Here is a 115,343-nt window from a genome sequence, read left to right as displayed (position 1 = left end):
GCGAGGCACCATCTGGTCGGTGTCGCCCACCACCAGTGCCGGCAGGAGGCCGGCTTCCTCGGCATCGAGGACCTCGCTGGCTTCCTTCAGACCGTCGCGGAGGTGGTCCGCCCAGCTCTGCCAGATCGGAGGTGGCCGCGGGTCGGTCGGCGGGCCGCGGACTCGCAGGACTGCCGAGGTGAGATCGCCGCCTCGGGGCGGGGCGAGCGTACCCCTGGCCGTGACTCTTTGGCCTGGCAACAGGTTTCGCCACTTGTCGGCCGGTGCCAGCAGGACCAGTTTGGCCCCGTTCGCCTTCGCCGTGATGACCACGTGGTCGACGCCTGCCTGGTGGCCGCCGAAGCCTGCGGCCCTGATGCCTTTCGGCCTGGTCGTGAGTTCGACGGTGAGAGTGGTCGTACGGCCTTCGTCGGCGGCCAGTCGGAGCGGGTGGGTTTCGGCTCTCAGGACGTTGCTGCCCACCCAGGCCGCGGCAACCGGGCCGGAGATCAGGAGGGCGATCGCGCAGGTCCTGGTCCACCAGGCTCTGCGCCACGCGGCCAGGCCGATGGCCCCTGCCGCGAGGCCCGTGAGGACTGCCGCCTGCCAGCTGAGGAAGAGACCGGCGACGGCGGTCGCCCACACCGCTGCCGCAGCGGGGACCAGCCGGTAGTCGTGGGTTATCGAGTGCTTGCGGACCACCGGAGCCTCCGTTGTCCTGACTCGAGCAGCAGTCGCTCGGTGGCGCGGGTGGATTGGGGTGTGGCTCGGCGGGTGATGTGGACAGAACGCATGACCAGACTCCTGTTGGAGGGCAGCGGGGCTGAACCGGATCGGAAGATCGGGTCAGGTGTGGACCAGCTCGGCCAGCTTGGCCAGCTTGGTGTCGCCGATGCCTTCCACCTCGCGGAGTTGGTCGACCGAGGCGAACGGGCCCTTGCGGGTGCGGTGCTCGACTATGCGCTGCGCCGTCACCGGGCCCACGCCGGGCAGGGCGTCCAGTTCGGCGGCCGTTGCCGCGTTCAGGTCCAGCTTGGACGGGGCGGCGCCGGGTGCGGCCTGGGGCGGCAGGCCGACGGCTATCTGCTCGCCGTCGGCCAGTTTGCGGGCCAGGTTCAGGTTGTGGAGGTCGGTGCCCGGCTTGATGCCGCCTGCCAGGCGGACGGCGTCGGCCACTCTGGCGCCGGAGGTCACCGTCACCAGGCCGGGGGTGGCCACCTCGCCGACCACGTTCACGACCAGTTCCTGGGCCGCGGCCGTGGTGCTCACGAGGGCCACGGCCGGGGCCGGTTCGGCGGCGGGGCTCTGCCACCAGCTGCCCAGGCCGATCACGGTGCAGGCGACGACTATGCCCAGGGCCAGGAGGCCTCGGCGTGGCAGGCGCGGCAGGTGAAGGCGGCGGCGGGGTTTGCCGTGTTCGTCGGAGTCTTCGGAGCGGGCGTAGACCAGGGTCGGGTCGGCGCGGACCTTGGCGGCCAGGGCTGCCAGGCGTTCGCTCGGGCTGTCGGCAGGGTGGGGGCGGGGGAGCATGGGGGCGACGCTACGGAGCGGGGTGGGTGGGGTGACCGGGTTGGCTCCGGGGCTGTGGATTACTCGCGGGTTGTGGACAGGTCGCGATCACTCGGGGCTTGAGGACGCGGAATTGTCGGGGGTGTGTGGGAGGATGTCGGGCCCTCCCGGCAGCACCACCACGCCCAGCACTCCTGGGCCCGTGTGGGCACCGATCACCGCGCCGACCTCGGAGATCACGCATCCCGTCGAGCCGGGCAGGCGTTCGTCCAGCCGGGTCGCCAGTTCCGCGGCGCGTTCGGGAGCTGCCAGGTGGTGCACGGCCAGGCCTACCGGGCCATCGCCCGCCGCGGCCGCAGCCAGGTCGACCAGGCGGCCCACGGCCCGGCTCATCGTGCGGACCTTCTCCAGCGGCACGATTCGGCCGTCGTCCATGTGCAGCAGCGGTTTCACGGCCAGCGCGGTCCCCACCAGCGCCGCCGCCGTGCCGATCCGCCCGCCCCTGCGCAGGTGGTCGAGGGTTTCGAGGCAGAAGAACATCCTGGTCTGCGCGGCGGCAGAGGTGGCGGCCTCCTCGACGGCAGCGTGTGAACGTCCATCAGCGACGGCCGCACACGCGCGCAACACCGCGAAACCGAGCCCCATGCCCGTCGAGCGCGAGTCGACCACGCGAATCCGGGACGGGTCGATCTCCTCGGCAGCCAGCCGCGCCGCCTCCCACGTCCCGGACAGCTCACGAGAGAGATGCACGGACACGATCGCGTCCGACGACGACAGGACGTCCCGGTACACGGCAGCCATCTCGCCTGGCGTCGGGCGAGACGTGGTCACGCGGCGGTGCTCGGCAAGGGCACCGGCCAGCTCGAAAGGACCGAAGTCGACGCCATCGAGGCGTCCGGCACCGTCCACCGCCACGTGCAGCGGCACCACGGTGATCGAATGGCGCTTCGCGAACCCCTCGGGCAGGTATGCCGTGGAGTCGGTGACGATGGAGATGCGCACGAGCGACGAGCCTACGGGGCTCACTCCTCCGTGGGACTCAACGCCACGGACGAGATGAGGGCGGCCATCGCCTTGCCCACCAGCTCGTGGCCCTCCCAGCCCCAATGCATCCCGTCTGGATTTCCTGCGCCGGAACGCACGTGCTCACCGATCACGGCCGGCAGGTCCAGCAACGGCACTCCCGCACGTGAGGCCCAGCCACGCACGGCCGCAGCCGCAGCCGCGTGTCCGTCATGCACAAAGCGATACGTGGGAGCCCGGTGCACCGACGGCACGATCCCCACCGCCGGCATCGTGTACTGGAGGTTGCGCACCGACTGGAGCATGTCCCGCAGGTACCGCGCAGTCAGCGCCGGAGGTAACGCGGTGCGCGCGTAGGGCGCCAACAGCGGTTGGACGTCCCGATAACGCGCCCGCACCCACTTCCGCAACCAGTCAGGCCGCACATAACGCAGCCCCTCGCGCAAGTACGTGGGCAACGGCGACGGCAGCGTGTCCATGCTCCCCACCGCGAACACCAGAACGTCGGTGCGAGGCAGCAACGACCAGATCCGCGGATCCCCGGTCAACGCCCACCAGGCGTCCCGAGCCGTCCACCCGAACCCGGCCGCCAGCTCCGCTGAACCACCCAGCTCAGCGGCACAGATGTTGTGCCACAACCGCGGGTGATCAGCGGGTAACGGCCCGGAAGGCCCGAAGAACGACAGCGAGTCCCCGAGGACGAGCAGTCTCAACGCGTGATGCCCGCGTTGTAGGAGGAGAGCCGCCAACGGCCGTTGCGCCGCGTGAACACCGTCCAGTGGCAGTTGGAGATCCCACCGAGCTGCGACCACGACGGCACCGGCAAGTCCAGCAACCGCCCGGTCAACGCACTGATGAGCCCGCCGTGCGCGCACAGCATCACCGTGCCGGAGAACTCCGCGTCCACCTCGGTCACGACCTCGACGGCCCGAGCGGCCACCTCGACGCGCGACTCACCGTCCGGCGGCGTGTAGGTCGGATCGGTCCGCCACACCGTGATGGCGCCCGGCCACTCCTGCTCCACCTCGGCCGTGGTCAGTCCCTGCCACTTGCCCAGATGGGTTTCGCGCAGCCGCTCGTCGATCCGCAGCGGGATGTCCGTCGATGAGGTGAAAACCCCAGCGGTGTTGCGCGCGCGTTGCAGGTCGGACGCGACCACGATCTCCGGCTCGAACCCGGCGAGCACCGGGACGGCGAACCTGGCCTGGTTCAAGCCGGTCTCGGTGAGCGCCGAGTCCAGATGACCCTGCAGACGACCTGTCGCGTTGTAGTCGGTCTCACCGTGCCGCCACAGCACGAGCCGGCTCAGGGCCATCAGCTACCTCATTCAGCCGTGGACTCGGCGGGGACGTCCGCTTCGAACTCGATGCGCGGGCAGTCCTTCCACAGTCGCTCCAGGCCGTAGAAGCTGCGCTCCTCCGTGTGCTGCACGTGCACCACAACGTCCACGAAGTCCAGCAACACCCAACGGCCCTCGCGAGCCCCTTCGCGGCGCACCGGCTTCGTGCCGGCCTCCCGCAGCTTCTCTTCGATGTTGTCGACGATCGCGCCGACCTGCCGCTCGTTCGGAGCGGACGCGATCACGAACACGTCAGTGATCACGAGCTGGTCGGAGACGTCGAGCACCGTCACGTCGTGCGCCTTCTTGTCGGCCGCTGCGTTCGCCGCGACCAGCGCCAGCCGTCGTGCCTCGTCGGTGGCTGCCACGTCACTCCTCTGACTTCCGGCGAGCGTCGATACGCCCACACGAGTTACTGAGGGTACCGGCGACCGCCAACCGTTACGTCGCACGCGGGCATGAGGAAGGCCACCCCAGCGCCCTGGAGTGGCCTTGAACTGCGTCGAAACTCAGAGCGGGCGGACCTGCTGGGCCTGCGGCCCCTTCTGTCCCTGCCCGACCTCGAACTCGACCTTCTGGTTCTCCTCGAGCGAGCGGAACCCCTTGGACTGGATCTCCGAGTAGTGCACGAAGACGTCAGCCGAGCCGTCGTCGGGGGCGATGAAGCCGAACCCCTTCTCGGCGTTGAACCACTTCACGGTGCCTGTAGCCAAAGCCTTGCCTTTCACCAACCAGCAACAACGCGATGATTGTTGCTCCCCGAGACCGCGGATGCACGCGAAATCCACCCAAAGGTGGTCACGACTCGGAGTACAAGCCGGTTTTGGCGATGTACTGGACCACACCGTCTGGGACCAAATACCAAACCGGCTGGCCCGAAGCGGTCCGCGCGCGGCAGCCGGTGGAGGAGATGGCCATGGCCGGGACCTCGACGAGCGACACGGCTCCTGGCGGCAGGTGATGGTCAATCAGCGTGTAGCCCGGACGGGTGACCCCGATGAAGTGGGCCAGTGCGAACGCGTCTGCGGCGCGCTTCCACGACAGGATCTGCTCCAGCGCGTCGGCGCCGGTGATGAAGAACAGGTCCGCGTCCGGGTACTGCTTCTTCAGGTCCGTGAGCGTGTCCACGGTGTACGTGGGGCCGTCGCGGTCGATGTCCACGCGACTGACCGAGAAGCGGGGGTTGGACGCGGTGGCGATGACCGTCATCAGGTAGCGGTCCTCGGCGGGCGACACCTCGCGCGACGACTTCTGCCAGGGCTGACCCGTCGGCACGAAGATCACGCGGTCCAGGTCGAACCTGGCCTGCACCTCGCTGGCGGCCACGAGGTGGCCGTGGTGGATGGGGTCGAACGTGCCACCCATGACGCCGATGCGCATCAAAACAGCGTAGACGGGCGCGGACCGCTCCCATGGTCCTGCGCCCGTCGTGCTGATCACACCGGACGGCCCAGGGGGAGGACGGGCCGTACGGCGCGCGGCCCACCCCGAAGCAGAGCCGCGCACAGGAGGAACGCATCCGCCTCTCCCCCATTACGCGGCTCGGCCAAAATTTTTCTCACCAGGCGACGACGAGCTTCACAGGGCCCCTGACCAGCGAACCCTTGCGGAACTCGACCGGTTCCGCGAGCCGCAGACCAGGCATCCGGCGCAACAACGTGCCCAGCGCGACCTGCAGCTCCATCCGCGCGAGCTGCGAGCCGAGGCAGAAGTGGATGCCGTGCCCGAACTGCAGGTGCTGGCCGACATCGCGGCTCAGGTCCAGTTCGTCGCTCTTCGGGTACACCGACTCGTCGCGGTTCGCCGACGACACGACCACGAGTACGGCGTCGCCTTCCTTCACGAGCGCGTTGCCGACCTGGACGTCCTCGGTGGCGATGCGCGTGAAGCCGGCACCACTACCCAATGGGATGAACCGCAGCAGCTCCTCGATCGCGTTCGGGAGCGTGTCCGGGTCTTCACGCAGGCGCTTCATGGCGTCCGGGTGCTCGAACAGGGTCACGACGCTGTTGGCGATCATGTTCGCCGTCGTCTCGTGGCCGGCGACGAGCAACGTGATGCCGAACCGGACGAGTTCGTCCTCGCTCAGCCGGTCGTCGTTGTCACGGGCTGCGACGAGCGCGCTCATCAGGTCGTCCGCGGGCTGTTGACGGCGTTTCGCAATGAGGCCGGTGAAGTAGGCGTGCAGTTTGAGCATGCCTTCCATGGCCTCTTCCGGCGTGTAGCCGCCGACCGTGGCCAGCACCTGGTTCGACCACATGCGGAAGTCGGCGCGGTCCTCGAACGGCACCCCCAGCAGCTCGCAGATCACCGTGATCGGGAACGGCATGGTGAAGCCCTCGACCAGGTCGCCGGGGTTGTCCATGCGGTCGAGCAGGTCGTCGGTGATCTGCTGCGCGCGTGGACGCAGCTGTTCGATCCGCCGCACCGTGAACGCCTTGGACACGAGGCGTCGCATGCGTGCGTGGTCTTCGCCGTCGTGGGTGAGGATCGACCCACCGGGCGCGATGAGGGGCTGCATCCTCGGCACGTCCTGGTTGACCGTTCGCGCTCGGCTGAAGCGCGGGTCGCCCAGGACGAACTTCGTCTCTTCGTAGGACGTGACGAGCCAGCCCTCGCCGCCGTACGGGTACGTCACGCGCGTGACGGGCTCTTCACGCCGTAGACGTTCATAGGTCGGATCGAGGGCCAGGCCGTCGGTTTCGGAGAACGGGTAGGTGGGAGCCATGTCTCCGAAGGTAGAGCTACGCCTTCGGGCGCGTGTGACCTTCGCCCCAGACGACCCATTTAGAGGACGTCAGCTCGGATAGGCCCATCGGACCGCGGGCGTGCAGCTTCTGCGTGGAGATGCCGATCTCGGCGCCCATGCCGAACTCGGCACCGTCCGTGAACGCCGTGGAGGCGTTGACGAACACCGCCGCCGCGTCCACTCGCGTCGTGAACTTCCGTGCTGCCGCAACGTCGTTCGTCACGATGGCCTCGCTGTGGCCCGAGCCGTACGTCGCGATGTGCTGCACCGCTTCATCCAGCGAGCCGACGACCTTCGCGGAGATGTCGAGGCTCAGGTACTCGGTGCCCCAGTCGTCGTCGGTCGCCTTCTCGACGTTCGGCTGCTGCGCGAACTCGTCGTCGCCGTGGATGGTCACGCTCTCCTGCTGCAACGCCTTGGTGATGCGCGGGACGAACTCCTTCGCGACGTCCTTGTGCACCAGGAGCGACTCAGCCGCGTTGCACACGCTCGTGCGACGCGTCTTGGCGTTGAGGACGATGGCCTCGGCCATGTCGAGGTCGGCGTGCGCGTCCACGTAGACGTGGCAGTTGCCGACACCGGTCTCGATCGTGGGAACCGTCGCCTGCTCCACCACGGCGTTGATCAAACCCGCGCCACCACGCGGAATCACCAGGTCGACCAGGCCGCGGGCGGTGATGAGGTGCGTGACGGACGCGCGGTCGTGACACGGCAGCAGCTGCACGCAATCGGCCGGCAAGTTCACGCTTTCGAGTGCATCGCGCAGGACTGCGACGAGCGTGGTGTTGGAGTGCTCGGCGGTCGAGGAGCCCCGCAGCAGCGCGGCGTTGCCCGACTTCAGCGCGAGACCGGCGGCGTCGACCGTGACGTTCGGGCGAGCCTCGTAGACCATGCCGACGACGCCCATCGGGACGCGGATCTGCTTGAGCTCCAGCCCGTTCGGGAGGATTCCGCCGTTGAGCACCTGGCCGACCGGATCGGCAAGTCCCGCAACGGTTTCCAGGCCCGTGGCCACGCCGTCGATGCGGGCTTCGGTGAGCGTGAGGCGGTCCAGGATGTTGTCTGGCAGGCCTGCCGCCCTGCCCGCTTCGAGGTCCTTCTTGTTGGCCTCGATGATCTCTGGCGCGCGCTGGCGGAGAGCGGCGGCCATCTCGTGCAGCGCGGCATCCTTGCGCTCACGGGTGGCGAGGACGAGTTCGTCGGCGGCGACGCGGGCGCGGCGGGCTGCTGCGTGCACCTGGTCGCGCAGGTCATCAGTCACGCTGCACAGCTTACGACCTGCGACAATCACAATTGTCAGACCCGCCTGGCAAGCTTGCTCCCCATGGACGACATCGCGTTGCGAGAGCTGGCCGAAGAACGGCTACGGGCACTGGCAGGCCCCGAGGCGGTGCTGCGCGAGGACCAGTGGACCGCGATCCACACCCTCGTGGCTCAGCGCCGCAGAGCTCTCGTCGTCCAGCGCACCGGCTGGGGCAAGTCGGCCGTGTACTTCATCGCGACGGCGTTGCTGCGCCAGCTCGGTGAGGGACCGACGGTCATCGTCTCGCCACTGCTCGCGTTGATGCGCAACCAGGTCGACGCGGCGGCACGGGCAGGCGTGCACGCGGTGACGATCAACTCGGCCAACACCGACGAGTGGGACGCCGTGCAGGAGCAGGTCGCGGCCGGCGACGTCGACGTGCTCCTGGTGAGTCCGGAACGGCTGAACAACCCCGACTTCCGCGACACCGTGCTGCCCTCGCTGACCGCTTCCGCGGGCATGCTCGTGGTCGACGAGGCGCACTGCATCTCGGACTGGGGCCACGACTTCCGGCCGGACTACCGCAGGCTGCGGACGTTGCTGACGGAGCTGCCACCGGGCGTGCCGGTGCTGGCGACGACGGCGACGGCCAACGACCGCGTGGTCCACGACGTCACCGAGCAGCTGGGCCTCGGCGCCGAGGAGGGCACGCTGGTCCTGCGCGGGCCGCTGGACCGCGACAGCCTGCGTCTTTCGGTCGCGCTGCTGCCGACCGCCGAGTCACGCCTCGGGTGGCTCGCGGAGCAGCTCGACCGGCTGCCGGGCTCCGGCATCATCTACACCCTCACGGTCGCGGCGGCGGACGACATCGCGGCGTTCCTGTCGTCACGCGGCTTCCCGGTGGCCGCGTACTCGGGCAAGACCGAGCCTGCCGAACGTGAACGCGCCGAAGAGGACCTGCTGAACAACCGGGTCAAAGCGCTCGTCGCCACCTCCGCACTGGGCATGGGTTTCGACAAGCCGGACCTGGGGTTCGTCGTGCACGTCGGCGCGCCGTCCTCGCCGATCGCCTACTACCAGCAGATCGGCCGGGCGGGCCGCGGCGTCGACCGTGCCGAGGTGATCCTCCTGCCGGGTCACGAGGATCGCGACATCTGGGCGTACTTCGCCTCGCTGGCGTTCCCGGCGGAGGTCGTGGTGCGCCAGGTGCTGTCCGCGCTGGCAGGCGCGAGCAAGCCGTTGTCGACGGCGGCGCTCGAGCCGATGGTCGAGCTGTCCCGGGGCAGGCTCGAGGTCGTGCTGAAGGTGCTGGACGTGGACGGCGCGGTCCGGCGGGTGCGCGGTGGCTGGGAAGCGACCGGGCGCCCGTGGGAGTACGACGGCGATCGGTACGCGCGCATCGCCGAGGCGCGCAGGGCCGAGCAGCAGGTGATGATCGACTACCTGCGGACGTCGTCGTGCCGGATGAAGTTCCTGCAGGACCAGCTGGACGACCCGCACGCGCGCGAGTGCGGTCGTTGCGACAACTGCACTGGCGAGCGGTTGTCGGTCGAGGTGTCGGAAACGGCGGCAGGCGCGGCCCGCGAACGCCTGCTGCGCCCCGGCCTGGACGTGGCGCCGCGCAAGATGTGGCCCACCGGCATGGCCGCGATCGGCGTGTCGTTGTCCGGCAAGATCCCGCCGTCGGAAATCGCGGCGACGGGCCGGGCACTGGGCCGGCTCACCGACATCGGCTGGGGCAACAGGCTCCGCGACCTGCTCGCCGACGGCACCGACCGCGAGATCCCCGAGGACGTCTTCGCGGCCTGCGTGAAGGTGCTGTCGGCGTGGGCCTGGGACGACCGCCCGGTCGGTGTGGTGACGGTCGGTTCCCGCAGGCGCCCGGCTCTGGTCGACAGCTTCGGCCAGCGCATCGCGTCCATCGGCAGGCTGCCGTTCCTCGGCACCGTGTGGCTCGGTGAGTCGACGCACCGAGCCAACAGCGCCCAACGCCTGGCCGGCCTCGTGCGCTCCGGCGAGACACCGGATGTGTCCGGTGTGGATGGTCCGGTGCTGCTGGTGGACGACCACATCGACACCGGCTGGACGATGACGGTGGCGGCTCGGATGCTCAGGAAGGAGGGGGTGCCCGCGGTGCTGCCGTTCGCGCTGGCCGTGACGAACTGACGTACGCGCCTGAGCGACCGCGCATCCGCCCGCTAGACCGAGCGGGACAGCCGGGGCGGCGAACCGCGCCGCGGTGGCCAGACCAGAGTGAACCTGCTGGCAGGGTTCGGCCGAGCCCGGGGTGAGGCACTGCCACTCGGGTCCAACGGTCGGGCGTGCGTGCATCCGACACCAGGGCCCGACAGCACGCGCACGACCGGGGCGGCCAACCGCACGCCGATGGCCAAGCCGGAACGAACCCGCAGGCACGCTCCGGCGGAACACCGAAGCGAGGCGCTGAATTCGGGTTCAACGTGCGACCGACACAGGACTCCGGCAGCACGCGGAACAACCGGGCGGCCACCGCGCCGGGAAGCTAGGCCGGAGTGAACCTGCCGGCAGGTTCGGGCGAGCCCGGAGGTGAGGCACTGCCACCCGCGCCCAACAGTTGGACGCCCGTGCATCCGACACCAGGGCCCGACAGCACGCGCACGACCGGGGCGGCCAACCGCACGCCGATGGCCAAGCCGGAACGAACCCGCAGGCACGCTCCGGCGGAACACCGAAGCGAGGCGCTGCCATTCGAGTTCAACGGCTGGGCGACCGCGCAACCGCCGCTGAGCCCCCGACAGCGCGCGGCACGACCGAGGCGGCGAACCGCACCGCGGAGGCCAGGCCGGCGCGAACCTGCTGGCAAGTTCGAGCGAACCTGGAGGTGAGGCACTGCCACCCACATCCAACGACAGGGGCGAGCGTGCGCCCCGACAGCACGCGGCGCACCGAGCGGCCAATCACACGGCCATGGCCAAGCCGGAACGAACCCGCAGGCACGCTCCGGCGGAACACCGAAGCGAGGCGCTGCCGCTCGCGTCCAACGGTCGGGGCGTGCACCCGACAGCACGCGGCACAACCGGCCTCGCCAGCCGCAGGCCGCTGGCCAGACCGGAGTGAACCCGCAGGCAGGTTCGAGCAAACCCGGAGGTGAGGCACTGCCACTATCGTCCAACGGCTGAGCGATCACGCCGGAAGACCTGGCACGTCGGTGCCGGGCCTGCCGAAGCACGACCCCGAGTTGTCGTGACTTCCGGCGAGCGAGAAACTCCACCGCATGATCCCGCCTGGACCGGCCACGCCTCGCACACGCAGGTCGTGGTTGCGGATGTTCCTCGTCGGACTGGCGCTGTGGGTCGCGACGGTGGTGATCACCTACCTCACCGGCAACGCCAACCTGATTCCGACGATCGTGCTGCTGGGCAGTTTCCTGGTGCCGGCGACGTTCGTGGTGTGGGCGTTCGAGCACAGGCACTCCGGTGAGGTGACCGGGGAGCTCGTGTTCCGGACGTTCGCGGTCGGTGGTGTGCTGGGTGTGCTCGGGGCGTCCTTGCTGGAGACGTACCTGCTGCATCCGTCGCCGTGGCTGTTCGTGGGCGTCGGGCTGATCGAGGAAGCGGTCAAGCTCGGTGCGCTGGCGTTGCTCACGCGGCATCTGGTGCACAAGTCGACACGGGACGGGCTGGTGCTCGGGGCCAGTGTCGGGTTCGGGTTCGCGGCGTTCGAGTCGGCCGGGTACGCGCTGATGGCGACGTTGACCGAGGACGGGCTGTCGTTGATGGACCTGGTCACGACGGAGCTGTTGCGAGGGTTCCTCGCGCCGTTCGGGCACGGGCTGTGGACGGCGATCCTGGGTGGGGTGTTGTTCTCGCGCAGTGTTCGCGAGCACTTCCTGCTCACCGGGCGGCTGCTTTGGGCGTACCTCGGGGTGTCGTTGCTGCACGCGCTGTGGGACTCGATGAACAGCATCGCCGCGGTGATCACGTTGGTGCTGACCGATCAGCCTTGGCAGGAGCAGGCGTTCGAGGCCGGTTACATGCCTCAGCCGACGCCTGTGCAGGTGCAGCTGTTCACGGTCTTCACGTGGCTCGGGCTGGCGTTGATCTCCGTGGTCGGGCTGCTCTGGCTGCTCAGCCTGGTGCGGGCGTCCCGGCGGGAGTTCGCGCCGGTGCGCGGCTATCCGCTGCGCACCGACGCGCGGTGGTGGCCGGGAGGCCGCTAGCAGTTGTGGATGCCTGAGGTTGCGGACGACACCACCAGGTCCACGCCGGGCAGGGTGATGTGGGCGCCGTTGACCTTGAGGCCGCCGGGTGCCGGTACCTGCTCGTTGATCACGATCTTGCCGCCGGGCAGCGGGATCGTGGTGTTGGGTGCGTTGCTGACGGTGATCGGGAGGCCGGCGACGGTCAGCGCGCCGATGGTGACGGTGCCGGTGGCGCCGGCGCAGGTGCTGCGGGAGGTGGCGACGACGTCTCGCAGCGCGATGATGCCGATGCCGACTTCCGTGACCGACGTGCGTGCGGTCGAGGTGCCGGGTGTCAGCGTTGTGACCACCGACGTGCACAGCGCGCGGGCGCCTACGGGCAGGTTCGCGGCGCACGGTGGTGTGGTTGTTGTTGCGCGCGCGACGCGGACTTCGCCCGTGTCCGGTGTCGGTGCCACGGTCAGGCCGAGGGCGTTGCCCGAGAGGCCGAAGCCGCGGCCGGTCATGTGTTGCAGACCTGCCGTGGTGGACGTCTGGCTCGGCTCGTAGAACTGGTCGCCTGCGAAGGTGGCCGTCACGGGCACTGTTGCTGTCGGGTTGAGCGGTTGGTCCACGGACGCGATCGTGCACTCCGCGGTGCCTTGGGCGTCGGTCGTGTCCACACAGGACTGTTCGCCCAGGTTGAGCTGGACGGTGCGGGCGGCTACGGGTGTGCCGTCGTCCTCGGTCAGTTTGGCGGCCAGGCGGGCGGGTTCGGCGTTGGCCACGGTCGCGTCGCCGGTGTAGGTGAGTGCGGTTTCCTCTTTGGTGACCACGAAGTCGGCGCCGGTGTTCGACGGCAGCAGGCCCTTGCTGCCCGCGAACGCCGCGGTCAGCGGGTAGGTGCCCGCCGGCTCGTTCGGCGTGATCGAGCACGATGCCACGCCGGACGCGTTGGTGGTGCCGGTGCAGGTCTCGGTGTTGTTCAGGGTGAAGACCACCGGCTGGTCGCCCACGGGTGCGCCGGTGCCGGTGAGGGTCAGGCGGGCGGAGACCGTTGCCGGGTCGTGGAAGTCACCGGTCAGCGCGCCGGTGTAGGTGAGCGTCGTCGGCTTGCGGGTCACCTCGAACTGGACCTGCGTGCTCGACGGGTGGTGCACCACGTCGCCGCCGTAGCCGATCGCCAACGGGTAGGTGCCCGCGTTCTCGTTCGGGGTGATCGAGCAGGAGGCGACGCCGTTGGCGTTGGTCGTGCCGACGCAGGTTTCGGTGGCGTTGAGGCGGAACACCAGTGCGGCGTTGGGCACCGGGGTGCCCGAGGTCGTGGCGGTGAGGCGGGCGGAGAGTGTCACCGGGTCGCCGGTGAAGCCGGAGGACGGGCCGGTGTAAGTGATCGTCGTGGACTCGACGAGGTAGCTGATGGTCACCGACGGCTCTTCGTCGGTCTCCTCTACGACGAAGTTCGAGACGCCGGCGCCCGCGCGGGCAGAGCCGTTGCCGCCGTCACCGCCGTCGACCGCGATGATCAGCGGGGTCGGCGCCTGGAATCCGGACGCGCCGCCGCCACCGCCGTACCAGCCACCGCCGCCTCCTCCCCCGCCGCCACCGCCGGCGGTCGCGGGGTTGCCGGGTGCGCCGAGTCCGCCGAACCCGAAGGTGCCGGGGAGACCGGGGAAGCCGCCCGGTCCCGGGATGCCGGGCGTGCCGCCGGTGTTGTCGCCGCCGTTGCCTGCGTTGGTTCCCGGAACACAGCCGATGGCGAAGCACCGGCCACCGCCGCCTCCGCCGCCGGGCGCGACGATCAGCCTGCTGCTGAGGCTGTCGCAGGGTGCGGCCGCCGAGCACAGCCGCACGTCGCTCGCCCCACCGCCGGCGCCGCCCGCGAACGGCGTGCCCAAGCCGCCGGGTGCGCCGCCGCCGAAGCCCGGCACGCCGCCGTTCGCGCCGTTTCCGTGGCCGCCGTTCTGGCCGACTGCGACCACCAGCTGCGTGACGCCTGATGGGACGGCGAGGTCCGCGGTGGCTCGGTGGCCACGTCTGCCGCTCGGGGCCGAGCCGTCGCCGCCGTCGGCGCCGTTGCCGCCGCGTCCGCCGATGGCCACCACGCGCAGCTTCGTGACGCCTGCCGGGATCGTGTAGGTCTGTTCGCCGCCGGTCGGGTGGAACGTCCTGGTGACGAGGTGATCGGCGAGTGCCGGTGGTGCGAACACGACGCTCGCGCCCATCAGGCCGATGGTGAGCGCCGTCGCGAGCCTGGCTCGGGACATCCGGGCTGCCTTCCGTGCAGAGGGGCCCCGACCCGGCGAAAGGATCCCGCAACACAGTTCGGGACGTCACGAACTTCACCCGAACGCCAGAGGCAAAGAAGCCGAACGGACGCGCGGACGGCCCACTGGTGCGGTGTGGCACTGTTTGGCCATGACTCCGGACGTCGTGCGGTTCCGGCAGGCCGATCTTCTGTCCGCGCTGCACCGGCGGTTCGGGCCGGTCGTGCGGATGGGCCCGTACACCTACCTGCTCGGGCCGGAGGCGAACCAGTTCGTGTTCGCCAACTCCGAGCTGTTCGAGGTGGAGCGGGCGTTCCAGGTGCTGGTGCCGGTGGACGGGCCCACGTCGTTGATCGTCAGTGACGGCGAGGACCACAAGCGACGGCGGCGGCTCGTGCAGCCCGCGTTGGTGCACCGGCAGATCGCCAACTACGTGCCGGTCATGCGGGCCAACGCCGAAGCGGCGCTCGACGCGTGGCGGCCCGGCGAGACGGTCGACGTCTACCAGGAGTTCCGGCGGGCGATCCGGCGCAGCACGATCCACGCGTTGTTCGGCGAGAAGCTGGCACAGGACGCGGACTTCTTCGGTGCGCACCTGCAGCTGCTGATCAACCTGGTCGACCGCAACCCCGCGGTGGTCACGTGGCTGCGGCGCACGAAGGCTCCGGCCTGGCGCAACGCGATGAGGGCCAGGAGAGCTGTCGACGCGCGGGTCTACCAGGCGATCGAGGAAGCGCGCCGGGGAGCGGCCGAGGACGACCACGTGCTCGCGTCGCTCGTGCGCGAGAAGGACGGGCTGAGCGACCTCGAGGTGCGCGACCAGGTCGTCACGCTGATCGCGGCCGGGTACGAGACGACCAGCGGCGCGATGGCGTGGGCGGTCTTCAACCTGTTGCGGCACAACGGGGTGTGGGAGCGCGCGCAGGAGGACGACGACTATCTGGCCAATGTCGTCAACGAGACGTTGCGGCTGTACCCACCGGCGGTGGTGTCGGCACGGGTTGCGGCGCAACCGTTCGAGTTCGCCGGGAAGAAGATCAAGCAGGGCACGTTTCTGCTGTACAGCCCGTACGTCACGCATCGGCTGGCCGAGGTGTGGCCGGATCCGCTGCGGTTCGACCCGGACCGGTGGGAGCGCAAGCCCGCGCCGCACGAGTTCCTGCCGTTCGGCGGCGGGCCACACCGGTGCATCGGCGCCGGGCTTGCCACGACGGAGCTGACCGTGATGCTGAAAGCGTTGCTGCAGCGGCCGAAACCGGAACTCCTGCCCCAGCGCATCACGCCCACGAGCGTCGCCGCGATGCGCCCCAAGCGCGGACTCAGAATCCGAGCAGCAGGATGATCGTCGAGGCGAGGCAGGCGACGGTGCGCACGTGGTTCCAGAGCGTCCACTTGCGCAGGTACTCGGGCCAGTAGGCGTCGTCGGTCCGTTCGAGGCGGTTGTTCATCGGGACGTTGACGAACATCGTCAGCAGAAAGCATCCGACGATGTAGAGCAGGCCGCCGACGATCCTGCCCTGGAAGACCTCGATGCCGCACAGGACAGCGGTGCCGAGAAAAACCAGCAGGAACAACGGGTTCTGGATGCGGACGTTCATCCGGCGCATGGCACCGCGGGCGTGCTCGGCGGACAGGTCGGCGAGGCCGGGCATGACGGCCGTGGAGAAGGCGAAGAACACGCCGGCCATCAGGCCGGACATGGTGACTGCGATCAGCGTGGTTATCCCCATGACGTCCACTTTGTCGCGTCAACACCGGACTCTCAATGACAGTTCATCGCGCGCGCTTGCTCGTTCGTCCAGACTGATGACATGACGGACGCGTTGGGCGAGGCGCTGCACCTGCTGAGGATGTCCGGCACCTTCTACTGCCGGAACGAACTCACCGAGCCGTGGGGACTGACCATGCCCGACATGGAGGACTGCCTGTGGTTCCACGTGCTGACCAGCGGCCGGTGCGAGGTCGAGGTCGACGGCGCGATCACGGTGCTCGAACCCGGGGACGTCCTCCTCGTGCCCGGCGGCCGGAGCCATCGGCTGTTCAGCGCTCAGGACGCGGCATCACCACTGGTCACAACGCTGCCGCACACGTTCGAAACCGACAACTACGCGATCCTCCGGTACGGCGACGGCGGCGCCGTCACGCACCTCGTGTGTGGCGCGGTCCGCTTCGACCATCCGGCGGCGAAGCACCTCATCACCGTGTTGCCGCATCTGCTGTACGTCCGGCAGGCCGACGACATGCGCGCCACGATCGACCTGATGGCCGCCGAGGCGCGCACCCTGCGCCCCGGCGGCGAAGCGGTGATCACCAGGCTCGCGGACGTGCTGGTGATCCAGACGATCCGCTCGTGGCTCGCCAACGACCCCGCCGCACGCACCGGCTGGCTGGGAGCCTTGCAGGACCAGCAGATCGGGCAGGCGCTCGCGCTGATCCACCGCGATCCCGCGCAGCCGTGGACCGTCGAACGCCTGGCGCACCAGACCGCGATGTCCCGGTCGGCGTTCGCGGCGCGGTTCACCGACCTGGTCGGCGAGCCGGCGATGCGGTACGTGACGCGGTGGCGCATGCACGTGGCGCTCAACCGGTTGCGGGACCGGGACAGCACGGTCAGCGAGATCGCGCGCGGGCTCGGCTACGAGTCGGAAGCGGCGTTCAGCCGGGCGTTCAAGCGGATCGTCGGAGTCTCCCCCGGTCAGGCGCGGGCGGGCTGAAGCAGGTCCCAGCGGTTGCCGTAGAGGTCCTCGAAGACGGCCACGCGGCCGTAGACCTCGTCGCGCGGCGTCTCCAGGAAGCGCACGCCGAACTCGGTCATGCGGGCGTGATCGCGGTCGAAGTCGTCGGTATTGAGGAAGAACCCGACACGGCCGCCGGTCTGGTCACCGACGCGCGCCTTCTCCTCCTCCGACGAGGCCTGCGCCAGCAACAACGACGCTCCACCGCCTGCGGACACCACGACCCAGCGCTTGTCGCCCTGCGGCTCGTCTTCCACCAACGTGAACCCGAGACCGTCCACGTAGAAGCGGATCGCCTCGTCGTAGTCGCGGACCACCAACGTCACCAAACCAAGAGAACGCACGCACAGGAGTATCGACGAGCCAGTTGAGACGTTCACCCGAGGCACCCTCCTCTGTGAGAAAGTGCCCACATGGCGGTGACCACGGAAACTCATCGACTGCCCGTGCGCACTCTCGTCGCTTCGTCGGCGGGCAACGCTGTTGAGTGGTACGACTGGGGCATCTACACGGCGTTCAGCATCTACTTCGCCACCCAGATCTTCCCCGCGGGCAACGAGGCCGCCGCCCTGCTGAGCACATTCGCCACGTTCGCGCTCGCCTTCTTCTTCCGACCGCTCGGCGGTTATCTGCTCGGCCGGTTCGCGGACCTCAAAGGCCGCCGCACCGCGATGCTGCTGACGATCGTGCTGATGTCCGGCGGTTCGGTCGTGATCGGCCTGCTGCCGACCTTCGAGCAGGTCGGCTGGCTCTCACCGGCTCTGCTGGTGCTCGCCCGCATCGCGCAGGGCATGGCGCTGGGCGGTGAGGTGTCCAACGCGTCCGCGTACCTCGCGGAGATCGCGCCCGCCGCACACCGCGGCCGCTACTCGTCGTTCTTCTACATCTCCACCGGTGCGGCGGTGCTGACCGCGTCGCTGCTCGGGTTCGTCCTGTCCCGCAACCTCGACAAGGCGGCGATGGCCTCCTACGGCTGGCGCGTGCCGTTCCTCATCGGCGGGGTGCTCGGTCTGATCGGGCTGTGGCTTCGGCGGGAGCTGAAGGAGACCGAGCAGTTCGAGGAGAACAAGGCCAAGGCGGAGAGCCTGCGCAACCCGTTGATGATGACGCTCAAGGAACATCCGAAGGCGGTCGGTCAGCTCATCGGCGTCACGCTGCTCTCGACGCTGAGCTTCTACACGTTCTTCTCGGCGCTGACGCCGTTCGCGGTGAAGACCAAGGGCGCCAACGACATCGACGTGTTCCTGGCGCTGTCGATCGGCACCGTGGTGTTCATCGCGCTGCAGTACCCGATGGGCTGGCTGGCCGACCGCTACGGCCGCAAACCGCAGATGCTCGTGTGGGCCGGCGCGATGGCTTTGCTGGTCGTGCCGTTGTCGACGCTGGTGCGGCCGGGCCTGATCAACCTCGTGATCGTGTTCTGCGTCGGGCTCGGCCTCTACACGGCGATCACGTCGATCGCGCCCGCGATCATGAGTGAGCTGTTCCCCACCGAACTGCGCGGGCTCGGCATCGGCGCTTGGTACAACCTCACGGTCGCGCTGTTCGGCGGCACCGCGCCGCTGGTCATCCAGGCCGTCGGCGGCACGGTGTTCTTCTGGTACGTCGCCGTGGGCGCGGTGATCACGTTCCTGGTGATCCTGACGCTGCCGGAGACCAAGGGCGTCACTCTGCGCTGAGGTGGTTTCCTCGAGGTCGGCTGGCACGAACCAGTCGTCGTCGCGGCTCAGCAGCGTCGCGCCGAGGCCGAAGAGCCGCCTCGGCCTCCGGGTTCGGGCTGCCCAGGCGGGAGCGGCAGCTTGTCCACAGATCGCCGAGCGGTGGGTTGACAAGCCGTTTCCGCAGCTAGGCTCTGACGTATCGGCCGGTCTGGCCCCCTGGGTGGGAGGGGCATGCCACCAGGGCCGTGATCTTGAAGCTCGCGGTCGTGTGTGACTGACGACGCGGCCAGGAATGGGCGAGCGGCGCCAGACGCACACAGTCCAGGCCGGGCGGCAACCGCGGCGCTGTCCGAGATCAGCGGTGCAGCGGCACCAGGTCATCGGCGTGCACGACCTCGCGACGCTGCTCCTCCGGCAGGTCGTGGGTCTTCCGGCCGATCAACGACGGCAGTTCGGCCGAGTCGTAGCCGACCACACCGCGCGCCACGGTCTCGCCCGCGTGGCTCACGAGCTCCACTACGTCGCCTGCCTCGAAGTCGCCGTCCACGCCCGTGATTCCCGCTGCCAGCAACGAACGGCGTCGGCCTACGACAGCGGCGACGGCGCCGTCGTCGAGGTGCAGGCGACCGTTCGCGTCGGTGGCGTAACCGAGCCAGAAGCGGCGTGCGGTGAGGCGCGAGCCCGTAGCGGCGAAGGCCGTGCCGACGTCTGCGGCGGACAACGCCCGGGACGCGTCGGAGGAACCCGCCAGCAGCACCGGGATGCCGGCCGAGGAAGCGAGTCGTGCCGCTGCCAGTTTTGAGGCCATGCCGCCGGTGCCGAGGCCGGACGCCCCGGCGGTGCCGGCCTGCACACCGTCCACATCGGACGCTCCAGCCACCTCGGAGATCCGCACCGCACCGGGCTTGCGCGGGTCGCCGGAGTAGAGAGCGTCGACATCGGACAGCAGGAACAACGCGTCTGCGCCGACCAGGTGAGCCACCAGGGCGGCGAGACGGTCGTTGTCGCCGAAGCGGATCTCCTCGGTGGCGACGGTGTCGTTCTCGTTCACGACCGGGACCGCGCCCAGGGCCAGCAGACGCGAGAACGTGCGCTGGGCGTTGCGGTAGTGGGCGCGGCGCACCACGTCGTCGGCGGTCAGCAGGACCTGGCCGACGGTCAGGGAGTAGCGGCCGAACGAGTTCGCGTAGGCGTGCGCCAGGGTCAGCTGGCCGACGCTCGCCGCGGCCTGCTGAGTGGCGAGGTCGCGCGGGCGGCGGGACAGCTTCAACGGCGCCAGGCCGGCGGCGATCGCACCGGACGAGACCAGCACGACCTGGCTGCCCGCGGCGCAGCGGGCGGCCAGGGCGTCGACCAGGGCGTCGAGGCGCGCCGGGTCGAGGCCACCTTCCGCTGTGGTCAAAGAAGAAGAACCGACCTTCACCACGATGCGGTTCGCCGAAGCGACCGCGCGCCGTGCTTGTGAGACCGCGGGGGCCGTCACGGGTTACTCCTCGTCGAAGTCGTCGCCGTACTCGCCGGGCGCGCGGCGGGCCTTCTTCAGGGCCTTGCGCTCGGTGGCGCCGATGCGGTCGTTGCGCTCGAGACGGGCATCCGTGCCACGTCCGGTCATCGTCATCGCGATACCGGCCGGCGTGGTCGGCTCCCAGTCGAACACCAGGTCGCCGATGGTGACCTGGCAGCCGGGGATGGCGCCCATCTTCACGAGCTGATCCTCGACACCCAGCCTGTTCAGGCGGTCGGCGAGGTAACCGACGGCTTCGTCGTTGGAGAAGTCGGTCTGGCGGATCCAGCGCTCGGGACGGTCGCCCTTGACGATGAAGCCACCCTCGACCGAGGGGTCCTCGGTCACGGTGAACCCGGTGTCGTCCACGGCGGTCGGCCGCAGCACGATTCGGGTCGATTCCTTCTTCGGCTGAGCGGCGCGGTACTCGCGCACGACCTCGGCCAGTTTGAAGGTCAGTTCACGCAGTCCCTCGCGGGACACGGTCGACACCTCGAACACCGGCAGGCCGCGCGCCTCGATCTCCGGGCGGACGATGTCGGCGAGGTCCTTGGCGTCCGGGATGTCGATCTTGTTCAGGATCACCACGCGCGGGCGGTCGGCGAAGTCGCCACCGAGTGACGGGGTGTACTCCGCCAGCTCGTTCTCCAGCGCGTCGATGTCCGCGATCGGGTCACGGCCGGGCTCGTACGTCGCGCAGTCGACGACGTGCGCGAGCACCGCGGTGCGTTCGATGTGGCGCAGGAAGTCCAGGCCGAGGCCCTTGCCCTGAGAGGCGCCGGGGATCAGGCCGGGCACGTCCGCCATCGTGAAGATCGTCTCACCCGCCGTGATCACGCCGAGGTTCGGCACCAGCGTGGTGAACGGGTAGTCGGCGATCTTCGGCTTCGCGGCGGACAGCACCGAGATCAGCGACGACTTGCCGGCCGAGGGGAAGCCGAGCAGACCGACGTCCGCGACGGACTTGAGCTCCAGCACCAGGTCGCGGGTTTCGCCCGGCTCACCGAGCAGCGCGAAACCGGGGGCCTTGCGGGCCTTCGAGGCGAGCGAGGCGTTGCCGAGGCCACCGCGGCCACCGGCGGCGGCGATGAGCTGGGTGCCCTCACCGACCAGGTCCGCGACGACTTCGCCGTCCTCGGTCAGCACCACGGTGCCGTCCGGGACGCGCAGGATCAGGTCCTCGCCGTTCGCGCCGTCGCGGTTCGCACCCGCGCCGGCCTTGCCGCTGGTGGCGGTGGCGTGCGGGCGGAAGTGGAAGTCGAGCAGGGTGTGCACCTGCGAGTCGACGACGAGCACGACGTCGCCGCCCTTGCCGCCGTTGCCGCCGTCCGGGCCGCCGAGCGGCTTGAACTTCTCGCGGTGCACGGAAGCGCAACCGTTGCCCCCGTTGCCGGCGGCAGCGTGGATCACCACCCGGTCTACGAAGCGGGCCACGGAACTACGTCCTCTCAAAAGTCTGAACAAGCAACGAGGGGCGGTGCCGGATGACCGGTCCCGCCCCTCGCTGAGGTGTGTAACAGTCGTTCGCGGAAAACGGTCCTCAGACCGCGACCGGAACGATGTTGACGGTCTTGCGACCGCGCTTGGTGCCGAACTCCACCGCACCGGGAGCCAGGGCGAACAGCGTGTCGTCCTTGCCGATGCCGACGTTGACGCCGGGGTGGAACTTGGTGCCGCGCTGGCGGATCAGGATCTCGCCGGCCTTGACGACCTGACCGCCGAACCGCTTCACACCCAGGTACTGGGGGTTGGAGTCACGGCCGTTGCGGGAACTGGACGCACCCTTTTTGTGTGCCATGAGAAGTCAGGTCCTCACTTACCGGTGATGCCGGTGACCTCGACGCGGGTCAGCTTCTGGCGGTGACCCTGGCGCTTGTGGTAGCCGGTCTTGTTCTTGAACTTGTGGATGCGGATCTTCGGACCCTTGGTGTGCTCGACGACCTTGCCGGTCACCGAGAACTTCTCCAGGGCCGCAGCGTCAGCGGTCACGTCGGTGCCGTCGACCACGAGCAGCGCCTGGAGGGAGATTTCGGTGCCCGGCTCGCCCTCGAGCTTCTCGACCTCGACGATGTCGCCGACAGCGACCTTGTACTGCTTGCCGCCGGTCTTGACGATCGCGTACATCAGGACGGAAGTCTCCTGCTACTCGATGGTGACGGGCCATGCGCCAACCCATCTGCGAAAAACCTGGCAGAGGAGGCACACGACAGGACCCGTCGGATAACGGGCCGTCAACAAGGTTACGGGAGTGGGTACAGCCGGAGCAAACTGGGGTGCCCTGATCGCGTTTGCGCAGGCTGTGCCGTCCCTCACACACGAAGCGACGCGGCAGTTCTGCGCGGGTCTCGTCGTCCCCCCGCACATGCAAAACCGGGGCCGCCCCTGAAGGAACGACCCCGGTCTCACTTCTCGCGTCAGTCCTCCTGGACCGGCGGTCCCGCGGGCCGCGACACGGCGCGGCGCCTGCGGGTGGTGGTGACCACCGGTGCGGGCAGCTGGACCTCGGGCTGCTTCGGCACCTCGACGACGATCGGGGCGGGAGCGTCCTTCACGGCCGGCGCACCCGCAGGGCGCTTGGCCGCACGACGGCGCGAACGGACACCAGGAGCGGCCACCGGAGCCTCTGCAACGGGCGCAGGGGGCTCCTCCGCCACAGCGGGTGCCTCCGCGGCGGCGACGGCCTCAGCGGCGATCTCGGCCACCTCAGCGGCTTCCTCCGCGACTGCGGCAGCCTCCTGGGCGACCTCTTCGGCCACCGTCACCGGCTGGACGAGCTCCGGCGCCGCCTCGGTGATCTCTTCAGGGATCTCCTCCGGAGCGACCTCGGCGGCAGGCTCCTCCGCCGAGGGCTCTTCGACGACGACGGGCTCGGTCTCGATCGGCTGCGGGTCCTCGGCGACCTCGTGCGGCACGTGACCGTTGAGCGCCTGCTCCTCGACCACGACCGCGTCGACGACGGCCTGCTGCTCCTTGTCGCGGCGACGGCGACGGCGGCGACGGCCACCGTGACCCTCGTGCTCCTGGTCAGCGGCGACCACGGACTCGGTGGTGTCCTCGGGCTCACCCGGTTCCACGACCTCGACAACCTCGGGCTCGACGTCGGCAGGAGCCTCGGAGGCCTCGACGACCTCGGCTGCCTGCTCCGATCCACCCTTGTTGCGGCGCGACTTGCGGCCACCGCCCTGCGGCTGCTGCTGGCCGCCACCGTTGCCACCGCCGTGCGAGTGCACGGGCTCGGTGGACACGACGACGCCACGGCCGCGGCAGTGCTCACACGTCTGGCTGAACGCCTCGAGCAGGCCGGTGCCGACCCGCTTGCGGGTCATCTGCACCAGGCCGAGCGAGGTGACCTCGGCGACCTGGTGACGCGTGCGGTCGCGGCCGAGGCACTCGGTCAGGCGGCGCAGCACCAGGTCGCGGTTCGACTCCAGGACCATGTCGATGAAGTCGATGACGATGATGCCGCCGATGTCGCGCAGCCGGAGCTGGCGGACGATCTCCTCGGCCGACTCCAGGTTGTTCCTGGTGACGGTCTCCTCGAGGTTTCCGCCCGATCCGGTGAACTTGCCGGTGTTGACGTCGATGACCGTCATCGCCTCGGTGCGGTCGATGATCAGGTAGCCACCCGACGGCAGCCAGACCTTGCGGTCCAGCGCCTTCATCAGCTGCTCGTCGATGCGGTACTCGACGAACGCGTCGTTGTTGCCGACGTGCTTCTTCAGGCGGTCCTGCAGGTCGGGTGCCACGTGGCGGACGTAGCCGTCGATCACCTCCCACGCCTCGTCGCCCTGGACGACGAGCTGGGCGAAGTCCTCGGTGAACAGGTCGCGGACGACCTTCACCAGCAGGTCCGGCTCTTCGTAGAGCAGCGTCGGGGCCTTGGTGGAGGTGCTCTCGGACTTCTCCTTGATGACCTTCCACTGGGCCTGCAGACGGGTGACGTCGCGCGCCAGCTCCTCCTCGGAGATGCCCTCCGAGGCGGTGCGGATGATCACGCCGGCGTCCTCGGGGACGACCCGCTTGAGGATGTCCTTGAGGCGCTTGCGCTCGTTGTCCGGCAGCTTGCGGCTGATGCCGGTGGCACCGCCGCCCGGCACGTAGACCAGGAAGCGGCCGGGCAGGCTGATCTGGGTGGTCAGGCGGGCGCCCTTGTGGCCGACCGGGTCCTTGGTGACCTGGACGAGCACGCTGTCGCCGCTGGAGAGCGCCTGCTCGATCTTGCGGGACTTGCCCTCGAGACCTGCGGCGTCCCAGTCGACCTCACCGGCGTAGAGCACGGCGTTGCGGCCGCGGCCGATGTCGATGAACGCGGCCTCCATGCTCGGCAGCACGTTCTGCACGCGGCCGAGGTAGACGTTGCCCACGATCGAGCCGCTGCCCGACGACGTGACGAAGTGCTCGACCAGCACGCCGTCCTCGAGCACACCGATCTGGGTGCGGTCGCCGCGCTCGCGGACGACCATCGTGCGAGCCACGGCCTCGCGGCGGGCCAGGAACTCGGCCTCGGTGAGCACCGGGGCACGGCGGCGGCCGGCCTCGCGACCGTCACGACGGCGCTGGCGCTTGGCCTCCAGACGCGTCGAGCCGCGGATGCTGCGGACCTCGCTCTGCGCGGCCTCGGAGTCGGCCTTGTCGTCACGCGCGTCGCGGGACTCGCGGACGTGCACCACCGTGTTCGGCGGGTCGTCCTCGGAGGTCACCTCGTCGTCCGCGCCGGTCTTGCGGCGACGGCGACGGCGGCGACGGCGGGTCGAGCCCTCGTCGGCCTCGTCCTCCGCCTCGTCCGCGGCGTCGGCCTCCGAGGTGGACTCGGCCTCCTCGGCCTGGCCCTCCTCGGTCTCCTCGCCGCCCTGTTCGCCATCGGCACCCTTGCCGCGGCCGCGGCCACGACGGCCGCGGCGACGGCGGCGACGGCTTTCGCCCTCGTCGTCACCCTCGGCCTCGGCCTCCGCCTCGGCGGCGTCGAGCTCGTCCGCGGCGATCTCGCCGATCGACTTCTCGTCCTCGGCGACGGGCTCCTCGACGACGAACGGCGAGGCCTGCGCCTTGGGCCGTTCGATCGGCTGCGGCGGCAGGAACACCGCGCTCGGGGCCGCGAAGATCGGCGCCAGCGCCGGTGCCTCGAACGCGGGGACCGCCGGGGCCTCGTAGTCCTCGGTGACCTCACCGGTGACGACGTCGTCCCAGTCCAGCAGCGTCTCGGCGACCTTCAGCGCGACGTCCCGGCTCACGCTTGACTGCGCGCTGCGAGCGACCTCACCGAGGTCGGCCAGCGCCGTCATCACGTCCTTGCTGCTGACGTCCAGCAGCTTCGCCAGTGCGTGCACCCGCAGCTTGTCCGGCAGATCCGCCAGTTCAGGGCGTGCGGATACCACACCCTGCCCGCCGGTTGCGCCGGCAGGCTTGTCCTTGTTCGACATGCAGCTCCTCCACCCCCGGGCGCGTCCCGTGAGGACGCGGCCGCGCAGGGGCCTCTCTTGTCTCTCTCCACCGCTGCTCGCGGCGGGAATCCTTGCCTCGCGCGCAGCGGCGTGGCGCCTCACTGGGCGCACGCTTGCGCAGGTCCCACGACGACGCTGCTGTCAGCGCCGCTCCTCCTGATGCGTTGCGGCTGAACGTTCCAGCGCTCCTGCGTCAGGACTCTCTGTCCTGTTGGAGCGGGTCCACCAGCCGGCCTTCGTCGTCGAGCCGTCCCTGCGCCATCCGGGTTGCTCTCGCAGGTACCGGCGGCACGAGGCCGGCGACGACACGAAGCGCATTCAGCACGTCGTCGGGCCGCACGGTAGGCGTTACCTGCCGGACGACCGTCATGAGTATCCCACACGGTTGTGACAATCCGGCCTCATCGTGTCCGGCGTCGCTCGAACGTGGCTCCACCAGTGCGGACACGACGGCCGGCCGCACGTCGATGATCCTTTTGCCGTCCTTGGTGAGACGCTCGACCTCCACCCGCTCCTGGGAGAGGAAGACGCTCACCGCCTCCGCGAGCTCCGCGGGCTCCACCCCGTCGAGCTCGATCCGCCACTCGCTCGCGTCGATTCGCTCGGTGAGGTTGCCACCGTGCGCCTGCACGATGTCGACCACGTCGATGCCGGGCGGCAACGCCTGGTCGAGAGCGAGCTTCAGCGCTTCCGGGTCGACCCGTTCGACCACCGACACCTCGACGTACTCCGCCTCGCTGGCGACGCCGGTCGGTGCGGCACCGACCCACGACACCTTCGGGTGAGGGCTGAAGCCCTGCGAATACGCCATGGGTACTCCAGCCCTGCGCAACGCACGCTCGAACGTACGAGCGATGTCGCGGTGCGAAGTGAAACGCAACCTCCCCCGCTTGGTGTAGCGGAGGCGCAGTTTCTGCACGGCTGCGGCCGACGGGTTGTTGGGCTGGTTGCGGCTCAGTGGTGCTCCCAGGTGGTGTACCGACGGGTGAGCGGTCCCATCGGCGCAGGCTGTTCGTCCGGTAGGACGGTACCGTGAACGCGATTCAGAACGTTCAGCTTGTCTAGATCGTTGCGCGTGGCTACGGTCCGGCTGACTGGACGCCTTGCCAACCTGGAGGTCCCTGGTGCCTCTGCTCCACCGCGCACGGGCGGCGGCGATGACCGCGCTGCTCGCGGCCGGATGCATGGCGGCGTCCCTGCCCGCGATCGCGGAGCCGGACGTCAACTCGTGCATCCAGCCGGGCCCGAACCTGCGCTATCTCGTGGTGTTCTCGCAGTTCACAACCGCTGAGGCGGCCAACGCGGAGATCACGGAGGCCTGCGGCACCACGACCGTCTACTACCCGGAGATCGGGGTCGCGGTGGCCACGTCCCCGGACCCGAGCTTCCTCAAGCTGATCGGCCCGCAGCGCGCGTACAGCGCCCAGGCCGAGAGCATCGCCAAGCGCTCGGCGAAGCGCAAGAAGGACGACACGGAACTGTTCCGCCCGTCGGGACTGCGCTCGGGCGAACAGTGGGACATGGATCTCATCAAGGCCCCGGCGGCCCACGCGATCTCCCGCGGTTCCAAGTCCGTGGTGGTCGGCGTGCTGGACTCCGGCGTCGACCCGCGCCACCCCGACCTGGCCCAGGCGCTGGCGCCGGAGCTGTCGGCGGGGTGTTTGACCGGTAAGCCCGATACGTCCCCTTCAGCGTGGGCTCCGACGACCTCCGCGCACGGCACCCACGTCGCGGGCACCATCGCCGCCGCTGACGACGGTCGCGGCACCACGGGCGTCGCGCCGGGCGTGCGCATCGCGTCGGTGAAGGTCGTCGACGACGACGGGTTCATCTACCCCGAGTACGCGGTGTGCGGCTTCATGTGGGCCGCGGCACAGGGCATGACCATCACCAACAACAGCTACTTCATCGACCCGTACCTGTTCACGTGCCAGAGCGAGCCCGGTCAGCGCGTCATCTACGAGGCCGTGCGTCGCGCCGTCGACTACGCCACCTCTCGCAACGTGCTGACGGTCGCCGCGGCGGGCAACAACGCGGCGGACCTGTCGCGGCCTGGTCGCGACTCGTCCTCGCCGACGAACGGGGACGCGCAGACGCGCACCGTCGACTCGACGTGCGTGGTGTTGCCCGCGCAGCTCAAGAACGTGGTCGGCGTGTCGGCGGTCGAGTCGACCAAGACCAAGGCCGGGTACAGCTCCTACGGGCTGGGCGCGATCGACGTCACCGCGCCCGGCGGAGACACGCGGGCGCCTTCGGGATGTGTGCTCTCGACCGTGCCGTCCGGTTACGACTACTCGTGCGGAACGTCGATGGCGACCCCGCACGCGGCCGGGGTGGCGGCGTTGATCGCGTCGACGCATCCCGAGACGGACGCGGTCTCGCTGGGGCGGATGTTGAACGCGCAGGCCGAGACGTTGGCGTGTCCTGCGGACTACGACCTCAACGGGATCGGTGTGCAGGACGCGTTCTGCACGGGCTACTCGGAGTACAACTCCTTCTACGGCCACGGGCTCGTGGACGCGCTCGCCGCCGTCACCAAGTGACGTTGTGACGAGGTCGGCCTCCTCCAGTCCCGTCCGGACTGGAGGAGGCCGACCACCTCGTCCATCAGAGCGGCGTCGATCACCCCGAGGTCAGTGCCGGGTTCTTCACCGGCGAGCCGACACCGACCGGTGAGATCGGCAGCAGCTTGCGGCCCGTCGGGCCCACCTCGATGTCCGTGCCCATCGCCGGGCACACACCGCAGTCGAAGCACGGGGTCCAGCGGCAGTCGTCCTGCTCGCGCTCGTCCAGCGCGTCCTGCCAGTCGGCCCAGAGCCATTCCTTGTCGAGGCCCGAGTCGAGGTGGTCCCAGGGCAGGACCTCCAGCTCCTCGCGCTCGCGGCTGGTGAACCAGGCGAGGTCGACGCCGAGCGGCTCCAGGGCTTCCGCGGCCTTGGTGGTCCAGCGGTCGTAGGAGAAGTGCTCGGTCCAGCCGTCGAACCGGCCGCCGTCGCGCCACACGGCCTCGATGACCTTGCCGATGCGGCGGTCACCACGGCTGAGCAGGCCTTCGATGAGGCTGGGCTTGCCGTCGTGGTAGCGCATGCCGATGTTGCGGCCGAGGCTGCGGTCGGAGTTGACCGCGTCGCGGAGCTTCTTCAGCCGGTCGTCGACCGTGTCCGGGTCGCACTGCGCGGCCCACTGGAACGGCGTGTGCGGCTTGGGCACGAACCCGCCGATCGAGATGGTGCAGCGGATGTCGTTGCGGCCGCTGGCCTGGCGGCCGGCGCGGATGACGTTCTTGGCCATCTCCGCGATCTGCAGGACGTCCTCGTCCTCCTCGGTCGGGAGGCCGCACATGAAGTACAGCTTGACCTGGCGCCAGCCGTTCGCGAACGCGGCGGAGACCGTCCTGATGAGATCCTCTTCGGACACCATCTTGTTGATGACGCGGCGCATCCGCTCGCTGCCGCCCTCGGGCGCGAAGGTCAGGCCCGAGCGCCTTCCGTTGCGGGACAGCTCGTTCGCGAGGTCCACGTTGAACGCGTCGACGCGCGTGCTCGGCAGGCTCAGGCCCGTGTTGGTGCCCTCGTAGCGGTCCGCGAGGCCCTTGGTGATCTCGGCGATCTCGCTGTGGTCCGCGCTGGACAGGGACAGCAGGCCGACCTCTTCGAAGCCGGTCGCCTCCAGTCCCCGCTGGACCATGGCGCCGATGCCCTCGATGGACCGCTCGCGCACCGGGCGGGTGATCATGCCCGCCTGGCAGAAGCGGCAGCCGCGGGTGCAGCCGCGGAAGATCTCGACGCTCATCCGCTCGTGCACGCTCTCGGCGAGCGGGACCAGCGGCTGCTTCGGGTACGGCCACGCGTCGAGGTCCATCGTGGTCCGCTTGAACACGCGGTACGGCACGCGGTCGCGGTTCGGCACGACGCGCTGGATGCGGCCGTCCGGCAGGTACTCCACGTCGTAGAAGCGCGGGATGTACACGCCACCGGTCTCGGCGAGCCTGGTCAGCACCTCGTCGCGGCCGCCGGGGCGGCCCTCGGCCTTCCAGGTCTTCACGATCTCGGTGATCTCGAGGACGGCTTCCTCGCCGTCGCCGAGCACCGCCGCGTCGACGAAGTCCGCGATCGGCTCGGGGTTGAACGCCGCGTGCCCGCCGGCGACCACGATCGGGTCGTCCTCGGTGCGGTCGGCCGCGTGGATCGGGATGCCCGCGAGGTCCAGCGCCGTGAGCATGTTCGTGTAGCCCAGCTCCGTCGCGAAGCTGATGCCCATCAGGTCGAACGCCTTGACCGGCCGGTGCGCGTCCACCGTGAACTGCGGAACCCCGTGCTCACGCATGAGCTTCTCGAGGTCCGGCCACACGGCGTAGGTGCGCTCGGCGAGCACGTCAGGCAGCTCGTTGAGGATTTCGTAGAGGATCATGACGCCCTGGTTGGGCAGCCCCACCTCGTACGCGTCGGGGTACATCAACGCCCAGCGCACGGACGCCGCGTCCCAGTCCTTGACGGTCGCGTTGAGCTCCCCGCCGACGTACTGCACCGGCTTGGAGATCCGCGGCAGCAGAGGCTCCAACCTGGGGAAAACAGACTCGACACTCACGCGACCAGAGTAACGGCCTTCCCGCAGTGAGGCCGAATCGCGGTCAGTCCAGCAACAACTTCCCCAGGCGCCTCGCCGCCACCACCGTTCCCGCCGCCGCCAGCACCACGAAATAGGCGACGTGGCCGAGCATCCCCCAGCCGACGACGCCGAGCGTGAGCCCGCGCGTCAGCTCGATGGCGTGGTAGAGCGGCGTCCACGTCACCACGGTCTGCAGCCAGCCCGGGTAGACCGACAGCGGGAAGAACGTCGTGGAGAACAGGAACATCGGCAGCACCGCCAGCTGCACCAGGTCGAAGTCCTGCCACGAGCGCATGAACGTCGTCGCCGCCATGCCCACCGCGGCGAACGCGAACGCGACCAGCAACGCCGCCGGCAGAACCAGCAGCGCCCACGGCGAGGCGACCAGCCCCATGCCGAGCATCACGCCGAGGAAGCCTGCCGAGTACAGGCCACCCCGCAGCAGCGCCCAGGTGATCTCGCCCATCGCGATGTCCAGCGGCCCCATCGGCGTGGCCAGCATCGCGTCGTACAACTTGGCGTACTTGAACTTGAAGAACACGTTGAACGTCGCGTCGTACACCGCACCGTTCATCGCCGACGCCGCCAGCAGTGCGGGCGCCACGAACGCCGCGTAGCTGACCGGCCGCCCGTCGGGCCCTGCCACCGAGGACACGAACTGGCCGAAGCCGAGCCCCAGCGACCACAGGAACAGCACGGGCTCGAACGCCCCGCCGATGAGCACGAACCACGCCCGCCGGTTCACCAACGCCGACCGTTCCACGAGCGTGCTGGCCTTACCGCCGTAGAGGCCGGGCGGGATGACCCGCCACAACAGGCCGACGCTCGCGGGCGCCGTCTTGTGCGCGGGGTCGAGGGTCTGGGTCATGTCACACCGCCAGCCTGCGTCGGAAGGAACGAGCGGCGAGAACCACGCCCACCGCGACCAGAACCGCCAGGTAGACGGTGTGGCCGAGCCCGGACAGGAAGCCGAGCGTGCCGAAGGTCGTACCCCTCGCGAGCTCGATGCCGTGCCAGGCGGGGGTGAGCCACACCAGCGGCAGCAGCCAGTCGGGCAGCTGGCTGACCGGGAAGAACGCCCCGGTGAAGAGCGTCATCGGCATGAGCACGAACCGGAAGATCGTGTTGAAGCTGTCAGGCTTGTCCAGCGTCGCGCTGTAGGCGATCAACGGGCAGCTGAACGCCAACCCCGCAAGCGTCGCGAACAGCACGGACCACAGGATGGCGGGACTGGCAGCCGCACCGAGCACCGCCGCGATGACCACGAACACCACCGAGCGCGCGAACAGCTGCGACCCGATCCACAGCACCTGCCCGTACAACACCTGCGCCGGCGTGATCGGCGTGGCCACCATGCCGATGTACGTTTTCTGCCACAGGAACGACGACATGATCGCGTAGGTCGACTCGAACGTGGCGCCCTGCACCGCCGTGATGACGACCAGCGCAGGCGCGAGGTACTGCAGGTACTGCACGCCACCGATCAACGCCGTGGACTGCACCTGCGACCCGAACCCGAGCCCCAGCGCCAACAAGAACAACAGCGGCGACAGAAAACTCGACACCGCCGTGGCCCGCCAGTTGCGCCGGTACCACAGCCAGTGCTTCTCGAAGCCGAACCAGGACGCCCTGAGTGTCTGCATCAGTCCACCAACGTCCTGCCGGTGAGCCGCAGGAACACGTCCTCCAGCGAACTGCGCCGCACCAGGCTCTGAATGGGCTGCACCCCGTGCTCGTGCACCTTGGCGAGCGTGTGCTCACCGTCCTGCGTGTAGAGCAACAGCCGATCCGGCAGCACCTCGACCCGCTCGGCGAACCTCTCCAGATCCGGCTTCTCCGCCCCGGGCTGGAACCGCAGCTCCAACACTTCCTTCGTGGAGTACCGGTTGATGAGCTCGCTGGGCGCCCCTTCCGCCGCGATCCGCCCACCGTCCATCACCACGAGCCGGTCGCAGAGCTGCTCGGCCTCGTCCATGTAGTGCGTGGTGATGATGAGCGTGACGCCGTCCTGCTTGAGCCGGAACAGCCTGTCCCACAACAGATGCCGGGCCTGCGGGTCCAACCCGGTGGTCGGCTCGTCGAGCAACAGCAACTCCGGATCGTTGACCAGCGACCGCGCAATGGTCAGCCGCCGCTTCATCCCACCGCTGAGCGGCTCGACCTCCTGGTCCGCCCGATCCGCGAGCTGAGCGAACTCCAGCAGCTCCACAGCCTTCTCGCGACACTTCTGCCGCGACATCCCGAAGTACCTTCCATAAACCTGGAGGTTCTGCCGGACCGTCAGCTCCAGATCCAAGTTGTCGAGCTGCGGCACAACCCCGATCCGCGCCCGGATCCGGGGCCCGTCCCGGTCCGGATCCATTCCAAGCACCTTCAGATCCCCACCCGTGCGCCCGGACACGCACGAGATCATCCGCATGGTCGACGACTTCCCAGCCCCGTTGGGTCCCAAGAACCCGAAGGCCTCCCCCTTGCGCACCTCGACGTCGATGCCACGCACGGCTTCAAACGTCCCGAAGTGCTTGGTCAGCGCCTTGGCCTCAACGAGGTTCTCCACCCGACCGACGTTAACGAACAGGTCTGACAATTTTCGACGCAATTACGATCGCCCCATGCCCGAGATCGAACTGCGGTGGCTGACCGAGGCCGACGACCAGCGCCGAGCCGAGATCCACACAGTGGTGCACGACGTAGTGGCAGCCGGCGGCGCAGTCGGCTACCACGAGCCACCAACCTTCGAACGCATCTCGCAGTGGCTGGACGACATCCTGAAACAGGTCCGCGACGGCAACGCGGCCTTTGCCACCGCTGTGGTGGACGGCGTCGTCCAAGCAGTGGGCCTGTGGCGGCGCGGCTCCACCGCCGTGTTCCAGCACCGAGCCGAGATCCAACAGATCATGGCCCACCCAGCGGCGCGCGGGCTCGGCCTGGGCAAGCGGGTCGTGCAGGGCCTGGTGGAGCACGCACGCGAGAACGGCATCGAAATCGTCATGCTCGGCACGCGCGGCAACAACCACGGGGCGATCGAGCTGTACGAGAGCCTCGGATTCCGCGAGTGCGGCCGGATGCCGAACGCGATCGCTGTGGGCAACGAGCGCTGGGACGACGTGTGGATGTACCTGCCGCTCGGCTACCCGGCGGGCACAGTCCTCAACGGAGCCAAGGCAGGCGGCCTGGGCTCAAGCCCACGAAGGAGCTGACCCCCGCACACACAAACCTCTCGCGATGGCGAAGCCGAGCTGCCTTTAGCAACGCGGGCCGCCGTGGGGTGGGTCCCGTCACGAGTCGTGCCCCACGCAAACGCAACCACCTACGCAACCGCAAGCCGCCCAACGCAACAGGCGTGCCATCTACCCGCGCGCGGCGCTGGCGGGTCTTTGATCAGATTGGCGGGTCTGGGGCAGAGCCGCAGGAAAACCCACGCAAAACAGGAACCCGCCAACGAGACAGGGGGACGACCTACGGACAGAGCGCGCACTCGCACACTCCCCGCAAGCGTCCCCCTGAATCAGGAACCCCTACAAATCCCTACACCTCAGAGGTTGGGGAACCAGATCTTGATCTCACGCTCAGCCGACTCAGCCGAGTCCGACCCGTGCACGAGGTTGTACTGAACCTCCAGCCCGAAGTCCCCACGGATCGTCCCAGGCGTCGCCTTCTCCACCGGGTCGGTCCCACCAGCCAGCTGACGGAACGCCGGGATCGCCCGAACACCCTCCACGACCAGCGCGACCAGCGGCCCACCGGTGATGAAGTCGACCAGGTCGTTGTAGAAGGGCTTGCCGTCGTGCTCCGCGTAGTGCTGCTCGGCGGTGGCGCGGTCAGCCGTCCGCAGCTCCAGCGCGGCGAGCTTGAGGCCCTTGCGCTCGATGCGGGCGATCACCTCGCCAACGAGACCACGCTCGACGCCATCGGGCTTGACCAGAACCAGGGTGCGCTCGGACACGACGGTACGACTCCTCGAAACGGAAAACAGGTACGGGATGTGCCGACAGGGTAGCGAACGCCACAGCCGCCACAGTGCGCAGCGTGAGTCCTGTGGAGCGACGGACCACTAGTGCACGAGCACCGGCTGCGCGTCGTCGCGGGCTACCGAGACCTGCCGGAGCACGAAGACCGCCAGCGCCAGAGCCACCGCGACCAGCCCCGCGCTGATCCAGAACGCCAGGTGGAAGCCCGAGGTCAGCGCCTCCAGCCGGTCCACCCCAGACGCCAGCAGCCCTGAGGTGTAGGACGTCGAGGTCGTGGCGAGAACCGCCAGCCCCAACGCGCCACCAACCTGCGCGGTCGTGTTCACCAGCCCAGATGCGAGGCCGGCTTCGTCGTGCGCCGCGCCGGACATGGCCAGCGTCATCAGCGCCGGGAACGACAGGCCCAGGCCGATGCCCAGCGGCGCCACCGCGGGCAGGATGTCGGTGAAGTAGGAGCCGCCGACCGGCACCTGCGTGAACACCAGCATGCCCACCAGCATGAACGTCAGGCCGACGATCAACATGCTCCGCTCGCCGAAGCGGGTGTTCAGGCGTGCAGACAGCGACACCGAGAACACCGCGATCGCGCCGGCGACCGGCATGAACGCCAGGCCGATCTGCAACGGCGAGTACGAGAGCACCAGCTGCATGTACAGCGTGCCGAGGAAGAACACCCCGAACATGCCGGCGACCATGGCGATCTGCACCAGATTCGCGCCCGTCACGTTCCTCGAGCGGAACACCCGCAGCGGCAGCAACGGCTTCGACGCGGTCCGTTGCCGCAGCACGAACCCGACCAGCAGGGCCAGCGCCACGAAACCAAGGCCCAACGTGTGGAGCGAGCCGAAGCCGTAGTGCTCCGCCTTGACGATCGTGTACACGCCGAGCATCACCGCGGCGACGATCAGCAACGCGCCCAGCACGTCGGCACCCTCGCGCAGACCCAGCCCCACGGAGTCGGGCACCAGGCGAACGGCTGCGACAGCCGCGATGATGCCGATCGGGATGTTCACGAAGAAGATCCAGTGCCACGACATGGCGTCCGTGAGCACGCCGCCGAGCAACAGGCCGATGGACGCGCCCGCCGCCGCGACGAAGCTGAACACACCGATGGCGCGCCGCTGCTCGGCCGGTTCCGGGAACATCGTGACGACCATGCCCAGCGTCACGGACGTGGCCAGCGCACCGCCGGCCCCCTGCACGAACCTTGCGACGATCAGCATCTCGGAACTGAAGGACACGCCGCACAGCAGCGACGCGACCGTGAAGACGCCGAGGCCGATCAGGAACACCTTCTTGTGCCCGATCAGGTCGCCGAGGCGGCCCGCGAGCAGGAGCAGACCGCCGTAGGCGATCAGGTACGCGTTGACGACCCAGGCGAGACCCGCCTGGCCGAACTTGAGGTCTTCTTCGATCGCGGGCAGCGCGACGTTCACGATGGTCTGGTCGAGAACGATCATCAGCATGCCTGCGCACAGCACGATCAGCGCCAACCAGCGCGAGTCTGTCTTCGGTCCCCCTGAATCCATAAGAGGAACCGTAGCAGATAGTTTTGTACGGGACTATCTATTACCCAATGGCATGACGCAGAGCACGCTTGCGGGGCGGCTTCTCGCACGGCACGACGGTGCTCAGCCGGCCTTCCATCAGCCGAGTCAGGCCGTTGACCAGGCCTTCTCGCTCGCCGTCCGGCAGCGAGTCCAGCACGCTGGTGACGACCTCCCGGTACACGTCGTCGGCCTTCGCCACGATCTCGCGACCCAGCTCGGTCACGACCACGACGCGCGCGCGGCGGTCGGTCGCGGACGGCCTGCGCTCGGCGTAACCGGCTGACTCGAGGGCGTCGAGCGTCACGACCATGGTCGTCTTGTCGATGCTGACGATCTCGGCGATCTCGGACTGCGTGCACTCCGCGTCCAGAGCGGTGGACAACACGCAGCGGGCTCGCGGAGTCAAGCCGATCTCCGCGAGCCTCGCCGTCAGCTCGGTCTCCAGTGCGTGACCCGTCCGATGCAGCAGCATCATCAGGTCGGTACACCCCTTCGCGCCCATGACACGAAGGTACCAAATTATCTAAACATCAACTATTTGTTGGCGGAACTACCTTTCCAGCACAACCACCGACCGCGCGGCACCAGCCCGCTTTTCGCTGGTCAGCGGCTTCCAGTCACCATCGGGCAGCGCGACCGCCTTGTCGGTCGGGTACGGGTTGATCACCACGAGCAGCCCGCGCCGGCCAGAGTCCACGTCCGGCCCGACCGTGTCGTCGACGTGCATGACGATCACGCCGGACTCCGCGGCCGAGAACGACACCTTCTGCTGCACCAGATCAGCCGACCCGAGTGAGAACAGCGGCGACGACTGCCGGATCCGGAGCAGCTCCAGGGTCGCGTCCAGTGAGGCCTTCATGTCCGCCGACGAGGGCTTCGGCCGTACCAGCAGCGGTTTCGCGTACGGCCACTTCGACTCGTTGTCGGCCTTGGGCGGCAACCCGCGGCCGAAACCGTTGTCGCGCAACGACGGGTCGTACGGGTTGAACCAGTCGCCCGAGTCGTAGCTGTTGCGGTCCAACGACTTCGAGCGCAGGAACTCGGTGCCGGCGTGCATGAACGGCCGTCCCTGCCCGAGCAGCGCCGGTGCCAGCGCCACCGTCTGCATCTTCACGCGATCCGCTGAGGACGTCGAAGGCTTCAGCTTGTAGGTCAACGCGTCGAACAACGTCTCGTTGTCGTGCGCGTCGACGTACGTGACCGCCTCCAGCGGCTGCCCGGTGTACCCGGCCGCGGCGCCGTTGTACTTCACGTCCCGCCCGGAGACCACCGGCCCGGCGGTCGACTGGAACCGGTACGACGTCATGTTGCCCGCCATGCCGAGCTTCACCAGGTCGCTGTAGTTCTCCAGCCGCGCGGCCACGTCACCGTTGGCGGGCGAGGAGTTCACGTCACCGGCCAGACCCGAACCGATGCCCTGCACGCGCGGATCGTCGTCGAACGGCCCACCGCCGCGCACCGCGTCACGGAGCCGGTCGCTGAACGTGCCGACGCCGGTGTTCGCCATGTTCGCCTGCGTCGCCTGCTCGAAACGGGCGTTGCCGGCGACCTCACCGAAGTCCCAGCCCTCGCCGTAGACACCGATCTTGCGTCCGTCCACGCCGTCCCGTTCGACGGTCAGCGCGTCGAGAGCGGCGCGCACCGCGAGGATGTTCGCCTTCGGGTGGTGGCCCATCAGGTCGAACCGGAACCCGTCGACCTTGTACGTGCGAGCCCACCGCACCACGGAGTCCACGACGAGCTTGCCCATCATCGCGTTCTCGGTCGCGGTGTTCGCGCAGCACGTGGAGTTCGCGACCGAGCCGTCGAGGTTGAGCCGCTGGTAGTAGCCGGGCACGACCTTGTCGAGCACGGACGTCGGTGCGTCGCCGAACGCCGCCGTGTGGTTGTAGACGACGTCCACCACCACGCGGTTGCCGTTGTCGTGCAACGACTTCACCATCTCGCGGTACTGCTTCGACCGTGCCCAGCCGTTCTGCGCGTCCGCCGTGGCGTACGAGCCCTCCGGCACGTCGTAGTGGAACGGGTCGTAGCCCCAGTTGAAGCCGTCCTTGCCCGCCACCGCGCCGACACAGGCCTGCTGCTGGTCGGAGTCCGCGGGCAGCGACGGCAGGTCGCACGCGGGCGTGGCCTGCTCCGAGCGCTTCTCGGGGATCGTCGCGATGTCGAACGTCGGCAGCAGGTGCACGGTGTCCATGCCGGCGGCAGCCAACGTCTTGAGGTGCTTCATGCCCACGGAGTCGCGATGCGTGAACGCCTTGTAGGTACCGCGATCCGCCGCCGGGACGGACTGGTCGTTGATCGAGAAGTCCCGCACGTGCAGTTCGGTGATCGCGCCGCCGATACCACGAGCGACGTCCTTCGACCACCCGCCTGGCATGGTCTTGGCATCCTTGAGGTCAGCGAACTGCGAGTGCGTCGAGTTCACCGACAGCGCGACGGAGTACGGGTCGGTGACCACGACCGTGCGCTGCCAGTTGGTGACCTCGAACTGGTAGTACTTGTTCTTCCAGTTGCCCGAGCCGGACCACGATCCCGAGGCGTCGTCGCGCTTGAGCTGCACGACCTTCTCGGGCTCACCCGCGGGCTCGTCGAACAGCCGCAGCTTCACGTTCCTGGCCGTCGGCGCCCACAACCGGATCGACGCGCGGTCGTGGTCGAACGTCGGCCCGTAGGTCAGCTTCGTTGCCGCGGTGGCGAAACGGTCGTCGAGCACGCCCGCGATCTGCACGCTCGTGCGGTGCCGGATCGCGCCGCCCGCGTCGACGTGGACAGCGGAGAGCTTGTCCCGCAACGCCTCGTCGGCGAACCCGCGCACCGCGAACACCGGCTTGCCCTTCAGATGCGGGAACTGCGCCGGAACCTCTTCGGTCGTGGGAGACAGTCGCAGCACACGGTCGCCGTACTCGATCCGGTAGCCGTCGGACTGGACGACCGGCACGTCCCAGACGACCTTGTCCTTCGCGATCCAGATCGCCTTCGCCTTGGTCAGATCGTCATCGGCGGCGGGACCCGCGTTCGGAGGCAGCAGATAGGTCTCGTCGCCCTGCAACTGCCACACCTCGTTCCCCTTCTGCCCCAGGTCGAGGAACTGGTCGGGCCCGGGATCCTTGGTGTCACCGCGGTGGATGATGTAGCTCAGTCCCGCCGCACCCGGCGCGAGCGGCACCGACCAGTAGACGCCGAACTGGTCGCGCCCGTCCGGCACCCGTGACTGGTTCCAGCCAGGTGACGGCTCCAGCGAACCCGTCCAGTGGTACATCGTCCAGTCCGTGTAGTCGCCGTCGGCGCGGTGGTAGTGGATCACCGCCCGGTTATCGGCGGCGGCCTTCGTGGCGTGCACCTTGCCGTTCGCGACCCACGCGTGGCCGCTGGTGAACTTGCCGGACGCCTCGACGGTCGTCCCGCGCACCACCGAGAAGTCGGTGGTCGGCGGCAGCTCGGCGATGCCGCCGCTGAACGGCACGTCCGCCCGTCCCGCCACGCGCACCACGGCTCCGGTGGCGTCGCCGACGTAGTGCACGACCGCCTTGCCGGTGGCCGCCTGCTCGGACGGGTGCACCGGGGTCTGTCCCTGCTTCAGCCACACCTCGGGCGTGACGCTCGGGTCGGCGAACCGGTCGACCGAGGTGTCCTTCTCGTCGCCCTTGTGCGCGATGATGCCGACGGACTTGGCGCCCGGCTTCAACTTGACCCAGGCGAAGCGCCCGTAGGCGTCCTCTCCCGCGAACGGCAGCGGTGCGTTCCACTCGGTCGGCGTCTCGACGTCACCCCAGACGTGCAGGCCCCAGCCGTCGTAGTTGTCCCGCTGGTAGTGCACGACCAGCCAGTCCGGGCTCTTCGTACCCGGATCCTGCACCGGCGGAGCAGGCACCAGCGACACGAACGCGCCGTCCGCACCGATCTCGCCGGACTTCGCGACAACGCGCAGCTCGACGCGCTTGCCGGCGGCCGCGCCCGGAAGTGCTGACAGGTCAGCGAAAACCCGGTACGGGGCGGCGTCGTCGGTGCCGAGCACGGTCCAGTCGGACGTGCCCTCGACGCGCGCGGCGAACGTGGTGGCCGCGTTGGGCGCGCTGATGCCGTCCGCACGGAGCTCGACCCGCTTGTCCAGCACGGTTCCTGCCGCCGGAGCGACCAGAACCGGCGACGGCTTGGTCTTGGCCACGTCGCTGGTTCCCTTGAGCACCAACGACGACAGCGCGGGCACGGTCACCGTGACGCGGCCGTTCTGCACCTGAGCGTTCTCGAAGGCGGTGGAGCTGACGGGAATGGTGACCGTGGCGGGCTGGGTTCCGGCGTTGGCGACGACGAGGTGCTCGCGGCCGAGGATGCGGCTGAACGCGAACACGTCGGCGTCGGCGTAACGCAGCACCTGGTTGCCGTCGCGCCACACCGGGTCCTGGTCGACCTGCGCGGCCAGCGCCTTGAGCTGCTGGTAGAGCGGGTGCGAGGTGTTGTAGTTGTCCTGCGCGCCGGTGCGGTCGGAGCCGATCAGCTTCTCCGCCATGTACTCCGGCGTCTTGGAGGCGAACATGTCCTGGCGCGCCAGCTTGTCGCCACCGGTGCCCGCGAAGCCCTGCTCGTCGCCGTAGTAGACGACCGGGTTGCCGCGCCACAGGTACATCAGCGTGTTGCCGAGCTTGAGCCGCTCCAGCAGCTCGGCGTCGGAGATGCCGGGCCGGTCGTTGCGGATCATCCACGCGATGCGGCCCATGTCGTGGTTGCCGAGGAACGTCGGCAGCGACGAGGCGTTGGAGTCGGCGTCGGTGTAGCGGTCGTCGTCGAGCAGCACCTCGCCGAGCCGCTGGGAGCCCTTGCCGGACAGGAAGCTCACCGCGCTGCTCTGGAACGGGAAGTCCAGCGTTGCCTGCATCTTGCCGGTGGTCGTGTACTTCGACGTGTTCTCCGGCGAGGAGTCGAAGACCTCGCCGAACACGAAGAAGTCCTTCTTGCCCTTGCGGTTCGCGTACTGCTTGACGTGCGGCGCGAGCGCCTGCCAGAACTCGAGGTTGACGTGCTTGACCGTGTCGACGCGGTAACCGTCGATGTCGAGCGTGTCGATCCAGCTGGTGAAGATGTCCTTCATGCCGTTGACCACGCGCGGGTGCTCGGTCATGAGGTCGTCGAGGCCGGAGAAGTCGCCCTGCTCGCTCGACTCGCCGGAGAACGTCGAGTCGCCGCGGTTGTGGTAGAGCGTGGAGTCGTTGAGCCAGAACGGGATCTTCGCCGGCCCGTCCTTCACCGGCGTGTACGGGAAGGACTTCTTCGCGTCGAGCTTCGGGAAGTCCCTGCGGCCCGCGTACTCGGCGATGTCGAACGGCTTGCCGGAAGCGTCCAGGTACGGCTGCGCGCCGGTCGAGACGTACGCGGTCCTGCCCTCGGCGTACTTGATCACGTCGGCGGTGTGGTTCGCGACGATGTCGAAGAACACCTTGATGCCACGCCGGTGCGCGTCGCGGATCAGCTCGCGCATCTCCTGCGTGGTGCCGAAGTGCGGGTCCAGCTTGGTGAAGTCGACGGTCCAGTACCCGTGGTAGGCGGCGCTGTCGCCCTGCACCCAGCGGTTGAGGAACATCGGCGTCATCCAGATCGCCGTGATGCCCATGCCGTCGAGGTAGTCGAGCTTCCGGTGCAGGCCCTTGAGGTCGCCACCGTGGTAGAAGCCCTTGTCGGCGGGGTTGAACCCGTGCTCGGCGCTCGTGGACCTGCCGCGGTCGTTGCGCGGGTCGCCGTTCGCGAACCGGTCCGGCATCACGAAGTAGAAGCGCTCACCCCGCAGATCGTCGCGCTTCGGTGGCAACGCGAGTCTCGCGTCCCCGTCGCGCACACCGGGCGCGACGTCCACCACCTCCCCCACGGCCAGGCGTTGCTTCGGTTGAGCAACGGCCTGGACCGGTGTGAGAGGTAGCAGAACCAATGCAGCGAGCGCGGCGACGACCCGGCGCATCGCGACCTCCTTGTCGCAACTTCTTGCAGAGTTTCTGCACGAAACCACGACAAACGGCGGGAAACAATACGTCGGGCTCTGCAAATATTTGCGATCAGTGCATCAGCCGGTGGTAGGTCGGCACCACGTGCAGCGGGTGAACGCCCCAGTCGCCGAGCGCCTGCAGCGCGAGCGGCCCGAGCCCGCCGACGGTGTCCGGCCCGGCCGGCCCTTCCAGCGTGGGCAGGCCGTTGAACGGTGTGTTCGCCGACGGCGCCGGTGAGGCGGAGGCGACGGCCACCGGGTCGTCGTCGAAGAAGCCCTGCACGGCCAGCAGCACGTACGGGTCCTGCTTCAGCTCGTTCTCCAGCTTCTCGACGTAGATCCACTCGCTGCGCTTCGCCGCCGCGTACACGCTCCGGCTGAGCCGCCCGAACGCCTCGAGGCAGGCCTCCGGGGTGGCCGCCGCCATCGCCTCCTCGGCGCTCACCCGGACCAGCGTGATCTTGTTGCCGCGCGTCGAGCCGTCGTCGCCCCACCGCTCGGGCACGAGCACGTCGCCGCTCTGCTGGTCGATCAGCACCACGTCGCGGAACCGGTGGCCGGGCGAGTGGTTGCGCGCCAGCACGCCGAAGCCGAGCCGGCCGGGCAGCTGGTCGTCGGGCAGCCGCCAGTACGTCCGCTGCTCCCCCTGCTGCAACGCGATGTGGCCGCCGATCGCGATGCCCGGCACCGCGGTGGTCAACGGCCCGGTGAACTGAGCGCGCACGTCGTCGGGAACGCTCTCCGGGGTGCCCTGCGCCTCGATGCTGCCGGGGAAGCGGTTGAAGGTCATCGCCATCTCGAGCGGGTGCGGTCCCCATTCCATCACCGCGTGCAGCGCCATCTGACCGATGCTCTTCATCGACTCCGGCGAGATGACCGCGTTGAGGCCGGGCCTGCCACGGAACGGCGTGTTCTCCGACGGTGCCGGGGAGCACGAGACCAGCACGATGTCCTCGCCCTCGTGGCGCTGCAGACCCAGCATCGCGTACGGCGCGACCAGGTGGGCCTGGTTCACGATCGGTTCGACGGTGAGGTACTCGCTGCGCCCGTCCGCCATCTCGATCATCCGGCCGAGCCCGCGGTAGGCCTCCACGAGCGCCTCGAAGGTGACCGCCGCGAGGGCCTCCTCCCTGGTGACCGGTTCCAGCCGGGTCTGGACGCCGAGGGACTTCCCGTCGGTCATGAACCTGTCCATCAGCAGCGCGTGGCCGGTTCGCTCGTCGATCATGATCGTGTCGCGGAACCGGCCCTCGCCGAGCGGTGAGCGGCCCAGGTTGCCGCGGCCCAGCCTGCGGGTCAGGTCGTCGTCGAGCAGCTTCCAGTACGTCGTGCGCTCACCGATCTGCACCGCGATGTGGCCCGCGACGGGAATCCCGCAGACTCCCGAGATCAGCCGACCGTTGACGATCGCGTCGAGCTCTGGCGGAAGGTCCTGGGCGGGCGGCTTGGGCTGGAACGGCGGCAGTGCGGCGAACTGCGGATCAAGCCGCCCTGTGCGCACGACGTGGTGGGCCCAGGCCCGCGCGCGGGAGAGCGGGTGCTCTGGGAACCGGCTGTCGAACCGCGGGTCGTCGCCCGCGTGGAACGGCAACCGGCCCTGCAGCTGCGGCGCGTACGGGTGCGGCATGACCCAGCGCTCGAACCCGACCTCGGGCGCGAGCACCGCCTCGCGCATGCCGGTGACCGGACCTTTCACCGCGATGAGCTGCAGCACCGCGCTGCAGGTCGCCTTCGGCACCGTGAACGAGCACAGGAACGCCTGCCCGGCCGGGCGGTTCGGCAGCGGCACCTTGATGATCCGCAGCAGTGCCGGTGTGCCGGCGAGCTGGACGACGTGCGCCTCGATGAGGCAGCCGTCCTGGCCGTGGAGCACAGCCAGGTCGTGCCTCAGCTTGGGCAGGTCGTCCAGCCCGGCGGGCAGATCGGGGACCAGGTCGTAGTAGGTCAGGTTGAGCCGGTCGCCGTTGGCGGGGTTCGACCAGTTGCTCTGGTCCTGCTGCTGGAAGCCGGTGGTGTCGAACGAGATGGGCACCCACCGACCCTATTGTGATCTTCAGGCCGCCCTCAGCGTTTTGGACCAGAGCGCTGCTCCGGTTGCATCACGCAGCCACACCGTGAGCTCGCGCTGGTTCGCCTCGACCTCACCGAAGTGCTGGAACCCGTCCAGCGGCGTGGTGTTGGCGGCGGGCGGCGCGTGCACGAACACCGCCTCCGGCCCGAACGTCGGGTCGAGCTTGTTCGGGCCGAACGCGCCGGAGTGCAGCGGGCCGGACACGAACTCCCAGAACGGGTCGAAGTCGCCGACGGCAGCGCGTTCTGGCGAGTAGTGGTGGGCAGCGGTGTAGTGGACGTCCGCGGTGAGCCACACGGTGTTCTTGACGCGGCGCTTCTTGAGTTCGCGCAACACCCACGCGATCTCGTGCTCGCGGCCGTTGGGCGCGCCGGGCAGGCCGTTCGCGACGCCCTCGATGTCGGTGCCGTCCGGGACGGTGAGGCCGATCGGCAGGTCCGCCGCGATGATCTTCCACGTGGCGGTGCTGCGGGACAGCTCGCGGACGAGCCACTGGGCCTGCCTGGCACCGAGGATCACGCCCGGCTGGTCCTTGGGCGAGGTGTTCTTGTCCTTGTAGGTGCGCATGTCGAGCACGAAGATCTCGACGTTGCGGCCGTAGGAGAACTTCCGGTGGACGCGTCCGTCGACGGCACGGTGCCGGTCGATCGGCATCCACTCGTGGAACGCCTGGAAAGCACGCTGTGCCAGCACGTCCACGCGCTTCTCGGTGTACTGCGGGAGGTCGAGGATCTCGCCGGGGTACCAGTTGTTGGTGACCTCGTGGTCGTCCCACTGCGCGAAGATCGGCACCTGGGCGGCGAAGCGCTTGAGGTTGTCGTCGAGCAGGTTGTAGGCGAACTGGCCGCGGTACTCGTCGAGCGTCTCGGCCACTTTGGACTTCTCGGGAGTGACCACGTTGCGCCAGATCCGGCCGTCCGGGAGCGTGACCGTCTCTTTGAGAGGGTTGTCGGAGTAGACGCTGTCGCCGCTGTGGATGAAGAAGTCGGGGCGGCGGTCGGCCATGGCCTTGAAGATCGGCATGCCGCCGATGTCCGGGTTGATGCCCCAGCCCTGGCCCGCGACGTCACCCGACCACACGAAGCGGACCTCGTCACGGCCGAGCGGGGCGGTGGTGAAGCTGCCGGTCACGGGCTCGCTGCAGGTGCGGCCGTGCAGGTCCTCCGCCGTGACGCGGTAGTGGGCGGTGCGGCCGGGCAGCAGGTGGCGGACCCTGACCTGCCCGGTGCCGCCCGTCTCCGGCGTGAGCAGCGGACCGCGGATGCGGCGGGAGAAGCGGAAGTCCGCGTCGTTGGACACCTCGACGAGCATCCGGGAGGGCCGGTCCGCTCGGGTCCAGACGATGCCGCCGTCCCACGTGACGTCACCGGACTGCACACCATGAGTCAGAACCGGGCGGTCGGTCGTCGCGAGGCTGATGCCCGAGGGCACCAGCGCCGCAGCCGTGCCGAATGCGCCTGCCTTGAACAACGTGCGACGGTCGAAGGTCATGCGCGGTTTCTAGTCGCCGGTTCTGTCCGGTGGTGAAACCGGAAGTGAACTTCAGCAGCGCAGGTCCGTCCAGCCGGAGACGTACTTGCCGTCCGGCGTGGTCACGCTGGAGACCGCGCGGGTGCACTTGTCGAGCGTGGCCGCTCCGGCGCCCCAGAGCTCCTGCTTCATGCTGGCCTGGCCACCGCCGGCAGGCGACTCCTCGCCGTTCTCGATCACCGCGATCCAGTTCGAGACGCGATAGCGGTCGCTCTGGGCGTAGGAGTCCCAGACCCAGGTGTACGGGAAGTTCTTGCCGCAGCCGGCGAACTGCTTCACCGACGCGATGATCTTGTCGTTGTACTTGAGGTGGCCCGTGGTGCCGATCTGCTTCGCAGAGGCACAACCGGGGACGGTCTCGGCAGCGTTGGCGGTGCCGAGACCGACGGACAGCAGCGTCGCGGCCAGTGCGGCGGCGATGGCGATTGGCTTTCTCACAGCCGCGACGCTGGTGCAGTCCGGTTAGACAGCGGTAAATCAGGTCAGGCGCTTGAGCCAGTCCGTGATGATCTGCCGCGACGCGGGCGTGGCGTGCACCCACGTCTGGTGGTTCTGGTCGGTGTACTTGACCACGAGCCAGCGGCCGTCCTCGAAGTCGATCGTGGTGAGGAACGTCTTGGCGCGCTGCCTGCCCTCGGCGCCGCGCCGTGCCGCGTAGAGCTTCGCCGTGCCCTTGCGGGGCTGGGCGAGCAGTTGCCGCAACGAGATCGACGGCGACGCCTTGCCCGGCTGGTGCGTGTTGATCTCCGAAGCGTGCACGTTGATCGACGCACCCTTGCCCGCCGGCACGTCCGGCAGCTGCATCGCGAGCACCTCGGGAGCGTTCTCCGGGCGGATCGGGTGCAGCTGCACGTAGCCGTTGTCGTGCACGGCGAGCACACCGTGCTGCGAGTTCGCCGCCACCACCACGGGCCGCGTCTCGCTCGGCGTGACCGCGATCCACGCCGAGTAGTCCGCGTCCGCCTTGGCGATCAGGTGCAGCGTGCTCCGGATGTCCGGGTGGTCCAACCCGACCCTGCGCAGCTCACCGATGACGTCGCGCTCGATGACCGCGCGCTCGTCGTCGGTCTGACCGGGCGAGTCGACGTGCAGCGCCGGGTGGTACTGCCCCAGCTTCTCCTGCTTCCACAGCACGTCGAACGCGAGGTCTGACAGTTGGATGGACGATCGCAGCACGTCACCCCCCGATCGTCGGCGGCGCGACCATCGGCATGTCACCGATGATCTCGTTCGTGTTCTCCTCGGACACCAGGTAGTCGGCGGACTTGTGCTCCAAGTCGTCCTCTCCCTGACCCTTCTGGCCCGGGCCGCCCATGCCGCCCATACCCGCGGCACCAGCACGCCCCGCAGCACCGGCGGCACCACCGCGGGCGCCTGCGTTCGGCCCGGTCTCCCCCATGCCGCCGAACACACCGGCCTTGCCGCCGGGCTGCTGCGCCGACGTACCGCCGCCGGCGCCCACGCCACCGATGCCGCCGCCACCGAACTTGCCGCCGGCCCCGCCACCTCCGAACTTGCCCGCGCCGCCAGGACCTCCACCGGGCCCGCGCCCAGTGCCTGCGCCGCCGCCGGGACCACGCCCGGTTCCGGTGCCGCCGAGACCGGGACCGACGGGCACGCCGATCGGCGGGATGCCGGTGTTCGGCGGGCGCTCGATCACGCTGCCGATGGGCGGCTTGCCGGTGAGGTCACCCTTGCCGCCGCCGGTGCCACCGGTGCCGCCGGTGCCGCCGTCGCCGGAACCGGCCCAGCTGAGGTCGGTCCGGTCGCTGTTGAGGCTGCCGGGCGGGGTCCAGGTGGTGCCCTGCGGGGAGCCGGTCGTGCTCGGGAGGCCGCTCGTGTTGGTGGTGTTGCCGACCTTGCCCGTGCCGACGTTCGAGGTCTTGTCGCGACCGTCGTCGCCGCCGGTGTTGGCGATCTCGACCTGCAGGTTGTCGGCCGTGACGCCGGGGAACTCCTTGGGCAGCTCACCGCGGTTGGTGTTGCTGGCGCTCTGGAACTCGCTGTAGACCTTGCGGTTGTGCGCTTCTTCTGAGTTGTAGCTGTTGACGGCGTCCTCGGTGTCGGTGTCCCAAGGAGTCGCGTCGTCCCAGAAGTTCGTTTCCGGCTTGTTCGCCGGCATGTTCTTGAGCTGACCCTTGTTCAGGTTGAACTGGTAGACCTGGTTGGACAGCGAGTGGTCGGCCTGCCGGAGCGCGTCCTGCATCTGGATCATGGCCTGGTTGATCGGGTTGCCGGCGGTCTGGGCGGCGTCCGCGCTCGCGCCGGTCCACGCCTCGCCCAGCGTCTCGCCGACGCGCTTGAGCCTTGCCTCGATCGCGGCGTAGCTCCGCTCCAGTTCCGCTGCCTTGTTGGCGGCGTTCTGCGCTGATCCGGTGCCTTTTCCGCCGGTCATCTGAGCGTAGATCTCATGCCCGGAGAAACCTTCGGCGCGCGTGTTGTCCTGGGTGAAGCAGCTGGGCGCGGGCCGTGTCATTTCGCACCTGCCTTGATCGTCGTGATGACCTGGTTCGCGAATTCGGTCGCAGCCCCGCACGGGTCCGCGAATCGGGGGCTGCCCTTCTCGGTCACGATGAGGACCAGAAGCGCCACCTCGTCGGACAAACCGACCGACACGTCACAGTTGCCGTCGGCACGCTGGTCCACCTGCAAGTTCATGATTGCCGGGTAGCCCTGGATCGCCGGCAGCACCTCGAACGCCGCGTACGAGTCCTTGTTCTGATACATCGCGTCCAACCCCTTGCCACCTGGGATCAGGGTCGCGCTGGGCGTGATCTTGCTCGGGGCGGACGCGCCGAGCCAGATGCAGGACGCGCCTGGAGCGCCGCTGTTGACCCTGCCGGTGACGCCAGGGAGGCCGAACGCTTCGACCTGAGCCGGGGTGGCCATGCCACACGGGTTGGCTTCGAAGGCCTTCACGTCGAGCGGGTTCTTCACCTTAGGCGCACCGTTCGCGGTGGTGTCGCCTCCGCCGCTGCTGTTGCTGGTCGGCGTCGTGGCGGTCGTCGGCGTACCAGTGGTACCACCGCTGTCACCACAACCGGCCAGCAGTGCGAGGGCAGCGGTACCGGCGACGATGGTTGGGATGCGCAACAGCTCAGTCCTTCGGCTTCAGGTTGTCTCGGTTGCCGGCTTCGGTCTGTTCGTACTGACGCAGCGTGGCCTCGAGGTTCTCGATGCGAGTCGTCAACGTGTTGCGCAGCTGCTCATTCGACTGCTGGTGCATTGCGCCCGCCGTGTTGGCCCAGTTCGCGTACACCTTGCTGGGCATGTCCAGGCCGGCGTGCTGCACTTCGGTCAGCACACGCCCGGTCGTGTGCGCCATCAGGAGGTCGTCGCGAATGGACTTGTACTCCTTGATGGCAGCGCGCAGCGTCTCGAGATCGACTTTGGTCCCGCTCATACCCCAGTACCCTCCCCTGCAGTTTCGTGCGTCAGGCAGCATACCGCCGGGCCAGGGCCCTCGTCCTGACTTTCGAGCACGATCGGGTGAACGAAACGAAGTGTCAGCCCGGCATTGCGACAAGTCCGGGTACGAAGAGCTGCATGCGTCGTTCTTTGGTGCTTTTCGTCAGTGCCGCAATGCTGCTGGCCGCCTGCTCCACACCCACGCCTGTGGCCGCTCCGAAGATCAAGCCGCCGACGCCGGCGGTGGGTGCGCAGGCGGACTGCGCCGAGGTCATGGGGATGGAGGACTCGCGGTGTCTGGGATGGACGGCACCCGAGCCGCACACGTTCTCGGACGTCCGGAGGATCAGCGACGACCAAGCGGGCACGGGCAAGGAGCTGCAGTGGGGCCCCTATTACTGGTGTGACGCGTTCAAAGAGGACGTGCTCAAAGACGTATTGGGATCAACCGACGTGGCGCGAGTCGTCACGGACAAGTTCTACTGCCAAATAGTCGTCCGAGGGCGCAAGGTGAGCGGCATTTACAACAGCCTTTCCGTCTATCTCTCGCCTTACCGGCCCGGAAACCCCGCTTACGACTGGTTCGTCGAGCCGAACCCGCTCGGCGAGGTCACCGAGTACAAGGGCAGGAAGGCCACGCGCAACGCTCAGCTGAGCGGCCCGACCACCGAGCGCATCCAGTACACCGTCGAGATTCCCGGCCAGGGCTCCGTGTGGAACCTCGAGCTCTGGCGTGACCAGTACGACTCGAGGGTGCCGTTCACGGCCGACCTGACGGACGCCGAACGACGCGTCCGGCTGGCAATCGACGCGTTGATGGCCTACGACCAGACCTGATCTGTCTAGGGTGTCCGCGTGCGCGCCCTCGCCTTCGGACTTGCCGCCGTCCTCGCCTTCCTGACGCTGGCCACGACGATCCGGACCACCGACGTCCTGGTCGGCTCGGTCGACGCGAAACGGATCGGCACGGCCACCGTCACCTCCTGTACCGAGCACGGACCGGTCGGGAGGTGGGGCGTCGGCACCAGCTACGGGTGCACCGCGGACGTGCGGTGGGAGGACGGGCGCACCGAGCAACGCGCGTTTCCGGCGGGGCAGCTCGGGCCCGGCGACCGGGACGTGGCCGTCTTCCAGTCGAACCGCGATCCCGGCCTCAACGACAGCGGGCGGTGGTTCCTCGCCGGGCCGCTGGCGGCGATCGCACTCGGACTGCTGACGCTGTGGATGCTCCTCCTGACCGTCCTCTCGCTCGTTCCCTCCAAGAGCGGGCGGAAGAAGCAGGACGAGCAGTGGCCGGTCACCAGGGACGAGGTGAAGGCGGCTCCGGTCACGCGACGGGTGCGGCGGCTGCGGTTGTACGCGTGGCTCGGGCTGGTCGCGGCGGTGGCGGAAGGGCTGGCTTCGATGCCGTTCTTCGACGCGCCGCGGCGGGTTGGCGCGTTCGTGTCGCCGTGGCCCGCGTTGGAGGACGCCTGGCTCGTCGACCTGCCGTCCGGGGTGCTCGCCGGGTTCGCGGTGCTGGTCGCCGCCGTGATCGGGCTGATCGCGGAGAGCGTGCACAAGGACGCCGCGCGCATCGTCCGGTATGGACAGAGCTATCTCGGCAGCAGGAAGCAGGTTCCCGGTGGTGGCGGCAGCTGGGTGCCCACGGCGTTGATCGCGGCGCTCGTGCTCGGTGCGATCGTCAAGGTCGTGCTGGCCGTGCCCGCGCACGCGCCGGTTGCCGTGTGGCTGGCCGGGAGCAGGGACGCCCTGGTGCTGCTGGCTTTGTTGATCATCACCGTCTGCACTCGACAGTCCGCAAAGGACATGGTCGGCCAACTGGTCGGCAAATAGGGGAACCGAATACCGGTCGGGGCAGTCTCAGTCGGCATGAGTTCTGCAGAACTGGGCGCTGGGCAGCAGCGACTCGACGAGTACATGCGCCGTGTCACCGACATCCAGCAGAAGGCCGAGGAGACGCAGGCTCAGCTCAAGGCGTTGCGCGCGAACGTGAGCAGCCCCGACCGCTCGGTCACGGTGACGATGGCACCTGGCGGGCGGCTGGAGAAGCTCAGCCTGGCACCCTCGGCGATGAGGATGTCCCACGAGCAGCTGGCCGCCATGATCACCGAGACCGTCAGCAGAGGGCACGCGGCCGTCGCCGAGCAGATGGAGGCGACGATGCAGCCGTTGATCGGCGGCACGCCGGCGATGGACTTCCTGCGTGACCAGGTCACCGCGGCGCAGCAGCCGGAGGAGACCGAGGAGCAGCCGCGGCGTCCGCAACGTCCTGGAAGCCCGGACGACGACGAGCCGTTCGGCACCATCTACCGGTAAGGGGAACCCGGTGTCAGGAAACTTCGCCATGGTGCCCGCGGACGTGATCAACCACGCGGGCAACGTGCAGTCGATGGGCATGGAGCTCACCAAGGCCGCCGCACGCGGCGAGAGCGTCGACCTCGGCGTCGAGACCTACGGGATCATCGGCCAGGTCTTCAGCGTGCCGGTGCGCATTCACATCGCGGCGATCGCGAACTCGATCAACGAGCTGGCCAACGCGCTGCCGGACGTCGCCGACGCGCTGCGCGACTGCGCGGACGCCACGCAGCAGACCGACGACGACCACGCGAAGCTGTTCAACAAGTACAAGGGGCAATGATGGTTCTCGACGTCAGTGCGGACAACGCCACCGACGGTGCGCGGATCATCGACACCGTCTGGAAGTGCGCGGAAGACTTCAACAACCCCAGCGACTGGGCCTTCGACGGCGTCGCACTGGGGCTCGACGTGCTCGGCTTCGTCGCGAACCCGCTGGGCACGCTCGTCGGCGCGGGCATCGGCTGGCTGATCGAACACGTGTCGTTCCTCAAGGAGCCGCTCGACGACCTCGCCGGTGACCCCGGCGCGATCAACGTCGTCGCGGCCGCCTGGGGTGAGGTCGCCAAGGCGTGCGCGAAGGTCGGCAACGACTACGCGCAGGCCGCCACCAGCCAGACCGCGACGTGGACCGGCGCGTCCGGTGACGGCTACCGCAAGGCGGCCGCCACGCTCGCCGAGCAGGTCAAGGCGCTGGAGGGGGCCGCGAACGCGGTCGCGACCGGCATCAGGGGAACCGGCGTCCTGGTCGCCGCGGTGCGCGGCATCATCCGCGACATCGTGGCCGACGTGGTGGCCGAGTTCATCATCGCCGCCGTGACGGCGCTCGCGACGAGCTGGTGCAGCTTCGGCGCCTCGATCGCCGCCTTCACGGGCTGGGCGGTGGCACGCGCGGCGTCGACCGCGGGCAAGATCGCGGGCAAGGTCAGCAAGCTGCTGATGAAGCTCGCGCAGGCCGTCCGCAAGTTCGACAACCTCAAGGGCGTGTCCGACGCGCTCGCCAAGGCCGCGGTCGCCATCGGCCGCAAGGCCAAGGGCGTCGGCCGCGCGATCGGCAAGAACCACGCCTCGGTGAAGCAGATCGAGGACGGCTTCTCCAGCGCCAACAACGCGATCCGCGACAAGCTCACGTTCGGCAGCGACAAGCTGAAGGAAGCGGCCGGCAAGGTCGACGACGTCATGGCCCCGCGCGGCCGCGACGGCTTCGCGGACACGATCAAGCCCATCTCACTCGGCCGGACCGGCGCCTCCGAGGCGTTCAAGGAAGGCGCGAACTGGGACGAGAGCTACGAGAAGGGCCAGGAAGAGCTCAACCAGAAGAAGTAGCGCGGTCAGGGCGCCTGCTGCTGCGACGGCAGGCGCCCCTCCGCCATCCGCTTGAGCAAGTCCTTGCGCAGCCACAACATGTAGACCCACACCAGCCCGAAGATCACGCCGATCACGCCCATCGCGGGCAGCAGGATCCACGACGCGATCAACAGCACGTGCAGGCCCACCACGGCACCGATGGCCCACGGCTTGCGGACGAAGGCGCACATCGCGATGAACAACGCGATGAAGCCGAACGCCACCCAGCCGACGAGCGAGGTGATGCCGCCGTGCAGCTTGGCGATCACCGGCAGGGCCAGGGCCACGACGATGACCTCGAGGATCAGCGTGCCGGCCATGATGCCCCGGAACGCCTTCATCGGGTCCTTCTTCGGAGGGGGCGCGACCTGCTCGGTCATGCCGGCTCCTTCCCGAACAGGGCACGGGCCTCGCCCGCGGTGACGACCGAGCCGGTGATGATCACGCCGCCGCCGGAGAGCTCGTCCTCGGTGAGGTGGATGGCTTCCTCGATCGCGTCGTCGAGGCGCGGGCGGACCTCGAAGCGGTCCTCGCCGAAGATCGGGACGGCCAGACCGGCCAGCAGGTCCGGGTCCATGGCGCGCGGCGACGAGTTGGTGGTGATCACCAGCTCGTGCACGACCGGTTCCAGGGCCGAGAGGATGCCCTCGGCGTCCTTGTCCGACATCACGGCCACGACGGCGACCAGCTTGCGGAAGCCGAACTCCGTGTCCAGCGCGCGGGCCAGAGCCGCGGCGCCGTGCGGGTTGTGCGCGGCGTCGACGAAGATGTTCGGGGCGGACTTCACGCGTTCCAGGCGGCCCGGCGTGATGACCGACGCGAAGCCCTCGCGGATCGCCTCCACGTCCAGCTGGCGATCGGCGCCGGCGCCGAAGAACGCCTCGACCGACGCCAGTGCCAGCGCGGCGTTGGCGGCCTGGTGCTCGCCGTGCAGCGGCAGGAAGATGTCCTCGTAGACGCCGCCGAGACCCTGCAACGTGATCAGCTGACCGCCGACCGCCACCGAGCGCGAGACGACGCCGAACTCGCTGCCGAAGCGCGCGACCGTGGCGTCCACCTCGGCCACCCGCTCGAGGATGACCTTCATCGCCTCCGGCGTCTGCTCGCCAACCAGCGCGATGGAGCCCGGCTTGATGATGCCGGCCTTCTCGGCCGCGATGTCCTCGATGCGCGGGCCGAGGTACTCGGTGTGGTCGATGCCGATCGGCGTGAGGACGGCGATGCGGGCGTCGGCGATGGACGTCGCGTCCCACGTGCCGCCCAGTCCGACCTCGACCACCGCCACGTCGACCGGGGCGTCCGCGAAGGCCGCGTAGGCCATGCCGGTGAGCACCTCGAACTTGCTCATCCGGATGTCCGACCGGTTGTCGACCATCGCGACGTACGGCTCGATGTCGCGGAACACCTCGACGTAGCGATCGGGGCTGATCGGCTGGTTGTCGAGGCTGATGCGCTCGGTCGCGAGCTGCAGGTGCGGGCTCGTGTAGCGGCCGGTGCGCAGGCCGATGCGCGTGAACAGCGCATCGGCCATGCGCGACGTCGACGTTTTGCCGTTGGTGCCCGTCAGCTGCACGACCGGGTAGGTCGTCTGCGGGTCGCCCAGCACGTGCGCCAGCGCCTTGATCCGGTCCAGCGACGGCTCGAGCTTCGTCTCGGGCCACCGCTGGTTGAGCTCGTTCTCGACGTCGAAGAACTCGTCGAGGTTGGTGTCCATCACTTCTCCGGCAGCGCGGCCAGGCGCTCGTTGATGCGGGCGATGTCGGCCTCGGCGGTGGCCTTGCGCTCTTCGATCTTGGCCACGACGTCCGCCGGTGCCTTGGCGAGGAAGCCCGCGTTGCCGAGCTTGCCCGACGTCTGCGCGAGCTCCTTCTGCGCCGCCGCGAGGTCCTTCTCGAGACGCTTGCGCTCGGCCACGACGTCGATCGCGCCGGACAGGTCCAGCTCGACCTTCACCGCGCCCTTGGGCAGGCCGACCTCGAGCGTCGCCGAGACGGTGAACTCGTCACCCGGCTCGGTCAGCCGCGTGAGCGAGCGAACGGCGGGCACCTGGTCGGTGAGGCCGACGCAGCACGCGCCGCGGACCTTGCCCGCGACCTTCTGGCCCGGCTTGAGGCCCTGCTCCGAACGGAACCGGCGGATCTCGGTGGCCAGCTTCTTCAGGCCCTCGATCTGCGCCGCGGCTTCGAGGTCGCGCTCGCCACCGGAAGCCTTGGGCCACTCGGCGACGACGAGCGACTCACCGCCGGTCAGCGACGTCCACAACGTCTCCGTGATGAACGGGATCGCCGGGTGCAGCAGCCGCAGCACGGTGTCCAGGACGTGCCCGAGCACCGACTGGGTCGCCTCGACGCGGCCGTCGGCGATCTGGACCTTCGCGATCTCCAGGTACCAGTCGCAGAACTCGTCCCACGTGAAGCTGTAGAGCGCGTCACAGACCTTGGCGAACTGGAAGGTCTCGAAGTATCCATCCACAGTGGACACGAGCTGGTCCAGCGTGTCGAGGATCCAGCGGTCGGCGGCCGTCAGCTCCTCGCGCGGGGGCAGCGGACGGTCCACAGTGGCCCCGTTGGCCAGCGCGAACCGCGTGGCGTTCCACAGCTTCGTGGTGAAGTTGCGCGAGCCGGCGGCCCGCTCTTCCGAGAGCGCCAGGTCCGAGCCGGGGTTCGCGCCGCGCAGCAGCGTGAACCGCGTGGCGTCCGCACCGTAGGCGTCCATCCAGTCCAGCGGGTCGATGCCGTTGCCCTTGGTCTTCGACATCTTCTTGCCGTGCTGGTCACGGATCAGGCCGTGCAGGTAGACGTGGTCGAACGGCTGCACGTCGTCCATCGCGTACAGGCCGAACATCATCATCCGGACGACCCAGAAGAACAGGATGTCGTAGCCGGTCGACAGCACCGAGGTCGGGTAGAACTTCTTCAGGTCCTCGGTGGAGTCCGGCCAGCCGAGCGTGGAGAACGGCCACAGGCCCGACGAGAACCAGGTGTCGAGGACGTCCTCGTCCTGGCGCCAGCCCTCACCGGTCGGGATCTCGTCGTCCGGTCCGACGCAGACGACCTCGCCGGCCGGGCCGTACCAGACCGGGATCCGGTGGCCCCACCACAGCTGCCGCGAGATGCACCAGTCGTGCAGGTTGTCGGTCCAGTCGAAGTAGCGCTTGGCCAGCTCCTGCGGGTGGATCGTGGTGCGGCCGTCGCGGACGGCGGCGGAGGCCTTCGCGGCGATGCCCTCGACCTTGACCCACCACTGCAGCGACAGGCGCGGCTCGATGACCGTGTCGCAGCGCGAGCAGTGACCGACCGCGTGGACGTACGGCCGCTTCTCCGCGACGATCCGGCCCTCGGCACGCAGCGCGGCGACGATGGCGGGACGCGCCTCGAACCGGTCGAGCCCCTCGAACGGCCCGTGCGCTGTGATGGTCGCGCGGCCGTCCATGATCGTCAGGTTCGGCAGGTTGTGGCGCTGGCCGATCTCGAAGTCGTTGGGGTCGTGCGCGGGCGTCACCTTGACGGCACCCGTGCCGAACTTCGGGTCGACGTGCGTGTCCGCGACGATCGGGATGCGGCGGCCGGTCAGCGGCAGCTCGACCTCGGTGCCGATCAGGTGCTGGTAGCGCTCGTCGTCGGGGTGGACGGCTACCGCGGTGTCACCGAGCATCGTCTCGGCGCGCGTGGTCGCGACGACGATCGACGCGTCGCCGTCGCCGTAGCGGATCGAGACGAGCTCGCCGTCGTCCTCGGAGTGGTCGACCTCGACGTCGGACAACGCCGTCTGGCAGCGCGGGCACCAGTTGATGATCCGCTCGGCCTGGTAGATGAGGCCGTCGTCGTACATCTTCTTGAAGATCGTCTGAACTGCGCGGGACAGGCCCTCGTCCATGGTGAAACGCTCACGCGACCAGTCGATGCCGTCGCCGAGCCGCTTCATCTGGCCGAGGATCTTGCCGCCGTACTCCTCTTTCCACTCCCAGACGCGCTCGACGAACTTCTCGCGCCCGAGGTCGTGCCGGGACAGCCCCTGCTTCGCGAGGTCGCGCTCGACCGCGTTCTGCGTGGCGATGCCCGCGTGGTCCATGCCGGGCAGCCACAGGACCTCGTAGCCCTGCATGCGGCGGCGCCGGGTCAGCGCGTCCATGACGCTGTGGTTCATGGCGTGGCCCATGTGCAGGCTGCCGGTGACGTTGGGCGGAGGGAGCACGATCGTGAACGGCGGCTTGTCGCTGTGCACGTCCGCCGTGAAGTAGCCCCGGTCGACCCACCGCTGGTACAGCTCCGCCTCTACCTCCGCCGGAGTCCACGCGGCGGGGAGGTCAGGACGCTGGGTTGCGGTGTCGAGTTCAGTCACAGCTGTCAAGTCTACGGAGCCGTGGGTATCGACTTGAAACGAGATACCTGCTAACGGGCCGCGTGGCATCTACGATCCCCGGCTCGTGGGGATTCCTGGGGGCATTGAAGATCATCCTGACCTGCGCGACGCCCAGTGGGGCAGGCGCGTGGAGCGTGAGTGGCGCCGCGAGCAGCGCAGGCTGGGCAAGGCGACTGTGGTCGGTGCGCTGGTCGTCGGCGCCCTGATCGCCGTCGCGGCGTGGCAGTACGCGCCTCAGTGGTTCGGCAACCCGCCGCGGCCCGTCGTGGACTTCGGCCGGCCGTTCGCCGGGACGCCCTACGAGTCGTGGGCGGACGGGGAGCGGGCCGTCGTGGCGGCGCCCGAGCACGAACAGGTGCGGCGGGCCGTGATCGCGGCCCGGATCGACCCCGCGGAGCTGGAACGCCGCGACGGCGCCGCTTTCCTCGCACTGTTCCCCGAGGCTGCCAGGCCGGCCTGGCAGCAGATGCTGCCGATGCTGGCGACCCAGCTCACGCCGGGCACCAAACTGCTGCCGAACGGCGTCAGGGCGCAGGGCACGATCGGCAAGGCCGTCGACGGGGAGGGCAAGGAGGTCGTCCGCGCCGACTTCCGGATCGCCTACGCCTTCGCACCGGACGATCCCGGCGTGATCCGCGGCCACGAGGACTTCATCGTGATGGCGGAGGCACGCGCGGACTTCCAGCAGACGCCGCAGGGCATGCGGATCACGGACTCCGCGATTCGGTGGCACAACGCGGCGTGCGGCGCCTACGTGTCCGGTCTCGTGGCGCCGAAGTTCGCCGCGGCGAAGCAGCCCTGCTGACGATCCGGCGGCAACCGGAAACCGATCGACCGCGTGATTCGGAATGACCGAACACGAACACCTGGGGGAACCGTGCAGTACGACCTCGAAGACCATCCCGACCTGAAGGACGCGGCGTGGATCCGCGCCGCCAACAGACGCGCGAAACGGGACATCCGCAGGCAACGCCGGCAGGCACGGATGCGCAGACACGGCGGCAAGATCGTGTCCGCCGTCGCACTGGTCGTCATCGGCGCGGTGCTGTTCGGGTTCTACCAGGCCGGGAAGTTCGGAGAGGTCTCACTGCCAGAGGTCAAGCTGCCGCAGACCGGCGTGAACGTCGAGATCCCGTTCGCGAGCACACCGGCCGAACAGTGGCCGGAGGGCGAGAAGGGCATCGTCGTGCCGGACGGGAACCCGGCGTACGAGCAGGTCCGGCAGGCGCTGATCGCGTCGCGGATGGACCCGGCGATGATCAACGACCACAAGCCCGACCGGTTCCTCGCGATGCTGGCGCCGGACGTGCGCGAGCACATCACGAAGGAGCTGTCCGGCTGGACCACGCGGCTCAAGCAGGGCACCAGGCTTCTCCCCAACGGCATCCGCGTGTCCGGGAAGATGACGCTCGGCGAGAAGGACGGCTACCCGGCCGTGACGACGGACTACGTGTTCGCCTACGCGTTCGAGCCGCCGGACCCCGAGAAGCTGCTCAACCAGATGGAGATGGTCGCGGCGGTCCGCGAGAAGGTCACGTACATGATCACGCCGGCGGGGCTGTGGCCGGCGGACGCCGACGGGTTCCAGTATTCGATCGCGTGCCAGGCCGCGAAGGACGGTTTCCTCGCGCCGCAGTTCACCGAGCCGTCCAAGCCTGGAGAGGGCCTGCCCGGTGACAACAAGAAGTACTTCTCGGTGGACGGCCAGATGCCCACGGAGAACACCTGCGATTGATCACCCTTTCAGAGGTGCCGAGCGGGAGTGACGGCGATCACAATTGACCGTCACGGACCGTTCAACCCCTTGGGGCCCGTGACGGCGACGCCGCCGCGTTCTTCGGGGGCGCTGGCGGCGCCGACGTCGATCAGCGAAGAATGAACCCATGAGCAGCAAGCCCCCGCAGCACGACGTCGACGAGTCCGCGCTCGAAGTCACCACCCCGAAGACATGGGCGGCGGGTATTCCCGGCGTGCTCGTGTCGCTCGACCGCGCGGTCGAGCAGATGGGGGTCAGCCGCACGGTCAAGACGTTGCGCCTGCTCAACCAGCGTGAAGGTTTCGACTGCCCCGGTTGCGCGTGGCCGGAGCCGCAGGGCCACCGCAAGATGGCGGAGTTCTGCGAGAACGGCGCGAAGGCCGTCGCGGAGGAGGCGACGAAGCGGCGGATCGGGCCCGAGTTCTTCGCCGAGCACTCCGTCGAGAGCCTGCGGACGAAGACGGACTACTGGCTCGGGCAGCAGGGCCGCCTCACCGAGCCGATGGTGCTCAAGCCCGGCGCGACGCACTACACGCCGATCAGCTGGGACGCCGCGTTCACGCTGATCGCGGACGAGTTGACCGCGCTGTCGTCACCCGACGAGGCGATCTTCTACACGTCCGGCCGCACCAGCAACGAGGCCGCGTTCCTCTACCAGCTGCTGGTCCGCTCGTTCGGCACCAACAACCTGCCGGACTGCTCGAACATGTGCCACGAGTCCTCCGGCGCCGCGCTCAACGAGACCATCGGCATCGGCAAGGGCTCGGTGTCGATCAAGGACTTCGAGCTCGCCGACCTGATCGTGGTCGTCGGCCAGAACCCCGGCACCAACCACCCGCGCATGCTCAGCGCGCTCGAGGACGCGAAGAAGAACGGCGCGAAGATCATCGCGGTCAACCCGCTGCCGGAAGCCGGGCTGATGCGGTTCAAGAACCCGCAGAACGTCGCGGGCGTCGTCGGCCGCGGCACCGCGCTGTGCGACGAGTTCGTGCAGATCCGCGTCGGCGGCGACCAGGCGCTGTTCCAGGCGATCGGCCACCTGCTGCTGCAGTGGGACAAGGTCGACAAGGACTTCGTCAACGCCAAGACGCACGGCTTCGAGGACTACGCGAGGCACCTCCGGGAGCTCGACTGGGACCGCGTGCTCACCGCGACCGGCCTGACCCGCGAGCAGATCACCCGCGTCGCCGGCATGTTCGTCGACTCGCAGCGCACGATCGCCTGCTGGGCAATGGGTCTGACGCAGCACAAGCACAGCGTGCCGACGATCCGCGAGGTCGCGAACGTCATGTTCCTGCGCGGCATGATCGGCAAGCCCGGCGCGGGCCTGTGCCCGGTGCGCGGCCACTCGAACGTGCAGGGCGACCGCACGATGGGCATCTACGAGAAGATGCCGGAGAAGTTCCTGCTGGCGCTGGAGAACGAGTTCGGCATCCCGGTGCCGCGCAAGCACGGCTACGACACCGTCGACGCGATCAACGCCATGCGCCACGGCCGCGGCAAGGTGTTCATCGCGATGGGCGGCAACTTCGTCAGCGCCACCCCGGACACGCCGGTGACCGAGAAGGCGCTGGAACAGTGCTCGCTGACCGTGCACGTCTCCACGAAGCTCAACCGCTCGCACGTGATCCACGGCCGCACCGCGCTGATCCTGCCCGCGCTGGGCCGCACCGAGAGCGACCTGCAGCACTCGGGCGAGCAGTTCGTGACGGTCGAGGACTCGATGTCGGTCGTGCACCGCTCGCGCGGCCGGTTGAAGCCCGCGTCCGACCAGCTGCTGTCCGAGGTCTCGATCATCTGCCGGTTGGCGCGCAAGGTGTTCGGCTCCTCCCACCCCGTCGCGTGGGAGGAGTTCGAGAAGGACTACGACGTCATCCGCGAGCACATCGCACGGGTCGTGCCGGGCTGCACCGACTACAACACGCGCGTGCGTCAGCCTGACGGTTTCGTCCTGCCACACCCGCCGCGCGACAGCCAGGAGTTCGCGACGACGACCGGCAAGGCGAACTTCACCGCGAACGAGCTGACCGTGCTGGAGGTGCCGGAGGGCCGTCTGCTGATGCAGACCCTGCGCAGCCACGACCAGTACAACACCACGATCTACGGCCTGGACGACCGCTACCGCGGCGTGAAGGACGGGCGGCGCGTGGTGTTCGTGAACCCCGACGACATCAAGGAACTGGGGTTCTCCGACGGCCAGATGGTGAACATCGTGTCGGAGTGGAAGGACGACCCGACGGGCGTTGTCGAGCGTCGCGCCGACTCGTTCCGGATCGTGTCCTACCCGACCGCGCACGGGTGCGTGGCCACGTACTTCCCCGAGGCGAACCCCTTGGTGCCGCTGGACTCCAAGGCGGACATCTCGGGTACGCCGACCTCCAAGTCGGTGATCGTGCGACTGGAGCCGGCTGTCTGACGGTGTCGGGTCCGGCCGGTTGAGCTCACGCGCTCGCCGGCCGGACGCGCGCGAACAGCCTCCAGCGCCGGCGTGCGGGCTTCGGCGCGACCTCTTCTGGCTTCTTGGCCAGAAGGCGAACAGCGGCGTCCGCCTCCAGCTCGCCCTGCCGCATCTTCGCGATAGCAAACGCTTGGTCGTGCGACAACATGACATATCCCCCAATGCAGTGGTGTCAGTCGGGTGAGACCGTCGTGCTCAGGAAGAAGCGCACCGGCCGCGCGCCATCCGGACGCAGCTCGGGCCGGTCCATCCGCTCGCTGTAGCGACCGAGCACCGCACGCAGCTCGTTCTGGAGCTCGATCAGCTCATCGATGGTCAGGAACTTGGTACTGCTGTTGATGCCGATGCCGCCCGGCGCCCGCCATTCCTCAGGCAGGCGATCGTGCTGGCGCAGGCGCTCGCGAGTGCGTTCGTACTCGTTGTCAAGCAGGGCCACCACGGCGGCTTCCGCCGCCATCGCGGACTCGTCGTCGAGTCCTTCGCTCGTGATCGTCTGATGGCGGTTGACGAGCTGCCACGGCTTCTGCCTGCCCGGCCCCTCCACCTCGGCCACGAAGCCGTACTTGGCCAGCATGTTCAGGTGATAAGAGCAGCTCGCGACACTCTCACCCAACTTCGCCGAGCACTGCGTGGCAGTGCTCGGCCCTTCCTCGTTGAGGAGGTTGATCAGCTTCCACCGAAAGGGGTGCGACAGCGCGCGAAGTGCTTTGGGGTCGGTGATGGGAGCGTCGGTCATGACATCACCGTAAGCGTATCAATAAACCTTTAGCAAGGTTCCTTGATATATAAATCCTGATATAAAACCCGCATGACTCGGGGGCAGCAGTGGCTGGTGGGGGCGTTCGGAGCACTGGTGGCGGTCACGTGGATCGATCCGCCGTGGCCCGCCGAGCAGGCACTGCACAGTTCGTTGACGGCAGTCGCGATCATGGCGCTGTGGCTGCTGCGACGACGCCTGGACACCGCACAGTGGGCGTGGACGCTGTTGTTCCTCGCGCTGCACACGATCGCGGCGCGGTGGATCTACTCGTTCGTGCCGTACGACGACTGGACGGACGCGCTGTTCGGCGTACGGCTGTCGGAGGCGTTCTCCTGGGAGCGCAACCACTTCGACCGGCTCGTGCACTTCGCGTACGGCGTGTGCCTGACCGCGGTGCTGCGGCGGAAGTGGTTGCGCTCACTGGAGATCGTGCTGGCGACGAGCGCACTTTACGAACTGCTGGAGTGGGCGATCGCGATGACGCTCGCCCCGGGGGTCGCCGAGGCCTACAACGGCCAGCAGGGCGACATGTGGGACGCCCACGCCGACATGGCCCTGGCCGCACTCGGCGCGCTCGTCACCAGTCTGGCGAGTTCCGCGCGACGGCGGTCACCAGCGGCAGCGACTCGATGACCGGCACCCGCAGCAACTCGGCGGGCACGTCGGGGTCGCGCACCGGTTCGACGAGCTCCCGCAGCAGCGCGCCGACGACGTCGTCCGCGGTCTGATCGACCTCGTGGATGAGATCGCGCAGCTGGTCCGCCGCGTCGTTGAGCACCCTCGGCCGCTGCGGCTCTTCCAGCATCAGCGCGGCCAGCCGCAACACCCGCCGGCAGGTGCGCAGCCGCAGGCTCCTGCTCGCCGACTCCCGTGCGCCCGCGAGGCCCAGTCGCCCACGCGTGCGCTCGATCCACGGCTCGACCGTCTCCCGCCGCCAGATCGGGCCTGACGCGAGCTCGGCGTCCGGCTCCGGAATGCCGTGCGAGCGCCGCTTGCGCCACACAGCAACCAGTTGCCGACTCAGCCCCATGGCGTCGGCGATCTCCGCGATCCCGTAGAAGTCCCCCACGCCGTCAACTGTAACCAGAGATGACGTCAGATGCCATCATAAATGTCACCGAAAATGTCTCAAATGCGTTCGAGGACAGCGCGGGCCGCGTTGTGGCCGCCGATGCCGCTGACGCCACCACCGCGCTTGGAGCCCGCTCCGCAGACGAAGACGTTGTCCACGTCCGTCTCGACGCCCCACCTGCCGACCTCGGCGTCGGTTTCGGCGAACGGCCAGCCGAGCTCTCCGTGGAAGATGTTGCCACCCGGCAGGCCGAGCTCTTCCTCCAGGTCCAGTGGTGTGCGTGCTTCGATGCACGGCTCACCGTTCGCATCGGTCGCGAGGCAGTCCTGGATCGGCTCGACCAGGTGGGCGTTGAGCTGGTCGAGGTAACGCCGCACCAGCTCGTCGCGCAGCCGTTCGTTGCGTCCTTCGAACAGCGACGCCGGCAGGTGCAGGCCGAACAACGTCAGCGTCTCGTGGCCCGCGAGCGACGGGCCGAGGATCGACGGGTCGGTCAGCGAGTGGCAGTACATCTCGCCCGGCAGCACCGACGGCACCTGACCGGCGACGCTCTCGAGGTACGCGGTCTCCAGCTGGTCGTAGGACTCGTCGAGGTGGAACGTGGCCGCGAACGCGAGCCGCGCGTCCACCCCGGACTTCAGCGCCGGCAACCGCCGCAGCAGCATGTTGATCTTCAGCTGGCAGCCGGGCGCGTCGTGCACTTCCCTGCCCTGCAACCGGCCCAGCACGGAAGGCGCCACATTGGACAGCACGAACCGGGCCTCGGCTGTGCCGCCCCCGTAGGTCACCGACGCGGTCCTGCCGTCCGACTCGATCGACGTCACCTCAGCACCGGTGACGATCTCCGCACCGGCCTCGCGGGCGGCCCGTTCCAGCTCGGCGGTCACCGCGCCCATGCCGCCGACCGGGACCTTCCACTCACCGGAACCGTTGCCGATCACGTGGTAGAGGAAGCACTTGTTGGCGCGCAACGAATGCAGCGACGAGTGCGTGCCGATCAACGCGTCGGTGGCGACGACGCCGCGCACCAGGTTGTTGTCGAACAGCTCCTGCAGCGTCGCGCCGATCGGGCGTTCGAAGACCTGGTCCCACAACCGGCCGCGCGCCACCGCGTCGACGTGCACGCGCAGGTGTTCCCGTGACACCAGCGGTTCCAGCAGGGTCGGCGCCAACGCGGCAGCCATCAGCTCCAGGTCGGCGTACCAGCGCTGCCACCGCTCCCAGTCGTCCAGTGACCCGCACACGGCCTCGAACGACGCCACGGTCGCCGGACCGGGCTCACGTTCGACGAGCAGTCCCGTCCTGCCGCTCGGCGTGTACGACGACGCGGCCCGCGAGCGCAGCGTCAGGTTCAGCCCGAGGTCGGACACGATCTGGTCGGGCAGCAATGACACCAGGTAGGAGAACCGGGACAGCCGGGCGTCGACGCCTTCCCACGGTGACGCGCTCACGGCCGCGCCGCCGACGTGCGGCAGCTTCTCCAGCACCTTGACCGACTTCCCGGCCCGTGCGAGGTACGCGGCCGCCACCAGCCCGTTGTGGCCGCCTCCCACGATCACGACGTCGTCCATGCCCCGAGATCCCTCCCACGTAGCCTGGTCGGTGGGGAACATAGCGGTCCGAAGGAGATGTGCACATGGGCCGAGTGACGGTGCGCCGAGCGGTCGAGCGGGTGTCGCCGAGCGGTCGGAGCCGCCGGGTGGACGCCCTGGCCGCCGAGGAACCGCTGGAGCTGAGGGTCAACGGGAGGTCGTTGGCCGTCACGATGCGCACACCCGGCCAGGACGTCGAGCTCGCGCACGGCTTCCTGCTCAGCGAGGGCGTCATCGGATCGGCGGAGGACGTGTCGACCGCACGGTTCTGCGAGGGCACCGGGCCGGACGGGATGAACACCTACAACGTGCTGGACATCGCGCTGGCCGACGGTGTGCCGCCGCCGGACACGGGGGTGGAGCGGAACTTCTACACCACGTCGTCGTGCGGGGTGTGCGGGAAGGCCGCGCTGGACGCGGTGAAGCTCAAGACCCGCCACTCCCCCGCGCTGGACCCGGTGCGGGTGACGCCAGAGGCGCTGACGGGCTTCCCGGACGCGTTGCGGGAACGGCAGAAGGTCTTCGAGAGCACCGGTGGGCTGCACGCGGCAGGGCTGTTCTTGAACGGCGAGCTGCTGGTCGTACGTGAGGACGTTGGCCGGCACAACGCCGTCGACAAGGTGCTGGGCTGGGCGGTGCTGCAGAACCTCGTGCCGCTGCGGGGCGCGGTGCTGATGGTGTCCGGGCGGGCGTCGTTCGAGCTGGTGCAGAAGGCCGCGATGGCCGGAATTCCGGTGCTCGCCGCGGTGTCGGCGCCGTCGTCGCTCGCCGTGGAACTGGCTGAGGAGCAGGGCATGACGCTCATCGGCTTCCTGCGCGGCGACTCGATGAACGTCTACACCGGAGGGGAGCGCGTGCTTGAGACCGCTTGACGGCGTCGTGGTGGTGAGCCTGGAGCAGGCCGTCGCGGTGCCGTACGCGACGCGGCTGCTGGCCGACCTCGGGGCACGCGTGATCAAGATCGAACGGCCGGGCGTCGGCGATTTCGCGCGGCACTACGACTCGTCGTGCGGCGAGGTGTCGTCGTACTTCGCGTGGACGAACGTCGGCAAGGAGTCGGTGTCGCTGGACATCAACCATCCGGACGGCCGAGAGGTGCTGGAACGGCTGGTCGTGCGCGCCGACGTGCTGCTGTGCAACCTCTCGCCGCGGGTGTGGGAACGGCTGGCGCTGGACCTGCCGTCGTCGTTGATCGTGGGTGAGCTGTCCGGCTACGGCTGGGACGGCCCGTACGCGGATCGCAAGGCGTTCGACGCGCTGGTGCAGTCCGAGGCCGGGCTGGTGTCGCTGACCGGCGAGGGGGACGTGATGGCTCGCGCGGGCATCTCGGTCGCGGACATCGCGGCCGGGGTGCAGCTGCACGCGGCCGTCCTGGCGGCGTTGCTGCAGAAGGCGCGGACGGGCTCCGGGGTGCGGCTGCGGTTGTCGCTGTTCGAGGCGATGGCCGAGTGGATGCACCAGCCCATGCTCTACGCCGCCGCGACGGGTGCCGCCGCCCCGCGTTCGGGCGCGCACCACCCGAGCATCGCGCCGTACGGCCCGGTGGCCTGCGCGGACGGTGCCGTGCACCTGGCCGTGCAGAACGACGGTCAGTGGCAGCGGTTGTGCGGGCTCATCGGACTCGAAGCCGAGGAGAGGTTCGCCACAGTGGCCTCCCGGGTGGCCCACCGGGACGAGCTGCAGAAACTGCTCGAACGGGCGTTTTCCGGCATGACCGCGGTCGAGCTCCTGGCGGCGCTGGACGCCGTCGACGTGCCTGCCGCGCTGACCCGCTCGATCACCGAACTGCCCACGCACCCGCAGCTGGACACGTGGGTTGACGTGCAGGTTCCCGGCGGATCGGTGCGGATGCTGCCGCCGCCGGTGGCGGGGTTCGAGTGGTCACCGGGTGCGGTTCCCGCCCTCGGCGCGCACAATGATCACGTGTTGCGCTGGCTGGGCTATTCGGATGAGGAATTGTCCTCCTTACGCGTGCGTTCCGTCCTCTGAGAGGGAAACGAGGAACGGTGCCCACGCGATGAGGTGAGCATGGGGGAACCGAGGTACAGCCGCCGCAGCCTCATCGCGGCGATCGGAGTGATCATCGCGACAGCCGCGGGCGGCGCGACGTACGTGTCATCGCCGTCCGATGCCACGGAGCAGCAGATCGCCACGGCGGACCGCGTGCGCGGCACGAGCGCCGCCGAACCGACCGTCCGATTCGAGCGCGTGTACTCGGCCGCCCGCCGCCGCGAGGTCAACCTCGCCTTCTACCTCCCGACCGGCGTGAACCCGCGCGGCCTGCCGATGTCGATCCTGCTGCACGGCCTGCACGGCGACGCCCGCCACGCCAACGCGGGCAACCTCGCCGGAGTGCTGACCTCGGCCGTCGCGAAGGGCTCCGTCCCGGCGTTCGGCTTCGTCGCGGTCGACGGCGGTGACAACTACTGGCACGAGAACATCCCCGGCGACGACCCGATGGCCATGCTGCTCGACGAGGTCCCGCAGTGGCTTCGTGAGCGCGGCTACGGCGAACCGTTCGCTGTGACGGGCGTGTCCATGGGCGGCTTCGGCTCGTTGCTCTACGCACGCCGCCGTGCCGAACGCGGCGACCCGATCGCGGCCGCCGCGGCCATCTCCCCCGGCCTGATCACGACGTGGCCGGAGATGGCCAAGCGCCGCGCGTTCAAGAACGAGGCCGAGTGGGCGTCGCTCGACCCGTTGCGCCACCTCAAGTCGACCGGCTCGACCGCGCTGGGTGTGTGGATCGGTGACCGCGACCGGTTCATCGAGGGCACCCGCCGGTTCATCCGCGACGTGCGGCCCGGGGTCGGCACGGTGAAGGCCGGAGGGCACGACGACGGGTTCTACCGCAAGGTGACCCCCGACGTGGTGCGGTTCCTCGCCAAGTACGCCAAGCGGGCCGTCTAGACGCGCATCGCCGCGCGGCTCCAATGCACCCAGCCGACGCGGCCGTTCTCGTCCCGCCCGCCCAGCGGAAGCACACCGCTCTTGTCGACCGCGATCAGGATGTCGTCCTTCAGGTGGACGTACTCGCATTCCTCCGTCGACAACAGTGCCGCACTGATCGGGTCGCGACCGACCTGCCGCACCTTCACCCTGCCCCGGTCCGCCGGGGTGATGTGCACATCGAGCGCGGAGCAGCGGTAGAGCCCCACGACCTTGTCCGGGTCCACCGGCGTCGGTTCCACGGGCACGTCGGGGAACTTCCGCTTGCGCACGCCCGCCAGCTCACCGAGCAGGTGGTCGAAGATCGCGCCGAAGACCGGCCCGGCCTCGTCCCCTCCGTTGACCAGCAGGGCCACCGCCACCCCGGCCGCCGGCACGACTCGCAGCATCGCCACGTAGCCGACGGTCATGCCGGTGTGGCCGATCACCTCGCCGCCCTCGTGGTTGGACAGCTCCCAGCCGAGACCCCACCACCACTCGCCGGTGCCGAAGTCCGGGTGCGTGGCCTGCCGCTCGCGCATCGCGTCGAACTCGTTGGTGCTCAGGTGCATGCGCACGAACCCGAGCAGGCCGCGGGCCGTCGTGGCGAGCACGGACCCGCCTGCGACCCACGACTCCGGCAGGTGCTCGGTCACCGGCAGCCCCTTCAGATGCCCGTCCGCCATCTCGTGCCGGGCGTGATCGGCCCTCGACGTCGCCGCCGTCACGTCCAGCGAGTCGGCCAGCTCACCCAGCACGGCTCGGAAAGGCTTGCCGCGCAACACCTCGACGATCCGGCCGAGCACCGCGTACCCGCTGTTGCAGTACGAGTAGAGCTCGCCGGGCGGACTGACCTGTCCCGCCGTGGCGAGCAGGCCGACGTACTTCGCCAACAGGTCGTCGCCCGAACCCGTCTCGAACTTCAGGTCGCCCTCGAACCCTGCCGTGTGACAGAGCAACTGGCGTGGCGTGATGACCTTCGCCGCCGCCTCGTCGGCGATCTGGAACTCCGGCAGCACGTCGCGCACCGGCCGGTCGAGGTCGAGCAGGCCCTCGTTGACGAGCCGCATGATCAGGGTGGCCGTCCACACCTTCGTGATCGACCCGATCTGGAAGAGCGTCTCACTGGTGACCGGCTCCTTCGTGACGCTGTTGCGCACACCCGCTGCCGCGTCGACGATCTGGCCGTCGTGCAGCACAGCTACCTGCGCGCCGACGACTCCGTGCTCTTCGATCAGCTCCGGCAGCCTGCGCTCGATCCACTCGGCGATCACCGCCTCACCGCCACCCGCCCCCAGTGCAACCACTTGACCCTGCCCTTCTCATCACGTCCACAAAGGACGACAACCCCGTGGCGTCCGTCCTCCTGCTCGACAGCGATCAACGCGTCGTCGCGGAATCCGGTGTACTCCTCGATCACGGCCGGCGCGTCGTCGACGTCCCTCAGCGCTGCCCGCACCCGCACCCGCCCTTGTTCACCCGCCGTGACGTGGATGTCGGCCCGCAGGGTGCGGTAGACCCCGACGACCGCGTCGACGTCGATCGGAACCGGGACGGCAGGCGGCTCGGGAGGCTCCCGCAGGGTGACGTTCGCCAGCTCTCCCAACACCTTCTCGTGCACGGCCCGCGCGACGGAGAGGGCCGCTCCTCCGTTGGTGAGCACCGCGACGGCAAGACCGCACGCCGGGATCACCCGCAGGTACGCCTGATTGCCGGGCGTGCTGCCGACGTGCCCGAGCCCGCTGAGGCCGTTGTCGTAGTCGTGCAGGACCCAGCCGAGCCCCTGCCTGCCACCGAAGCCGAAGTCCGGCGGCACGACCTGCGTTTCCCGCATCGCGTCGAACTCGGTGGTGCCCAGATGCATCCGCACGAACGCGAGCAGGTCCCGCGCGCTCATGGCGAGCACCGAGCCGGCCGGCGAGTCTCCATCGGGCGTCTTCTCGGTGACGGGCTTCATCCCGTCGTCACCGCGCAGGTGCCCGGAGGCGCACCGCCTGCCTGCGTACTCGGCATGGCGCGTGGCGGCGTTGCCCAGGCCCAGCCGGTCGAGGAGACGTTCGCGCAGAACGGTGTTGAAAGGCTTGCCGCGCAACACTTCCACAATCCGGCCGAGCACCACGTAGCCGCTGTTGCAGTACACGTACAGCTCGCCCGGCGGAGTCGTCTGCTCCGTGCCGGCCATGCGCTCCAGGTACTTCGCCAGCATGTCGTCGCCGTCGCCGGTGTCGTAGAAGAGATCGCCCTCGAACCCCGCCGTGTGGCAGAGCAGCTGACGTGGCGTGATGACGCTCGCGGCCCGCTCGTCGGCCAGCCGGAACTCGGGAACGACGTCCCTGACCGGGCGGTCGAGGTCGAGCAGGCCCTCGTTCACCAGTTCCTGGACCAGCGTCGCCGTCCAGACCTTGGTGATCGAGCCGATCTGGAAGATCGAGTCCGAGGTCACCGGCTCGTTGGTGACGTTGTCCAGCACACCCGCTGCCGCGTCCACGATCTCGCCGTTGTGCAGCACGGCGACCTGCGCGCCGACGACGCCGTGTTCCTCGATCAGCTCCGGCAATCGGCGCCTGATCCACTCACCGATCATCTTCCCTCCAGCTGTCGTGCTCAGACCCGGACCGCGGCACGGCCGTGGTGGAGCCAGCGGACGCGCTCGTGCTCGTCGCGTCCACACAGGACCAGCACAGCGTGCGAGCTGCCTTGAGGTTCGACGGAGATCAGAGCGTCGTCGCGCAACGTGGTGTAGTCGGCGCCGCGCTCGCCATCGGTCATCCCGGCGGCGGAGATCCAGTGCTTCGGCTCGTGACGAACTCGGACGCGACCGTTCGCGGCCGGCGTCACGTGGAGGTCGACGGCGGACGAGCGGTAGAAACCGGCGACCTTGTCGGCGTCGACCGGAACCGGTGTCTTCGGCGGCACGGGCAGATCGGGCACGCGGACGCCGGCGAGCTCGCCGAGGAGGTGGCTGAAGACCTCGCGCTGAAGCTTCGCCACTCCCCCGCCGTTGGTGAGCAAAGCGATCGCGACACCCGCCTCCGGGACGAGGCGCAGGGAAGCGGAGAAGCCCATCGTGTCGCCACCGTGGCCGAAGCCGCCGGAGTCGTGCACGGTCCAGCCGAGGCCCCAGCCACCGGGGGAACCTCTGTCGGGAATCCGGACCTGCTCGACCCGCATCGCGTCGTAGGCGCTCGTCTCCAGGTGCATGCGAGCGAAGCTGACGAGAGAACGCGCGTTCATCGCGAACGCAGACCCAGCTGGGGCGTCGGAGCCCGGCATCGGGCGGTCCGTCGGGCCGTCGAGGGACAGGTGACCTTCCGCAACCTCGAACCGGGAGTACTCGTCGTAGTGCGTGGCGACGTCGGTCAGGCCCAGCGGTTCGACGAGCCGCTGGCGGAGCACGACGTGGAACGGCTTGCCGCGCAACACTTCGACGATCCGGCCGAGCACCACGTAACCGGCGTTGCAGTAGGAGAAGAGCTCACCGGGTGCGTGAAGCTGGGGAGCATCGGCGAGGAGGGCGACGAACTTCTCCACGCAGTCGTCACCGACGCCGGTGTCGAACCACTGGTCGCCCTCGAAGCCGCCGGTGTGGCACAACAGCTGCCGAGGCGTGATCGCCGACGCCGCGGCCTCCTCGGCGAGGCAGAACTCCGGCAGCACCTCGCGCACCGGCCGGTCGAGGTCGAGCAAGCCGTCGTGGACCAGCTGCATCACCAGCGTGGCCGTCCAGGCCTTCGTGATCGACCCGATCTGGAAGAGCGAACCGGAGGTCACGGGCGCCCTCTTGACGGTGTTGCGCACGCCCGCCACCGCGTCGTGGATCTCGCCGTCCGCGAGCACGGCGACCTGCGCGCCGACGACGCCGTGTTCCTCGACCAGTTCGGGCAGTCTGCGGTGCAGCCATTCGGCTGTGCTGTTCACGTTCCCCCCAGAATGTGAGACCTAGCGCGGTGAGAGCGGCACCGTCTTCGACCGGACCCACTTGAGCACCGAGGGCCACTCCCCGTAGCCCGCGTCGGTGTTGATGTGGGCCGCGCCTGGCAGCACGTCCACCTCGATGCGCAACGCCTCTGCCAGCCGCTTGGCGACCGGCATCGAGCAGTACGGGTCGGCGTCGCCCACGACGAGGCGGGTGTCGGTGGCGGCGCGGCGCAGGCCGGCCGGGTCGAGCGGGGCCGGGAAGAACGACTTGATGGCCTTTTCCGGGTAGTCCGGTGCGGGCGGGGCGACCAGCAGCACGCGGTCGACGTGCCCGATGTCCTGCCTGGCGGCGTGGTGCAGCCACAGGTAGCAACCGAGCGAGTGGGCGACCACGACCCGTTCACGGTCGGCCGGTGCAGCCTCCAGGTGCGTGTCGAGCTCGCGCAGCCACGTGGCGAGGTCGGGCTCGTCCGGGTCGCTGAAGTGCGGCATGTCCACCAGGCCGCCGTGCTCCGAGACCGTGCGCGCCAGCCAGCTCTGCCAGTGGTCGGGGCCTGAACCGGACCAGCCGTGGAGGAGGAGCACGTGGGGCAGCGACATGCCTCCACCTTAGAACGCCGAAAGGGCGCCGGTGTGATCACCGGCGCCCTTTCAGAGAGATCAAGAAACTACGCGGACTTCTCCCGGCGCTCCCGGCGCGAGGGCTGCCGAGCCACGATCGTCGGGTTCACGTTCTCCTTCACCGTCTGCTCGGTGATGACGACCTTGGCGACGTCCGTGCGGCTCGGGATGTCGTACATCACCGGGAGCAGGACCTCTTCCATGATCGCGCGCAGACCGCGGGCACCGGTTCCGCGCAGGATCGCCTGGTCGGCGACCGCCTCGAGCGCGGTCTTGGTGAACTCCAGCTCGACGCCGTCCATCTCGAAGAGCTTCTGGTACTGCTTCACCAGGGCGTTCTTCGGCTCGGTGAGGATCTGCACCAGGGACGGCTTGTCGAGGTTCGTGACGGAGGCGACCATCGGCAGACGCCCGATGAACTCGGGAATCAGGCCGAACTTGATCAGGTCCTCCGGCATGGAGTCGGCGAAGAAGTCCGCCGCGTCCACCTCGGCCTTGGAGCGGACCTCGGCACCGAAGCCCAGGCCGCGCTTGCCGACCCGGTCCTGGATGATCTTCTCCAGGCCCGCGAAGGCGCCTGCCACGATGAACAGCACGTTCGTCGTGTCGATCTGGATGAACTCCTGGTGCGGGTGCTTGCGGCCGCCCTGCGGGGGCACCGATGCGGTGGTGCCTTCCAGGATCTTGAGCAGCGCCTGCTGGACGCCCTCACCGGACACGTCGCGTGTGATCGACGGGTTTTCACTCTTTCGAGCGATCTTGTCGACCTCGTCGATGTAGATGATGCCCGTCTCGGCGCGCTTGACGTCGTAGTCGGCGGCCTGGATGAGCTTCAGGAGGATGTTCTCGACGTCCTCACCGACGTAACCGGCCTCCGTCAGCGCTGTCGCGTCGGCGATGGCGAACGGCACGTTCAGCATCTTCGCGAGTGTCTGCGCGAGGTAGGTCTTGCCGCAGCCCGTGGGGCCGAGCATCAGAATGTTGGACTTCGCCAGCTCAACGCCGTCGTCACGACCCTCGCGCCCGCGGTCGCCCGCCTGGATGCGCTTGTAGTGGTTGTAGACGGCGACGGAGAGGGTGCGCTTGGCATCACTCTGGCCGATGACGTACTGGTCGAGGAACTCGTGGATCTCGGCGGGCTTCGGCAGCTCGTCGAGCTTCACGTCGCCGGCTTCCGCCAGCTCCTCCTCGATGATCTCGTTGCAGAGATCGATGCACTCATCGCAGATGTAGACGCCGGGGCCGGCGATGAGTTTCTTCACCTGCTTCTGGCTCTTTCCGCAGAAAGAGCACTTCAGCAAGTCGCCGCCGTCACCGATACGCGCCATGACCGCTGACCTATGTCCCCTCCGGCGCACACCTGCTGTAGTGCGCCTGCTGACTTGCTGTGGCAGTCCCACTGGCTGTGGGTGCTGAGCCCGTTCTCCTGACGGTACCTGGCCGACCCCGTTTCAGGGGAGGACCAGCGTCCCCCCGACGCCCCGATCAGGCCAGTTAACCGGTCACATCGGCGTGTCGGGTGGGCGCGCGGTGCCCGCCTTCTGGGGTTTCCCAGAAGGCGGGAGCTCACATCAGGACTTGGCGGAAAGCTTCCGGTAGGGCAGCACGGAGTCGACGATGCCGTACTCCCTGGCTTCCTCGGCCGTGAGGATCCGGTCGCGCTCGATGCTCTCGCGGACCTCCTCTGCCGTCCGGTTCGTGTGCCGCGCCAGGGTGGACTCCATCAGACGGCGCACGCGCTGGATCTCGTTCGACTGGATCTCCAGGTCGGACACCTGACCGTACGCACCTTCCATCGAAGGCTGGTGGATCAGGATTCGCGCGTTCGGCAGCGCGTGGCGCTTGCCGGGCGTGCCGGCGGCCAGCAGCACCGCGGCGGCCGATGCGGCCTGGCCGAGGCAGTACGTCTGGATGTCCGGGCGCACGAACTGCATGGTGTCGTAGATGGCCATCAGCGAGGTGAACGAGCCACCCGGCGAGTTGATGTACATCAGGATGTCGCGATCCGGGTCCTCGGACTCGAGCACCAGCAGCTGCGCCATGACGTCGTTGGCCGAGGCGTCGTCAACCTGCACGCCGAGGAAGATGATGCGCTCCTCGAACAGCTTGTTGTACGGGTTCGACTCCTTCATGCCGTAGCTGGTGCGCTCGACGAACGAGGGCAGCACGTACCGCGACTGAGGCATGTGGAACTGGCTCACTTCGAGATCTCCTCAGCTTCTAGTTGCCCGAACGCACCGACTGGGGGCGAGTGACGACCTTGTCGACAAAGCCGTACTCGAGCGCCTCCTGCGCGGTGAACCAGCGGTCGCGGTCCGAGTCCTGGATGACCCGCTCGACCGGCTGGCCGGTGTGCTCGGCGATGAGCTCCGCCATCTCGCGCTTGGTGCGCGTCAGCATGTCCGCCTGGATCGCGATGTCCGCGGCCGTACCGCCGACACCGGCCGACGGCTGGTGCATGAGGATGCGCGCGTGCGGGAGCGCGTGGCGCTTGCCGGGAGCCCCCGCGGAGAGCAGGAACTGACCCATGGAGGCCGCGAGGCCCATCGCGTACGTGGCCACGTCCGGCTCGATGAGCTGCATCGTGTCGTAGATGGCCATGCCCGCGGTGACGGAACCACCCGGAGAGTTGATGTAGAGGGTGATGTCCTTGTCGGGGTCCTCAGCGGCCAGCAGCAGCAGCTGAGCGGTGATGGTGTTGGCGATGCCCTCTTCGACCTGCGATCCCAGGACGATGATCCGCTCGCGGAGCAGCCGCTCGTACACCGAGTCGTTGAGGTTCATCCCGGCGGTGGCCGACCGCATCTCGGGGGTCGGGAAGGAGTGCTGCGTCACGTCTGCCTGCCTAACTCCAGGTGGAACGAATCTGGATGCGAAAACTCTCTGCGACCGACCTTAACGAAGGCGGGCGGCGTCAGATGCCCGACACCGCCCGCGTTCGCTCTAGGCAGTATTTTCGGCGCTCACCCGCTGGCGGGGAGTCGCCTGGATCACTCGCCCGCGTTGTCCTCATCGGACTTGGTCTCGCCGAAGAGCTCGTCGAGGTCCAGCTTCTGACCAGCCGTGTCGCTCACCGAGGCCTGGCGGACGACGCTCGCGAGCGCCTTGCCCCTGCGGACGTCGGCGAAGATCGCGCCGAGCTGCCCCGACTGCTGGGCGCGCTTGACGTACTCGTCCGGGCTGATGCCGAAGCGCTGGGCCTGGTAGATGATCCGCTCGGTCAGCTCGCCGTCGGACACCGTGACCTGCTCGGCGTCGGCGATCGAGTCGAGCACCAGCTGCGTCTTGACGGCCTGCTCGGCGGCCTTGCGGAGCTCGGCGTCGAACTCCTCCTCCGACTGGCCCTGCTCCTCGAGCCACGCGGCGAACTTGGCGTCGTCGTGGTCGAAGGCGTGCACGGCGTCGTGCTTGCGGGCGTCGATCTCGCCCTGGACGATGCCCTCCGGCAGCGGGACCTCGGTGGTCTCGAGCAGCGCCTCGAGGACCTTGTCGCGCGCCTGGACGCCCTGCTGCATCTTCTTGACGCGGCCGAGGCGGTTCTTCAGGTCGTCCTTGAGCTCGTCGAGCGTGTCGAACTCGCTGGCGAGCTGCGCGAACTCGTCGTCGAGCTCGGGGAGCTGACGCTCCTTGACGGTGTTCAGCACCACGGTCACCTCGGCCTCACGGCCCTGGTGCTCGCCGGCGACGAGCGTGGTGGTGAAGGTCTTGGTCTCGCCCTCGGAAGCGCCGAGCAGAGCGTCGTCGATGCCCTCGACGAGCTGGCCGGAGCCGATCTCGTAGGACAGGCCGCTGGTGCGCGCCTCCTCGACCTCTTCGCCGTCGACCGTGGCCGACAGGTCGACGATGACGAAGTCACCGTTCTCGACCGGGCGGGTCACACCGGTCAGCGTGCCGAAGCGGGCGCGGAGCTCGTCGAGCTGCGTGGCCACGTCCTCGTCGGTGACCTCCTGCTCGTCGACCGTGACCGCCAGCTCGCCGAAGGCGGGCACGGTGATCTCGGGACGAACGTCGACCTCGGCGGTGAACTCGAGCGTCTCGCCGTCCTCGATCTTGGTGACCTCGAAGTCGGGACGGCCGAGCGTGCGCACCTCACCCGCGGAGACCGCTTCCAGGTACTTGGCCGGGATGGCCTCCTGGATGACCTCGTCCAGAACCGGAGCGCGGCCGATGCGGCTCTCCAGCACCTTGGCGGGGGCCTTGCCCGGACGGAAACCGGGGATGCGGACCTGCTTCGCGAGCTTCCGGTACGCCTGGTCGAAGTTCGACTTGAGCTCGTCGAACGGCACCTCGACGTTGATCCGGACCCTCGTCGGGCTCAGGTGCTCGACGGTGCTCTTCAACGTGGACTCCTCGTAGCGAACAAGAACGTGCAGACAGCCGGTACCGCCTGATGTGGCGCCCGGATTCCCAGCGAGTCTAGGCGAGACCCGCACTGTGACCGCCGCCACCCCTGTTCCGCGCGGGATCGAGGATTGTCAGACCCCGTCGATCGCGTCTGACCAAGACGGCCTGGCCCGGCCGTCTCGGCAGGTTCAGCGAACTCCGGGGGTTCCATGCCGCGCATCAGCGCACTCCTGCTCGCCGCCGCAAGCGCGTCGTGGCCCCCCAACGCCACACCGTGCGCTTCCAGCGCTCCGTGCAGACGGTGGACGGACTGGCCCTGTGGCGCAACGAGTAGCCCGGCACCTACGAAATCGCGAACGGCATGCACCTCGTCGTCACCCAACGCCTGGGGAGGCCCTACCCGTCGTCTACGACTTCCTGATCGGCGGCGGAGCCTGCGCGGCCTGACACCGCTCTCCGTCCCGAACCAAAGGCCGCCGCCACCCACTCCGGTCGGCGGCCTTTTGGTTCGCCTGGCAAACAACTTCACCGAAAAGAGTCGGCCAACTACCGCCCGTCAAAGACCCCGTCTCAATTTCACTCTTTCGGCGGAAACGCTCTTTCCGGCACGATCAAGATGACTCCATAAGCACCAATCGGGCGCGCGCACGCGACAGGTAGCGTTACGACTCCCGCACCACCCGTAACAGGACCACGGGAACGAACGAGAAAAAGTCATCGCGCCGTTTTACCCCGAGGACCCGCCTGATGGAGACACGCCAGCTTCTCGCGTTCACGACCGTGGTGCAGACCGGCAGCTTCACCAAGGCTGCAGCCACGCTCAATTGCTCGCAGCCCACCATCACCACCCGCATCAAGGCTCTGGAGGAAGGCCTGGGAGTAGTCCTTTTCCGCCGCCTCCCCCGAGGTATCCAGATGACGTCAGCGGGCGTGGAACTGCTCCCGTTCGCGCGAAACATCATCAACCTCACCGAAAAGGCCCGAAAAGCCATAACGATGAACGGTGAGCCCCACGGCAAACTCGTCATCGGCTCCGCACAGAGTTTGACCGACTACCGTCTGCTACCGCTCATCGAATACATGTGCTGGCGCTACCCGTCGGTCCAACTCTCACTGCACTCGCGGAACACGCTCAACAACCTGAACTCAGTCCGCGACGGCGCTCTCGACTGCGCCTTCTTCATCGGCGCCATCGAACCCCGAGAGGGCCTGGAAACGACAGTTCTCTGCCCCGAACCCTTGGTGATGGTCGCGGGCCCCAGCCACATGCTGACCCAACGCGACTCCCTGACCGACGACGACCTGACCAGCAGCACACTGATCCGAGCCGAGAACGGCGCTTCGTACCACGAACTCTTCGAAAACTCCCTCGGCTACGACGACACCAGAGCCCCAGTCCTGGAACTCGACTCGGTGGACGCCGCCAAGCGAGCCGTGGCCTCAGGCCTTGGCATAGCCCTGATGCCCGAGGTGACCGTGGCCTCCGAGCTCGCCGACGGCAGGTTGGTCCGCTTGCCCTGGTCCCCGAACTTCCGCGTCTACACGCAGTTCGGCTGGCGCCAGGACAACTCGACGAACCCGGCGGTGACGGCCCTCGTGTCAGCAGCGGCCCAGGTGGTGAGCGACCAGGTCGCCTCCCTGACCTGACCCCGCACACCCACGCGACACGCGGCATGCGCCACATCGCGCGAGGGCGAAGCCGAGCTGCTTTGAGCAATGCGCCGCTGTGGGTGGGTCCCGTGACGGGGCCCACCCCACGCAAACGCAACCACCTACGCAACCGCAAGCCGCCCAACGCAACCGCGGAACGACCCACCCAACCGGCGCGCAACCCCGGAACAGCAACTCACCCCACCCCAGGCGCCACCGCGGTACTCCCCCGAACCACCAACTCCGGCAACACATCCTCGACGTCAGTGGGCGAAGCCCCCTCCAACACCGCCAGCAACGCCCGAGCAGCCCGAGCCCCGAACGCAAACGTGTCCCGAGACAACGCAGTCAACCGCCCGTGCTGACACAACACCGAGTCATCCCAAGCCACGATCGACAACTCCGAAGGCACCGCCACCCCAAGGGAGGCAGCAACCTCAGCCCCAGCCACAGCCATAACATCGTTGTCGTAAACGATCGCGCTAGGCGGCACAGCCCCCTCCAGCAACATCCGAGTTGCCGCAGCCCCAGCCTCAGCCGTGTAGTCCCCGGCCACGATCACCCCGTCCACAACAGACGACAAGAACGCCTGATCCCGCCGAACCGTGTGCAACAACGAGGGCAACCCGGCAACCCGGGCAATCCGCCGATGCCCCAACGACTTCAGATACTCGACCACCGAAGTCATGGCCGCGTGGTCATCAGCCCAAACCGAAGCCAGTGCCCCGTGGTGCCCAGCCCCACCCACCACAACAGCCGGCAGCCCGAGCGATGACATCAACGCGACCCGCGGATCCGACACCAGCAGATCCACGAGGAACACGCCGTCCACCCGGTGCTCAGCCCACCACCGCTGATAGAGCTCGATCTCCTCCGAACGCGAAGACACCACCTGCAGCAGCAGCGCGGACGACATCTCGGACTGCATCCCGGCGATCAGCTGGAAGAAGAACGCCTCGTCCCCCAACGCCCGCGGCGGCCGCACGAGCACCAGCCCCACCGCACCAGCCGAGGCAGAGGACAACGCCCGAGCGGTGGCAGACGGCCGGTACCCCAACGACGAGGCCACCTCCAGCACGCGCGCCCGCGTCGCCTCGGACACGCCGGACCGGCCGTTCAGCGCGAGCGACACAGCGCCCTTCGACACCCCGGCCGCTGCCGCGATGTCCTTGATGGTCGGCCTCTTCACGCAACGCACCCTGTCCGGAACAAGACAACAAGACGTCCGGAGGCTAGCCGGAGATAAACCGGTTTAGCTAGGGTCCGCGACCAAGGAGGTGGGTGTCAATGAAGAGGCGCACGTTCCTCGCGGGCCTGGCGGCGGTGCCCGTCGCGGGCTGCGGGCTGTCCGGCACGTCCAGCACCACGACAGCGGGAAACGGCCAGGTCACCGGCGAGATCACGTTCCAGACGTGGTCGCTCAAGCCCAAGTACACCGACTACGTCAACGGTGTCATCGACGCGTTCCAGAAGCAGCACGCGGGTACGACCGTGAAGTGGGTGGACCAGCCCGCGGACGGGTACCTGGCCAAGGTCATGGCCGACGCCAGCGCGGGCAGCCTGCCCGACGTCATCAACGTGCCGCCGGACCTCAGTTTCCCGCTCGCCAAGGCAGGGCAGCTCGTCAACCTCGACGAGTCGCTCAAGGACGCCAAGCCCGAGTACCTCGAGAACGCCTGGCAGGCGTTCGAGATCCCCGGCAAGGGCGGCTGCTACGGCTTCCCCTGGTACCTCAACACCGGGCCGATCTTCTACAACAAGGCCTTGTTCCAGCAGGCAGGCCTCGACCCGGACAAGCCTCCGACGAACTTCAAGGAGCTCGAGGAGCAGGCGCTCAAGCTCGCGCAGAAGAAGATCGCGATGCTCGGCCAGACGCCGTCCATCGCCGACTTCGGGCTGTACGGCGTGAAGCTGTTCGAGAACGACAAGTTCGCCTTCAACGAGCCCAAGGGCGTCGAGTTCGTCGAGAGCTACAAGCGGATGTACGACGCGGGCGCGCTGATTCCCGAGGCGCTCACGCAGAACTACACCGGCGCCGGCGCCAAGTTCATGGCGCAGCAGACCGCGCTCAACCCCGGCAGCGCGTACGACCTCGGCAAGTTCATGACCGACGCGCCGAGCCTCTACGCGAACATCGGCATCGCCAAGCCCATCACGAACACGGGCAGCGCCAACATGTTCCTGCACGGCGTGAGCGTTCCGAAGAGCAGCAAGAACCAGGCGACCGCACTCGCGTTCGGCCGGTTCGTCACCAACGCCGAGAACCAGGTGAAGTTCGCCAAGCTCGCGTCGATCTTCCCGTCGACCTCCAAGGGCGGCGACGACCCGTACTTCACCACGGAGGACGGCAGCGACGAGGCGCGCGTGCGCGTCGCGGCGGCCAAGCAGCTCAAGACCGCCGTGAACTACACGCCGGTGCAGTTCAGCGACCAGATGCGGGAAGCGCTGCTGCAGCAGCTCGCGGACGTGATGCTGGGCAAGAAGTCCGCCAAGCAGGCGTTGGACGACGCCGTGAACGAGTGCAACCGGCTGCTGAAGTGACTCCCGGAAAATGACACATCGCCCGTACACGCCGTGGCTGTTCCTGTTGCCAGGACTGGCCATCAGCCTCCTGTTCGTCATCTTCCCGTTCCTGAACATGATCGTGCTCTCGTTTACCGACGCGAGCGCGCTGGGCGGCGGCCGGTTCACCGGCGTGGACAACTTCGTGCGAATGGCCCAGGACCCCAAGTTCTGGGTCGCCGCGCGCAACAGCCTGCTCTACATGGTGGGCGTCGTCCCGCCGCTCGTGCTGTTGCCGCTGCTGATCGCGATGCTCGCGCAGAAGGTCGTGCCGGGCATCGGGATCTTCCGCACCGCGTTCTTCACGCCGGTGATCGCGTCCGCGGTGGTGGTCGGGCTCATCTGGACGTGGCTGCTCGACAGCCGCGGCCTGGTGAACAACGTCGTGGAAGCGCTGGGCGGCACCAGGATCGGGTTCCTGACCGACTCGACGCTGCTGCTGATCAGCTCGATGGTGGTGACGATCTGGCGCGGCCTCGGCTACTACATGGTGATCTACCTGGCCGCGCTCGCGAACGTGCCCAAGGACCTGCCCGAGGCCGCGATGGTCGACGGCGCGGGACCGATCAGGAGGTTCTGGTCGGTCACCGTGCCCTCGCTGCGGCCGACGATGGTGCTCGTCGCGGCGTTGAGCGCGGTCAACGGGTTCCGCGTGTTCTCCGAGATCTACCTGCTGTCGGGCGGCTCCGGCGGGCCGGGCGGGGCGAGCACCACGATGGTGCTGCTGATCCAGTCGGTCGGTCGCGGCCTCACCGGTGAGGTCGGGTACGCCTCGGCGCTGAGCTTCGTCCTCTTCGTCATCCTGCTGGGCCTGCTGCTGGTCACCCTCAAGCTGAACCGCAGGGAGGACCAGCTGTGAAGCTCATCCTCCGGTACAGCGCACTGCTGGCGATCCTCGCGATCAGCATCGGGCCGTTCCTCTGGCAGTTCGCGACCAGCATCAAGGGACCGAACGAGGACGTCTTCGTCCCCGACTTCATCCCGGACGACCCGACGTTCAGCAACTACGCCGCGGTCGCCGACGTGGTCCCGGTCTGGACGTTCGCCCTCAACTCACTGGCCGTGGCGAGCGTCAACGTCGTCACGAACTGTCTCGGCGCCGCGATGGCCGGGTATGCGCTGGCACGCTTGAGGTTCAAAGGACGCAAGCTCGCGGCCGTGATCTTCGCCAGCAGCATCCTGGTGCCGTTCGAGGCCATCCTGATCTCGCTGTTCCTGGTGATGCGCGGGTTCGGGCTCACCAACACCCTCACCGGTGTCGTGCTGCCCGGCGCGATCGCAGCGCTCAACGTCCTGTTGCTGCGCAACGCCTTCCTCGCCCTCCCGGCAGAAGTCGAGGAAGCCGCGATCATCGACGGCGCCAACGCGTGGCAGCGCTTCACCCGCCTCGCACTGCCGTCGGTGAAGGGCACGCTGGTCGTGGTGGCGCTGTTCTCGTTCATGTTCAGCTGGGACGACTTCCTCTGGCCGCTCGTCGTGCTGAGCGACCAGGAGAAGTACACGCTCACCATCGGCCTGGCCTACCTCCAGGGCACGTTCGTGCAGAACCAGCGGCTGGTGGCGGCGGGCACGATCATCGCCGTCCTCCCGCTGATCCTGCTGTTCCTGTTGCTGCAAAAGCACTTCTTCCGCGGCGTCGGAGAAGGCGCGATCAAGGGCTGAACAAAAGGGGTTCCACACTGTGCGTTTCGGCGTGAACTACACCCCGTCGACCGGCTGGTTCCACCACTGGCTCGACTTCTCCATCGACGACGTCAAAGCCGACTTCGACTCCATCGCCGGTCTAGGTCTCGACCACGTGCGGGTCTTCCCGCTGTGGCCGGTGTTCCAGCCCAACCGCGCCGTCATCCGCCCCAAGGCCGTCGACCAGCTCGCCCAGATGCTCGACGCCGCTCACGAGACCGGCCTGGACGTGCAGGTCGACGTGCTCCAAGGCCACCTGTCGAGCTTCGACTTCTACCCGTCGTGGGTGCAGACCTGGCACCGCCGCAACATCTTCAGCGACCACGACGTGATCAGCGGGCAGCGGTTCTACATCCGCACGCTGGCCGAGGCCCTGCGTGACAAGCCGAACTTCCTCGGCTTCACCCTGGGCAACGAGGTCAACCTGCTCACCGAGTCGAACCCGTGCACACCCCATCAGGCGGCGGAGTGGCTCGACGCACTGCTCGAAGAGTGCGAGACCGCCGCACCGGGCCTTCCGCACGTGCACTCCGAGTACGACGCCGTCTGGTACGAGAGCGAGCACGCGTTCCTGCCGGAGCACGCGGCCAACAAGGGCGCGATGACAACCGTGCACTCGTGGGTCTTCAACGGCACCGCACAGCGCTACGGCCCGCTGTCCCCCGAGAGCGTCCATCACGCCGAGTACCTCGTCGAGCTCGCCAAGGCGCACGCGAAGGATCCGCAGCGCCAGGTGTGGCTGCAGGAGGTCGGCGCCGCGCAGCCCGAGATCAGCGCCGAGCAGGCCCCCGAGTTCGCCGAGCAAACGCTTGCGAACGTGTTGACCTGCACGAACCTGTGGGGCGTCACGTGGTGGTGCTCGCACGACGTCGACCGTGCCCTGGTGGACTTCCCCGAACGCGAGTACGAGTTGGGGTTGTTGACGACAGAACGCAAGGTCAAGCCGCTCGGGGAGGCGATCGCCCGGATCGTGCGCGACACACCACCGGCACCGGTCGCACGCACGCCGATCAGGCTGCACGGCGACCGGCCCTCGTGGGGACCTGGTGGCGCTTTCTTCGAAGAGTGGATGACTCTCGCGCGCGACGGCGTGCGGGCCTCGATCGAGCTGGGGTGAACACGTGCACGACGAACGCGCGCTGCTGGAAGAACGATTCAACCGCACTCTGAAGGAACGCATCCGCCCTGCGGTCTACGGCGAGACCGCGCCGCTGGAGCTGGCCGTGTGGCACGTGCCGGACGAGCCCGTCCCTGTCGCCGAAGCGCTGCGGGCCACCTACGAACCGGCGAGCGTCGGCGACACCTGGGGCGCGCCGTGGAGCACCAGCTGGTTCCGGCTGACCGGACGGGTTCCGCAGGCGTGGCAGGGCAAGCAGGTCGAGGTCGTGCTGGACCTGGGCTTCACCCACCCCGGCCCCGGTTTCCAGTCCGAGGGCCTCGCGTACAACGCCCAGGGCGAGCCGATCAAGGGCATCGAGCCGCGCAACACCCACCTGCCCGTCGACGGGTCCGAGGTCCACTTCTACCTGGAGGCCGCCGGCAACCCCACGATCCTCGACTTCCACCCGTTCCTGCCGACCCGGCTGGGCGACAAGGAAACCGCCGGCGCCGAACCGCTGTACCGGATCCTCAAGGCTGAGCTCGCGGTGTTCCAGCCGCAGGTGTGGCACCTCATGCTCGACATCGAGGTGCTGCAGAGCCTGATGAAGGAGCTGCCGGACCACGACCCGCGCCGGCACAAGATCCTGCACGCGCTGGACCGGGCGATGGACGCGCTGGATCCGGGCGAGGTCGCCGCCACCGCCGACCTGGCCCGCGCCGAGCTCGAACCCGCGCTCTCGCTGCCCGCGACGGCCTCCGCGCACAAGGTGTCCGCCATCGGGCACGCGCACATCGACAGCGCCTGGCTGTGGCCGTTGAGGGAAACCGTCCGCAAGTGCGCCAGGACGTTCTCGAACGTCACCAGGCTGATGGACGAGTACCCGGACTTCTACTTCGCGTGCTCCCAGGCACAGCAGTACGCCTGGATGAAGGACCACCACCCGCACGTGTGGGACCGGATCCGCGAGAAGGTCCGCAGTGGACAGTTCGTGCCGGTCGGCGGCATGTGGGTCGAGTCGGACACGAACATGCCCGGCGGCGAGGCGATGGCCCGCCAGCTCGTGCACGGCAAGCGCTTCTTCCTCGACAACTTCGGCGTCGAGACCGAGGAGGTGTGGCTGCCCGACTCGTTCGGCTACAGCGCGGCGCTCCCCCAGCTGATCAAGCTCTCCGGCTCGCGCTGGTTCCTCACCCAGAAGCTGTCGTGGAACCAGATCAACAAGTTCCCGCACCACACGTTCTGGTGGGAGGGCATCGACGGCACGCGGATCTTCACGCACTTCCCGCCGGTCGACACCTACAACTCGGCGCTCTCCGGTGAGGAGCTCGCCCGCGCCTCGCGCCAGTTCGCCGAGCACGCCAAGGCCTCCCGATCGCTCGTGCCGTTCGGCTACGGCGACGGCGGCGGTGGTCCCACCCGCGAGATGATGGAGACCGCGCACCGCGTCGCGAACCTCGAAGGCTCCCCGACGGTCAAGGTCGAGCCGCCGCGCGACTTCTTCCAGGCCGCGCAGGACGAGTACCCGGACGCACCGGTGTGGGCGGGTGAGCTGTACCTGGAGAAGCACCGCGCCACGTACACCACCCAGGCCAGGACCAAGCAGGGCAACCGCCGCAGCGAGCACCTGCTGCGCGAGGCCGAGCACTGGGCCACCGCCGCAGCACTCCACGGCCACGACTACCCGTACGACGAGCTCGACCGGTTGTGGAAGACCGTGCTGCTGCACCAGTTCCACGACATCCTGCCGGGCAGCTCCATCGCCTGGGTGCATCGCGAGGCCGAGGCCACCTACGCCCGCGTGGCCTCCGAGCTGACGGCGCTGACGGCCCGCGCCATCGACGCGATCAAGGGTGACGGCGAGGACGAGCTGACGTTCGACGTGCTCGGCAACAACGCGCCGATGCCTTACGTGGCACCGCAGAACGGCGTGCTGGACAACGGCCGGCTTCGCGTCACGATCGATGCCGACGGCATCGTGCTGTCCGTTCTGGACCTGGAGTCCGATCGGGAAGTGCTGCCCCCGCACGGGTTCGCCGGCATGCCACAGCTGCACCGCGACAACCCGAACCAGTGGGACGCCTGGGACATCGACCCGTTCTACCGCAACTGGAAGGCCGACCTGATCCCGTCCGAGCGGGTCGACGCGGCAGACGGCGTCGTGGTGCGCGCCAAGTTCGGCAACTCACGACTCACCCAGACCATCCGCCTGCGCGAGGGCGCCAAGCAGGTCGACTTCGAGACCGAGGTCGACTGGCAGGAACGCGAGAAGCTGCTCAAGATCGCGTTCCCGCTCGACCTGCGGGCCGAGGTCTCCACCGCGGAAACCCAGTTCGGCCACCTGCACCGCCCGGTGCACACCAACACCTCGTGGGAGGCCGCGAAGTTCGAGATCTGCGCCCACCGCTTCCTGCACGTCGGCGAACCCGGCTACGGCGTCGCGGTGGTCAACGACTCGACCTACGGCCACGAGGTCACCCGCACGACCCGTGAGGACGGCGGAACCACCACGACCGTGCGCCTGTCCCTGCTGCGCGCGCCGAGGTTCCCCGACCCCGAGACCGACCAGGGCGAGCATCGCTTCCGCTACGCGCTCGTGGTCGGCGCGGGCATCCCGGAAGCCATCGACGCCGGCTACCGCATCAACCTGCCGCCGCAGACCGTCCGCGGTTCCCAGGCGCCAGAACCGTTGGTGTGCACGGACAACCCGGCGGTGCGGATCGAGGCCGTGAAGCTGGCCGACGATCGGTCGGGCGACGTCGTCGTCCGGCTCTACGAGGCGCATGGCGGTCGTGCCCGCGCGTCCATCAGCACTTCCTTCTCCTACCGCGGGATCCAGGAGACCGACCTGCTCGAACGGCCTCTCGGCGACGCGTCGGCAGACGTGGTGCTGCGTCCGTTCCAGGTGATCACCTTGCGATTCACGAGGTAACGCTGGAAAAAGCTGTTGCTGGTGGTGGTGCTCGCCGCAACACCAACGCCACGGTCTGCTGGTCGCCGACGAAACCGAAGTACCCGGACTTCGGTGGGTGGGGCCCTCGCGGTGACGGCGGTGCACCGACAGCTGGGCTGAACGGAGCAATTCCGTGCGACAGTGCAACGAACACCTCACCCTGTGCGATTAAGGCGCGGGACACCTCCACCGTTCGAGGTGGAGGTCTGGGGACTTGGGGGAGCTTTCGCATGCGTTCGTTCAGATCTCGCGCGCTGGCGGTCACGGCCGCAGCGCTGTTGGGGGTGCTCGTACCTGGCGTGGCCCAGGCGGCACCGCCGGACAACGACGACTTCGCCACGTCGACCGTCATCAGCTCGCTGCCGTTCGTGACCGAGCAGAACCTGGCCGAGGCGACCAAGGCCGTCGACGACCCGGTGGGCTGCGGGGGCGACGGTTACGCCAACTCGGTGTGGTTCAGCTACACCGCGCCGGAGAGCGGGCTGCTGCGGCTGCTGACCGACGGCAGCGACCGGGATCTGATGGTCACCACCTACACCGGTGAGCGCAACGACCTCAAGCAGGTCTGGGATCCGTTCTACGACGGCTGCACCGTCGAGCGGACCAAGCCGGTCACGTTTCCCGCGACGGCCGGGACGACGTACCACTTCATGGTCAGCGGCAAGAGCTCGCCCGTCGGCACGCTGAAGCTCGCGGTCGACCGGATCGCTCCACTGGCCAACGACCGGTTCGCCGACGCGCAGCCGGTGTCGCTGCCGTTCTCCGCGCCGAACCCGGACTACACCCGAGCCTCCTACGAGCCGGACGAGCCGGGCGCGTGCGGGGCCCAGGGCCTCCCCTCGATCTGGTACTCCTACACGGCTGCGCAGACGCAGTCGCTGGTCGCGATGATCGACTCGTGGGGCAGCGCCCCCGAGCTCGGTGTCTACGAGGGAACCTCGCTCGCCGGGCTGACCGCGCTCGGCTGCGTCTCACGCACCGACTACAGCGGCGAGGCATTCCGCCTGGAGGTCGGCAAGACCTACTACTTCCAGTGGGTCGGCGGCGGGTACTACTCATCCTCCAGCACGCTGAAGCTGTCAGAGGCCGCGCCCCTGCGCACCCAGCTCCACACCTCCACCGACGACCAACCGGTCTACCTGGCGGTCGGGTTCTCCGCGACGCACTACAACAGCTACAACGCGCCGGTGACGACCGAATGGGACTTCGGTGACGGCACGACCGCGCCGCCGAGCACGAACACCAGCCAGGAGCACAAGTACGCCAAGGACGGCGTGTACGAGGTGAAGGTCCGCTCCACCTCTGCCGACGGCCGCACCACCACGGCCACGACCACGACGACGGTGAAGACGCACGACGTCGGCATCACCAAGTTCACCGTGCCCTCCGCCGCGCGTGCCGGTGAGCAGAAGACGATCAGTGTGCAGGTGGCGAACACCAACAACCCGGAGAAGCCGACGGTCCGGCTCTACAAGTCCGACGGCTCCTCGTGGACGCAGGTCGCGAGCCAGACGATCGAGGTGCCCGCGCACCCGACCCGCAAGGTGACCTTCTCGTTCAAGTACACCTTCACCGCGGAGGACGCGGCGATCGGCAGGGTCACGTTCCGCGCCGTGGCCGAACTGCCGTGGCCGGTCGAGGACGCCCGCCCGATGGACAACGAGGTGATCGCGATCGCGACCACCGTGCGTCCCGCCGCCGCCGCCGCCGTTTCGAACTGACCCCGGGGGACAAGATGAGACCGTGCACGACAAGACAGGGCACTCGGCTGCGAGTGGCCGCCGTCGCGTTCACCGCGGCGGTGGTCGCCCTCCTCGCACCCGGCACTGCACTCGCAGCCTCACCCGGTGACGACTTCGACAACCCCGTCGAGGTCACCGCGCTGCCCACCAACACGACGATCGACACCACCGGTGCGACCAGGGCGAGCGACGACCCGGCGCCCTGCAACTACGACGGCGAGGCGTCGACGTGGCTGCGCTACACCGCGCCCGCCGACGGGCTCGTGCGGCTGAGCACGACGAGCAACCGGTACGGCCCGTTCTTCGGCGTCTTCACCGGCGCCCGCGGCGCGCTCACCGAGGTGCCGGGTGCCTGCACCGGCGTCAGCAACATCCACGACGAGACGTTCCACGTCAAAGCCGGCACGACGTACCACATCGCGCTGATCGAGTACTACTCCTGGTACCAGGGACCGGTCACGATCAACATGCGTTCGGTGCAGGCCGCGCCGAACGACGACCACGCCGCGGCGACGACCGTCACGGTGCCCACCCGCGTCGAGGGCGACCTCTCCCGCGCCTCCGCCGAACCGGGCGAAGCGCCGCCGAGCTGCGACCAGGCGGCGACCCAGTCGCTGTGGTACCGCTACACCGCGACCCGCACGGGCTTCGTGAGTGCGGGCGCCCCGTACAAGGCGGTCAGCGTGCACCGCACGGATCTGGCCGAACTGGACTGCATTCCGTCCGGCAGCAACGCCGACGCCGTGTTCGCCGCGACCGCGGGCGAGACCTACCTGGTCCGGGTGGCGAGCTCCGAGCAGAACGCCGGCGCGTACCGGCTGGACCTGCAGGCCGCGTCCCCGATCAAGCCAACGCTCTACCAGAGCTGGGACCGGCCGACCGTGTTCGACGACATCCCGTTCTCGGTCTACCTCGGTGACCCGCACAACCGTGAACTGGTGAGCGGCACCATCGACTTCGGTGACGGCCAAGCGATCCCGATCAACTCCACGAGCGCGGTATGGCACCGATACGCGCGCGACGGCGAGTACACGGTGACCATCACCGGCTCGACCGCCGACGGCCGCACCGGCACCGGCAGCACGACCGTGAAGATCGACACGCACGACGTGTCGGTCGCCGGGCTGTCGGTCTCCGCCTCGGCGCGGGCCGGGCAGACCAAGCCGGTGAAGGTGTTCGTGGCGAACACCCGCCAGAGCGACGACGTGGTGGTGCGGCTCTACCGGGTCAAGGAGAACAGCGGCGGGTACGACGAGCTGGTCGGTGAAGCGGTACAGCGGGTCGCGGCCTCACCGACCGGACGCGTCGAGTTCCCGTTCGTCTACACCTACACGGCCGCCGACGCCGCCGTGGGCAAGGTGGAGTTCCGCGCCGTGGCGCAGTTCTCGAACTGGAACGTGCGCGACGCGAAGCCGGAGGACAACGAGCTGCGTGCCAGCACTACCACCGTCCGTCCTGCGGCGGTCGCGAACATGAACTAGTGGCGTGACAAGTGACGCGCGGGAGCCCCTTACGCAACGGCATGAGGGGCTCCCGCGTATCAGCCTCAGGGCCGAGTAAGGGGTTTCGCGGCCGGGCCTTACGTGATCTTCCGATGTGAGGGGCCACCCCTCAGCAGCAATCTCACTCTCGTCGGAAAACGAACTGAGGAGTGAGTCAGATGGAGTGGACGCCCGAGGCGATCAAGGCGGAGATCGACTACCGGCAGGCTGCCCTGCGGGACGACGCCCGCCGGGTCCGGGAGTACTACCGCAACGGCGGAAAGCCCCGCTCGTGGTGGCACCGCATGACGCACAGGCACGAGCCTGAGGTCCCCAACGGACAACAGGCTGCCTGATGCCGGGGGTAGTCGTGGGGTGGTTCCTCTCGTCCGGGAACCACCCCACGACTTTTTGCTTGGTCGAACCAGGTCGGGCTAGGCCTTGGGGAGCCAGGCCTTGACCTTGTCGCCGTTGGCCTCGACCCACTTCTTGGCCGCGTCCTCGGGCTTCATCTTGTCCTCGGCGATGTACTTCGCGACCGTGTTCTGGTCCTCGTTGGTCCACTTGAAGTTCTTGACCAGCTGGAACGCCGGGCCGTTCGCGTCGGCGAACTTCTTCGACACGATCTTGTCGAGGTCGTAGTCCGGGTAGTCGCAGGCGACCTTCTCGGCGTCGGCGTCACAGCCCGGCTTGTACTCGGGCAGCTTCACCTTCTCGAGCTTGATCTCGTTGAGCAGCCACTGCGGCGAGTAGAAGTAGCCGATGACCCACTTCTTGTCCTTCTCCGCCTGGCGGAAGGCCTGGATCAGCGCGGTCTCGCTGCCGCCGTAGACGACCTTGTAGTTGAGGTTCAGGTTCTTCACCAGAGCCTCGTCGTTGGTCACGAACGACGGGTCGCCGTCGAGCAGCTGGCCCTTGTCACCGGACTCGGACGTCTTGAACTTGTCCGCGTACTTGTTGAGGTTGTTCCAGTCCAGGATGTCGGGGTGCTCCTTGGCGAGCCACGGCGGCACGTACCAGCCGATCTGCCCCTTCACACCCGTCGAGCCCGCGCTGACGGCGGTCTTCTGCTCGTCGATGTACTTCTTGCGCAGGTCGTCGTGGCCCCAGTTCTCGACCACGGCGTCGACCTCACCGGTGCCGAAGCCCTGCCACGCGACCTCTTCCTTGAGCTCCTTCTTCGTGACCTTGCACTTGAGCTCCTTCTCGGCCACGTACGCGAGCACCGCCGCGTTTGCCTCGTAACCCACCCACGGGTTGATCGCGAGGTTGAACGTGCCGCAGTCGCCGGCCGCACCCGAAGAAGAGTCGCCGACCTTGGCGCCACTGCAGCCGGCCAGCGCGAGTGCTCCTACGAGCACCGCTCCCAGCACGTTGTGCCTTGCCACTTCCAGACCTCCTAGTTGGTCCACCGCTTGGCGGCCGCCTGGGTGAGGCGGTCGAGCATCACGCCCAGCACGACGATCGCGACACCGGCCGCGAGCCCCTTGCCGTACAACTGGCCCTGAGAGAACCCGGCGACGACGTCGTAGCCGAGCGCGCCGGCGCCGACGAGACCGCCGACGACGACCATCGAGAGCACGTAGATCAGTCCCTGGTTGGCGGCGAGCGTCAACGCCCGGCGCGCCATCGGCAGCTGCACCTTCACGATCGTCTGCCACGAGCTCGAGCCCAGCGCCGTGGCCGCCTCGACGGTCGCGGGCGACACCGCGCGGACGCCGTCCGCGATGATCTTGATGGCGACCGGGGCCGCGAACACCACGGCCGCGATGATCGCGGTGAACCGCGAAGCCGAGAACAACGCGAGGAACGGCACCAGGTACACGAACGCGGGCATCACCTGGCCCGCGTCGAGGACCGGCCGGATGACCCGGTCCGCGCGCCTGCTGCGGCCCATCCACACGCCGACCACGACGCCGAGGACCATCACCAGGATCGTGGCGACCAGCGTGGACGCCAGCGTGATCATCGAGTCCTGCCACAGCCCGGTCGCGACCAGCAGACCGAGGCACACAGCGGACACCACGGCCGGCCTGAGGCCACCGATCAGGAACGAGAACGCGACGATCACCAGCGCCACCACGAACCACGGCGACTCGGCGAGCAGCGCCTGCAGCGGGTTGATCAGGGCGAGCGTGACGAAATCCTTGAAGCCACCCGTGATCACCGGCAGCGAGTCCTGCACCCACTCCGTCACGGCCGTCGCGCCCTGCCGGATCGAGCTGCCGATCTCCACGTCCGACTGGAACTCCGCCGCCCACAGGTAGGTGTAGGAGAGGTAGACCGCGACGCCGGTGACGCCGAGACCGCCGAACATCGCCCAGCGCGGCAGCTTCCGGCGTTCGGTGGCGGCGGTCGTCACGCGGTCCAGCACGATCGCCAGCACCACGATCGCGAGGCCCGCGTTGAACGCCGTGCCGACGTCGAGCGTCTGCAACGCCTTCACGACGGTCTTGCCCAGGCCCGGCGCGTCGATCAGCGCGGCGATGGTGACCATCGACAGCGCGGCCATGATCGTCTGGTTGATGCCGAGCACGATCGTCTTGCGCGCGGACGGCAACAGCACCTTGACCAGTGTCTGCTGCCAGGTCGCGCCGAGGGACTCGCTCGCCTCGACGGTGTTGTGCGGCACCGAGCGGATGGCGTGCGCGGTGATCCGGATGGCGGGCGGCGCCGCGTAGATCAGCGTGGCGATCGTCGCCGAGGCCGGACCGATCAAGAAGAACAGCGTCAACGGTGCCAAGTAGACGAACGTCGGCATCGTCTGCATGAAGTCGAGCACCGGCGTAATGACCCGGTGGGCCCGATCGGACAGTCCCGCCCAGACGCCCAGCGGAATGCCGAACAGCAACGAGATCACGACCGCGGCGAGCGTCAGCGAGAGCGTGTCCATGCTCTCCTGCCACAACCCCTGCAGACCGAGGAACACGAAGCCCGCGACGGCGAGCAGCGCGACCCGCCACCCGGCCACCACCAGGCTGACGAAACCCGCGATCGCGACCACGCCGAGCCAGCCGATCACCGGCACGGGCCGCCCGAACGACGGCTGCGCGATCAACGCCTGCACGAACGTCACGAACTCGTCGATGACGAACCGGATCTCGTTGAAGAAGTACAGGAACAGCGGGTTGGAGTTCCTGGACGCACCCACCGCGTCGTTGACGCTGTTGATCCAGCGGTGCAGCGGGGTCAGCGCGGAGGCGTCCAGCGACAGCGTCCCGACGTTGCGGAACACGAGCCACAGCACCAGCCAGGCCAGCACGATCCCACCGGCGATCAGGGCCTTGGACCGGTAGATCGGGCGCGAACCCTGCTGTGGCCCCGGTTGCGACACCTGTGGTGGCGCTTGCTGGGGCTCGGCAACGGCGACCATCACGCCTCCCCGGCGACGACCCCGAGGATCTCCTCGTCCGCCACAACGCCGAGCAGTTCGCCGTCCCGCACGACCTTCACCGGCTTGTCCGCGCTGAGCACGCTGCGCACGGCTTCCCGCACAACGGTTTCCGGCGGGAGCTCCGGCCCGTCCAGCTCGTCCTCCGGACGCGGCGGACGCATGATCCACTTCAGGGTCAGCACGTGCGAGCGCGGCACGTCCTTGACGAAGTCGCGCACGTAGTCGTCCGCGGGCGCGCCGACGAGCTCGTCACCGGTGCCGACCTGCACGACCTGACCGTCACGCATGATCAGGATCCGGTCGCCGAGCTTGAGCGCCTCGCTCAGGTCGTGGGTGATGAAGACCATCGTCTTGCCGACCTCGCGGTGCAACCTGATGACCTCGGACTGCATGTCGCGCCGGATCAGCGGGTCGAGTGCGGAGAAAGGTTCGTCGAAGAACAGAACATCGGGATCACCGGCGAGCGCGCGCGCAAGACCGACGCGCTGCTGCATGCCGCCGGAGAGCTGGTCCGGATAGGACTTCTCGTAGCCGGTGAGGCCCACGAGGTCGATCACTTCCTGTGACCGCTCTCCCCGTTTCGCCCGTGGTACCCCACGGATTTCCAGCCCGTAACCGACGTTGTCGGCGACAGTGCGGTGCGGGAGCAGACCGAAGTGCTGGAACACCATGGAGAACTTGTTCCTGCGCAGGTCACGCAGACGCTTGGCGTCCGCTTCGAGGATGTCCTCACCCTCGAACATGATCGTGCCCGCCGTGGGTTCGACGAGTCTCGTGAGACAACGGACCAGTGTGGACTTGCCCGAGCCGGACAGTCCCATGACCACGAACATCTCACCCGGAGCGACATCGAAGTCCACTCCGCGCACAGCGGCGACGGCACCTGTGCGATCCATCAGCTCCTGGCGCGACAACGACTTCAGCTCGTCGGATGCCACCACTTGAGATGCATTGGAGCCAAATACTTTCCACAGGTTCCCGACCGAAATCACGGGATCCACGTTCAAACCACTCCGACCTGTTGCGGACTGCGCACACCGTTTCTCGATGCGCGACAGCATTGACCCTCACACGGGTACGGTCAAGGGCTGATACATGTTCAGTCCTTTGTGGACAACCAATCATCCCATGACTTGACTGTCATCGTTCGGACGGGAAAAGCTGAACTGAGCGGTCTCCTGCACCGCCATCCCCTCGACGAGGAGCTGTTCGTGCAAGCCCCCAGAATCGCTCTGGCAATGACGTTCGTGTTGACAATTGCCGGTTGTGGCAGTGGATCGACGTCATCATCACCGCGCTCCAGTTCGGCGGCACCGACCGAGCCCTGCGACTCGATCACCATCGCAGTCAACCCTTGGGTCGGCTACGAGGCAAATGCCGCAGTGATCGGCTATTTGGCCGAGAAGCGACTCGGCTGCAAGGTCACGAAGAAGGAAGTCGACGAGCAGACCGCCTGGCAGGGCCTCGACTCCGGCGAGATCGACGTGATCCTCGAGAACTGGGGTCACGAAGACCTGAAGCAGAAGTACATCGAGGAGAAGCGCACCGCAGTCAGGGTCGGCCCGACCGGCAACAAGGGCGTGATCGGCTGGTACGTGCCGCCGTGGATGAAGAAGACCTACCCGGACATCACGAACTGGCAGAACCTCAACAAGTACGCGGAACTGTTCAAGACCGCGCAGTCCGAGGGCAAGGGCCAGGTGCTCGACGGCGACCCCTCGTACGTGACCAACGACGAGGCTCTGGTGAAGAACCTGAACCTCAACTACAAGGTCGTCTACGCGGGCAACGAGCAGGCGCTGATCAAGGCGTTCCGCCAGGCGGAGGAGAAGAAGACGCCGCTGATCGGCTACTTCTTCGAACCGCAGTGGCTGCACCTCGACATCGAGCTCGTCAAGGTCGACCTGCCCGAGTACAAGGCGGGCTGTGACGCCGACGCGGCCAAGGTCGCCTGCGACTACCCGCGTTACGAGCTCGACAAGATCGCTTCCAAGAAGTTCATGGACAAGGGCGGCCCGGCGGCCAGGCTGATCCAGAACTTCCAGTGGAGCAACGACGAACAGGACGCGGTCGCGTCGTTCATCGCGAAGTACAAGATGTCGCCGGACGAGGCGGCACGGCGGTGGATCGAGGCGAACCCCGACCGCGTCGACGACTGGCTCACGAAGGCCAAGCCCTAGTGCCGTTGCAGTCAGCCTTTGCCCCGTGTTCGGCGGCCCGCTGAGCGTCGAAGACGCGGCGAAGGTCGGCTGTCGCGGCACTAGCTGGGCTTCCGGCTCCACCACTTCTCGTCAGGGCCGGAGATGTCCTCGACGCTGAGCCTGCGGACGGACCCGGCTCGCTTGAGCCGGGCCTCCAGCTGGTCCTTCCGCTGGGCGAGCCTGCGGTAGATCTCCACCGCGGAGGTCTCGGGCTCACCCCGCAGTCTCTCCACAGTGCGCCAGTTGCCGAGGAACTCGAGCGTCAGATCGGCGACGGCCTGCCCGGCGTGCGCGGTCAGCTCGTCCGCCGGCGTCGCGAACCGGCCCGCGTGGAACGCCAGGTTCCTCGTGACGTAGAGCCATTCCAGGACCGCGGCGACGGTGTCCTCCTGCTCGGCCAGCCAGCCCGCGAGGGCCGTCGAGTCCGCCAGCCTCATCCGCCACAGCTCGACGAGGTCCTGCACCAGACCGCCCTCGTTCGCCGCGAGCGCGGTGACGGCCTCCTGGGCGGCCTTGAGCTGTTCGTTCGGCCGGTTGTGCCTGATCAGCACTTCCAGCCAGGCGTCGACGGACTTGAGGTGGTGCTTCACGCCGGTCGTCGGGACGTGCGCGTCGAGCGGCCGGCGCAGCTGCTTGTCGTGGTTCGTGGTCACGACGTGCAGGCTGATCAGGTGCTGCCGCAACATCTGCAGCGCACACGCCTTGGCCAGCCACGCGATCTTGCTCGGGTCCAGCCCGGTCGCCTCCAGCGCACTCCACGCGAGCCCGGCACCGGCCATCGGAGCCGTGTTCGCGGACACCTGCCTGGCCAGGTTCGCCACCCGCATCGCACTGCGCAGCTCAGCGGGCCAGTACGCGGTGATCGGGTAGGCGTTGCCGACCGTGCGCTGATGCTCTGTGCCGCGCGAAACCCGGCCGGTCGGCCCGCTGACCTGCCACAACGGCGCGATGTCCAGCACGGTGAGCCGCTCCCCCGCCGCGTACTGGTCGAGCACCTCCCCGAGGATCCGCCTGCCCAGCAACGCCGCCGTGTGCACGTCCGCCGCGCTGACCGGCAGCCGCACCAGCACCGACGACCCGTCCACGGCGTCCTTCAGGAAGTCGTCCTTCGGCAACCTGTTGCGGTGCAACGGCTCTTGCCTCGCTTGGGGCAACAGCACGTCCAAATGCCGCAGTACTCGTGCGCCGCGGACCACCAACGCCACCACATGCCTGCGCGGTGGCGGCCAGAACACGTCCCCGAGGCCGGAGTCCGGCTTCTTGAGCCACCGCAGCAGGTCGGCGCGGAGCTGCCTGCCGTCACGGCCGTGCACCGCGACCACCACCGCCACCTCGGCGATCATCCTGGCGCGCAACGGAAGCTCGACGCCGTTCCACAGTGGAGTGATCCATTCCTTGACAGCGGCTTCCAACGCCCGCGGATCGAGCTTCTTCGCGGCGGTGGCCGTGACCTGAGGGTCGAGTTTCTGCCCGTCGGCCGCGATCGCCGCGTCGACGTCGAGGAGTGTCTGACGTGCCTCGGCGAGTTCTTTCGCGCCACCGTGGTCGTACGCGGGCGCGGCGGCGTCCATGCACGCGAGCGAGGTGGTGATGATGCGGCGCAACAGGTTCCACCGCGGCTGGTCCTCGGTGGCGTGGCTGTCGAGCGCGGTCTGCGCACGGGTGACGGCGAGGAACGCGCTGTTGAGGCCCGCGACGTGTTCGCCGATGTGCGCGTCGGGGTCGAGTGCGCGCAGCACGCCCTGCAACAGTGCCCGCTGGCCGCGGTCGAGCCCGGCGTCGTCGAACGCCTGCCGCAGCCTGGCGTCGAGGTACTGGTAGCGCACGCAAAGACCCTAGTGCCGTGACCACCCGCCTTCGCCCGTGTTCCGACGTGGAACTCCGTTGGCCGGCGGTCCCGGGTCCACACTGGGATGCATGGACAACAGGAAAGCGGTCTTCGCGGGTGTGGACGGGCAGTCGCTGGCCGGCCGCCTCGAACTGCCGGACGGACCGGTCGTGGCGACCGCGGTGTTCGCCCATTGCTTCACCTGCGGCAAGGACTCGGTGGCCGCCTCCCGGATCTCCCGCGAGCTCGCGGCCCGCGGCGTGGCGGTACTGCGCTTCGACTTCACCGGCCTCGGCCAGTCCGACGGCGACTTCGGCAACACCACGTTCACGTCCAACGTCGACGACCTGGTGTGCGCCGCCGACCACCTGCGCGAGACCGCCGGTGCCCCGAGCGTCCTCATCGGACATTCACTTGGCGGCGCGGCCGTGCTGGCCGCCGCTCACCGCGTGCCCGAGGTGCGCGCCGTCGTCACGATCGGCGCGCCCGCCGACACCACCCACGTCGAGCACCTGATCGGCTCGTCCACCGCCGAGATCGAAACCCGCGGCGTCGCCGAGGTGGTGCTGGCCGGGCGCCCGTTCCGGATCAGCAACGACTTCCTCGCCGACATCAAGCAGCAGAACCAGGCCGCGTGCATCGCCGGACTGAACCGCGCACTGCTCGTCATGCACTCGCCGCAGGACGACCTCGTGGGCATCGACAACGCCAGGCTCATCTTCGACTCGGCCCGGCACTCCAAGTCGTTCGTGTCGCTCGACGGCGCCGACCACCTGCTGACCAACCGCGCGGACGCGACGTACGTGGCGGAGGTGCTCGCGGCGTGGGCGAGCCGGTACCTGGCTGGCTAGTGGGAAGCCCCGGAAAACGCGAGAGGCCGACGAGATCTGTGTTTCCACAGACTTCGCCGGCCTCAGCCGAGAGCGGGCGACGGGAATCGAACCCGCGTAGCTAGTTTGGAAGACTAGGGCTCTACCATTGAGCTACGCCCGCGTTGCCGCCCTGGAGTGGGGCTGCGGTTAATACCTTAGCGGAGGGCGGTAAGCTGGGTGCAACCGGGGCGTGGCGCAGTTTGGTAGCGCACCCGCTTTGGGAGCGGGGGGTCGCAGGTTCAAATCCTGTCGCCCCGATCGGTTGCCGAGACCCGCAGTGAGCCTTTCGCTGCGGGTCTTCGCACATGCACCCTCGGACCTCAACCCCTTCAGCCCCCGCTGAGGAACAGTCGCTCGGGTGAGTTCCACACCCAATTGGCTGGCTTCGACCAGCAGGTCTTCGGCGCTGTGGTGAGCAGGCTCACAGGTGGTCCTGTGTGGAGGCCACTCCTACCTGGGTCCGGCGGTGGGTGGGGCGTTCGATCTCGTCCACCACGGCCAGCGCGAAATCGGCGTAGGTCAGCTTGTCGGCCGGATCGGCGGCGCCCAGCCGGTACGTTCCCGTGCTCGTGCCGCCGAACATGCCGGCCGGGCTCATCACCAGCCAGTCCGCCTCGGAGCGGGCCAGCACGTCCACGCCCGCCGCGTGGCCCAGGCAGAACGGGCGGTGTTCGGCGGGGAAGTCCGGCGCATCCACCACCCGCACTCCTGGCGCGGTTTCCAGGAGCGGGTAGATGCCGATCACGATGATGCGGCGGACACCGGAGGCCACCAGTGAGCGGGCCGCCTGGGCGTAGAACTCCGCCGGATCGCGTGACAGGTCCACCACCGAGCTCACCGCCACGTCGTAGCCGGCGGCGACCTCCGGCGCCGCCAGGACACCGGGGTCCCTGCCGATCTTGGCCACCTCGTGGCCGCGCGCCTCGGCGACTGCCGCGATCTCCCGTCCGGCCTGGCCGGACGCTCCGAAAACAACGATCTTCGTCATGGGCGCGAAGGTAGGGTGCGAGGGTCCGGTTTCCGCAACGATATTGGGGGTGAGCAGGTGAAATGCGCGCATGACGAGCTGCCGTACCGCATCGGTGACAAGTGGACCGCGCACGTGTTGCGCGGGCTGCAGGACGGTCGTCGGCGCTTCACCGAGCTGCGCGCCGGTATGCCGGTGGTGACGCCCAAAGTGCTCACCGAGACGTTGCGGGCGATGGAGCGGGACGGCACAGTCACGCGCACCGAGTACGACGAGAACCCGCCGCGGGTGGAGTACGAGCTGACCGAGCAGGGACACAAGCTGCTGGGCTTGCTCGACCTCTGCTGCGAGTGGGCTCGCGAGAACCTGGTGGAGACCTGATGCGGCTTGAGCAGATCGTCGTCGACAGCAACGATCCGGCTCGCCTCGTGCGGTTCTGGGCCGAGTTGCTCGGCGGCGAGCCGGTCGAGCGCGAGCACGGCTGGGCGCACGTCGAACCGCCCGACGGCCCGCGGATGTCGTTCCAGCCGGTGCCAGAGCGCAAGGACGTGAAGAACCGGCTGCACCTCGACTTCGAGGTCGAGGACATCGAGGCCGCGGTCGTGAAGGCGGTCAGCCTGGGCGCCAGCCGCGAGGGCCTCGTGCACACCGACGAGAAGGGCAGCTTTCAGGTGATGCGCGACCCCGAGGGCAACGAGTTCTGTTTCGTCCGCTGAAGAACCTGTTACTGGACCGCCCGCCAGAGCGCCTCACCGAAGCGGATCGCGACGACCACGAGCAGCACGCCGATCGCGAAGCTGATGAGGCACCGGACGATCACCAGCAGTTTGGCGCCCTTCACCACGTCATGATTCATCCGTGAACGGCAAGAACAACAGCGTCCATCCGAACCAATAGCATGCTGGTGTGACCGACTGCCTGTTCTGCCGCATCGTCGCGGGCGAGATCCCGGCGACCGTGGTGACGGAGACCGACACGACGCTCGCGTTCCGCGACATCGACCCCAAGGCGCCCACGCACGTCCTGGTGATCCCCAAGGAGCACCATCAGGCGATCGGCGACGTCGACCCGCTGCTCGCGGGCCAGATCCTCGCGACCGCGCACCAGGTCGCGAAGCAGGAAGGTGTCGACGAGTCCGGCTACCGGCTCGTGTTCAACACCGGCAGGGACGGCGGCCAGACCGTCTTCCACGTGCACTGCCACGTGCTCGGCGGGCGCGGGCTCACCTGGCCACCGGGCTAGCTCTCTCCCGGGCTAGTTCTGCCCTGGAAGAGCCATCTCCCGCACGAACTGCGCGTCGACCGGGTTGCCGTGACCCGGCACGACGATCCGCGGGTTGAGCTCCAGCATCAGGTTCAGGACGTGCCGCCAGTTCGACGGCGTGGCGTCCGAACCGGCCTGAGCCGGCGCTCCTTCCTCGACGAGGTCGCCGGCGAACACGACGTCCACGTCCGGCACGTGCACGATCACGTCGTGCGAGCTGTGCGCGGGACCGAAGTGGTGCAGGTCCACCCTGCGGCCGCCGACGTCCAGCGTGACGGTGTCGCGGAACGTGTGCGTGGGCGCGATCAGCGTGCCCTCGAACGGGTCCGAGTAGTAGACGGCGCGGCTTTCGAGCAGGCTCTCGTCGATGACGCAGTCCTCGTGCGCCCACACCTCGCACGGCAGGAATGCCTCAGTGGCCAGCACGTGGTCGAAGTGGTTGTGCGTCAACACGATCCGCGACGGACGCACCTCGTCGGCCAGCGCCGGGCCCATGCCGGAGTCCACCAGGAGCGAATCACCTGATCCGGTGATGAATCCCAGGGTGAGGTCGAGCTCGGTGTGCCGCCGGATGAACACGCCGTCCGCGATCTCGATCACCGCAGCGCTCCGTCCACAAGCACTCCATCGACCAGCGTCGGCACCGCCGCGCTCACCCCGATCTGCACCGCCAGTTCCACGTCGGCGGCGTGGCCGTTCTCGACCAGCTCCCGCCCCGAGCCGCAGTCGCGCACCGCGGCCGCGACGTCGGTGCTCCGGAACGCGGTGGCAGCGAGCGCCGCCTCCGGCGAGGCCGTCCCCGGGAGAGCCGCGAGGACCGCACCCGCACCCAGGTAGTCCTCGACGCACGGGCGCAGCGGCCCGAACTCACGCGGCCCGGAGTTGAGGATGTCGAGCCCCCACCGTTCGCCGCCGGGGATCAGGCCGATCGTCTCCCCCAGCTCCGCCGCCCGCTTGGCCACTGCCTCGGCGTTGCGCAGGCAGGCCGCCAGCACGTGCGCCCCGGTCTCCGCGGCGAGGAAGCACAGGTTCGACCCGTTCGGCGACGGCAGCTCGACGAGCCCGGTCGCCTCGGCGAGTGATGCTGGTCGCAGCGTCTTACCCGATGTGGGCTTCCAGCGCGACGGCCGCACCTGGCCACCGTTGCCGACCACCAGGTCGACCGAGGTCGTGAACGACAGCACGTCCACGACAATCAGCACGTCACAGCCTTGCAGCACGTTGACGCCCTCAGGCCCCCATTCCAGCCTCAGCTGGTACCCCTCCTGGCTGAACACACCCACCAGCGTGCCAGACTCCGTGACGTGCGCGTTTATCTGGCAGCAGACCACGCGGGCTTCGAGCTGAAGTCCCACCTGTCCACGGCTCTCAAGGACCAGGGCTACGAGGTCGTCGACGTCGGTGCCCACGAGTACGACGCCCAGGACGACTACGTGTCGTTCTGCACCGATGCCGCCGAGCGCGTCGTCGCCGACCCCGGCAGCCTCGGCGTCGTGATCGGCGGCTCCGGCAACGGCGAGCAGATCGCCGCGAACAAGGTGAAGGGCGCCCGCGCCGCGCTCGCGTGGAACATCGACACCGCGCAACTCGCCCGTGAGCACAACGACGCCAACCTGGTCGGCATCGGCGCCCGTCAGCACAGCACCGAGGAGGCGACCGCGATCGTCTCGGCGTTCCTCAAGACGCCATTCTCCGGCGAGCCCCGGCACCAGCGCCGCATCGACAAGGTCAGCGCCTACGAAGACAGCGCCCACGAAGGCAGCGCTGTTCAGAACAAGCGTGCCTGAGGGTCACACGCTGCACCGCCTGGCGCGGCTGCACCAGCGCCGGTTCGCGGGCAAGCCCGTGGCCGTGACCAGTCCACAGGGACGCTTCGCGGCGTCCCTCGTGGACGGGCGCAAGCTCGTCCGTGCCGAAGCGCACGGCAAGCACCTGTTCCACGTCTACGGCCCGGACGCGATCGTGCACGTCCACCTCGGCCTGTACGGGACGTTCACCGAGTCACCGCTGCCGGTCCTGCTGCCCGTCGGCCAGGTCCGGATGCGGATGGTCGGCGAGACGCACTGGACCGACCTGCGTGGCCCGACCGCGTGCGAGGTGCTCAACAAAGACGAGGTCAGGGCGATCCGCGATCGGCTCGGCCCCGACCCGTTGCGCAAGGACGCCGACCCCGATCGCGCCTACGAACGGATCATCCGGTCGAAGCAGCCGCTCGCCGTGCTGCTGATGGACCAGAAGATCCTCGCGGGCGTCGGCAACGTCTACCGCGCGGAAGTGCTGTTCCGGCACAACGTGAACCCGTTGCTGACCGGCGACAAGGTCAGCCGCGAACTGTGGGACACCCTGTGGAACGACCTCGTCGTGCTGATGAAGGACGGCGTGAAGGTCGGCCAGATCAACACCGTGCGTCCCGAACACCTGCCCAAGGCGATGGGTCGTGCTCCGCGCGTGGATCGGCACGGCGGTGAGGTGTACGTCTACCGCCGTGCCGGTCAGCCGTGCCTGGTCTGCGGAACCGAGGTCCTGACCACGGAACTGGCGGCGCGCAACCTCTTCTGGTGCCCTGCCTGCCAGCCCTAGAAAATTCTTGGTCGGTCGGGTTTTGGGTGCGGCCAGAAAGTGCTCAATCGATGAGCACTTTCAGAAGTCGAACCCGCCCATGTCACCGAAGTCGAAGCCACCGGCGTCGCCCGAATCAGCGGCACCACCCATGTCGCCCATGTCCCCCATGCCCATGTCGCCCATGCCGTAGTCACCGATGCCGTGCATGCCCGAGAACATGGCGTCCATCAGCAGGAACGTGCCCACACCCCACGCACCGGCCACGAGCGCGGGCTTCCACCACGGCTCGGAGTACCAGCCACGCGGCACCGGACGGCCGGCGACCATGCCACCGGGGTAGTAGTAGGGCGTGCCGGAACCGGAGTGCGGCGACGCGGCGTACTGGTGGCCCTCGAGGGTGACCTGGCGGTCCTCGCTGACGGCACCCGCCTGCTTCTGGCCGGCGATCTCGGGCAGCGCGGGACCGGGATCCATGCCCATGGCTTCACGCGCGGCGCGTACGTAGTGCAGACCCTCCATCGCGGTCTGCGTGACCAGCCGCGCCTGCGGGATCGTGCGGGCCTGCTCCATCTGCGACCCGGCCGCGGTGAAGCGCTCGGACGCGTCGGCCAGTGCCTGCGTGGACGCGGCGTTCGAGCCCGTGAGGCTCATCACCTGACCGCCCAGCCGCTCGACCCACCGGCGGGCCTCCGCCTTGGCGTCGTCGAGCTCACGCGCCTTGCGCGCGTTGCTCTGGCTGACCAGGTAGAACGCCCCTGCGACAAGCAGTACCAGCACTACAACCCACACGATGGTGCCCACGGCTTACCTCCCACACCAGGTAAACCGTCAACGCGTGAACGCCAGCCGTAGTTCCGTCAGAAGACCTCAGGGCAATGAGGCTCATCGGTGCCGAGGAACGCCATCGTCAACGCGTCCACATGACCAGGCGTGTGCTCAACCACGCGGTGTGCGCGCCTCAGCACGGAAAGCCGTACGCCGCCGAGGTACACGCTGCCGAGCGCGGCGACGTCGAGCGACACGTCCGCGGCGTCCTCGGTGCGCGTCACCACCGCTTCACCACGCTTGACGGTGAACCGCCACCGGCCGGAGTTCCACGGGCAGAGGGAGTCCTCAACCTCGAGCACACTGTCCACATCGGACTGGTAGCGCCGCAGCGGTAGCGCCCGGTCCACGTCGACGATCCGCAGCCACAGCGCGTCGCTCAGCTCACGCCGCACCTTCCGCGGGTTGTCGACCATGTGCAGGATCGGGTCGTCCGTGGCCGTGTAGAAGGAGATTCCGCTCGCCAGATCGAGGTCGAGCAGGAACCGGTAGAGGTCCACGTACGCCTGCTCGGTCTCGCACACCAGCTCACGCACGTGCAACTCGTTCTGCGGCCCGCTGTTGTTCGACTCGTGCTTCACGCGGAAGACCACGTATCCCTGCGGGTGCAGGCAGTAGCGGTAGGCGGAGAGGCCGTCGCGGTTGGACTCGGCGTCGCCGAGGTGGACGTCCCAGGTCTTCTCCACCCGGCTCAGCCAGCCGGTCCGCGTGCGGCGCACCCGGTCGTGCACCTCGCGCATGAACGGCATCGCTTCCTCGCGCGTCACCTGACGGATCCGCGCGTCGCTCACGGACACGCCGGGGTGGAACGGCATCCGCGTCGGCATCGTCATCATCGACAGGCTCGACGCGTGCTCGCCGTAGCCGAACCGCCGGTAGATCGACCCCTCCGACGCCCAGAGGATCGCGATCGGGTCGCCCGTCTCGTGCATGCCGTGCAGCTGCGTCTTCATCAGCAGCGACGCGACGCCGCGGCGGCGATGGCCCGGTTTCACACCCACGACGGTCACCGCGCCGGCGGGTGCGAGAACCCCACCGGGAACGGTGAGCTCACGGCTGAGCACACCACCGGTGCCCACCATCTCGTCACCGTCGAACACGGCGTGCGTCCGGTCCAGCTCCAGCACCTTCGTCCAGCGGTGCCCGCCGTCGGCCGGGGGTTCGTCGAGAAACGACCAGGCGAACACCCTCTGGAACTCGGGGAGGTCCGCGCTTCCGATGGTCCTGATGCTCAGCGCCGAGTCAGCCATAGCGGCAGTGATACGCCGCTACCGCCGCGCTCGCAGCTCAATTACCGCTGAATCGACTTGATCTCGCAGAACTCGTCCAGGCCGAACCTGCCGAACTCACGGCCGTTGCCCGACTGCCGATAGCCACCGAACGGCGCGCTGGTGTTGAACGCGGCACCGTTGATGTCGACCTGCCCGGTGCGCAGCCGCTTGGCGACCTTGAGCGCACGGTCGGTGTCCGCGGAGAACACGGCACCCGCCAGGCCGTAGATGGTGGAGTTCGCGATGCGCACCGCGTCGTCCTCGTCCGCGTACGGCATGACCGACAGAACCGGCCCGAAGATCTCCTCCTGCGCGATCGTCATCTCCGGCGTCACGCCACCGAACACCGTCGGCGCCACGTAGAAGCCTTGCGGCAACGGCGCTTCCGGCCCACCGGCGGCCAGCTGGGCGCCTTCCTCGACGCCCTTGCGGATGTAGCCCACCACCCGGTCGCGCTGCGCCTTCGACACCGCGGGCCCGATGCGCGTCGCCGGATCGGCCGGGTCGGCCGGGGCGTACTTCCGCGCAGCGGCAGCGGCCAGCTCGACGGCCTCGTCGTGCCGGTCCGCGGGCACCAGCAACCGCGTCCAGGCGCTGCACGCCTGGCCGTTGTTCATGAACGAGTTGGCGACCGCGATCTTCACCGCGCGCCCGAAGTCCGCGTCGTCGAGCACGATGCACGCCGACTTGCCGCCCAGCTCCAGCGCGACCCGCTTGACCGTCTCGGACGCCACCGCCGACACCCGCCGCCCAGCGCGCGTGGACCCGGTGAACGACACCATGTCCACGTCCGGGTGCGCCGCCAGCACCTCACCGACGACGGGCCCGGTGCCGTGCACCAGCCCGAACACGCCCTCCGGCACGACCGCCGTGATGATCTCGGCGAGCAGGTCCGCGGTCTTCGGCGCGAGCTCACTCGGCTTGAGCACCACGGTGTTGCCCGCGGCGAGGGCCGGCACGACCTTCGCGACCATCTGCTGCAGCGGGAAGTTCCACGGCGTGATGGCCGCCACGACCCCGATCGGCTCGCGGAAGATCAGCGAGTTGCCGATCTCCTCCGGTTCGAAGTAGCCGCGCTCCAGCACGTCCGCGACACCCTTCGCGATGGCGACAGGGTTCGCGACCTGGACCTTCTGGCTGAACGTGATGGGCGTGCCCATCTCGCGCGTCATGGTCTGCGCGAGCTCGGCGCCACGCTCCTCGAGGCCGTCGATGATCGCCCGGACCGCCTTCGCCCGCTCCTCCACGGAGGTCTCCGACCACGCCGGGAACGCGGCCTTCGCGGCGGCCACGGCCGTGTCGACGTCGGCCGGCGTGCCCTCGGCGAGCGTGCCGACGACTTCCTCGGTGGCGGGGTTGACGACCTCGATCACGAGAGCCCTCCAGGCGGATGTGACACCAATGCGCTGACAACGGTTCAGCCTGTCACATCGCCCGCGCAGGAGCCATCGCACCTCCGATCCGCCGCTCGCGCAGCGCCCGGAGATGCACCGCCGCCCACGTCCGGTACGGCCGCCACGTCCCGGACACCTCCACTCCGGCTTGCGACCCGGCAGGTCCAGGTCGAGCCCACGCAACACCGCCGGCGCCGGGAACAACGCCATCCCCGGCCAGCGACGCCTTCAGCGCAGCCGCCTGCGAGACCCGGACCCGCTGCGACAGCACCGACCCCGCCGTCGCCTCGTACGACGAGTAGAACCCGCACGGCCGTAAACCGGACAACGACGCCTGCGCGGTGGCGATCACCGGATCCCGCGCACCGACGCCGGGCCACGCCCGCCCGTCGACGTCCAGCGCCAGGAGCCGGCACACCTGAGCCGCCGCCAGGTCGAGATCGCCCTCGCCGGCCAGCTCCAGCACGGCAGTGGCGCCGCGCTGGGTCACGGAGACCGAAGCACGGCGCCACTCACCCTCGACCAGGAACGCCGACTGCAGCGCCTCGCCCTTGCGCGCAGGCGGCGCGGACGGGGTGAAGCCCTCCCAGGAGGCCCGGGACGTAGCCAGTGACCAGGGCCCCTGAACTACGACCTCGACGCAGTGGTGCGCCATGTCCGAGGACGTTGGCGAGCACCACCGACAAAAAACTCAGCTGAAGTCGAGGTCGCCCGTGCGCGTCCGCTTCAGCTCGAAGAAGTACGGGAAGCCGGCGAGCATCCGGGCGCCGTCGAAGATCGTGCCCGCCTCCTCGCCCCGCGGGATCTTGGTCAGCACCGGGCCGAAGAACGCGACGCCGTCGATGTGGATCGTGGGCGTGCCGACGTCCATGCCGACCGGGTCCATGCCGCGGTGGTGACTCGCCTTCAGCTCCTCGTCGAACTCGGTCGAGGTCGCGGCCTCTGCGAGCTCCGCCGGGAGCCCGGCGTCGGCCAGTGACAGCTTGATGACCTCGTCGAAGTCCTTGTTGCCCTCGTTGTGGATCCGGGTGCCCATCGCGGTGTACAGCGCCGGCAGCGCCTCGTTGCCGAACTTCTGCTCAGCCGCGATGGCGACGCGGACGGGACCCCAGCCCTTGGTCATGAGCTCCTTGTACTGCTCCGGCAGGTCCCGCCCCTCGTTCAGCACGGAAAGACTCATCACGTGGAAGCTCAGGTCGATGTCGCGGACCTTCTCCACCTCGAGGATCCACCGGGAGGTGATCCAGGCGAACGGACAAAGAGGGTCGAAGTAGAAGTCGACCTTCGCCTTGTCGGCCATGCGTGCCCCTTCAGTGACGGTGAGTGGGGTTATCGCCCCATCAGCCCAACGAGATCACCCTGTCATCTCTTCCCGTACGCCGGTTCCGTGATTGGATGCGGGAGTCATAACCATTCCCGACGACGTCAGCGCGTAACCACACGCGCGGCAGACGAGGTGACCAGTGGCCGCGCCCAACCTCACCCGCGACCAGGCTCAGGAACGTGCTGAGCTGCTGGAAGTGGAGTCCTACCGGATCGAGCTGGACCTGACCGACGGCGGCGGAAAGCCGGGTTCGGACACGTTCCGCTCCACCACCACCGTGGTGTTCCGCAGCCGGACTCCGGGTGCTTCCTCGTGGATCGACATCGTGGCGGCGACCGTGCACCGCGCTGTGCTGAACGGCAGCGAGCTCGACGTCTCCGAGTACCGCGAGGAGGACGGCGTCAAGCTGCCGGACCTCGCGGAGACCAACGAGCTCACCATCGAGGCCGACTGCCGGTACATGAACACCGGAGAGGGCCTGCACCGGTTCGTCGACCCGGTCGACGGCGGCGTGTACCTGTACTCGCAGTTCGAGACCGCGGACGCCAAGCGCATGTTCGCGTGCTTCGACCAGCCGGACCTGAAGTCCGTCTACTCCATGAAGGTGACGGCGCCCGCGGACTGGAAGGTGATCTCGAACAGCGAGATCATCGCCACCGAGGACGGCGAGGGCGGCGCGGACGTGCACACGTTCGCCACCACCAAGCCGATGTCGACCTACATCGTGGCGCTGGTCGCCGGTCCGTACGCGGAGTGGCGCGACGAGTTCGTCGAGGGCGACTTCAGGATCCCGCTCGGCATCTACTGCCGTGCCTCGCTCGCTCCGCACATGGACCACGAGCGGCTCTTCACCGAGACCAAGCAGGGCTTCGGGTTCTTCCACAAGGCCTTCGGGGTGCAGTACCCGTTCGGCAAGTACGACCAGTGCTTCGTGCCGGAGTTCAACGCGGGCGCGATGGAGAACGCGGGCTGCGTCACGTTCCTGGAGGACTACGTCTTCCGCAGCCGGGTCACCCGCTACCTCTACGAGCGGCGCGCGGAGACCGTGCTGCACGAGATGGCGCACATGTGGTTCGGCGACCTCGTGACCATGCGCTGGTGGGACGACCTGTGGCTGAACGAGTCGTTCGCCACCTGGGCGTCCGTGCTCGCGCAGGCGGAGGCCACCGAGTACCGCCAGGCGTGGACGACGTTCGCGAAGATCGAGAAGTCGTGGGCGTACCGGCAAGACCAGCTGCCCTCGACGCACCCGGTCGCCGCGGACATCTCCGACGTGCAGGCGGTCGAGGTCAACTTCGACGGCATCACCTACGCCAAGGGCGCTTCCGTGCTGAAGCAGCTCGTCGCGTACGTCGGGCTGGAGAACTTCCTGGCGGGCCTGCGGGTCTACTTCGCCAAGCACGCCTGGGGCAACGCGACGCTCGCGGACCTGCTGGGCGCGCTGGAGGAGGCGTCCGGCCGCGACCTGTCGTGGTGGAGCGCGCAGTGGCTGGAGACGACCGGCCTGAACCTGTTGCGCCCCAAGTTCACCGTTGACGCCCAGGGCCGGTTCACCGAGTTCGCCGTGCTGCAGGGCGGCGCGCGTCCGGGTGCCGGGGAACTGCGCACGCACCGCATCGCGATCGGTGTCTACGACGACGACGGCTCCGGCAAGCTGGTCCGCACGCACCGCCACGAGCTGGACGTGACGGGCGACCGCACCGAGGTGCCCGAGCTCGTCGGCGTCCACCGCGGCAAGATCGTGCTGGTCAACGACGACGACCTCACGTACTGCACCATGCGCCTCGACCCGGACTCGCTGGCCGCGCTGATCGACCACATCTCCGACATCGCCGAGCCGCTGCCGCGCACGCTGTGCTGGTCGGCCGCGTGGGAGATGACCCGCGAGGCCGAGCTGAAGGCCCGCGACTTCGTGAACCTGGTGCTCGGCGGTCTGCACGCCGAGTCCGAGGTCGGTGTGGTGCAACGGCTTCTGCTGCAGGCCCAGACGTCGCTGTCGTCCTACGCGGACGACTCGTGGCGCGGCGAGGGCTGGCGCCGGTTCGTGGCCAAGACGCTGGAGCTGGCCCAGGCCGCCGAGCCGGGTTCCGACCACCAGCTGGCGTTCGTGAACGCACTGGCGTCGTCCGTGCTCGACGAGTCCACTTTGGACGTGCTGCGCGGCTGGTACGACGGAAGCGCCGTCCTCGAGGGCCTGGACGTCGACACCGACCTGCGCTGGCGCCTGCTGCAGGCCCTGGTGGCGCACGGCAAGGCGGACCTGCCGGAGATCAACGCCGAGGAGGAGCGCGACCCGACCGCCACCGGCCACCGCCGCGCGCAGCAGGCACGTGCGCTGCGCCCGACGATCGAGGCCAAGGACGAGGCCTGGGACCGCGCGGTGAACGACGACGACCTGCCCAACGCGGTCAGCGAGGCGATCATCGCCGGCATCTCCCACCCCGGCCAGAAGGAGCTGCTCGCGCCGTACGTCGAGCGTTACTTCGCCGACGTGAAGGGCGTGTGGGACCGCCGCACCTCCGAGCGCGCGCAGTCGATGGTGGTCGGCATGTTCCCGGCCTGGTCGATCGCGAAGTCCACTGTGGAGGCCGCGGACGCGTGGCTCGCGGGCGACCACCCGCCTGCCCTGCGCCGCCTGGTCTCCGAGGGTCGTGCGGGCATCGTGCGTGCCCTGGCGGCGCAGGAGTTCGACCGCTCCTGAAATTCGCTGTGCGACGAAGGCCCCGTGACGCTTTGATGGCGGCACGGGGTCTTCCCGTTTCTTGGGGGTGTTTTGTTCCGCTACGAGGTCGTGCACTGGTACGAGGACGACCACGACGAGATCGTGGAAGTGCTGGCCCGCGCCGTCGACACCGACGGGTTGTTCGCCAGGCCGCGACCGGGCGACCGGGAACGCGTGGTGCTGCGCGGCTGCCCGCCGAGCTTCGCCGGCCTCACGGGCAACTGCATGCTCGAAATCGGCACCGACGACGAATGGCAGTGGTGGAGCCTGGAGGACCTGGTGGTCCACGGCACCGTGCCGGACGGCGATCTGATCGACGTGGTGGCCAGCGCGGAGGTGCGCCTGGTCGACGACGGCCCTGGGCTCGGACCGTGCTGCAACCTCCTCTCCACAGCCGGTGCCCGCGTGGGCGGGTGCCGTGGGGTGGACGGGTTTCCGCGGCAGTGGGAAGGACTCGGCTGGCCACCGGTGGCGTTGATCGGCGTCGACCAGCCGGAACGCATCCGGCCGCTGGACCGCCGCAAGCACAGCTGGGCGGGCGGCGAGCGACTGCACGCCCTGGACAGGCGCGGCCACGTCATGGCGAAGGTGCCGATCGAACTGGACGTGGTTTCGGTGACGCCCTCCGCGCTGGGTGACGGGCTCTTCGACGTCGTGCTCGATCAGTCGGACTCGGAGGAACGGCCGGATCCGTCCGCACGGGCGGTGTGGGACCTGTGGCGCGAAGGCGTTCCGGCGGAACCCAACCTGTGGGCGCCTTTCGACACGGCCGGCCGCCGGGCGTGGAGCAGGCTCACCCTCCAGAGGCTCGAGAAGTCCGCCGCAGACCAGGTCGGCGGCGTCTACCACCTCGACGGTCGCCACGTCACCGACGAACCGGGCCTGCACCTCGCGATGAGCGAGGCGCTGCTCGGCCCCGGCCACTACTTCGGCTGGGGCTACGACGCGTTCGCCGACTGCCTCTGCGGTGGCTTCGGTGTGCGACCGCCGTTCACGCTGGTCTGGAACGACGCGCAGGTGGCCCACGGCGCGATCCGCGACCACTTCCTGCTGGTCCTCGAGCTGATGCGACGCTCCGGCATCACGGTCGAGTTGAAGTCTCCCTCCACTTTGGACGGCGTGACCGAACTGGACCGGCGTCTGGCGTTCGGCGCACTCGTGACCAGCTGGGTCGCCGGTTACACCAAAGCCGCCGACCTGTCCGCGGAGCCGTTCGCCGACTCGTGGATCGTGCGCGGTGATCAACAGGACAGGCAGGTCGAGCGCGTTGTCACCGACGAGGCCGACACCGACTGGCATGTCGGGAAGATGTGGAAGGGCGACTGGATCACCGTGCCGACGACCGCACCGGACGAGATGACCGCGCGCCTCATGGACGCGGACCTGGAGATGCGTCCGCGTGAGACGTTCATGCGACGGTCTCTCACCGACCACCCGGCGCCGGAACCACCCGCCGGCTACACGATCGAGGTGAGTCGCGAGGACGTCGTCATCGACGTCCGGCTGCTCTTCGAGGGCACCGAAGCCGCGAGTGGACGAATGGCCGTGGTGGACTCGGATGCCGTACCGCACCGCGTTTTCACGACACCAGCGCACCGGCGTCAGGGGCTCGGTAGCGTCGTGATGGGTGTGCTCGCACGGGAAGCGGCGGCGGCTGGAGCGGTGGACGGACTGCTGTTCGCGACCGCGGACGGGCTGCCGCTGTACCGGAAACTCGGCTGGGAAATCGTTTCCGACGTCGTGATCGCGTCGAACACCAAGGGGAAGCATGATCGGTGAACTGGTGGAGCGCTGGCACCACGGCTGGATCACGGCCGACGGCCTGACGTCCGAGTACCGCGACGGCTACCTGGTCGTCCACGTGAACCGGCCGCGCAGGAAGTACGAGTGGATTGCCACGGACGACGCGGAAACCGCGGCCATGGCCGCGATCGTCGCCGCGACAGCGGAGCCGAACTGGTTGAGCGTGCCGACGAACGCGCCGCAGAAGACGACCGCGGCGATCGAAGCCGCCGGGCTGGTCGTGGCCCGGCCGGACGAGACGTTCATGCGGTGCTCGCTCGCCGGACACCCGCGGTTCGACCCGCCGGCGGGCTATGCCGTGGAGGTGAGGAGGAATCCGGTCATCGGGGTGCGGGTGCTGACCCCGGACGGCGAGGAAGCGGCGAGCGGGCTGATGGCCGTCGTCGGGGAAGACGCTGTCGCGCACCGCATCGAGACCGCGGAGGCACACCGGCGGCGAGGGCTCGGCAGCGTCGTCATGGGCACGCTGGTGCGGGAAGCGCTGAAGGACGGGGCGGCGAACGGGTTGCTGTTCTCCTCGACCGACGGCGTGCACCTCTACCGCAGGCTCGGCTGGGAGAAGATCTCCGGCCTCGTGGTGGCGCGCAACGAGGTCAGCCCGTAGAAAGGCCCCCGGCGCGATCGCCGGGGGCCTTCTCGGTGCAGATCAGGAACGCGGTGCGTTGCCCGCCTGGTCGGTCAGCATGCGCAGGCCAGACACGAGGCCGCCCGCGAGGTCGCCCTCCTTGAAGGACGCCACCATGCTCATCACCGCGAGCTTGGCGCCGCGGTCGGCGATGCGGCGGTGCGACTCCTCGCCCGTCACGATCTCGACGACGCGCTCGCCCGGCGACACGGCCACGAGGACGTGGTGCGACGGACGGTCGGTGGAGGCGTGCAGCTCTTCGGCGCGCTCACGCGAGGACGAGCCGAGCTCGCCCAGGTAAACGCTGAAGTCCAGGCCCGTGGTGCGGCTGGAGAGCGTCAGCGCCTCGTCCAGCTGCGCGAGCTGGGCCGGCGTGAACGGCAGCTCCGGCGCGTGCGGCTCGTACATCTTCGCGACGGAGACACGGCCGCTGTTCGTCACGACCGCGCCGAGGGGCAGCGTCGACGGGTCGACGGCCTCGATCGCCTTACCAGTTGCCACGGGCGCCTCCCTTGGCGGTCGAGCCCGACGTGGCGGGCTCGGCGGTGCTGTGGTGGTGCACGCTCAGCCCCGCGGGGTTCGCGCTCCACCACACCGGGGCGTAGCCCCACTCCTGGCCGGGCCGGTACCGGGGAATCCGGGTGGCCTTTGGCCTCACCGTCAGCAGCGCGATCACGCCGTACAGAGCCAGCGGGATCAGCGCGAAGACGAGGACGGTCTCCACGATGGTCACGGCGGGTACGGTAGCCGAACTCAGCCGCGCGTGAGCGGCCGGGCCAGCGTGATCGCGGTCAATCCCACGATCGTGCCCGCCACGACGTAGACGGCCCCCAGCGACGTCCACGACGCCAGCGGTCCGGCGAGGCCCGCGCCCAGCGGCGACAGCCCCCACGCCAGCACGCGGTACGCGCTCGTCACGCGGCCCATCATCGGGCCTGGTGTGAGCCGTTGGCGGCGGGTCGCGGACAGCACGTTCCAGCCCGCGGACGCGACGCCGAAGAGCACGCACGCGAGCACGGCCACCACCAGCCACGGCACGAGGCCGAACAACGCGAACGCGGCACCCAGCAGCGCCAGGAACCCGACCATCACCCGCCCGGCACCCCACCGGGACGCGAGCCGCGGGGAGACCCAGGCGCCTAGCAGAGCACCGGCCGCCATGCACACGACCAGGCCGGGAACCACCGGTTCGGCAAGGCGGAGCACCTGGATGGAGTAGAGCGCCAGCATGGCGTTGACTGCCGCTGCACAGAGAGCTGTGATTGCGACCGCAACTACCAGTGACCGCAGACCAGGGGTCCGCAGCAGGAACAGCGCGCCCTCCACCAGCTGCCCGCGAAGATCGCCCCCAGATCGCTCTGGAGCGACGTCTGGCACGCGGGACACCAGCAGGGCGGCGACGACGAAGGAGGCGGCGTCCAGCGCGAAACAGGCGGCCGGCGCCCACCAGAACAGGACCGCGGCGGCCAGCGGACCGGCGAGGTCCATGCCGACCGTCTCGACCGCGACGAACCTGCCGTTCGCCGCCTCCAGGTCGTCCGGCCCCGCCAGTTCGACGAGGAGGACCTGTGACGCCGAGTCCGCGAACGTCTCGGCGGAGGTCAGCACGAAAGCTGTGGCGCACAGGACGAGGACCGTCGCGTGTCCGGTGTGGACCGCCAGCGCGAGCAGTCCGGTCACCCCGGCGCGCAGCCAATGTGCCACCACGACAACGGTTCGGGGCCGCCAGCGGTCCACGAGCACCCCGGCGGGCAGCGCGATGAGCAACCACGGCAGCGTCGTGGCGACGGCCACCGCGGACACGGCGAGCGGGCTGCGGGTGCTCGCGGCGGTGAACAAGGGCAGCGCGACGATGCGCACGCCGTCCCCGACGAGCGACACCGCCCAGGCGCCCGTGAGCGCTCGGAAACCACGTCCGTGCAGGCCATTCGCGGTATGACGCACGTCACGTTCCATCAGTTTGAACGCTACAGAGCGTGTCCATACCGGCCAGTAGAGGCAATGAGTGCTCTCGTGCGGCGCAGCGGTTACACCCGGTCAGGCCTCACCCGGTCGGATGCGAACGGGTGCCGGTTTGGGGTCTTGTTCCCGGAACACCCACCTCTTAGCTTTTCACCTATACGGGTCTTGCGCACCCGCCCCGAGAGTCCTGGAGGACACAAAATGTTCACGATGACCCGCCCCCAGGCCCTGTCCATCACTCTTCCGAGCTACAAGGACGATTCAGTGCGTATCACGGCAAGTGACTCCGTTCGCATCACGGCGAGCGACTCCGTTCGGATCACTGCGGCCGATTCGGTGCGCATCACTGCCGCAGACTCGGTGCGTATCACGATGGCAGACTCGGTCCGCATCACGGCGAGCGATTCGGTCAGGATCACGATGTCCGATTCGGTGCGAATCACTGCGCGTGAGGACTCCGTTCGGATCACCGCGCGGCAGGACTCGGTCAGGATCACGGCGCGTGAGGACTCGGTTCGCATCACGGCGAGCGACTCCGTCCGGATCACGATGGACGACTCGGTCCGGATCACGGCTCAGGACTCGGTGCGCATCACCATGGACGACTCGGTCCGGATCACGGCCCAGGACTCGGTGCGCATCACCATGGACGACTCCGTGCGCATCACCGCGCACGACGACAGCGTCCGCATCACGGCCCAGGACAGCGTCCGCATCACGATGGACGACTCCGTGCGCATCACGGCACACGACGACAGCGTCCGCATCACGGCCCAGGACAGCGTCCGCATCACCATGGACGACTCCGTGCGCATCACGGCACACGACGACAGCGTCCGCATCACGGCCCAGGACAGCGTCCGCATCACCATGGACGACTCCGTGCGCATCACGGCACACGACGACAGCGTCCGCATCACGGC

General features: G+C 68.5%; 105 protein-coding genes and 2 tRNA genes (1 of these 107 running past the window's edge). 40 read left to right on the top strand and 67 right to left on the bottom strand.

Annotated features, from left to right (window positions below; translation table 11 throughout):
- The 10 genes from ABFX45_RS25775 to ABFX45_RS25730 all read right to left on the bottom strand — a co-directional run.
- Positions 1 to 681, bottom strand: the start of a protein-coding gene (locus ABFX45_RS25775; RefSeq protein ID WP_346132466.1) for a ComEC/Rec2 family competence protein. 1,932 nt of this gene lie to the left of the window's left edge; the window shows 681 of its 2,613 coding nt (coding positions 1–681); the start codon lies at positions 679 to 681; the stop codon falls past the left edge of the window.
- 144 nt (positions 682 to 825) lie between these two features.
- On the bottom strand, positions 826 to 1,509 hold the full coding sequence (locus tag ABFX45_RS25770) for a ComEA family DNA-binding protein (RefSeq protein ID WP_346132464.1): 684 nt from the start codon (positions 1,507 to 1,509) through the stop codon (positions 826 to 828).
- Between the two features lie 87 nt (positions 1,510 to 1,596).
- Positions 1,597 to 2,490: a DegV family protein gene (locus ABFX45_RS25765; protein ID WP_109642787.1), complete on the bottom strand. Its 894-nt coding sequence runs from the start codon at positions 2,488 to 2,490 to the stop codon at positions 1,597 to 1,599.
- Positions 2,491 to 2,510: 20 nt separating this feature from the next.
- Positions 2,511 to 3,224: a diglucosylglycerate octanoyltransferase gene (gene octT / locus ABFX45_RS25760; RefSeq protein WP_112228299.1), complete on the bottom strand. Its 714-nt coding sequence runs from the start codon at positions 3,222 to 3,224 to the stop codon at positions 2,511 to 2,513.
- Positions 3,221 to 3,826, bottom strand: coding sequence for a histidine phosphatase family protein (locus ABFX45_RS25755; protein WP_109642791.1), 606 nt, complete (start codon positions 3,824 to 3,826; stop codon positions 3,221 to 3,223). Before ABFX45_RS25755 ends, octT begins: the two co-directional genes overlap by 4 nt.
- Positions 3,827 to 3,834: 8 nt before the next feature.
- Positions 3,835 to 4,218 carry a ribosome silencing factor gene (gene rsfS / locus ABFX45_RS25750; RefSeq protein ID WP_109642793.1) on the bottom strand — a complete coding sequence of 128 codons (384 nt, stop codon included), beginning with the start codon at positions 4,216 to 4,218 and terminating at the stop codon, positions 3,835 to 3,837.
- Between the two features lie 141 nt (positions 4,219 to 4,359).
- Entirely contained in the window at positions 4,360 to 4,563 is a 204-nt protein-coding gene (cspE, locus tag ABFX45_RS25745) for a transcription antiterminator/RNA stability regulator CspE (protein WP_030468099.1), read from the bottom strand.
- Between the two features lie 85 nt (positions 4,564 to 4,648).
- Positions 4,649 to 5,230, bottom strand: a complete 582-nt coding sequence (gene nadD / locus ABFX45_RS25740; protein WP_346132460.1) for a nicotinate-nucleotide adenylyltransferase — start codon at positions 5,228 to 5,230, stop codon at positions 4,649 to 4,651.
- 178 nt (positions 5,231 to 5,408) lie between these two features.
- Positions 5,409 to 6,578, bottom strand: a complete 1,170-nt coding sequence (locus ABFX45_RS25735; RefSeq protein ID WP_109642798.1) for a cytochrome P450 — start codon at positions 6,576 to 6,578, stop codon at positions 5,409 to 5,411.
- Positions 6,579 to 6,594: 16 nt separating this feature from the next.
- The gene (locus tag ABFX45_RS25730; protein WP_233440298.1) at positions 6,595 to 7,860 is read right to left on the bottom strand and encodes a glutamate-5-semialdehyde dehydrogenase; all 1,266 of its coding nucleotides are present in this window, start codon (positions 7,858 to 7,860) and stop codon (positions 6,595 to 6,597) included.
- 63 nt (positions 7,861 to 7,923) lie between these two features.
- On the opposite strand from ABFX45_RS25730, the gene ABFX45_RS25725 reads away from it, so the two are divergent.
- The gene (locus ABFX45_RS25725; protein ID WP_109642802.1) at positions 7,924 to 10,008 is read left to right on the top strand and encodes a RecQ family ATP-dependent DNA helicase; all 2,085 of its coding nucleotides are present in this window, start codon (positions 7,924 to 7,926) and stop codon (positions 10,006 to 10,008) included.
- Between the two features lie 1,087 nt (positions 10,009 to 11,095).
- Complete coding sequence (locus ABFX45_RS25720; RefSeq protein ID WP_346132456.1) at positions 11,096 to 12,040, top strand: PrsW family intramembrane metalloprotease; 945 nt, start codon at positions 11,096 to 11,098, stop codon at positions 12,038 to 12,040.
- Here ABFX45_RS25720 and ABFX45_RS25715 read toward each other — a convergent pair.
- A complete protein-coding gene (locus ABFX45_RS25715) occupies positions 12,037 to 14,268 on the bottom strand; it encodes a choice-of-anchor P family protein (RefSeq protein ID WP_346132454.1) in 2,232 nt (743 codons plus the stop codon). The genes ABFX45_RS25720 and ABFX45_RS25715 overlap by 4 nt on opposite strands.
- Positions 14,269 to 14,419: 151 nt before the next feature.
- Between ABFX45_RS25715 and ABFX45_RS25710 the strand changes: the two genes are divergently transcribed.
- A complete protein-coding gene (locus tag ABFX45_RS25710) occupies positions 14,420 to 15,610 on the top strand; it encodes a cytochrome P450 (RefSeq protein WP_109642808.1) in 1,191 nt (396 codons plus the stop codon).
- Here ABFX45_RS25710 and ABFX45_RS25705 read toward each other — a convergent pair.
- Positions 15,588 to 15,998, bottom strand: a complete 411-nt coding sequence (locus tag ABFX45_RS25705; protein WP_346132452.1) for an anthrone oxygenase family protein — start codon at positions 15,996 to 15,998, stop codon at positions 15,588 to 15,590. The two genes, ABFX45_RS25710 and ABFX45_RS25705, sit on opposite strands and share 23 nt — an antisense overlap.
- A gap of 81 nt (positions 15,999 to 16,079) precedes the next feature.
- Between ABFX45_RS25705 and ABFX45_RS25700 the strand changes: the two genes are divergently transcribed.
- On the top strand, positions 16,080 to 16,982 hold the full coding sequence (locus ABFX45_RS25700) for an AraC family transcriptional regulator (protein WP_109642811.1): 903 nt from the start codon (positions 16,080 to 16,082) through the stop codon (positions 16,980 to 16,982).
- Here ABFX45_RS25700 and ABFX45_RS25695 read toward each other — a convergent pair.
- Positions 16,964 to 17,347, bottom strand: a complete 384-nt coding sequence (locus tag ABFX45_RS25695; RefSeq protein ID WP_109642813.1) for a VOC family protein — start codon at positions 17,345 to 17,347, stop codon at positions 16,964 to 16,966. The genes ABFX45_RS25700 and ABFX45_RS25695 overlap by 19 nt on opposite strands.
- A gap of 69 nt (positions 17,348 to 17,416) precedes the next feature.
- Here ABFX45_RS25695 and ABFX45_RS25690 point away from each other — a divergent pair, with 69 nt between their 5' ends.
- Complete coding sequence (locus ABFX45_RS25690) at positions 17,417 to 18,682, top strand: MFS transporter (RefSeq protein WP_346132449.1); 1,266 nt, start codon at positions 17,417 to 17,419, stop codon at positions 18,680 to 18,682.
- A gap of 337 nt (positions 18,683 to 19,019) precedes the next feature.
- Here the strand turns inward: ABFX45_RS25690 and proB are convergent, their stop codons facing one another.
- The 6 genes from proB to ABFX45_RS25660 form a co-directional block, all read right to left on the bottom strand.
- The gene (gene proB / locus ABFX45_RS25685) at positions 19,020 to 20,147 is read right to left on the bottom strand and encodes a glutamate 5-kinase (RefSeq protein WP_346132447.1); all 1,128 of its coding nucleotides are present in this window, start codon (positions 20,145 to 20,147) and stop codon (positions 19,020 to 19,022) included.
- A gap of 3 nt (positions 20,148 to 20,150) precedes the next feature.
- Entirely contained in the window at positions 20,151 to 21,602 is a 1,452-nt protein-coding gene (gene obgE, locus ABFX45_RS25680; protein ID WP_109642819.1) for a GTPase ObgE, read from the bottom strand.
- Positions 21,603 to 21,708: 106 nt separating this feature from the next.
- Positions 21,709 to 21,966 carry a 50S ribosomal protein L27 gene (gene rpmA, locus ABFX45_RS25675; protein WP_109642821.1) on the bottom strand — a complete coding sequence of 86 codons (258 nt, stop codon included), beginning with the start codon at positions 21,964 to 21,966 and terminating at the stop codon, positions 21,709 to 21,711.
- A 14-nt stretch (positions 21,967 to 21,980) separates the two neighbouring features.
- The gene (rplU, locus tag ABFX45_RS25670; RefSeq protein ID WP_109642823.1) at positions 21,981 to 22,292 is read right to left on the bottom strand and encodes a 50S ribosomal protein L21; all 312 of its coding nucleotides are present in this window, start codon (positions 22,290 to 22,292) and stop codon (positions 21,981 to 21,983) included.
- Positions 22,293 to 22,582: 290 nt separating this feature from the next.
- Complete coding sequence (locus tag ABFX45_RS25665; protein WP_346132444.1) at positions 22,583 to 25,588, bottom strand: translation initiation factor IF-2 N-terminal domain-containing protein; 3,006 nt, start codon at positions 25,586 to 25,588, stop codon at positions 22,583 to 22,585.
- Between the two features lie 214 nt (positions 25,589 to 25,802).
- Positions 25,803 to 26,528 (bottom strand): TIGR03936 family radical SAM-associated protein, encoded by a 726-nt coding sequence (locus ABFX45_RS25660; protein WP_109642826.1) that lies wholly within the window; start codon positions 26,526 to 26,528, stop codon positions 25,803 to 25,805.
- Positions 26,529 to 26,733: 205 nt separating this feature from the next.
- On the opposite strand from ABFX45_RS25660, the gene ABFX45_RS25655 reads away from it, so the two are divergent.
- Positions 26,734 to 28,152 (top strand): S8 family peptidase, encoded by a 1,419-nt coding sequence (locus ABFX45_RS25655; protein ID WP_170155380.1) that lies wholly within the window; start codon positions 26,734 to 26,736, stop codon positions 28,150 to 28,152.
- 79 nt (positions 28,153 to 28,231) lie between these two features.
- Here ABFX45_RS25655 and ABFX45_RS25650 read toward each other — a convergent pair whose 3' ends face one another.
- The 4 genes from ABFX45_RS25650 to ABFX45_RS25635 are packed head-to-tail and all read right to left on the bottom strand — an operon-like array spanning position 28,232 to position 32,774.
- Complete coding sequence (locus tag ABFX45_RS25650; RefSeq protein WP_346132441.1) at positions 28,232 to 30,196, bottom strand: TIGR03960 family B12-binding radical SAM protein; 1,965 nt, start codon at positions 30,194 to 30,196, stop codon at positions 28,232 to 28,234.
- Between the two features lie 43 nt (positions 30,197 to 30,239).
- A complete protein-coding gene (locus ABFX45_RS25645) occupies positions 30,240 to 31,085 on the bottom strand; it encodes an ABC transporter permease (protein ID WP_109642831.1) in 846 nt (281 codons plus the stop codon).
- 1 nt (position 31,086) lies between these two features.
- A complete protein-coding gene (locus ABFX45_RS25640) occupies positions 31,087 to 31,860 on the bottom strand; it encodes an ABC transporter permease (protein WP_346132438.1) in 774 nt (257 codons plus the stop codon).
- Positions 31,860 to 32,774 (bottom strand): ABC transporter ATP-binding protein, encoded by a 915-nt coding sequence (locus ABFX45_RS25635; protein WP_233442241.1) that lies wholly within the window; start codon positions 32,772 to 32,774, stop codon positions 31,860 to 31,862. Before ABFX45_RS25635 ends, ABFX45_RS25640 begins: the two co-directional genes overlap by 1 nt.
- Between ABFX45_RS25635 and ABFX45_RS25630 the strand changes: the two genes are divergently transcribed.
- Positions 32,707 to 33,417 carry a GNAT family N-acetyltransferase gene (locus ABFX45_RS25630; protein ID WP_346132435.1) on the top strand — a complete coding sequence of 237 codons (711 nt, stop codon included), beginning with the start codon at positions 32,707 to 32,709 and terminating at the stop codon, positions 33,415 to 33,417. The genes ABFX45_RS25635 and ABFX45_RS25630 overlap by 68 nt on opposite strands.
- A 335-nt stretch (positions 33,418 to 33,752) precedes the next feature.
- Here ABFX45_RS25630 and ndk read toward each other — a convergent pair whose 3' ends face one another.
- The 11 genes from ndk to ABFX45_RS25575 all read right to left on the bottom strand — a co-directional run bounded on the left by ndk (position 33,753) and on the right by ABFX45_RS25575 (position 48,716).
- Entirely contained in the window at positions 33,753 to 34,163 is a 411-nt protein-coding gene (gene ndk, locus ABFX45_RS25625; protein WP_030468130.1) for a nucleoside-diphosphate kinase, read from the bottom strand.
- 108 nt (positions 34,164 to 34,271) lie between these two features.
- Positions 34,272 to 35,717: a DHA2 family efflux MFS transporter permease subunit gene (locus ABFX45_RS25620; protein WP_346132433.1), complete on the bottom strand. Its 1,446-nt coding sequence runs from the start codon at positions 35,715 to 35,717 to the stop codon at positions 34,272 to 34,274.
- Between the two features lie 40 nt (positions 35,718 to 35,757).
- Complete coding sequence (locus ABFX45_RS25615; RefSeq protein WP_211337667.1) at positions 35,758 to 36,240, bottom strand: MarR family winged helix-turn-helix transcriptional regulator; 483 nt, start codon at positions 36,238 to 36,240, stop codon at positions 35,758 to 35,760.
- 48 nt (positions 36,241 to 36,288) lie between these two features.
- Positions 36,289 to 41,688, bottom strand: coding sequence for a pullulanase-type alpha-1,6-glucosidase (pulA, locus tag ABFX45_RS25610; RefSeq protein ID WP_346132430.1), 5,400 nt, complete (start codon positions 41,686 to 41,688; stop codon positions 36,289 to 36,291).
- A gap of 94 nt (positions 41,689 to 41,782) precedes the next feature.
- Positions 41,783 to 43,744 (bottom strand): hypothetical protein, encoded by a 1,962-nt coding sequence (locus tag ABFX45_RS25605; RefSeq protein ID WP_346132428.1) that lies wholly within the window; start codon positions 43,742 to 43,744, stop codon positions 41,783 to 41,785.
- A gap of 21 nt (positions 43,745 to 43,765) precedes the next feature.
- On the bottom strand, positions 43,766 to 45,274 hold the full coding sequence (locus tag ABFX45_RS25600; RefSeq protein WP_346132426.1) for an alkaline phosphatase D family protein: 1,509 nt from the start codon (positions 45,272 to 45,274) through the stop codon (positions 43,766 to 43,768).
- 51 nt (positions 45,275 to 45,325) lie between these two features.
- Positions 45,326 to 45,751, bottom strand: a complete 426-nt coding sequence (locus ABFX45_RS25595) for a hypothetical protein (protein ID WP_346132424.1) — start codon at positions 45,749 to 45,751, stop codon at positions 45,326 to 45,328.
- A gap of 39 nt (positions 45,752 to 45,790) precedes the next feature.
- On the bottom strand, positions 45,791 to 46,489 hold the full coding sequence (locus tag ABFX45_RS25590) for an ESX secretion-associated protein EspG (protein ID WP_170155262.1): 699 nt from the start codon (positions 46,487 to 46,489) through the stop codon (positions 45,791 to 45,793).
- 1 nt (position 46,490) lies between these two features.
- Positions 46,491 to 47,789: a WXG100 family type VII secretion target gene (locus tag ABFX45_RS25585; RefSeq protein WP_170155261.1), complete on the bottom strand. Its 1,299-nt coding sequence runs from the start codon at positions 47,787 to 47,789 to the stop codon at positions 46,491 to 46,493.
- Complete coding sequence (locus ABFX45_RS25580) at positions 47,786 to 48,406, bottom strand: DUF3558 domain-containing protein (protein ID WP_170155260.1); 621 nt, start codon at positions 48,404 to 48,406, stop codon at positions 47,786 to 47,788. Before ABFX45_RS25580 ends, ABFX45_RS25585 begins: the two co-directional genes overlap by 4 nt.
- 4 nt (positions 48,407 to 48,410) lie before the next feature.
- The gene (locus ABFX45_RS25575) at positions 48,411 to 48,716 is read right to left on the bottom strand and encodes a PE domain-containing protein (protein ID WP_170155259.1); all 306 of its coding nucleotides are present in this window, start codon (positions 48,714 to 48,716) and stop codon (positions 48,411 to 48,413) included.
- Positions 48,717 to 48,859: 143 nt separating this feature from the next.
- Between ABFX45_RS25575 and ABFX45_RS25570 the strand changes: the two genes are divergently transcribed.
- Genes ABFX45_RS25570 through ABFX45_RS25550 form a run of 5 tightly spaced genes read left to right on the top strand, consistent with a single transcriptional unit; the run spans position 48,860 to position 52,405 of the window.
- Entirely contained in the window at positions 48,860 to 49,558 is a 699-nt protein-coding gene (locus ABFX45_RS25570) for a hypothetical protein (RefSeq protein WP_346132421.1), read from the top strand.
- A gap of 18 nt (positions 49,559 to 49,576) precedes the next feature.
- Positions 49,577 to 50,557 carry a DUF6346 domain-containing protein gene (locus tag ABFX45_RS25565; protein ID WP_346132419.1) on the top strand — a complete coding sequence of 327 codons (981 nt, stop codon included), beginning with the start codon at positions 49,577 to 49,579 and terminating at the stop codon, positions 50,555 to 50,557.
- A 36-nt stretch (positions 50,558 to 50,593) separates the two neighbouring features.
- Positions 50,594 to 51,040 (top strand): YbaB/EbfC family nucleoid-associated protein, encoded by a 447-nt coding sequence (locus tag ABFX45_RS25560; protein ID WP_109640847.1) that lies wholly within the window; start codon positions 50,594 to 50,596, stop codon positions 51,038 to 51,040.
- A 10-nt stretch (positions 51,041 to 51,050) separates the two neighbouring features.
- Positions 51,051 to 51,362 (top strand): type VII secretion target, encoded by a 312-nt coding sequence (locus tag ABFX45_RS25555; RefSeq protein WP_346132416.1) that lies wholly within the window; start codon positions 51,051 to 51,053, stop codon positions 51,360 to 51,362.
- Positions 51,359 to 52,405: a hypothetical protein gene (locus ABFX45_RS25550; protein WP_346132414.1), complete on the top strand. Its 1,047-nt coding sequence runs from the start codon at positions 51,359 to 51,361 to the stop codon at positions 52,403 to 52,405. Before ABFX45_RS25555 ends, ABFX45_RS25550 begins: the two co-directional genes overlap by 4 nt.
- A gap of 5 nt (positions 52,406 to 52,410) precedes the next feature.
- Here ABFX45_RS25550 and ABFX45_RS25545 read toward each other — a convergent pair whose 3' ends face one another.
- The 3 genes from ABFX45_RS25545 to ABFX45_RS25535 are packed head-to-tail and all read right to left on the bottom strand — an operon-like array spanning position 52,411 to position 56,767.
- A complete protein-coding gene (locus ABFX45_RS25545; RefSeq protein ID WP_109640844.1) occupies positions 52,411 to 52,806 on the bottom strand; it encodes a DUF4233 domain-containing protein in 396 nt (131 codons plus the stop codon).
- On the bottom strand, positions 52,803 to 54,140 hold the full coding sequence (gene folC / locus ABFX45_RS25540; RefSeq protein WP_109640843.1) for a bifunctional tetrahydrofolate synthase/dihydrofolate synthase: 1,338 nt from the start codon (positions 54,138 to 54,140) through the stop codon (positions 52,803 to 52,805). Before folC ends, ABFX45_RS25545 begins: the two co-directional genes overlap by 4 nt.
- A complete protein-coding gene (locus ABFX45_RS25535; RefSeq protein ID WP_346132411.1) occupies positions 54,140 to 56,767 on the bottom strand; it encodes a valine--tRNA ligase in 2,628 nt (875 codons plus the stop codon). Before ABFX45_RS25535 ends, folC begins: the two co-directional genes overlap by 1 nt.
- An 85-nt stretch (positions 56,768 to 56,852) precedes the next feature.
- Here ABFX45_RS25535 and ABFX45_RS25530 point away from each other — a divergent pair, with 85 nt between their 5' ends.
- The 3 genes from ABFX45_RS25530 (at position 56,853) to ABFX45_RS25520 (ending at position 60,960) form a co-directional block, all read left to right on the top strand.
- On the top strand, positions 56,853 to 57,593 hold the full coding sequence (locus tag ABFX45_RS25530) for a hypothetical protein (protein ID WP_346132409.1): 741 nt from the start codon (positions 56,853 to 56,855) through the stop codon (positions 57,591 to 57,593).
- A 72-nt stretch (positions 57,594 to 57,665) separates the two neighbouring features.
- Positions 57,666 to 58,523, top strand: coding sequence for a cupredoxin domain-containing protein (locus ABFX45_RS25525; RefSeq protein WP_346132407.1), 858 nt, complete (start codon positions 57,666 to 57,668; stop codon positions 58,521 to 58,523).
- Positions 58,524 to 58,671: 148 nt separating this feature from the next.
- Positions 58,672 to 60,960, top strand: a complete 2,289-nt coding sequence (locus tag ABFX45_RS25520; RefSeq protein ID WP_346132405.1) for an FdhF/YdeP family oxidoreductase — start codon at positions 58,672 to 58,674, stop codon at positions 60,958 to 60,960.
- Positions 60,961 to 60,985: 25 nt separating this feature from the next.
- On the opposite strand, the gene ABFX45_RS25515 is transcribed toward ABFX45_RS25520, so the two are convergent.
- Positions 60,986 to 61,150, bottom strand: a complete 165-nt coding sequence (locus ABFX45_RS25515) for a hypothetical protein (protein ID WP_170155257.1) — start codon at positions 61,148 to 61,150, stop codon at positions 60,986 to 60,988.
- Positions 61,151 to 61,174: 24 nt separating this feature from the next.
- Positions 61,175 to 61,738, bottom strand: coding sequence for an ArsR/SmtB family transcription factor (locus ABFX45_RS25510; protein WP_109640838.1), 564 nt, complete (start codon positions 61,736 to 61,738; stop codon positions 61,175 to 61,177).
- 72 nt (positions 61,739 to 61,810) lie between these two features.
- Between ABFX45_RS25510 and ABFX45_RS25505 the strand changes: the two genes are divergently transcribed.
- A complete protein-coding gene (locus ABFX45_RS25505) occupies positions 61,811 to 62,395 on the top strand; it encodes a DUF2238 domain-containing protein (protein ID WP_346132402.1) in 585 nt (194 codons plus the stop codon).
- Here ABFX45_RS25505 and ABFX45_RS25500 read toward each other — a convergent pair.
- Both ABFX45_RS25500 and ABFX45_RS25495 read right to left on the bottom strand, forming a co-directional pair.
- The gene (locus tag ABFX45_RS25500; protein WP_109640836.1) at positions 62,340 to 62,831 is read right to left on the bottom strand and encodes a hypothetical protein; all 492 of its coding nucleotides are present in this window, start codon (positions 62,829 to 62,831) and stop codon (positions 62,340 to 62,342) included. The genes ABFX45_RS25505 and ABFX45_RS25500 overlap by 56 nt on opposite strands.
- A 59-nt stretch (positions 62,832 to 62,890) precedes the next feature.
- Positions 62,891 to 64,405: a phytoene desaturase family protein gene (locus ABFX45_RS25495; RefSeq protein WP_346132400.1), complete on the bottom strand. Its 1,515-nt coding sequence runs from the start codon at positions 64,403 to 64,405 to the stop codon at positions 62,891 to 62,893.
- A 65-nt stretch (positions 64,406 to 64,470) separates the two neighbouring features.
- On the opposite strand from ABFX45_RS25495, the gene fdhD reads away from it, so the two are divergent.
- From fdhD to ABFX45_RS25480, 3 genes are read left to right on the top strand one after another with little or no spacing between them, the layout of a single operon-like run.
- Entirely contained in the window at positions 64,471 to 65,298 is an 828-nt protein-coding gene (gene fdhD / locus ABFX45_RS25490) for a formate dehydrogenase accessory sulfurtransferase FdhD (protein WP_109640834.1), read from the top strand.
- Positions 65,285 to 66,415 carry a CaiB/BaiF CoA transferase family protein gene (locus ABFX45_RS25485; RefSeq protein WP_346132397.1) on the top strand — a complete coding sequence of 377 codons (1,131 nt, stop codon included), beginning with the start codon at positions 65,285 to 65,287 and terminating at the stop codon, positions 66,413 to 66,415. Before fdhD ends, ABFX45_RS25485 begins: the two co-directional genes overlap by 14 nt.
- Positions 66,416 to 66,454: 39 nt before the next feature.
- Positions 66,455 to 67,336 (top strand): alpha/beta hydrolase, encoded by an 882-nt coding sequence (locus tag ABFX45_RS25480; protein WP_346132395.1) that lies wholly within the window; start codon positions 66,455 to 66,457, stop codon positions 67,334 to 67,336.
- Here the strand turns inward: ABFX45_RS25480 and ABFX45_RS25475 are convergent.
- The 8 genes from ABFX45_RS25475 to tig form a co-directional block, all read right to left on the bottom strand.
- Positions 67,333 to 68,661, bottom strand: coding sequence for a serine hydrolase domain-containing protein (locus ABFX45_RS25475; protein ID WP_346132393.1), 1,329 nt, complete (start codon positions 68,659 to 68,661; stop codon positions 67,333 to 67,335). The genes ABFX45_RS25480 and ABFX45_RS25475 overlap by 4 nt on opposite strands.
- Positions 68,625 to 69,938, bottom strand: a complete 1,314-nt coding sequence (locus tag ABFX45_RS25470; RefSeq protein WP_109640830.1) for a serine hydrolase domain-containing protein — start codon at positions 69,936 to 69,938, stop codon at positions 68,625 to 68,627. The genes ABFX45_RS25475 and ABFX45_RS25470 overlap by 37 nt, the downstream gene beginning before the upstream one ends.
- Positions 69,939 to 69,958: 20 nt before the next feature.
- A complete protein-coding gene (locus ABFX45_RS25465) occupies positions 69,959 to 71,272 on the bottom strand; it encodes a serine hydrolase domain-containing protein (RefSeq protein WP_346132391.1) in 1,314 nt (437 codons plus the stop codon).
- A 21-nt stretch (positions 71,273 to 71,293) separates the two neighbouring features.
- Positions 71,294 to 71,872, bottom strand: coding sequence for an RBBP9/YdeN family alpha/beta hydrolase (locus ABFX45_RS25460; protein ID WP_346132389.1), 579 nt, complete (start codon positions 71,870 to 71,872; stop codon positions 71,294 to 71,296).
- 68 nt (positions 71,873 to 71,940) lie between these two features.
- Positions 71,941 to 73,221 (bottom strand): ATP-dependent Clp protease ATP-binding subunit ClpX, encoded by a 1,281-nt coding sequence (clpX, locus tag ABFX45_RS25455; protein WP_109640827.1) that lies wholly within the window; start codon positions 73,219 to 73,221, stop codon positions 71,941 to 71,943.
- A gap of 243 nt (positions 73,222 to 73,464) precedes the next feature.
- Positions 73,465 to 74,079 (bottom strand): ATP-dependent Clp protease proteolytic subunit, encoded by a 615-nt coding sequence (locus ABFX45_RS25450; protein ID WP_109640883.1) that lies wholly within the window; start codon positions 74,077 to 74,079, stop codon positions 73,465 to 73,467.
- Positions 74,080 to 74,113: 34 nt separating this feature from the next.
- Positions 74,114 to 74,698, bottom strand: a complete 585-nt coding sequence (locus ABFX45_RS25445) for an ATP-dependent Clp protease proteolytic subunit (protein ID WP_109640882.1) — start codon at positions 74,696 to 74,698, stop codon at positions 74,114 to 74,116.
- A gap of 185 nt (positions 74,699 to 74,883) precedes the next feature.
- Positions 74,884 to 76,233: a trigger factor gene (tig, locus tag ABFX45_RS25440; protein ID WP_109640826.1), complete on the bottom strand. Its 1,350-nt coding sequence runs from the start codon at positions 76,231 to 76,233 to the stop codon at positions 74,884 to 74,886.
- A 751-nt stretch (positions 76,234 to 76,984) separates the two neighbouring features.
- On the opposite strand from tig, the gene ABFX45_RS25435 reads away from it, so the two are divergent.
- Positions 76,985 to 77,884, top strand: coding sequence for a LysR family transcriptional regulator (locus ABFX45_RS25435; protein WP_109640824.1), 900 nt, complete (start codon positions 76,985 to 76,987; stop codon positions 77,882 to 77,884).
- A gap of 199 nt (positions 77,885 to 78,083) precedes the next feature.
- Here ABFX45_RS25435 and ABFX45_RS25430 read toward each other — a convergent pair whose 3' ends face one another.
- Positions 78,084 to 79,076 (bottom strand): LacI family DNA-binding transcriptional regulator, encoded by a 993-nt coding sequence (locus tag ABFX45_RS25430; protein ID WP_346132385.1) that lies wholly within the window; start codon positions 79,074 to 79,076, stop codon positions 78,084 to 78,086.
- A gap of 98 nt (positions 79,077 to 79,174) precedes the next feature.
- Between ABFX45_RS25430 and ABFX45_RS25425 the strand changes: the two genes are divergently transcribed.
- The 8 genes from ABFX45_RS25425 (at position 79,175) to ABFX45_RS25390 (ending at position 89,763) form a co-directional block, all read left to right on the top strand.
- Positions 79,175 to 80,428 (top strand): ABC transporter substrate-binding protein, encoded by a 1,254-nt coding sequence (locus ABFX45_RS25425; protein ID WP_346132383.1) that lies wholly within the window; start codon positions 79,175 to 79,177, stop codon positions 80,426 to 80,428.
- A gap of 10 nt (positions 80,429 to 80,438) precedes the next feature.
- Complete coding sequence (locus ABFX45_RS25420; protein ID WP_346132381.1) at positions 80,439 to 81,308, top strand: carbohydrate ABC transporter permease; 870 nt, start codon at positions 80,439 to 80,441, stop codon at positions 81,306 to 81,308.
- Positions 81,305 to 82,111, top strand: a complete 807-nt coding sequence (locus tag ABFX45_RS25415; RefSeq protein WP_346132379.1) for a carbohydrate ABC transporter permease — start codon at positions 81,305 to 81,307, stop codon at positions 82,109 to 82,111. The genes ABFX45_RS25420 and ABFX45_RS25415 overlap by 4 nt, the downstream gene beginning before the upstream one ends.
- A 19-nt stretch (positions 82,112 to 82,130) precedes the next feature.
- Complete coding sequence (locus tag ABFX45_RS25410) at positions 82,131 to 83,249, top strand: glycoside hydrolase 5 family protein (RefSeq protein ID WP_109640819.1); 1,119 nt, start codon at positions 82,131 to 82,133, stop codon at positions 83,247 to 83,249.
- A 4-nt stretch (positions 83,250 to 83,253) separates the two neighbouring features.
- Positions 83,254 to 86,163 (top strand): alpha-mannosidase, encoded by a 2,910-nt coding sequence (locus tag ABFX45_RS25405; RefSeq protein ID WP_346132376.1) that lies wholly within the window; start codon positions 83,254 to 83,256, stop codon positions 86,161 to 86,163.
- Between the two features lie 251 nt (positions 86,164 to 86,414).
- A complete protein-coding gene (locus ABFX45_RS25400; RefSeq protein WP_346132374.1) occupies positions 86,415 to 87,905 on the top strand; it encodes a PKD domain-containing protein in 1,491 nt (496 codons plus the stop codon).
- Positions 87,906 to 87,958: 53 nt separating this feature from the next.
- Complete coding sequence (locus ABFX45_RS25395; RefSeq protein ID WP_346132372.1) at positions 87,959 to 89,407, top strand: PKD domain-containing protein; 1,449 nt, start codon at positions 87,959 to 87,961, stop codon at positions 89,405 to 89,407.
- 179 nt (positions 89,408 to 89,586) lie between these two features.
- Positions 89,587 to 89,763, top strand: a complete 177-nt coding sequence (locus ABFX45_RS25390) for a hypothetical protein (RefSeq protein ID WP_170155254.1) — start codon at positions 89,587 to 89,589, stop codon at positions 89,761 to 89,763.
- Between the two features lie 78 nt (positions 89,764 to 89,841).
- Here the strand turns inward: ABFX45_RS25390 and ABFX45_RS25385 are convergent, their stop codons facing one another.
- The 3 genes from ABFX45_RS25385 to ABFX45_RS25375 are packed head-to-tail and all read right to left on the bottom strand — an operon-like array spanning position 89,842 to position 93,742.
- A complete protein-coding gene (locus tag ABFX45_RS25385) occupies positions 89,842 to 90,795 on the bottom strand; it encodes an ABC transporter substrate-binding protein (RefSeq protein WP_215732442.1) in 954 nt (317 codons plus the stop codon).
- A gap of 11 nt (positions 90,796 to 90,806) precedes the next feature.
- Complete coding sequence (locus ABFX45_RS25380; protein ID WP_109640812.1) at positions 90,807 to 92,780, bottom strand: ABC transporter permease; 1,974 nt, start codon at positions 92,778 to 92,780, stop codon at positions 90,807 to 90,809.
- Entirely contained in the window at positions 92,780 to 93,742 is a 963-nt protein-coding gene (locus ABFX45_RS25375) for a quaternary amine ABC transporter ATP-binding protein (protein ID WP_346132369.1), read from the bottom strand. Before ABFX45_RS25375 ends, ABFX45_RS25380 begins: the two co-directional genes overlap by 1 nt.
- Positions 93,743 to 94,039: 297 nt before the next feature.
- On the opposite strand from ABFX45_RS25375, the gene ABFX45_RS25370 reads away from it, so the two are divergent.
- Positions 94,040 to 94,981 carry an ABC transporter substrate-binding protein gene (locus ABFX45_RS25370; RefSeq protein WP_109640810.1) on the top strand — a complete coding sequence of 314 codons (942 nt, stop codon included), beginning with the start codon at positions 94,040 to 94,042 and terminating at the stop codon, positions 94,979 to 94,981.
- Between the two features lie 80 nt (positions 94,982 to 95,061).
- On the opposite strand, the gene ABFX45_RS25365 is transcribed toward ABFX45_RS25370, so the two are convergent.
- Positions 95,062 to 96,828: a hypothetical protein gene (locus ABFX45_RS25365; protein ID WP_346132366.1), complete on the bottom strand. Its 1,767-nt coding sequence runs from the start codon at positions 96,826 to 96,828 to the stop codon at positions 95,062 to 95,064.
- A gap of 91 nt (positions 96,829 to 96,919) precedes the next feature.
- On the opposite strand from ABFX45_RS25365, the gene ABFX45_RS25360 reads away from it, so the two are divergent.
- Positions 96,920 to 97,681: an alpha/beta hydrolase family protein gene (locus ABFX45_RS25360; RefSeq protein ID WP_346132364.1), complete on the top strand. Its 762-nt coding sequence runs from the start codon at positions 96,920 to 96,922 to the stop codon at positions 97,679 to 97,681.
- A gap of 71 nt (positions 97,682 to 97,752) precedes the next feature.
- On the opposite strand, the gene ABFX45_RS25355 is transcribed toward ABFX45_RS25360, so the two are convergent.
- Positions 97,753 to 97,823 (bottom strand) — tRNA-Gly (locus tag ABFX45_RS25355).
- A 63-nt stretch (positions 97,824 to 97,886) separates the two neighbouring features.
- On the opposite strand from ABFX45_RS25355, the gene ABFX45_RS25350 reads away from it, so the two are divergent.
- Positions 97,887 to 97,960: transfer RNA gene (locus ABFX45_RS25350), tRNA-Pro, on the top strand.
- 163 nt (positions 97,961 to 98,123) lie between these two features.
- On the opposite strand, the gene ABFX45_RS25345 is transcribed toward ABFX45_RS25350, so the two are convergent.
- A complete protein-coding gene (locus ABFX45_RS25345; protein WP_346132362.1) occupies positions 98,124 to 98,690 on the bottom strand; it encodes an NAD(P)-dependent oxidoreductase in 567 nt (188 codons plus the stop codon).
- Positions 98,691 to 98,747: 57 nt separating this feature from the next.
- Between ABFX45_RS25345 and ABFX45_RS25340 the strand changes: the two genes are divergently transcribed.
- Both ABFX45_RS25340 and ABFX45_RS25335 read left to right on the top strand, forming a co-directional pair.
- The gene (locus ABFX45_RS25340; protein ID WP_211337662.1) at positions 98,748 to 99,050 is read left to right on the top strand and encodes a winged helix-turn-helix transcriptional regulator; all 303 of its coding nucleotides are present in this window, start codon (positions 98,748 to 98,750) and stop codon (positions 99,048 to 99,050) included.
- Positions 99,050 to 99,385, top strand: a complete 336-nt coding sequence (locus ABFX45_RS25335) for a VOC family protein (protein WP_109640806.1) — start codon at positions 99,050 to 99,052, stop codon at positions 99,383 to 99,385. Before ABFX45_RS25340 ends, ABFX45_RS25335 begins: the two co-directional genes overlap by 1 nt.
- An 8-nt stretch (positions 99,386 to 99,393) precedes the next feature.
- Here the strand turns inward: ABFX45_RS25335 and ABFX45_RS25330 are convergent, their stop codons facing one another.
- Positions 99,394 to 99,525, bottom strand: a complete 132-nt coding sequence (locus ABFX45_RS25330; RefSeq protein ID WP_267899880.1) for a hypothetical protein — start codon at positions 99,523 to 99,525, stop codon at positions 99,394 to 99,396.
- Positions 99,526 to 99,575: 50 nt separating this feature from the next.
- Here ABFX45_RS25330 and ABFX45_RS25325 point away from each other — a divergent pair, with 50 nt between their 5' ends.
- A complete protein-coding gene (locus ABFX45_RS25325) occupies positions 99,576 to 99,911 on the top strand; it encodes a histidine triad nucleotide-binding protein (protein WP_109640805.1) in 336 nt (111 codons plus the stop codon).
- Positions 99,912 to 99,923: 12 nt separating this feature from the next.
- On the opposite strand, the gene ABFX45_RS25320 is transcribed toward ABFX45_RS25325, so the two are convergent.
- Positions 99,924 to 100,532 (bottom strand): MBL fold metallo-hydrolase, encoded by a 609-nt coding sequence (locus tag ABFX45_RS25320; protein WP_346132359.1) that lies wholly within the window; start codon positions 100,530 to 100,532, stop codon positions 99,924 to 99,926.
- Positions 100,529 to 101,215, bottom strand: a complete 687-nt coding sequence (locus ABFX45_RS25315; protein ID WP_346132357.1) for a 2-phosphosulfolactate phosphatase — start codon at positions 101,213 to 101,215, stop codon at positions 100,529 to 100,531. The genes ABFX45_RS25320 and ABFX45_RS25315 overlap by 4 nt, the downstream gene beginning before the upstream one ends.
- Before the next feature lie 21 nt (positions 101,216 to 101,236).
- Here ABFX45_RS25315 and ABFX45_RS25310 point away from each other — a divergent pair, with 21 nt between their 5' ends.
- Positions 101,237 to 101,719, top strand: coding sequence for a ribose-5-phosphate isomerase (locus tag ABFX45_RS25310; RefSeq protein WP_346132355.1), 483 nt, complete (start codon positions 101,237 to 101,239; stop codon positions 101,717 to 101,719).
- A complete protein-coding gene (locus tag ABFX45_RS25305) occupies positions 101,712 to 102,512 on the top strand; it encodes an Fpg/Nei family DNA glycosylase (protein WP_346132353.1) in 801 nt (266 codons plus the stop codon). Before ABFX45_RS25310 ends, ABFX45_RS25305 begins: the two co-directional genes overlap by 8 nt.
- Positions 102,513 to 102,572: 60 nt before the next feature.
- Here the strand turns inward: ABFX45_RS25305 and ABFX45_RS25300 are convergent, their stop codons facing one another.
- Genes ABFX45_RS25300 through ABFX45_RS25280 form a run of 5 tightly spaced genes read right to left on the bottom strand, consistent with a single transcriptional unit; the run spans position 102,573 to position 107,284 of the window.
- The gene (locus tag ABFX45_RS25300; RefSeq protein WP_346132351.1) at positions 102,573 to 103,295 is read right to left on the bottom strand and encodes a hypothetical protein; all 723 of its coding nucleotides are present in this window, start codon (positions 103,293 to 103,295) and stop codon (positions 102,573 to 102,575) included.
- A gap of 56 nt (positions 103,296 to 103,351) precedes the next feature.
- Positions 103,352 to 104,569 (bottom strand): GNAT family N-acetyltransferase, encoded by a 1,218-nt coding sequence (locus ABFX45_RS25295; protein ID WP_346132349.1) that lies wholly within the window; start codon positions 104,567 to 104,569, stop codon positions 103,352 to 103,354.
- 41 nt (positions 104,570 to 104,610) lie between these two features.
- The gene (locus ABFX45_RS25290; RefSeq protein WP_346132347.1) at positions 104,611 to 105,963 is read right to left on the bottom strand and encodes an aldehyde dehydrogenase family protein; all 1,353 of its coding nucleotides are present in this window, start codon (positions 105,961 to 105,963) and stop codon (positions 104,611 to 104,613) included.
- Between the two features lie 52 nt (positions 105,964 to 106,015).
- Positions 106,016 to 106,639 (bottom strand): DNA glycosylase family protein, encoded by a 624-nt coding sequence (locus ABFX45_RS25285; protein WP_346132345.1) that lies wholly within the window; start codon positions 106,637 to 106,639, stop codon positions 106,016 to 106,018.
- Between the two features lie 36 nt (positions 106,640 to 106,675).
- Positions 106,676 to 107,284: a mycothiol-dependent nitroreductase Rv2466c family protein gene (locus ABFX45_RS25280; RefSeq protein WP_109640796.1), complete on the bottom strand. Its 609-nt coding sequence runs from the start codon at positions 107,282 to 107,284 to the stop codon at positions 106,676 to 106,678.
- Positions 107,285 to 107,447: 163 nt separating this feature from the next.
- Here ABFX45_RS25280 and pepN point away from each other — a divergent pair, with 163 nt between their 5' ends.
- From pepN to ABFX45_RS25265, 3 genes are all read left to right on the top strand, one after another.
- Positions 107,448 to 110,009, top strand: a complete 2,562-nt coding sequence (pepN, locus tag ABFX45_RS25275; protein WP_346132342.1) for an aminopeptidase N — start codon at positions 107,448 to 107,450, stop codon at positions 110,007 to 110,009.
- A gap of 72 nt (positions 110,010 to 110,081) precedes the next feature.
- A complete protein-coding gene (locus ABFX45_RS25270) occupies positions 110,082 to 111,809 on the top strand; it encodes a barstar family protein (RefSeq protein WP_346132340.1) in 1,728 nt (575 codons plus the stop codon).
- Complete coding sequence (locus tag ABFX45_RS25265; RefSeq protein ID WP_211337659.1) at positions 111,799 to 112,437, top strand: GNAT family N-acetyltransferase; 639 nt, start codon at positions 111,799 to 111,801, stop codon at positions 112,435 to 112,437. The genes ABFX45_RS25270 and ABFX45_RS25265 overlap by 11 nt, the downstream gene beginning before the upstream one ends.
- Positions 112,438 to 112,479: 42 nt before the next feature.
- On the opposite strand, the gene ABFX45_RS25260 is transcribed toward ABFX45_RS25265, so the two are convergent.
- Genes ABFX45_RS25260 through ABFX45_RS25250 form a run of 3 tightly spaced genes read right to left on the bottom strand, consistent with a single transcriptional unit; the run spans position 112,480 to position 114,414 of the window.
- Positions 112,480 to 112,959 (bottom strand): DUF5130 family protein, encoded by a 480-nt coding sequence (locus ABFX45_RS25260; RefSeq protein ID WP_109640793.1) that lies wholly within the window; start codon positions 112,957 to 112,959, stop codon positions 112,480 to 112,482.
- Complete coding sequence (gene ctaJ / locus ABFX45_RS25255) at positions 112,946 to 113,191, bottom strand: aa3-type cytochrome oxidase subunit CtaJ (RefSeq protein WP_109640792.1); 246 nt, start codon at positions 113,189 to 113,191, stop codon at positions 112,946 to 112,948. Before ctaJ ends, ABFX45_RS25260 begins: the two co-directional genes overlap by 14 nt.
- 20 nt (positions 113,192 to 113,211) lie before the next feature.
- The gene (locus ABFX45_RS25250; protein ID WP_109640791.1) at positions 113,212 to 114,414 is read right to left on the bottom strand and encodes an MFS transporter; all 1,203 of its coding nucleotides are present in this window, start codon (positions 114,412 to 114,414) and stop codon (positions 113,212 to 113,214) included.
- Here ABFX45_RS25250 and ABFX45_RS25245 point away from each other — a divergent pair.
- The coding region (locus ABFX45_RS25245) for a DUF2345 domain-containing protein (protein WP_346132486.1) at positions 114,394 to 115,343 on the top strand (950 nt) is incomplete at its 3' end. The genes ABFX45_RS25250 and ABFX45_RS25245 overlap by 21 nt on opposite strands.

This window comes from Lentzea roselyniae (assembly GCF_039537795.1).
Lineage (GTDB): Bacteria > Actinomycetota > Actinomycetes > Mycobacteriales > Pseudonocardiaceae > Lentzea > Lentzea atacamensis.
The sequence above is the reverse complement of the archived record's forward strand: the minus strand, read 5'-3'. Positions and strand labels throughout refer to the sequence as shown.

Coding starts and splice junctions, on each gene's coding strand:
- ABFX45_RS25575 (WP_170155259.1), bottom strand. CDS start 48,716: ATGAGCGGGACCAAAGTCGATCTCGAGACGCTGCGCGCTGCCATCAAG.
- ABFX45_RS25470 (WP_109640830.1), bottom strand. CDS start 69,938: ATGATCGGTGAGTGGATCAGGCGCCGATTGCCGGAGCTGATCGAGGAA.
- ABFX45_RS25420 (WP_346132381.1), top strand. CDS start 80,439: ATGACACATCGCCCGTACACGCCGTGGCTGTTCCTGTTGCCAGGACTG.
- ABFX45_RS25755 (WP_109642791.1), bottom strand. CDS start 3,826: ATGGCCCTGAGCCGGCTCGTGCTGTGGCGGCACGGTGAGACCGACTAC.
- ABFX45_RS25360 (WP_346132364.1), top strand. CDS start 96,920: ATGGACAACAGGAAAGCGGTCTTCGCGGGTGTGGACGGGCAGTCGCTG.
- ABFX45_RS25250 (WP_109640791.1), bottom strand. CDS start 114,414: ATGGAACGTGACGTGCGTCATACCGCGAATGGCCTGCACGGACGTGGT.
- ABFX45_RS25665 (WP_346132444.1), bottom strand. CDS start 25,588: ATGTCGAACAAGGACAAGCCTGCCGGCGCAACCGGCGGGCAGGGTGTG.
- clpX (WP_109640827.1), bottom strand. CDS start 73,221: ATGGCGCGTATCGGTGACGGCGGCGACTTGCTGAAGTGCTCTTTCTGC.
- folC (WP_109640843.1), bottom strand. CDS start 54,140: ATGGACACCAACCTCGACGAGTTCTTCGACGTCGAGAACGAGCTCAAC.
- ABFX45_RS25615 (WP_211337667.1), bottom strand. CDS start 36,240: ATGGGCGCGAAGGGGTGTACCGACCTGATGATGCTGCTGCATCGGACG.
- rplU (WP_109642823.1), bottom strand. CDS start 22,292: ATGTACGCGATCGTCAAGACCGGCGGCAAGCAGTACAAGGTCGCTGTC.
- ABFX45_RS25640 (WP_346132438.1), bottom strand. CDS start 31,860: ATGCAGACACTCAGGGCGTCCTGGTTCGGCTTCGAGAAGCACTGGCTG.
- ABFX45_RS25265 (WP_211337659.1), top strand. CDS start 111,799: ATGATCGGTGAACTGGTGGAGCGCTGGCACCACGGCTGGATCACGGCC.
- ABFX45_RS25585 (WP_170155261.1), bottom strand. CDS start 47,789: ATGACACGGCCCGCGCCCAGCTGCTTCACCCAGGACAACACGCGCGCC.
- ABFX45_RS25285 (WP_346132345.1), bottom strand. CDS start 106,639: ATGGCGCACCACTGCGTCGAGGTCGTAGTTCAGGGGCCCTGGTCACTG.
- ABFX45_RS25630 (WP_346132435.1), top strand. CDS start 32,707: ATGCCACGCACGGCTTCAAACGTCCCGAAGTGCTTGGTCAGCGCCTTG.
- ABFX45_RS25445 (WP_109640882.1), bottom strand. CDS start 74,698: ATGCGGTCGGCCACCGCCGGGATGAACCTCAACGACTCGGTGTACGAG.
- ABFX45_RS25390 (WP_170155254.1), top strand. CDS start 89,587: ATGGAGTGGACGCCCGAGGCGATCAAGGCGGAGATCGACTACCGGCAG.
- ABFX45_RS25600 (WP_346132426.1), bottom strand. CDS start 45,274: ATGACCTTCGACCGTCGCACGTTGTTCAAGGCAGGCGCATTCGGCACG.
- ABFX45_RS25515 (WP_170155257.1), bottom strand. CDS start 61,150: ATGTTGTCGCACGACCAAGCGTTTGCTATCGCGAAGATGCGGCAGGGC.
- ABFX45_RS25735 (WP_109642798.1), bottom strand. CDS start 6,578: ATGGCTCCCACCTACCCGTTCTCCGAAACCGACGGCCTGGCCCTCGAT.
- ABFX45_RS25480 (WP_346132395.1), top strand. CDS start 66,455: ATGGGGGAACCGAGGTACAGCCGCCGCAGCCTCATCGCGGCGATCGGA.
- ABFX45_RS25570 (WP_346132421.1), top strand. CDS start 48,860: ATGCGTCGTTCTTTGGTGCTTTTCGTCAGTGCCGCAATGCTGCTGGCC.
- fdhD (WP_109640834.1), top strand. CDS start 64,471: ATGGGCCGAGTGACGGTGCGCCGAGCGGTCGAGCGGGTGTCGCCGAGC.
- nadD (WP_346132460.1), bottom strand. CDS start 5,230: ATGCGCATCGGCGTCATGGGTGGCACGTTCGACCCCATCCACCACGGC.
- rpmA (WP_109642821.1), bottom strand. CDS start 21,966: ATGGCACACAAAAAGGGTGCGTCCAGTTCCCGCAACGGCCGTGACTCC.
- ABFX45_RS25620 (WP_346132433.1), bottom strand. CDS start 35,717: ATGGATTCAGGGGGACCGAAGACAGACTCGCGCTGGTTGGCGCTGATC.
- ABFX45_RS25380 (WP_109640812.1), bottom strand. CDS start 92,780: ATGGTCGCCGTTGCCGAGCCCCAGCAAGCGCCACCACAGGTGTCGCAA.
- pulA (WP_346132430.1), bottom strand. CDS start 41,688: ATGCGCCGGGTCGTCGCCGCGCTCGCTGCATTGGTTCTGCTACCTCTC.
- ABFX45_RS25345 (WP_346132362.1), bottom strand. CDS start 98,690: ATGACGAAGATCGTTGTTTTCGGAGCGTCCGGCCAGGCCGGACGGGAG.
- ABFX45_RS25505 (WP_346132402.1), top strand. CDS start 61,811: ATGACTCGGGGGCAGCAGTGGCTGGTGGGGGCGTTCGGAGCACTGGTG.
- ABFX45_RS25460 (WP_346132389.1), bottom strand. CDS start 71,872: ATGTCGCTGCCCCACGTGCTCCTCCTCCACGGCTGGTCCGGTTCAGGC.
- ABFX45_RS25550 (WP_346132414.1), top strand. CDS start 51,359: ATGATGGTTCTCGACGTCAGTGCGGACAACGCCACCGACGGTGCGCGG.
- ABFX45_RS25560 (WP_109640847.1), top strand. CDS start 50,594: ATGAGTTCTGCAGAACTGGGCGCTGGGCAGCAGCGACTCGACGAGTAC.
- ABFX45_RS25400 (WP_346132374.1), top strand. CDS start 86,415: ATGCGTTCGTTCAGATCTCGCGCGCTGGCGGTCACGGCCGCAGCGCTG.
- ABFX45_RS25335 (WP_109640806.1), top strand. CDS start 99,050: ATGCGGCTTGAGCAGATCGTCGTCGACAGCAACGATCCGGCTCGCCTC.
- ABFX45_RS25370 (WP_109640810.1), top strand. CDS start 94,040: ATGACGTTCGTGTTGACAATTGCCGGTTGTGGCAGTGGATCGACGTCA.
- ABFX45_RS25280 (WP_109640796.1), bottom strand. CDS start 107,284: ATGGCCGACAAGGCGAAGGTCGACTTCTACTTCGACCCTCTTTGTCCG.
- ABFX45_RS25330 (WP_267899880.1), bottom strand. CDS start 99,525: ATGAATCATGACGTGGTGAAGGGCGCCAAACTGCTGGTGATCGTCCGG.
- ABFX45_RS25425 (WP_346132383.1), top strand. CDS start 79,175: ATGAAGAGGCGCACGTTCCTCGCGGGCCTGGCGGCGGTGCCCGTCGCG.
- ABFX45_RS25700 (WP_109642811.1), top strand. CDS start 16,080: ATGACGGACGCGTTGGGCGAGGCGCTGCACCTGCTGAGGATGTCCGGC.
- ABFX45_RS25770 (WP_346132464.1), bottom strand. CDS start 1,509: ATGCTCCCCCGCCCCCACCCTGCCGACAGCCCGAGCGAACGCCTGGCA.
- ABFX45_RS25520 (WP_346132405.1), top strand. CDS start 58,672: ATGAGCAGCAAGCCCCCGCAGCACGACGTCGACGAGTCCGCGCTCGAA.
- ABFX45_RS25295 (WP_346132349.1), bottom strand. CDS start 104,569: ATGGCTGACTCGGCGCTGAGCATCAGGACCATCGGAAGCGCGGACCTC.
- ABFX45_RS25545 (WP_109640844.1), bottom strand. CDS start 52,806: ATGACCGAGCAGGTCGCGCCCCCTCCGAAGAAGGACCCGATGAAGGCG.
- ABFX45_RS25435 (WP_109640824.1), top strand. CDS start 76,985: ATGGAGACACGCCAGCTTCTCGCGTTCACGACCGTGGTGCAGACCGGC.
- ABFX45_RS25715 (WP_346132454.1), bottom strand. CDS start 14,268: ATGTCCCGAGCCAGGCTCGCGACGGCGCTCACCATCGGCCTGATGGGC.
- ABFX45_RS25510 (WP_109640838.1), bottom strand. CDS start 61,738: ATGACCGACGCTCCCATCACCGACCCCAAAGCACTTCGCGCGCTGTCG.
- ABFX45_RS25450 (WP_109640883.1), bottom strand. CDS start 74,079: ATGCCTCAGTCGCGGTACGTGCTGCCCTCGTTCGTCGAGCGCACCAGC.
- ABFX45_RS25690 (WP_346132449.1), top strand. CDS start 17,417: ATGGCGGTGACCACGGAAACTCATCGACTGCCCGTGCGCACTCTCGTC.
- ABFX45_RS25710 (WP_109642808.1), top strand. CDS start 14,420: ATGACTCCGGACGTCGTGCGGTTCCGGCAGGCCGATCTTCTGTCCGCG.
- ABFX45_RS25725 (WP_109642802.1), top strand. CDS start 7,924: ATGGACGACATCGCGTTGCGAGAGCTGGCCGAAGAACGGCTACGGGCA.
- ABFX45_RS25645 (WP_109642831.1), bottom strand. CDS start 31,085: ATGACCCAGACCCTCGACCCCGCGCACAAGACGGCGCCCGCGAGCGTC.
- ABFX45_RS25705 (WP_346132452.1), bottom strand. CDS start 15,998: ATGGGGATAACCACGCTGATCGCAGTCACCATGTCCGGCCTGATGGCC.
- ABFX45_RS25495 (WP_346132400.1), bottom strand. CDS start 64,405: ATGGACGACGTCGTGATCGTGGGAGGCGGCCACAACGGGCTGGTGGCG.
- ABFX45_RS25720 (WP_346132456.1), top strand. CDS start 11,096: ATGATCCCGCCTGGACCGGCCACGCCTCGCACACGCAGGTCGTGGTTG.